This window comes from Ignavigranum ruoffiae (assembly GCF_900110675.1).
In the GTDB taxonomy this organism is placed as follows: domain Bacteria; phylum Bacillota; class Bacilli; order Lactobacillales; family Aerococcaceae; genus Ignavigranum; species Ignavigranum ruoffiae.
Window position 1 is genome coordinate 230,687 of the sequence record NZ_FOEN01000001.1, and the last position, 115,343, is coordinate 346,029.

At 39.6% G+C, this 115,343-nt stretch carries 93 protein-coding genes and 1 riboswitch (1 of these 94 cut by a window edge); of the genes, 16 read left to right on the forward strand and 77 right to left on the reverse strand.

Going from position 1 to position 115,343, the window contains the following annotated elements:
• The 4 genes in view from BMX34_RS01070 to BMX34_RS01085 are tightly spaced (at most 14 nt apart) and all read right to left on the reverse strand, a layout consistent with a single transcriptional unit that may run on beyond the window.
• Window positions 1-1,135, reverse strand: the 5' portion of a protein-coding gene (locus BMX34_RS01070; RefSeq protein WP_092569903.1) for a M20 metallopeptidase family protein. The gene continues 68 nt to the left of window position 1, outside the view; 1,135 of the gene's 1,203 nt are visible here — the first part of the coding sequence; it begins with the start codon at window positions 1,133-1,135; its stop codon lies beyond the left edge, outside the window.
• An 11-nt stretch (window positions 1,136-1,146) separates the two neighbouring features.
• A complete protein-coding gene (locus BMX34_RS01075) occupies window positions 1,147-2,262 on the reverse strand; it encodes a M20/M25/M40 family metallo-hydrolase (protein WP_234971650.1) in 1,116 nt (371 codons plus the stop codon).
• 10 nt (window positions 2,263-2,272) lie between these two features.
• Window positions 2,273-2,935 carry a hypothetical protein gene (locus BMX34_RS01080; RefSeq protein ID WP_092569907.1) on the reverse strand — a complete coding sequence of 221 codons (663 nt, stop codon included), beginning with the start codon at window positions 2,933-2,935 and terminating at the stop codon, window positions 2,273-2,275.
• Between the two features lie 14 nt (window positions 2,936-2,949).
• Window positions 2,950-3,651, reverse strand: a complete 702-nt coding sequence (locus tag BMX34_RS01085; protein WP_092569909.1) for a DUF5058 family protein — start codon at window positions 3,649-3,651, stop codon at window positions 2,950-2,952.
• A gap of 202 nt (window positions 3,652-3,853) precedes the next feature.
• On the opposite strand from BMX34_RS01085, the gene BMX34_RS01090 reads away from it, so the two are divergent.
• Window positions 3,854-4,786 carry a LysR family transcriptional regulator gene (locus BMX34_RS01090; protein WP_092569911.1) on the forward strand — a complete coding sequence of 311 codons (933 nt, stop codon included), beginning with the start codon at window positions 3,854-3,856 and terminating at the stop codon, window positions 4,784-4,786.
• 134 nt (window positions 4,787-4,920) lie between these two features.
• Here the strand turns inward: BMX34_RS01090 and BMX34_RS01095 are convergent, their stop codons facing one another.
• From BMX34_RS01095 to BMX34_RS01120, 6 genes are all read right to left on the reverse strand, one after another.
• Window positions 4,921-6,099, reverse strand: a complete 1,179-nt coding sequence (locus BMX34_RS01095; RefSeq protein WP_092569913.1) for a hypothetical protein — start codon at window positions 6,097-6,099, stop codon at window positions 4,921-4,923.
• Between the two features lie 103 nt (window positions 6,100-6,202).
• The gene (locus BMX34_RS01100; protein WP_092569915.1) at window positions 6,203-6,778 is read right to left on the reverse strand and encodes a xanthine phosphoribosyltransferase; all 576 of its coding nucleotides are present in this window, start codon (window positions 6,776-6,778) and stop codon (window positions 6,203-6,205) included.
• A gap of 4 nt (window positions 6,779-6,782) precedes the next feature.
• Complete coding sequence (locus tag BMX34_RS01105; RefSeq protein ID WP_092569918.1) at window positions 6,783-7,481, reverse strand: YjjG family noncanonical pyrimidine nucleotidase; 699 nt, start codon at window positions 7,479-7,481, stop codon at window positions 6,783-6,785.
• 142 nt (window positions 7,482-7,623) lie between these two features.
• Window positions 7,624-8,166: a GNAT family N-acetyltransferase gene (locus BMX34_RS01110; RefSeq protein ID WP_092569920.1), complete on the reverse strand. Its 543-nt coding sequence runs from the start codon at window positions 8,164-8,166 to the stop codon at window positions 7,624-7,626.
• Window positions 8,167-8,175: 9 nt separating this feature from the next.
• A complete protein-coding gene (locus tag BMX34_RS01115) occupies window positions 8,176-8,850 on the reverse strand; it encodes a TVP38/TMEM64 family protein (protein ID WP_092569922.1) in 675 nt (224 codons plus the stop codon).
• Between the two features lie 193 nt (window positions 8,851-9,043).
• Complete coding sequence (locus BMX34_RS01120; protein ID WP_092569924.1) at window positions 9,044-9,643, reverse strand: ECF transporter S component; 600 nt, start codon at window positions 9,641-9,643, stop codon at window positions 9,044-9,046.
• Window positions 9,644-9,863: 220 nt separating this feature from the next.
• On the opposite strand from BMX34_RS01120, the gene BMX34_RS01125 reads away from it, so the two are divergent.
• The 4 genes from BMX34_RS01125 (at window position 9,864) to BMX34_RS01140 (ending at window position 15,387) form a co-directional block, all read left to right on the forward strand.
• Window positions 9,864-10,649 (forward strand): NRDE family protein, encoded by a 786-nt coding sequence (locus tag BMX34_RS01125; RefSeq protein ID WP_159428810.1) that lies wholly within the window; start codon window positions 9,864-9,866, stop codon window positions 10,647-10,649.
• A gap of 3 nt (window positions 10,650-10,652) precedes the next feature.
• Window positions 10,653-11,993 carry a branched-chain amino acid transport system II carrier protein gene (gene brnQ, locus BMX34_RS01130; RefSeq protein WP_092569928.1) on the forward strand — a complete coding sequence of 447 codons (1,341 nt, stop codon included), beginning with the start codon at window positions 10,653-10,655 and terminating at the stop codon, window positions 11,991-11,993.
• Window positions 11,994-12,065: 72 nt separating this feature from the next.
• On the forward strand, window positions 12,066-13,526 hold the full coding sequence (locus tag BMX34_RS01135; RefSeq protein WP_092569930.1) for an FAD/NAD(P)-binding protein: 1,461 nt from the start codon (window positions 12,066-12,068) through the stop codon (window positions 13,524-13,526).
• Between the two features lie 367 nt (window positions 13,527-13,893).
• On the forward strand, window positions 13,894-15,387 hold the full coding sequence (locus BMX34_RS01140) for an aldehyde dehydrogenase family protein (protein WP_092569933.1): 1,494 nt from the start codon (window positions 13,894-13,896) through the stop codon (window positions 15,385-15,387).
• A 518-nt stretch (window positions 15,388-15,905) separates the two neighbouring features.
• Here BMX34_RS01140 and BMX34_RS01145 read toward each other — a convergent pair.
• The 3 genes from BMX34_RS01145 to BMX34_RS01155 form a co-directional block, all read right to left on the reverse strand.
• Window positions 15,906-16,991, reverse strand: coding sequence for a M42 family metallopeptidase (locus BMX34_RS01145; protein ID WP_092569935.1), 1,086 nt, complete (start codon window positions 16,989-16,991; stop codon window positions 15,906-15,908).
• 34 nt (window positions 16,992-17,025) lie between these two features.
• Window positions 17,026-18,591 carry a glutamate/gamma-aminobutyrate family transporter YjeM gene (gene yjeM / locus BMX34_RS01150; protein WP_092569937.1) on the reverse strand — a complete coding sequence of 522 codons (1,566 nt, stop codon included), beginning with the start codon at window positions 18,589-18,591 and terminating at the stop codon, window positions 17,026-17,028.
• A gap of 372 nt (window positions 18,592-18,963) precedes the next feature.
• On the reverse strand, window positions 18,964-20,511 hold the full coding sequence (locus tag BMX34_RS01155; RefSeq protein ID WP_092569939.1) for a hypothetical protein: 1,548 nt from the start codon (window positions 20,509-20,511) through the stop codon (window positions 18,964-18,966).
• A gap of 136 nt (window positions 20,512-20,647) precedes the next feature.
• Between BMX34_RS01155 and BMX34_RS01160 the strand changes: the two genes are divergently transcribed.
• On the forward strand, window positions 20,648-21,214 hold the full coding sequence (locus BMX34_RS01160) for a GNAT family N-acetyltransferase (protein WP_092569941.1): 567 nt from the start codon (window positions 20,648-20,650) through the stop codon (window positions 21,212-21,214).
• Here the strand turns inward: BMX34_RS01160 and BMX34_RS01165 are convergent.
• Window positions 21,182-21,883, reverse strand: a complete 702-nt coding sequence (locus BMX34_RS01165) for a hypothetical protein (protein WP_092569943.1) — start codon at window positions 21,881-21,883, stop codon at window positions 21,182-21,184. The two genes, BMX34_RS01160 and BMX34_RS01165, sit on opposite strands and share 33 nt — an antisense overlap.
• A gap of 21 nt (window positions 21,884-21,904) precedes the next feature.
• A complete protein-coding gene (locus tag BMX34_RS01170; RefSeq protein WP_092569945.1) occupies window positions 21,905-23,404 on the reverse strand; it encodes a pyruvate kinase in 1,500 nt (499 codons plus the stop codon).
• Window positions 23,405-23,528: 124 nt separating this feature from the next.
• On the opposite strand from BMX34_RS01170, the gene BMX34_RS01175 reads away from it, so the two are divergent.
• Window positions 23,529-24,011: a ComE operon protein 2 gene (locus tag BMX34_RS01175; protein ID WP_200793398.1), complete on the forward strand. Its 483-nt coding sequence runs from the start codon at window positions 23,529-23,531 to the stop codon at window positions 24,009-24,011.
• On the opposite strand, the gene glpK is transcribed toward BMX34_RS01175, so the two are convergent.
• The 4 genes from glpK to lspA form a co-directional block, all read right to left on the reverse strand.
• The gene (gene glpK, locus BMX34_RS01180) at window positions 24,000-25,511 is read right to left on the reverse strand and encodes a glycerol kinase GlpK (protein ID WP_092569947.1); all 1,512 of its coding nucleotides are present in this window, start codon (window positions 25,509-25,511) and stop codon (window positions 24,000-24,002) included. The two genes, BMX34_RS01175 and glpK, sit on opposite strands and share 12 nt — an antisense overlap.
• A gap of 163 nt (window positions 25,512-25,674) precedes the next feature.
• Window positions 25,675-26,367, reverse strand: a complete 693-nt coding sequence (locus BMX34_RS01185) for a DUF2786 domain-containing protein (protein ID WP_092569949.1) — start codon at window positions 26,365-26,367, stop codon at window positions 25,675-25,677.
• 37 nt (window positions 26,368-26,404) lie between these two features.
• Window positions 26,405-27,346 (reverse strand): RluA family pseudouridine synthase, encoded by a 942-nt coding sequence (locus BMX34_RS01190; protein WP_092569951.1) that lies wholly within the window; start codon window positions 27,344-27,346, stop codon window positions 26,405-26,407.
• The gene (gene lspA, locus BMX34_RS01195; protein WP_092569953.1) at window positions 27,346-27,798 is read right to left on the reverse strand and encodes a signal peptidase II; all 453 of its coding nucleotides are present in this window, start codon (window positions 27,796-27,798) and stop codon (window positions 27,346-27,348) included. Before lspA ends, BMX34_RS01190 begins: the two co-directional genes overlap by 1 nt.
• A gap of 117 nt (window positions 27,799-27,915) precedes the next feature.
• Between lspA and BMX34_RS01200 the strand changes: the two genes are divergently transcribed.
• Together BMX34_RS01200 and BMX34_RS01205 are read left to right on the forward strand one after the other, a co-directional pair.
• Window positions 27,916-28,551: a YkyA family protein gene (locus BMX34_RS01200; protein ID WP_092569956.1), complete on the forward strand. Its 636-nt coding sequence runs from the start codon at window positions 27,916-27,918 to the stop codon at window positions 28,549-28,551.
• Between the two features lie 142 nt (window positions 28,552-28,693).
• Window positions 28,694-29,950 carry a putative glycoside hydrolase gene (locus BMX34_RS01205; protein ID WP_234971651.1) on the forward strand — a complete coding sequence of 419 codons (1,257 nt, stop codon included), beginning with the start codon at window positions 28,694-28,696 and terminating at the stop codon, window positions 29,948-29,950.
• Window positions 29,951-30,051: 101 nt separating this feature from the next.
• Here BMX34_RS01205 and addA read toward each other — a convergent pair whose 3' ends face one another.
• The 9 genes from addA to tig form a co-directional block, all read right to left on the reverse strand.
• Window positions 30,052-33,915 carry a helicase-exonuclease AddAB subunit AddA gene (gene addA / locus BMX34_RS01210; RefSeq protein ID WP_092569960.1) on the reverse strand — a complete coding sequence of 1,288 codons (3,864 nt, stop codon included), beginning with the start codon at window positions 33,913-33,915 and terminating at the stop codon, window positions 30,052-30,054.
• Window positions 33,908-37,444: a PD-(D/E)XK nuclease family protein gene (locus BMX34_RS01215; protein WP_159428811.1), complete on the reverse strand. Its 3,537-nt coding sequence runs from the start codon at window positions 37,442-37,444 to the stop codon at window positions 33,908-33,910. The genes addA and BMX34_RS01215 overlap by 8 nt, the downstream gene beginning before the upstream one ends.
• 281 nt (window positions 37,445-37,725) lie before the next feature.
• Window positions 37,726-38,955: a peptidase T gene (pepT, locus tag BMX34_RS01220; protein ID WP_092569962.1), complete on the reverse strand. Its 1,230-nt coding sequence runs from the start codon at window positions 38,953-38,955 to the stop codon at window positions 37,726-37,728.
• 11 nt (window positions 38,956-38,966) lie between these two features.
• On the reverse strand, window positions 38,967-40,496 hold the full coding sequence (locus tag BMX34_RS01225) for a Nif3-like dinuclear metal center hexameric protein (protein WP_092569963.1): 1,530 nt from the start codon (window positions 40,494-40,496) through the stop codon (window positions 38,967-38,969).
• Window positions 40,497-40,547: 51 nt separating this feature from the next.
• Window positions 40,548-41,693, reverse strand: coding sequence for an RNA polymerase sigma factor RpoD (gene rpoD / locus BMX34_RS01230; protein WP_092569965.1), 1,146 nt, complete (start codon window positions 41,691-41,693; stop codon window positions 40,548-40,550).
• Between the two features lie 13 nt (window positions 41,694-41,706).
• Complete coding sequence (gene dnaG / locus BMX34_RS01235) at window positions 41,707-43,521, reverse strand: DNA primase (RefSeq protein WP_092569967.1); 1,815 nt, start codon at window positions 43,519-43,521, stop codon at window positions 41,707-41,709.
• A 49-nt stretch (window positions 43,522-43,570) separates the two neighbouring features.
• A complete protein-coding gene (yihA, locus tag BMX34_RS01240; RefSeq protein ID WP_092569969.1) occupies window positions 43,571-44,161 on the reverse strand; it encodes a ribosome biogenesis GTP-binding protein YihA/YsxC in 591 nt (196 codons plus the stop codon).
• Window positions 44,162-44,173: 12 nt separating this feature from the next.
• Window positions 44,174-45,421: an ATP-dependent Clp protease ATP-binding subunit ClpX gene (clpX, locus tag BMX34_RS01245; protein ID WP_092569971.1), complete on the reverse strand. Its 1,248-nt coding sequence runs from the start codon at window positions 45,419-45,421 to the stop codon at window positions 44,174-44,176.
• A gap of 92 nt (window positions 45,422-45,513) precedes the next feature.
• Entirely contained in the window at window positions 45,514-46,797 is a 1,284-nt protein-coding gene (gene tig, locus BMX34_RS01250) for a trigger factor (protein WP_092569973.1), read from the reverse strand.
• A 262-nt stretch (window positions 46,798-47,059) separates the two neighbouring features.
• Here tig and recU point away from each other — a divergent pair, with 262 nt between their 5' ends.
• Together recU and BMX34_RS01260 are read left to right on the forward strand one after the other, a co-directional pair.
• A complete protein-coding gene (gene recU, locus BMX34_RS01255; protein ID WP_092569975.1) occupies window positions 47,060-47,674 on the forward strand; it encodes a Holliday junction resolvase RecU in 615 nt (204 codons plus the stop codon).
• Window positions 47,674-50,160, forward strand: a complete 2,487-nt coding sequence (locus BMX34_RS01260) for a transglycosylase domain-containing protein (RefSeq protein ID WP_092569977.1) — start codon at window positions 47,674-47,676, stop codon at window positions 50,158-50,160. Before recU ends, BMX34_RS01260 begins: the two co-directional genes overlap by 1 nt.
• Before the next feature lie 162 nt (window positions 50,161-50,322).
• Here BMX34_RS01260 and nth read toward each other — a convergent pair whose 3' ends face one another.
• The 40 genes from nth to BMX34_RS01460 all read right to left on the reverse strand — a co-directional run bounded on the left by nth (window position 50,323) and on the right by BMX34_RS01460 (window position 99,242).
• Window positions 50,323-50,961: an endonuclease III gene (gene nth / locus BMX34_RS01265; protein WP_092569979.1), complete on the reverse strand. Its 639-nt coding sequence runs from the start codon at window positions 50,959-50,961 to the stop codon at window positions 50,323-50,325.
• Between the two features lie 4 nt (window positions 50,962-50,965).
• On the reverse strand, window positions 50,966-51,661 hold the full coding sequence (locus BMX34_RS01270) for a DnaD domain-containing protein (protein ID WP_092569981.1): 696 nt from the start codon (window positions 51,659-51,661) through the stop codon (window positions 50,966-50,968).
• 47 nt (window positions 51,662-51,708) lie between these two features.
• Window positions 51,709-53,007, reverse strand: coding sequence for an asparagine--tRNA ligase (gene asnS / locus BMX34_RS01275; protein ID WP_092569984.1), 1,299 nt, complete (start codon window positions 53,005-53,007; stop codon window positions 51,709-51,711).
• 9 nt (window positions 53,008-53,016) lie between these two features.
• Complete coding sequence (locus tag BMX34_RS01280) at window positions 53,017-53,517, reverse strand: PepSY domain-containing protein (protein WP_092569986.1); 501 nt, start codon at window positions 53,515-53,517, stop codon at window positions 53,017-53,019.
• Between the two features lie 12 nt (window positions 53,518-53,529).
• Window positions 53,530-56,037, reverse strand: a complete 2,508-nt coding sequence (locus tag BMX34_RS01285; protein ID WP_092569988.1) for an exonuclease domain-containing protein — start codon at window positions 56,035-56,037, stop codon at window positions 53,530-53,532.
• Window positions 56,038-56,041: 4 nt separating this feature from the next.
• The gene (locus BMX34_RS01290; RefSeq protein WP_092569990.1) at window positions 56,042-57,274 is read right to left on the reverse strand and encodes a CCA tRNA nucleotidyltransferase; all 1,233 of its coding nucleotides are present in this window, start codon (window positions 57,272-57,274) and stop codon (window positions 56,042-56,044) included.
• 38 nt (window positions 57,275-57,312) lie between these two features.
• Window positions 57,313-58,614, reverse strand: coding sequence for a tetratricopeptide repeat protein (locus BMX34_RS01295; RefSeq protein ID WP_092569992.1), 1,302 nt, complete (start codon window positions 58,612-58,614; stop codon window positions 57,313-57,315).
• A gap of 106 nt (window positions 58,615-58,720) precedes the next feature.
• Complete coding sequence (locus tag BMX34_RS01300; RefSeq protein ID WP_092569994.1) at window positions 58,721-58,996, reverse strand: HU family DNA-binding protein; 276 nt, start codon at window positions 58,994-58,996, stop codon at window positions 58,721-58,723.
• 299 nt (window positions 58,997-59,295) lie between these two features.
• Window positions 59,296-60,237, reverse strand: coding sequence for a DDE-type integrase/transposase/recombinase (locus BMX34_RS01305; RefSeq protein WP_092569996.1), 942 nt, complete (start codon window positions 60,235-60,237; stop codon window positions 59,296-59,298).
• Window positions 60,238-60,349: 112 nt separating this feature from the next.
• Window positions 60,350-61,666 carry a ribosome biogenesis GTPase Der gene (der, locus tag BMX34_RS01310; protein WP_092569998.1) on the reverse strand — a complete coding sequence of 439 codons (1,317 nt, stop codon included), beginning with the start codon at window positions 61,664-61,666 and terminating at the stop codon, window positions 60,350-60,352.
• A 67-nt stretch (window positions 61,667-61,733) separates the two neighbouring features.
• Window positions 61,734-62,993 (reverse strand): 30S ribosomal protein S1, encoded by a 1,260-nt coding sequence (rpsA, locus tag BMX34_RS01315; protein WP_092570289.1) that lies wholly within the window; start codon window positions 62,991-62,993, stop codon window positions 61,734-61,736.
• 280 nt (window positions 62,994-63,273) lie between these two features.
• Complete coding sequence (cmk, locus tag BMX34_RS01320) at window positions 63,274-63,930, reverse strand: (d)CMP kinase (protein WP_092570000.1); 657 nt, start codon at window positions 63,928-63,930, stop codon at window positions 63,274-63,276.
• A gap of 238 nt (window positions 63,931-64,168) precedes the next feature.
• Entirely contained in the window at window positions 64,169-64,804 is a 636-nt protein-coding gene (locus BMX34_RS01325) for a LysM peptidoglycan-binding domain-containing protein (RefSeq protein WP_092570002.1), read from the reverse strand.
• Window positions 64,805-64,942: 138 nt separating this feature from the next.
• Window positions 64,943-65,545, reverse strand: coding sequence for an ECF transporter S component (locus BMX34_RS01330; RefSeq protein WP_092570004.1), 603 nt, complete (start codon window positions 65,543-65,545; stop codon window positions 64,943-64,945).
• 101 nt (window positions 65,546-65,646) lie between these two features.
• Window positions 65,647-65,766, reverse strand: a riboswitch (FMN riboswitch).
• A gap of 43 nt (window positions 65,767-65,809) precedes the next feature.
• Window positions 65,810-66,535 carry a pseudouridine synthase gene (locus BMX34_RS01335; RefSeq protein WP_092570007.1) on the reverse strand — a complete coding sequence of 242 codons (726 nt, stop codon included), beginning with the start codon at window positions 66,533-66,535 and terminating at the stop codon, window positions 65,810-65,812.
• A 1-nt stretch (window position 66,536) separates the two neighbouring features.
• The gene (gene scpB / locus BMX34_RS01340) at window positions 66,537-67,130 is read right to left on the reverse strand and encodes an SMC-Scp complex subunit ScpB (protein WP_092570009.1); all 594 of its coding nucleotides are present in this window, start codon (window positions 67,128-67,130) and stop codon (window positions 66,537-66,539) included.
• Window positions 67,120-67,890 carry a segregation and condensation protein A gene (locus tag BMX34_RS01345; RefSeq protein ID WP_092570011.1) on the reverse strand — a complete coding sequence of 257 codons (771 nt, stop codon included), beginning with the start codon at window positions 67,888-67,890 and terminating at the stop codon, window positions 67,120-67,122. The genes scpB and BMX34_RS01345 overlap by 11 nt, the downstream gene beginning before the upstream one ends.
• A gap of 10 nt (window positions 67,891-67,900) precedes the next feature.
• Window positions 67,901-68,299: a GNAT family N-acetyltransferase gene (locus BMX34_RS01350; RefSeq protein WP_092570012.1), complete on the reverse strand. Its 399-nt coding sequence runs from the start codon at window positions 68,297-68,299 to the stop codon at window positions 67,901-67,903.
• A gap of 78 nt (window positions 68,300-68,377) precedes the next feature.
• Window positions 68,378-69,178, reverse strand: a complete 801-nt coding sequence (locus BMX34_RS01355; protein WP_092570291.1) for a purine-nucleoside phosphorylase — start codon at window positions 69,176-69,178, stop codon at window positions 68,378-68,380.
• 26 nt (window positions 69,179-69,204) lie between these two features.
• Window positions 69,205-70,374: a phosphopentomutase gene (deoB, locus tag BMX34_RS01360; protein WP_092570013.1), complete on the reverse strand. Its 1,170-nt coding sequence runs from the start codon at window positions 70,372-70,374 to the stop codon at window positions 69,205-69,207.
• A 40-nt stretch (window positions 70,375-70,414) separates the two neighbouring features.
• On the reverse strand, window positions 70,415-71,308 hold the full coding sequence (gene xerD / locus BMX34_RS01365; protein WP_092570015.1) for a site-specific tyrosine recombinase XerD: 894 nt from the start codon (window positions 71,306-71,308) through the stop codon (window positions 70,415-70,417).
• A complete protein-coding gene (locus tag BMX34_RS01370) occupies window positions 71,301-72,170 on the reverse strand; it encodes a CvfB family protein (protein ID WP_092570017.1) in 870 nt (289 codons plus the stop codon). Before BMX34_RS01370 ends, xerD begins: the two co-directional genes overlap by 8 nt.
• A gap of 69 nt (window positions 72,171-72,239) precedes the next feature.
• Window positions 72,240-74,003, reverse strand: a complete 1,764-nt coding sequence (gene pyk, locus BMX34_RS01375) for a pyruvate kinase (RefSeq protein ID WP_092570019.1) — start codon at window positions 74,001-74,003, stop codon at window positions 72,240-72,242.
• Between the two features lie 12 nt (window positions 74,004-74,015).
• Window positions 74,016-74,990: a 6-phosphofructokinase gene (pfkA, locus tag BMX34_RS01380; RefSeq protein WP_092570021.1), complete on the reverse strand. Its 975-nt coding sequence runs from the start codon at window positions 74,988-74,990 to the stop codon at window positions 74,016-74,018.
• 119 nt (window positions 74,991-75,109) lie between these two features.
• The gene (locus tag BMX34_RS01385) at window positions 75,110-78,448 is read right to left on the reverse strand and encodes a DNA polymerase III subunit alpha (protein ID WP_092570023.1); all 3,339 of its coding nucleotides are present in this window, start codon (window positions 78,446-78,448) and stop codon (window positions 75,110-75,112) included.
• Between the two features lie 30 nt (window positions 78,449-78,478).
• Window positions 78,479-79,513: a tRNA preQ1(34) S-adenosylmethionine ribosyltransferase-isomerase QueA gene (queA, locus tag BMX34_RS01390; RefSeq protein WP_092570025.1), complete on the reverse strand. Its 1,035-nt coding sequence runs from the start codon at window positions 79,511-79,513 to the stop codon at window positions 78,479-78,481.
• A gap of 1 nt (window position 79,514) precedes the next feature.
• The gene (gene ruvB / locus BMX34_RS01395; protein WP_092570293.1) at window positions 79,515-80,510 is read right to left on the reverse strand and encodes a Holliday junction branch migration DNA helicase RuvB; all 996 of its coding nucleotides are present in this window, start codon (window positions 80,508-80,510) and stop codon (window positions 79,515-79,517) included.
• Between the two features lie 26 nt (window positions 80,511-80,536).
• Window positions 80,537-81,127: a Holliday junction branch migration protein RuvA gene (gene ruvA / locus BMX34_RS01400; RefSeq protein WP_092570027.1), complete on the reverse strand. Its 591-nt coding sequence runs from the start codon at window positions 81,125-81,127 to the stop codon at window positions 80,537-80,539.
• Window positions 81,128-81,131: 4 nt separating this feature from the next.
• Complete coding sequence (gene msrB, locus BMX34_RS01405; protein ID WP_092570029.1) at window positions 81,132-81,569, reverse strand: peptide-methionine (R)-S-oxide reductase MsrB; 438 nt, start codon at window positions 81,567-81,569, stop codon at window positions 81,132-81,134.
• A gap of 17 nt (window positions 81,570-81,586) precedes the next feature.
• Window positions 81,587-83,449, reverse strand: a complete 1,863-nt coding sequence (mutL, locus tag BMX34_RS01410; protein ID WP_092570031.1) for a DNA mismatch repair endonuclease MutL — start codon at window positions 83,447-83,449, stop codon at window positions 81,587-81,589.
• Window positions 83,436-86,027 (reverse strand): DNA mismatch repair protein MutS, encoded by a 2,592-nt coding sequence (mutS, locus tag BMX34_RS01415; protein ID WP_092570033.1) that lies wholly within the window; start codon window positions 86,025-86,027, stop codon window positions 83,436-83,438. Before mutS ends, mutL begins: the two co-directional genes overlap by 14 nt.
• A gap of 205 nt (window positions 86,028-86,232) precedes the next feature.
• Complete coding sequence (gene rny / locus BMX34_RS01420) at window positions 86,233-87,792, reverse strand: ribonuclease Y (RefSeq protein WP_092570035.1); 1,560 nt, start codon at window positions 87,790-87,792, stop codon at window positions 86,233-86,235.
• A 179-nt stretch (window positions 87,793-87,971) separates the two neighbouring features.
• A complete protein-coding gene (gene recA / locus BMX34_RS01425) occupies window positions 87,972-89,009 on the reverse strand; it encodes a recombinase RecA (protein ID WP_092570037.1) in 1,038 nt (345 codons plus the stop codon).
• 70 nt (window positions 89,010-89,079) lie between these two features.
• On the reverse strand, window positions 89,080-90,330 hold the full coding sequence (locus tag BMX34_RS01430; protein ID WP_092570039.1) for a competence/damage-inducible protein A: 1,251 nt from the start codon (window positions 90,328-90,330) through the stop codon (window positions 89,080-89,082).
• A gap of 86 nt (window positions 90,331-90,416) precedes the next feature.
• On the reverse strand, window positions 90,417-90,995 hold the full coding sequence (pgsA, locus tag BMX34_RS01435) for a CDP-diacylglycerol--glycerol-3-phosphate 3-phosphatidyltransferase (protein WP_092570041.1): 579 nt from the start codon (window positions 90,993-90,995) through the stop codon (window positions 90,417-90,419).
• A gap of 2 nt (window positions 90,996-90,997) precedes the next feature.
• On the reverse strand, window positions 90,998-92,029 hold the full coding sequence (locus BMX34_RS01440) for a helix-turn-helix domain-containing protein (protein ID WP_092570043.1): 1,032 nt from the start codon (window positions 92,027-92,029) through the stop codon (window positions 90,998-91,000).
• A gap of 151 nt (window positions 92,030-92,180) precedes the next feature.
• Window positions 92,181-93,137, reverse strand: a complete 957-nt coding sequence (locus BMX34_RS01445; RefSeq protein ID WP_092570045.1) for an ABC transporter permease — start codon at window positions 93,135-93,137, stop codon at window positions 92,181-92,183.
• The gene (locus tag BMX34_RS01450; protein WP_092570047.1) at window positions 93,134-94,207 is read right to left on the reverse strand and encodes an ABC transporter permease; all 1,074 of its coding nucleotides are present in this window, start codon (window positions 94,205-94,207) and stop codon (window positions 93,134-93,136) included. Before BMX34_RS01450 ends, BMX34_RS01445 begins: the two co-directional genes overlap by 4 nt.
• Window positions 94,194-95,792, reverse strand: coding sequence for an ABC transporter ATP-binding protein (locus BMX34_RS01455; protein ID WP_092570049.1), 1,599 nt, complete (start codon window positions 95,790-95,792; stop codon window positions 94,194-94,196). The genes BMX34_RS01450 and BMX34_RS01455 overlap by 14 nt, the downstream gene beginning before the upstream one ends.
• A 741-nt stretch (window positions 95,793-96,533) precedes the next feature.
• Window positions 96,534-99,242, reverse strand: coding sequence for an FtsK/SpoIIIE family DNA translocase (locus tag BMX34_RS01460; protein WP_412457627.1), 2,709 nt, complete (start codon window positions 99,240-99,242; stop codon window positions 96,534-96,536).
• Window positions 99,243-99,500: 258 nt separating this feature from the next.
• On the opposite strand from BMX34_RS01460, the gene yidC reads away from it, so the two are divergent.
• Window positions 99,501-100,454, forward strand: coding sequence for a membrane protein insertase YidC (gene yidC, locus BMX34_RS01465; RefSeq protein WP_092570051.1), 954 nt, complete (start codon window positions 99,501-99,503; stop codon window positions 100,452-100,454).
• 326 nt (window positions 100,455-100,780) lie between these two features.
• On the opposite strand, the gene BMX34_RS01470 is transcribed toward yidC, so the two are convergent.
• The 8 genes from BMX34_RS01470 to rpmG form a co-directional block, all read right to left on the reverse strand.
• A complete protein-coding gene (locus BMX34_RS01470) occupies window positions 100,781-102,235 on the reverse strand; it encodes a sensor histidine kinase (protein WP_092570053.1) in 1,455 nt (484 codons plus the stop codon).
• Window positions 102,232-102,915 carry a response regulator transcription factor gene (locus BMX34_RS01475; protein WP_457019249.1) on the reverse strand — a complete coding sequence of 228 codons (684 nt, stop codon included), beginning with the start codon at window positions 102,913-102,915 and terminating at the stop codon, window positions 102,232-102,234. The genes BMX34_RS01470 and BMX34_RS01475 overlap by 4 nt, the downstream gene beginning before the upstream one ends.
• A gap of 89 nt (window positions 102,916-103,004) precedes the next feature.
• Window positions 103,005-104,447 carry an NADP-dependent phosphogluconate dehydrogenase gene (gene gndA / locus BMX34_RS01480; protein ID WP_092570057.1) on the reverse strand — a complete coding sequence of 481 codons (1,443 nt, stop codon included), beginning with the start codon at window positions 104,445-104,447 and terminating at the stop codon, window positions 103,005-103,007.
• Window positions 104,448-104,940: 493 nt separating this feature from the next.
• Window positions 104,941-105,336 carry a rhodanese-like domain-containing protein gene (locus BMX34_RS01485; RefSeq protein WP_092570059.1) on the reverse strand — a complete coding sequence of 132 codons (396 nt, stop codon included), beginning with the start codon at window positions 105,334-105,336 and terminating at the stop codon, window positions 104,941-104,943.
• The gene (locus BMX34_RS01490) at window positions 105,333-106,313 is read right to left on the reverse strand and encodes an ROK family glucokinase (RefSeq protein ID WP_092570061.1); all 981 of its coding nucleotides are present in this window, start codon (window positions 106,311-106,313) and stop codon (window positions 105,333-105,335) included. The genes BMX34_RS01485 and BMX34_RS01490 overlap by 4 nt, the downstream gene beginning before the upstream one ends.
• Window positions 106,314-106,328: 15 nt before the next feature.
• The gene (locus BMX34_RS01495) at window positions 106,329-106,997 is read right to left on the reverse strand and encodes a rhomboid family intramembrane serine protease (protein ID WP_092570063.1); all 669 of its coding nucleotides are present in this window, start codon (window positions 106,995-106,997) and stop codon (window positions 106,329-106,331) included.
• Window positions 106,981-107,559: a 5-formyltetrahydrofolate cyclo-ligase gene (locus tag BMX34_RS01500; protein WP_092570065.1), complete on the reverse strand. Its 579-nt coding sequence runs from the start codon at window positions 107,557-107,559 to the stop codon at window positions 106,981-106,983. Before BMX34_RS01500 ends, BMX34_RS01495 begins: the two co-directional genes overlap by 17 nt.
• A gap of 115 nt (window positions 107,560-107,674) precedes the next feature.
• A complete protein-coding gene (rpmG, locus tag BMX34_RS01505; RefSeq protein ID WP_092570067.1) occupies window positions 107,675-107,827 on the reverse strand; it encodes a 50S ribosomal protein L33 in 153 nt (50 codons plus the stop codon).
• Window positions 107,828-108,083: 256 nt separating this feature from the next.
• Here rpmG and BMX34_RS01510 point away from each other — a divergent pair, with 256 nt between their 5' ends.
• Window positions 108,084-108,512: a hypothetical protein gene (locus BMX34_RS01510; RefSeq protein WP_092570069.1), complete on the forward strand. Its 429-nt coding sequence runs from the start codon at window positions 108,084-108,086 to the stop codon at window positions 108,510-108,512.
• Between the two features lie 14 nt (window positions 108,513-108,526).
• The gene (locus BMX34_RS01515; protein ID WP_092570071.1) at window positions 108,527-109,129 is read left to right on the forward strand and encodes an endolytic transglycosylase MltG; all 603 of its coding nucleotides are present in this window, start codon (window positions 108,527-108,529) and stop codon (window positions 109,127-109,129) included.
• Window positions 109,130-109,291: 162 nt separating this feature from the next.
• Here BMX34_RS01515 and BMX34_RS01520 read toward each other — a convergent pair whose 3' ends face one another.
• On the reverse strand, window positions 109,292-111,424 hold the full coding sequence (locus BMX34_RS01520) for a peptidoglycan D,D-transpeptidase FtsI family protein (RefSeq protein ID WP_234971653.1): 2,133 nt from the start codon (window positions 111,422-111,424) through the stop codon (window positions 109,292-109,294).
• Window positions 111,425-111,572: 148 nt separating this feature from the next.
• Here BMX34_RS01520 and BMX34_RS01525 point away from each other — a divergent pair, with 148 nt between their 5' ends.
• The gene (locus BMX34_RS01525; protein WP_092570073.1) at window positions 111,573-114,212 is read left to right on the forward strand and encodes a YfhO family protein; all 2,640 of its coding nucleotides are present in this window, start codon (window positions 111,573-111,575) and stop codon (window positions 114,210-114,212) included.
• Window positions 114,212-115,303, forward strand: a complete 1,092-nt coding sequence (locus tag BMX34_RS01530) for a DUF1189 family protein (RefSeq protein WP_092570075.1) — start codon at window positions 114,212-114,214, stop codon at window positions 115,301-115,303. The genes BMX34_RS01525 and BMX34_RS01530 overlap by 1 nt, the downstream gene beginning before the upstream one ends.
• Window positions 115,304-115,343 lie beyond the last annotated feature (40 nt).

The window sequence follows — 115,343 nt, forward strand, 5'->3', positions numbered from 1 at the left end:
GGTCAAATTTAGGATGGTGATGACCGTGAAAGCTCCCTTCAATCAGACCCGGATTAGCCAGAAATAAGAAACAACTTGGGACCACTTGACCATAAAAAGCAAAATCCTCGCCTCCCATTAAAGGCGCTTGGGTTTCAACGATTTGGTCTGAGCCAAGGGTATTGCTTAAGACGGCCACCGTTTCTTCAGTCGCCTCTTGGTCATTTATCAGGACCGGATATTTATAATCATATTGAACTTGACAATCAAGATCGAACATCAGTGCTGTCCCTTGGCCAATTTCTTGTAAACGCTGAGCAATAAATTGTTGCTGTTGGAAATTAATGGTTCGGACAGTCCCTTCCAGAAAGACTGTATCAGGAATAATATTTTGGTTCACGCCACCTTCAATATGGGTGACGGAAATGACCGCGGGTTCAGTCGCTTTCAAATTTCGGCTCTTAATGGTTTGGATGGCAGAAATAATATGATTAGCCGCGATGATGGGGTCATGAGCGTTCTCTGGATAGGCACCATGATAACCACGGCCTCGAATGGTCATACTAAACCGATCCATGGAAGCCATAAAGGGACCGACCTGATAGGATATTTTGCCAGCAGGGATACTCGGATCTAAGTGACCGATATGAAAGCCCAATAGCCGAGTGACTTGAGGAGATTCCAGCACCCCTTGGTCGATCATTGGTTTAGCTCCACCGGGATATTCTTCCCCAGGTTGGAAAATTAACTTAACCTTGCCTGCAAATAAGTGCCGATTTTCTTGGAGAAATTTGGCTACCGTTAATAGAATCGCTGTATGTCCATCGTGGCCACAAGCATGCATACAATGATTGTTGGCAGCAAATGCTAGGCCGGTCGCTTCTTCAATCGGTAGCCCATCCATATCTGCCCGTAACCCCATGACTTTCTGGCTGGCCTCTCCTGCTTTTTGCCCTTCAATTAAGACTGACAAGCCGTTTCCTTGGAGATAATGATCGTCATAAATCAAGCCAAGGTCTGTGAGAACCTGTTTGACGTAAGCACTGGTTTGGGGTAATTCTAAACCCAATTCGGGTATTTGATGTAAATCACGGCGCCAGCGAATCAAGTCTTCTTGATAAGCATCTTTGAGCGCTTGAATATTATGCGGTTCCATTTGTTCACCTTCTATGCGTACGATTGAGTCAATAGTTCGATTAAAGCTGCTGTGGTATGGTGAAGTTCATTAATTTCCAGATATTCTTCGGTGGTATGAACTTGTTGCATACCGACACCAATGATGGCTGCGTTGAAGCCTTGTTCAGCAAAGAAATTCGCATCCGAACCTCCACCAATAATTTGAGCCTCTGCTTGAACACCGACTTTATTATAAGCGTCAATGACTTGATTGACAAAGGTTAGATTATCTTTTGATTGTAAAACTGGATAATCGCACCAATACTCAAAGCTATAATCATTTATAAATTCTTGAATCGTATTTTCGTATTTTTGTAAGATATCTTTTGCTGTTTGATCACTATGCGTCCGAATCTCTCCAGTGAATTGACAACGATCTGGAACAACATTATTCGGGAAATCGGCATCTATTTGTGAGATATTCGCTGTGGTCGTTTGATCAATTCTTAATAAGGGAAGTTTGTTAATAATTTGACTAGCAACCCAAATCGCATTGATTCCCTTCTCTGGCTCGATACCAGCATGGGCTTTCTTACCAATAATCTCAATGGCGAAACGATAACAAGTGGGTGCTTGATAGGCAACTTTATCTGCTTTTCCTGCATTATCCACGACAATAATATTTTTAGCGAGGTCGAAGTGTTGATGGACTTGGTCCCATTGAATATTCTTTGCACCAAGCATTCCCTGTTCCTCACCCGGCGTAAAGATAAAGTATAAATCTCGATGAGGCTGATTATTTTGAACAATATACTCTACTGCTGATAAGATAGCAGCCAGTCCCGCTTTATCATCGCCACCCAAGGTGGTGGTGCCGTTACTGCGCCAAATATCGTCTTCTTTTATTATTTTTAAATTTTGGTTGGGTTGGATAACATCCAAATGTCCGTTGAGGGTAAATCCAGGCCCTTCAAGCTTTCCTGGAATTTTAGCAAATATGACCGGGGTATTCCCGCCATACTTGTCTTCACAATGATCCAAGTAAATCTCGGCCGATAAATTTTCTAAAAATTGAATAATATAATCCGCCATCTTGTTTTCTTGTTTACTTGGTGAATGGATTAGTAACATTTCTTCTAGGATTTCTAAAGTTCTTTCTTTAATCATCATTGACCTCCTATAATTGACCTTTAAGCATTTGTTTACGAGCAAATAATATTGAAGTAAAGACCGATGTCAAAGTAATAATGAATGATGGATTTCCAGGAATGAAAGAAACGATAAATATCATGATTAAGGAAATCGCCAAAGCAAAAATTCCAGTTGCATAAGATTTTACAAGGAATTGTCCGAAAATTCCCCCATAAATACCAGGAATAATTAATTCAAAATATTTTGCGATATTAGCAGGTAAAGTCGTGATGACAGTTTGCCCTAGAATCGTCGCAAAGATTACGAAGAATACTGCCACATAAATTGAAACAGCTAAACCGATCGTTCCCATCAGAGCGCCTTCATCAGTACCCTCTTTGTAACCTGAGGCCTCAGTCGCCACAGCTGCCGCCGGTATCTTCATATTCACACCATTACCGGACAGCATATTCATATATAATCCAGAAGTCCCTACGATTGGAAAATAAGAAATTGGCTCACTAATATAAAAAGCGCCAGAAACAGACATTTGTGAAATAGCTCCAGCGATAATGGCAGAGATCCCCGGATTGTAGCCCCAAACAAAGGTCATTAAGCAAGGGGGTAATAACACTGCAATAATCCCTAGGATCATCGTTAGCCGACCAAAACCAACGATACTTTTTGTGAATTTTTCATAAGCTGACATTGTTCCTTACCTCCTTATACAAATAACATACCGATTAAGGCACCAGTAAACATAGAAATGGTCAATGACCATGATTTGACCCATTCATATTTATTGCCAAGTTTCTGACAGAGTACCATAATAATCAATGCCGAAATACTGGCCACCGCGTGCGAGGGGTTTACTTGAAATTTAACGACATTGTTCATCACAAAATAAGCGAAGGACCCTAACATGGCACCGACACTTACCGCTGGAAGTAAGGCCTTCCGTCCACCGGTCATCAAATCATTAATAACATGCATTCTATGAGCGAATAGAAAAGTTACAATCAGCCAAGGAATCACTCCTAAAGCTGGTGTCCATAAGGCATTCGCATAAACCTCAGGACTCATTACCGGAGCCAGTTCTCCTCCTGCAGCTTGGGCTCCAAAAGTGGCGGCCATTGTTTCATAGTTGGTTCCACCGATAATACTCATCCGTAAAGCAGAGACTGGAGCACCCAACGATACGATTAATGAGAGAATACTCCCCACAATTCCCAGCGCTGGACCGATACTGGCAATCGCGGAAACTTTGATACCTTTATGAACGCGTTCCTGATCCATCGCTAAATCTTTGGTAGCTTTTAGAGCCTTTCGTATAATATAAGTCCCCTGAACAAGTACCAATATAATCCCAAAAGCGCTCACCACATACATCAAGGGGTGATTCGCTAAATGTATATGTCCTTCCATCCCATGACCTCCTTATATTTTAATGCAATTATTATCTTCGCCCAGGTCAGTTATATGATACACTTAAAGAAACCTTAGACTTAAGATAACGCTTACATTTCAACTTAAAGATATCATATTCCCAGATTGAAACCTAATAGTTATTTGTGATAGGGCCTATCATCATTTCTGATTACTGACTTTGTTTGGAGGAGTTTGGCTTATGGATATTCAACAGATTAAATATATTTTGGAAATCGCTCGGACCGGTTCGATTAGTAAGGCTTCCGAGAATCTTTTTGTCTCTCAACCCCATCTCAGTGCCAATCTCAAGAAAATAGAAGATGAATTGGGGATCAATATCTTCGAACGGACCCACCGCGGTGTCTTAGCGACCAAAGAAGGCCAGAATTTCTTGAAAGATGCCCAGTCCTTGGTTAAGAGTTTTAATCATTTGGAAATGAAATATGCTTTCAATAACAAACAAATCCAAAGTTTATCAATTTCTGCTCGCCGTTCTTCCTATTTAACGCTAGCTATTTCAAAGTATATTAATCAAATGCTGCTGGAACAAGAACATCTCCTGGTTAAATATTCAGAATGTACTAATTGCCAAGTGATTGAGAATGTGAATAATGGCAATGCAGATGTAGGTATTATTCGTTTCAGTAGTGAATACCGTGACCATTTCGAACACCAACTTCATTCACGCTATATCCATTGGCGGAAGATCTATCAAACTTCCTATGTGGTCCTGATGGAACAAACCCATCCCCTAGCCCATCATCGAATTTTGAATTATGAAGATCTTATTCAATTTACTGAAGTCGTCCATGGCGATTTTGAAGATAATTTATTCTTAAATGAATTCTCAGAATCTCGCTTAGGTCTAGCCAGTAAGCAAAAAATTTATGTCTATGAACGGTCCTCGCTTTTAGATTTTATTGCCAATGTGCAAGGATCTTATGCCTGGACAACAGCGACCCATCCTCGGACCTTAGACATGTATCATCTGGTCGAACGACCAGTCAACTCAATCCAAAGTGAGTGCCTAGATTACATTATCTACAAGAAAGACCATGTGAGTCCGGAATTATTGGGGCAGTTAGGTCAAGTCATTGATTTAACCATTGAAGACCTTATGTCGCTGCAATAATCAGGTAAAGCACTGTAGACATAAGCTCCCCTAGTCATCCAAAAAAGACCCAAATCCTCCAGCCGTGCTTGACTTTGGCTGAGTGCTAGGATTTGGGTCTTTATCATGTCACTTGATCATTTACTTAATCATCTTTAGTCTTCTTCTATTAAGTCGAAGATTAGCCCTTGATATTCATTAATTGCTGAGAAATTCTTATCCATCACAGTCATATCAAGTTTTACTGATTTTCCTTCGTACATTTCATAGTCATCTTTTGATAAAGCAAAGACGAAGTAACCCGTCGCAGAGTCGCCTTTTTCTAAGACGGTATCATGTGGAACAGTTTCAGGTTGTAACATCCGTTCATTCTTATATTGAACACTTTCATTAAAGATGAGATTAGCATAGCCACTATTGAAAGCTACCGCATTTTCATCTTTGTCACTGTTATTCTCAATAGTATATTTGATCGTGTATAAAATCACGCCATCTTTAAAACCTTCATAACTTGGAGCATTTTCTTCATTTGGTTCAAATTCAGCAATTTGATAACCGTCAATAGTAATATCGATATCTTCCAAAGTTTGAGAATCAATATCTGTTTCTTCTTCAAGCAAGGTCTTGCTACCTAAGTTATCTTCGACAACCTTATCTGGATAAAGGTCACCACTAGCTTCAGCCTTATCTTCACCTTCTTCACTGATCGGTAAGACAACTAAATCCTTCGGATTAATCCGATCACTCGCCGAAGGTTCACCGTCCCCTAAGTTAATAAAGGTAGGTTCATAATTAATTTCTCCATTTTTAAGCGCTTGGTCAAGAGCTTCTTCAGTCAGGGTCACCATCTCATATCCGGTTACTTCTTCGCCAGCCTCGATGACGTTCTTATTCTCTACAATTTGTTTGTTAAATTCATTCTCTTCTGGGATTAATTGACTGGTATGGCCCCAGAAACGGTCAGTGTTAGACACTTCATAATTTTGTGAGAGACCGATGGTAATGGGTTCATCAGTATCATTCTTGATGGTGGTTTGAACAGCGAGCACCCCACCACGTTCACGGTTCTTGTCGAAGACCACGTCCCAATCACGTGAAACTTCTTTTAATTCATATAATTTATAGCCTGTAATTTCATAAGTAATATCTTCTTCATCAAATATAGTAATTGGCTCATCCATTTCATATAATTCTTCAATATCGGCAGCCTGAGTAGACTCTTCTAAGGCATCTTCAACATCATCGAACTTAAAATCTTCGGCAGCAATGACTGGATTGACTAACGAACCTCCTAGGACTATAGTAGCAGCGAGCAAAGTCAGAAATCTTTTCATTATTCATCCTCCTAAATTTGATAGTTTAATAATAGCGGATTCATTTCCTGAATTGCAAGCAATCCACTCAACAAAAAAAGAGCCTGCTTAAGGCTCAGATAAATTAATTTTGGCAGAAGATAATTTCTTCTTCGGTCATTTTCTCAATTCTGGCTTGGCTATATATTTCATAACCACGCTCACGGTAAAGTTGGCCCCCAGGTTGGAAGGCTTTCTCAATGGCAATACCAATCCCGGCCACTTGGGCACCAGCTTGATCACATAGATCGATTAAGCCTCCTAAGGCTTGTCCCATTGCCAGAAAATCATCAATAATTAAGACTCGGTCACTCTGGTTAAGGAAGCTTTTTTGGACCCGAATATCATAGGTCTTTTGTTTGGTATAAGAAGTAATGGTGGATTGATATACATCATCACCCAAGGTTAGCGATTGAGATTTCTTCGCAAAGACTACTGGCACATTGAAATAAGTCGCTGCTGCAAAGGCTAAAGCAATCCCGGACACTTCCAGGGTTAAGATTTTGTTAATCTGCTGGTCTTTGAAATGTTGGTAGAAATCTTCGCCCATTTGCATAAATAATTGCGGGTCAATCTGATGGTTAATGAAATTATCCACTTTTAAGACTTCCCCGGGTAAGAGGGTTCCTTCACGGCGGATACGGTCTTCTAGAATTTTCATTGGCTTACTCCTTTATCTCTAAGATATAGTCAGCAATATCAGCAAGTGAATCTGCCTCATATTGAACAGTAAATTGGTCTGGCTTGGCGAGATGATGTTCATTAAACCAGCAAGCCGCCATCTGAACATTATTGGCGGCCAGAATATCTGAACTTAATTTGTCACCCACCATAATCGCTTGGTCTTTCTGAAAGTCTTTAATTCTGGGGAATATATATTCAAAAAATCTGGAATCTGGCTTATTAAATCCAATCGTCTCCGAAATAAAAACATCTTCAAAGTAAGTTTCAATTCGAGTTTGATTTAAGCGATAGCGTTGGGTATTGCCAATCCCATTACTCGCGGCAAAGAGACGACAACCCGCTCGACTCAACTGATCCAATAATGCTAAGGCCCCATCTTTTAATTGGGTCGATTCGGCTAAATAGTCGCGAAAGCGATCATCCCAAGACGGACCTGGTTCAATTTCCAGCTGATATTGCTTGAAGAAGTTAGGAAAGCGCGTGGCCATGAGTTCATTTTTACTCAATTGACCTAATTCAATCGCCTGCCAGAGCTGAGCATTATAGTCTTCATAATGTTGATAAATAGCCGGCGTCACTTGAAAATTCAAATCACTAGCCAGTTTATGAAAGGCATAATACTCACTCCGTTTAAAGTCAAACAAGGTATCATCGAGATCAAGAAAAACAAATTGGTACATGCTTCACCCACTTCTGTATTACATAATGGATTTATTATAGCAGACAATTGCCATAGGGATAAGGATTTTTCATATTTTATTCATTATAAGGCGCTTTTGCCCCCAAAAAGCGAAATATTTAGATCACAAAAAAACTTGGACCTCAATCCAAGTAATAAATCTTCTGACCAATATCCTGTCCATAGACCGATTGGTAAGGTTGAATATATTGTTGATAATGAATGATGGGTTGATTGGACATTAACTCTAGCCGAGTATCGAAATATTGAATCGTCTGATCACAGAAATAGAATTGGTGGCGTTCATAGAACTCGCGACGACGCTGACGAATCTGCCAATCTGGTGACTGAATTAAAGTTTGTTCAATCTCAAGAACGATTTGATGATTGGGGAAGCTAGCGTGCAACCAAGTGATAGCCCAACCGCCAATATTTTGTCCCCGGTAATTAGGATCAATGGCTAAATATTCCAAAATCAGGGTCTCATGATTAAATAAGGTTACCATTAAACCCATAAAAACATTGTCTTGATTACGAATAATATATATTTCTGAATGTCCTGATGCCTGATGTTGATATAGCATCGGGATGGGTTTCCTTTCTTCTATCGGAAAGGCAGAAAGATATAACGCTTCAAAGGCTGGCGCAAAGACAGATTGAGCACCAGCTAATCGATCAATAAACATAGATGCCTCCTAAGACTGACCCAGTAAATTCGAAAAGATAGAGAATAGATTATTAATTCCAGCCATATATAAAAAAGTGGTTAAAGGTTTGAAAATCAACTGAATTTGGGTAAAGCGAGCCAAAGACATCGGGCTCAGCCCCACTAACATCGAGAACAGATCATCAGGTAAGCCTGGCACAACATAGACAATCGCCAAGAAACAGCCCAAAGATTTCTTCTCTAGATACTCAATATACTTATTAATCGTCTCTTTGTCAAAAAAAGCAAAAAGAATCGGTTTGCCAAATTTACGCGCTAATAAGAAAAGCACCGTAGAACCGAGTAAGTTAGCCCCAAAGGCAATGGTAAACCCCCAAAAGGGGCCGAAAACCGAATAGCCCACCACATTGCCGAGGCCACCTGGAATAATGGGATAGACTGTATTAAAGAATGACAGGAAGAAATAAACCAAGGGTCCCCAGCCTTTATGTTGCCGTAAGAAGCGCTCGAATACTTCGGGGCGATTAAATAAATTATGACGAATAAGATAGGTAAATAGACCTATCGTTAAAATCAGTCCGGCTAAAGCAATCCACTTGACCATGCACTTGTGCCTGAGGAAGAATTTAAGATATTTCTCCTCCTGAGCCTGGCTATTGACTGCGAAACATCTTTGCTTTTGCATGGTGTCTTCTTTCATCATCGTGAGCCCCCTAACATCTTCATATATTCAGTTTATAAGATTATAAATAAATAATCAATCAGACTTAGGACTGAGCTCTAGAATGCCAAAAACTCGTTGGCCCAGCAAGATTCATTGCTGTCAGCCAACGAGTTTAAACTTAATATAGTGGGCATGGCGATTCAAACAAACTTACTTCGATGATTCCCAAGATCTAAAATGCGAAACGACTAGTCACCCGTTGATAAATTGGGCTGACAATCAATGGCGTTAATACCCCACTGACCAAGGCTTCAGGAACCCCATTAGTTCCCACAATCGCCAATAAAGTACTAAATAATACATTGACATCAATGCTTAAGGCAGAGGCATAAGTTTCGGCAGCGAACAGATAGATTGCCCCCAGGAACAAAATAGTATTCAGAATGGACCCTAGGGCACCCGCAACGGCGGCACTTAAGGCCACAGGCATTTTCTTGTTCAATTGGATAAAGACATAGCTCGCAATAAGACCTACCAGAATTCGCGGTAAGACTGAAATTAAGGGGTTCATAATGACAGGAGTTAATATATTTGGCGTCAAGATGGACCGTAATAAACTTAAAATTCCCCAAACAGCTCCCAAGGTTACTCCCATTTTAATGCCAAAAAAGATCCCACCAATAATTACTGTCACCTGGACAATTGTGGCATGAAGCGGACCAATAGGAATATAACCTAGCCCAGGAACGAACGATTGAATAATTAAGATGGCAACGAATAAGGCAAGTATCGTCATCTTTTGTGTTTCTTTATGACCATATTTTGTAGACATGATATCCTCCAAACATTCTAATACTTTGATATTGTTTTCGATTATATACCTAAAGATGGGCTATGTAAAGGCTTTTATCTGAATCCCTTCTTAGAAAAAGTGAATACCTATTAAGCTTATCTAATAAAGTTAAGAATCTGGACAAAGTGGATTAAATTTAACTAAAACTATGATAAAATATCTTCTAATAATGATGCGTAAGCAAGAAAGGATTATTAAGATGTGTGTCGTAAGCTTTAATATCAATCCTCAAGCGGACTACCCTTTCGTCTTTATTGGAAATCGCGATGAATTCTATCAACGAGAGAGTCAACCCATTCACCAATGGCCGGATGTTCCCCATATTTATGCTGGCCGTGATACCGAGCAATGGGGAACATGGTTAGGCGTGACCCCAGGAGGATATTTCGCCACGATTCTCAATGATCCGAATCGACCTCAAGGCATAGTGGATCAACCACAAAGTCGAGGAAACCTGGTGCGAAACTTCCTAGAAAAAGAAGCTGATTTAGATGAATATTTAACCGAATTGCGTCGTCAACGCCATAATTATCAAGGCTTTTTTCTGATTTTTGGCAATTTTGATCGGATGTACTTCTATTCCAACGTTCAGGATCGAGTGGTTGTACTCAGCCAAGGGCTGCATGTCTTCTCTAATACTGAAGATGATATGTCTAATTTCAGAACTTATCAAGCTAAGAGAATTCTATTAGAACATTTAAATTCTGCAGCAAGCACTGGCTTTAATCATGAAACTTGTCTATTGGATTTCCATAATACGGAACGTCATCCTAATTTTAAAACCCATCCGAAACGATTTAGCTATCAACGGGCCTATCAAGCTTCTTCCCTATTTATCGAGGATGATCGCTTTGGAACGGTGGGGACAACGATGATTACTGTCGACCAACACGGACAGGTTCAGATGACTGAACGACGATATACTCCACAAGGGGTTAAAGATCAACATCATTTAAGTTTTCAGACAACAATTAGAAAGGTCTAGTCGATGAAACATAAAACAAACAACACTTATCTCTTAATTGGTTCCTTACTCTTTGGCCTATTTTTTGGGGCAGGCAATTTAATTTTCCCGGTGACTCTAGGTCAGGAAGCTGGAGAAAATGTCTGGCTGACTAATCTAGGCTTTTTGATTACCGGAATTGGTTTGCCGCTTTTGGGGATTATTGCCATGGCAGTGTCCAATGTCGAATCGGTCTTTCAACTCGCCAATCAAGTTAACCGCCGATTCGCCTATGCTTTTACGGTCTTATTATATTTAGTCATCGGTCCTTTCTTTGCGATTCCTCGCTTGGCAACGACCTCTTATGAGATTGCAGTGGCTCCTTTTGTTAGTCCAGCTGCAAATAAAATAGTATTAGCAATATATTCAATTGTATTCTTCCTATTAGCTTGGCTTGCTGCTCGTAAACCAAAAAATCTCTTAACGATTATAGGCAAAGTCCTTACTCCAACCTTGTTAATTTTATTGTGTAGTTTATTTATTTTTAATTTTATCAATCCCTTAGCTGATATTTCTCAAGTAGCGGTCCAAGGACCCTATCAAAGTCAACCAATCACAGTAGGATTTATAGAAGGTTACAATACACTCGATGCTTTGGCTGCCCTGGCCTTCGGAATTATTGTCGTTCATAGTCTACAAGAATTAGGCATCCACGATAAAGTTACCATGACACGCGATATTATTATTTCCGGTTTAATCGGTGTGGGTTTAATGGGGGTTATATATACCTTATTAGCCCGTTTAGGTGCAGAAAGTATGGCTTTGGTCGATCAACCGAGTACCAATGGTGGACAAGCTTTAGCTATGATTGCTCAATACTATTTAGGCGATATCGGCCTTCTCTTACTCGGCTTGACCGTTCTGATTGCTTGTTTTAAAACCAGTATCGGTTTATTAACCGCATTTTCTGAAACCTTTGTCGATATGTTTCCGCGTCTTTCATATGCGTCTTGTCTTTTAATCGCAACGATCCTGCCGACGCTCTTTTCTAATTTTGGTTTGAATATGATTATTTCCCTATCACTGCCGGTATTAATGTTTATCTATCCGCTGGCAATTGTCCTGATTCTGTTAAGTATTATTTCTGCTTTTCTGCCTCTCAATCATTTAGTATTTCAATGGGCCATGGTCTTGACCGGTTTAGCAGCGATCTTCGATAGTTTGAAAGTGATGGAATTTTCTTGGTTACTTGCTAATCCACTTTATCAATCCTTGTTGTCCTTTGCTGAACAATTTCTCCCATTCTATAATCTCGGACTTGGCTGGACTTTACCCGCTCTACTTGGAATCTTATTAGGTCTCATCTTTAGTCGAAAGCATGGTTAAATCCTGAGCCTGGTTTATCTTTGTTCGAAAAAATGGTATAATTTAGAATGATTATATTTAAGGAAGTGACTTATGAAACTGGCAATCGTAGGAATGGGAATTTCCGGTTCTTCGGTTTTGAAGCATTTATATGATTTGAATGCCTTAACCGAAGAAGATCAAGTAGACGTTTATGAACCTAGAGACCAAATTGCTGTTGGTTTTGCTTATCAGTCTGATGATTTGTTGTTATTAATGAATTCATATTCTAGACGCTTGAGTCTTAATGAAGCGAATCCTGATGAGTTTATGGAATGGTTGGCAACTCATCACCCAGAATATGTTAAAGATGATTTCGTCCCCCGTCCAATCTTTGGTCAATATGTCAATGAAAAGTATCGTCCATACTTAGATCAAGAAGCAGTGACCTGGTATCATCAAGAAGTTAAACAGATTAGAATCAATGATGATAACCACTTCATGCTATACACCGATCAACAAGCCCAAGGTCAAGAGTATGACTGGGTCTTCCTGACCATCGGTCATCCACCTTACGCCGACCACTATAACTTATTAGGTCATAAGCATTATATTCATAACCCGTATCCAGTCAGCCAAACGTTGAATCAAATTGATCCGAGTCATAAAGTCGGTATCATTGGCTCTTCACTCACTGGGATTGACATCATGCATTATTTGCAAGAACACTATCATTTCGATCATCCGGTGCGTTTCTTTATTCGTTACTCCCCTTTTACCAATGTGAAGAGTCGGCTGTATCCCGATCCCATTGTCTTGTCGATTGATGAGCAATGGATATCCGAACAAAAGGAACGTCATCAAGGACAAATTCCTTTAAAGGTTATTTTTGACCAAATTCAAGCTGATATGGTTCAGAATCAGGTAGATTTATTGGCTTCTGTCGAGAAGTATCAGAATGGATCGGTTCAAGATGTTCGTTATCAAATTCAACAAAAACCGATTGATTTACAAATTATGCAAAGATATGTGGGCCTACTGACCGCCTACTTACCGGATTTAAACATGGCTTTAAGTCCAGCTGACCGTCAATTATTCCATCAGAAGTACAAACGTCTCTTTGAACATTATCGTACACAATTCCCTGACAGTAAGATGTCCCTAATTTTGAAATGGTTTGATCAAGGTCGACTGCAAATCATTAGTCATATCGATCAAATTCAACCAACGGATACTGGTCAATTTCAAATTACTACTCGAGATGGTTTGCAATACCGTATGGATACGGTCATAAATGCGACTGGCTTTGAACAGAATTTAGTTAAAGCTGGTCAACAAGTCCCTTTAATAAAGGATCTTCTAGAGCAAGAAATTATTATGCAGAATCCCTTAGGCGGCATCCAAATTACTTGGCCAGGTGCTCATCCAATCAGTCCACGTTATGGCGAAATTCGCCAGATGTCCCTTTCTGGTTTGGTAATTCATCAGACCCAATTTGGCAATAATAACGCCCAAATGACTGCCCGTCATGGAAAGAATATGGTCTTGGATTATATTCAAGCCCAAAATAATTAACTTCTATCAATACAAAATTCTGGTTAAATAAAGACTGAGGGTCTCTCATATTCAGTAACAACCTATTATCGCTAACTTTAATCAGGGTTGATAAGCTGAGTGAAAATGTCCCCCTAAAATAGCGCCAAAGATTCAACACTAGGGAGTCATTAGAATAGACCCTTCAGTCTTTTTATCTTCTTTTCTATATATTTCTAAATTGAAGCAACGCCACATGATAACATAAACTTAGGGTTATAATAAGCAAAACTCATCATTTAATGCGACATATTGTAAGCAAAGTGCTTGATTATTTAAAAATATGAGGTATTATTAGTCTAGTTGTTTTTGACCAAGGTATTGGTTTGTGGAAAGGAAGAATAAACAAATGTATCAAAAACCTGAATTAAATTTGTTAGAAGAATATGGTCTATTTATTAATGGGGAGTTTGTACCAGCAGAAGCTGGCAAAACACGTGAATCAACTTCTCCAAGTGATGGATCCGTTCTCGCTCGTTTCGCTGAAGCCAGTGAACAAGACGTTGATAAAGCGGTCAAAGCGGCTCAAGCTGCCTTTGAATCCTACAAGAAATATACTAAACAAGAACGGGCTGACTTATTAAACAAAATTGCTGATGTGATTGATCAAAATGCGGATCACTTAGCCTTGGTTGAAACCATGGATAATGGTAAGCCAATTCGTGAAACTTCAGCCATCGATATTCCTCTAGCAGCAGAACACTTTAGATATTTTGCCGGAGTCATTTTAGCTGAAGAAGGCACTGTCAATCAAATCGGAAATAATATTATTTCCATCGTTCAAAGAGAACCTCTTGGTGTGGTCGGTCAAATTATTCCATGGAACTTCCCATTCTTAATGGCTGCCTGGAAATTGGCCCCTGCCTTGGCTGCTGGTGATACGGTCGTTATTAAGCCATCTAGTTCAACTTCCCTATCTATTCTTGAATTGATGCGCTTAAGTCAAGATATCATTCCTGCTGGTGTGGTCAATGTGGTAACCGGTTCAGGTTCTAAGGCTGGTGAATATGTCTTGGCTCACCCTGACTTTACTAAACTTGCTTTTACTGGATCCACCGAAGTTGGATATCATGTGGCAATAAAAGCGGCTGAGAAATTAATCCCAGCAACCTTAGAACTTGGTGGTAAATCGGCTAATATCTTCTTCGAGGATGTAGATTTTGATAAAGCCATGGATAGCTTATTACTGGGTATCCTCTTCAATCAAGGTCAAGTATGCTGTGCGGGTTCACGTGCTTTCGTACAAGAAAGTATCTATGATAAATTCGTTGAACGGGCTAAAGAAGTCTTTGGTAAAGTCGTGGTAGGTGTGCCATGGGATCCTGCAACTCAACTTGGAGCCCAAATCAATAAGAACCAATGTGAAAAAGTACTTTCATATATTGAAATTGCTAAAGAAGAAGGAGCAACCATCGCTGCGGGTGGCCATCGTCTAACTACTGACGCACTTGAAAATGGAGTCTATACTGAACCAACTCTTATAACTGGAGTAACTAATGATATGCGGGTGGCTCAAGAAGAAATCTTTGGTCCAGTAGTTGTGGTCATTCCATTTAAGGATGAAGAAGAAGTCATTGCTTATGCCAATGATTCTGAGTACGGTCTTGGTGGTGGGGTTCATACCAAGGATATTTCTCGAGCTCTACGAGTGGCTCAAGCTATGGAAACTGGGCGTGTTTGGATTAATACTTATAATAATGTGGCAGAAGGTGCGCCATTTGGTGGCTACAAGAAATCCGGTATCGGCCGTGAAACCCATAAACTTGCCCTAGATGCCTATTCACAAGTTAAAAATATTATGATTGATATTTCTGATCAAACAACTGGTTTGTATAATTTATAAGATCAATAAAACTCAGCAAAAGATCTAAGCAATTATTGCTTAGGTCTTTTTTGCATGGACTTGTACCCCTTGGGCATCGTCTTCCGCTTATTATCATAAGCTCCAGACTTACTTTACGACTCATTCCTTAAAAGCCTAAGGCTTCAAGGGAATGATGTGGGTAAAGTATGCTAGTCCTAGGGGTATTGATCTATGCAGAGACCTATGCTTTTCTCTTTTTTATTACACCGGTCTATATCTAGTCCTATTTATGTTTTTATTAGATGAACGAAATAACTTGAGACCGTCCCTTAAAACACCTGTGTTTTTCCGAACTAGATTCCCTAGACATTGCCTAAGCCATGAATGGTTAAGGCATTGTAAGCTACGTGGATCTTCTTCTTTCTTGCGATAGACACTGATTCGTTTTTTGTTTAAAAACTGTAACTCCTCTGACCGATTAATTAATTATGCGAAACAAAATCCCCATCCACTCGTCATTTGTTGACCAGTAGATGAGGATTTCTAATTAAATACGATTAAGCGTTTTTACGAATTTCTTCGAGAGTGGCAGCGTCTAGTTTTTCAATAATCTTATTCACTAATTGAACGGTGTATTTGTAATCATCTTCGTGAATTACTGTGGTATGGCAATGTAAGTAGCGAACAGGTACGGCAATACAGATTGAAGGAATACCAGTTTGAGCAATATGGAATGAACCAGCATCTGTTCCACCACCAGGCATAAAGGCAAATTGATATGGTATATTAGCTTCGTCGGCAATATCAGTAATAAATTCGCGTAAGCCCTTATGTCCAACCATAGTAGCATCATAAACCATAATTTGAGGACCTTTTCCTAATTTGGAATCAGCTTCTTTGGCGGTCATTCCTGGAGTATCGCCAGCAGCCCCTGTATCTACGGCGATGGCAATATCAGGTTTGATTAAGTTAGGAGCAACTTTAGCCCCACGAAGGCCGATTTCTTCTTGAGCATTCGCTCCAGAGAATAAGACGGATTGATGACCTTGTTCTTTACCGAATTTTAAAGCTTCGATTGCTACCGCCATGCCGATGCGGTTATCCCAAGCCTTAGCTAATAAGAAAGGAGAGTCTTCATTCATTCGACGGGTTTCGATATAAGGTGTGATCATATCGCCTTGACGAATGCCCCATTCAAGAACTTGGTCTTTAGAAGTTGCACCAATATCGATAAAAATGTCGTCCATATCAATTGGTTTTTTACGTGCTTCAGGAGTTAAGACGTGAGGAGGTTTAGATCCAGTTACCCCATGGAAAACTTTGCCCTTGCGAGTAGTGATTTCAACTTGTTGTGCTAGAACAACTTGGCTCCACCAGCCGCCAATCGTTTGGAAAGTTAAGAAACCTTCGTCAGTTATTCGTTTAACCATAAAACCAACTTCATCCAAGTGACCTGCAATTAATAAGCGAGGTCCATCTTCTTTACCAACATGCTTGGCAAAGATTCCACCTAAACCATCTTCAAGAAATTCTTCACTATAATCTTCTGCATATTGTTTGAAGACTTTACGGACTTGCCCTTCATTGCCGGCAATCCCTCTGACTTGAGTTAAATCCTTCAACATATCCATATTCAATTCCATAATATCACCCTTCTATATTCTATATATATTTTCTTTATTTAGGTTCAATATCGTGGGCTAAAGTTTCAATTTCAATTTCTCCTACTTCGCCCTGTCCTGTGGTACGAATGCGTCCTTGAGCTCTAGAATAGAAAATATTACCTAAGACTGCAAAGAATACTGGACCAGCTACACTCATAATAGTAGTCAACCAATCGCCATTGACGATAGCTGGTTTAATAATCGTAAAGACATTTGACAGCCCCACAAGCGCACATACAATATAAACGGCTAGTTTGGCCTGACCATTGCTCTTGAACATTGAGAATGGTTTTGCAATGGCATCATTTTCTTTAAATTTGATAAATGAATAGGCAATAAACATGTTAGGTACGGTCATTGCCACATTACTCATGGCCAACATAATTTCAAAGAATTGTTTAGCATCATCGCCACCAAATGCTACGATGCCGAAGATTACACAAACAATGAATGTTTGCCACTTAACCGCATTGATGTAGATACCATCTTTCTTAACCGTCCATGATTCTGGCCATAATTCTTTCGGAGTTCCACCAATAAGTTGTTTAAGTGGTGAGAACACTAAGGTAAAGAAGGCACCCAGCATACCAAAGAACATACTAATTCCCATAAAACGCGCCACGTTTAATCCAATAGCACGAGAAATTCCTTCAGAAAGGTTCAAAGCTTGTCCGATTTGATATCCTAAATGATTCATAGTTAAGTAAGCATGGTTACCTAAGGTAATTGGCACATCAGAATAACCATTAGCGCCGTAAGCGAAATTCCAGTTAGTAACGGCACCAAAGAGAAGAATTCCGACAGAATACATAATAATAATTACAACGGATGAAAGCATAATTGCTCTCGGGAATGTCTTCTCAGGATTTTCGGTTTCATCGATTACGCCACCGACCACTTCTAGTCCCCCATAAGAGAAGACAGCATTCACGACGAATGAAAGGATAGGAATAATGCCTAGGAAATCAGCGTTAGGAGAAACAAAGAATCCTTCGACTGTAACAGGCTCTAAGAATTGTCCCTTATTTAAGATAAGCACTAATAAAGATCCAATCCATAGGAAGGCATTTAAACCGATGACTGCCGTACCACCGATTGATGCAATTTTCTTAATTCGATCGGTTCCCTTTGTTGAAAGGAAGCTGAGTAGTAGAAGCATTGATAAACCTAAGATACCTAGAGATTTAACTGGACCTAAGCCAAACAGGTTAAGATCTTGTAGCCGGTCAACCCCAAAGACTGCATGCGATAGAATAATCCAGAAACCAGAACCTACCCCAACTAACCAAACGACATAAGCAGCATACCAAAGAAAAGTCCCCATAAAAGCGAATTTTGGCCCAGATGATTTAGCCATCCAGGTATAAATTCCTCCTTCGGAATCTTTGAAAGCGGCTCCAAATTCCGCAACAATAAATGCATAAGGGATAAAGAATAACAAGCCAGCCAATATGAACCAGGGAATCGAAGAATATCCCATCATATAAAATGATCGGGTCATATTGGTAAAGCCATAAACTGATGTGAAGATCATCAGAATTAAGGCCATGACACCCATTTTCTTCTTGCCTTTTTCCATATACACCTCTCCTTTTTCTGTTGTAAGCATAGTATAGCAAACGCTTCCAAAATATTAATTGGAATCTGTTAATAAATTCATGAGCTAAACTGTTATATTCTTTCTTTCTCATCTGTATTATTAGAATGACTTTAGATTTTACAAATAGAATCTTATATCCTTAAGCTTCTTTTAAAATACAATATTATAATCTTCTCATTATATTTGAAATAAATATATTTATTATTTGCTTATAATATTCAAACAGTTGATCATTTTTCAGTCAATCTATGATAATAATACACTTTATAGACTTAAATTCATAAAGAAAGCTGCCCCCGCCTAAGATTTCGCCTAAGCAAGGACAGTTTACTTAAATTATTGTGTGGTATTTTAATCTTTTAACTTAACCGCCTTAAAATTATAGCCTTCTAAAATTTGAAAGACAGAGTCGAGAGTATATGTATTATCATATTTATAAGAATATTCGGTATATTTATCGCTCGTTAATTGATTTTCATCATTCACAAATAAATCGGTAAAACCGAAGACTTCTGTTTCTGTATCACGGACTTGTTTCTTGTCGCGGTCATATGATGTAATTGTATATACGCCGACAATGGTCCCGTCTTGAGTCACATTTTCTAATTCTAGCAGATCGTTGGCTGTATGATAAGGACGGTAATAGTAACGTTCCGCTTTGATTTCATAAGCACCAAATAGGGTATCCGGATATTTTTGTTTAATCTTTTCATCGATTTTCTTAATCAGATTTTGCCAATCTTTGAGGTCTTTAAATTGTTCGGCGACTTGAAGCATGTTCTGAGCTTGACGTTCAATCTGTCCTTGTTCTTCGACCAATAAGCCTGCTTCTTTCATCTTTTCCAGAATTTCTGGTTTAATCTTAATTTTTACCACATCGTTATTACGTATTGCTCCGTTATTCTCGACTTCAAAGGCTTCTTTGTTAAGAAAATTACTATAAGGTGGTTGGAAGGTTGTATCAATTCGAGCTTGTCCAACTCCTGAAGTCCCGACAAAATTGACTACCACATGGCGATTCAATGTTTCCAGGCTTAAGGTTTCTGGTTCTTCTAGACCAGCGACGGTATAACTTATCTTGCCTTCATTTTCTACAAGATAGTCTTGATCTTCAAGTAATTTTAGGGAAGGTTGGGTCAAGGCAATGGTAATTTGATCGCCATTCTTCAGATTCTGACTATCGTCGGTCAGGTAAACTTCTAAATCCTCAAACGGAGCTTGGAAATGACTTTCTAGCACAGCTTTTCCTGTGCCAGAGAAACCTTGATAGCTAATTTCTATCGCTTTTTTCAGATCTTCTTGGCTGAATTTAGGTTGGACTTTAAGGCCCTTGACTGTCGCATAGAAATAATCATTCTTAAAAATATTAGGCAGGTCTTGAGTCAAAGAAACTTTAATACGGTCTTGATTTGCTAAATCTTTATCTGGGTTCACTTGGAAATGAATCTGGTCGCTAATCTCATCAACACTACTTGACCATTCATATTCACTTAAGACACTTTCAAGTTTAGCTTTATCAAAACGAGCAGAGACTTCCCCCATCTGATCGATTCCTTTAAATTCGAGTTCTACATAATCTTGTAAGGCTAGGGAAAGCTTTTGTTCAGTACTGGTCGTCGTTTCTTCGGACGTTTCCTCACTGCTTTGCTGGCTAGTAACCTCCGTTGTTTCACTGTGTTCTGGCGACTCGCTTTGGCTAGTAAGCTCTGGACTGGTTTCTTGACTTTGTTCGCTACTTTCAGGTTGAGGGTTAAAAATACTTTGCATGGCTTGATTGAATTCTTGGTATTTCTTTTCAACCGTTGGCAGATAAGGACGGCTAATTACATAGCCGCCGACCAATAAAATGAGAATAATAATGACGATGTAAATTTTCTTGCGAATGTCTTTTTCAGTCATAGCGCCCTCCTAAAATAATCTAAAAAAGTATCAAAACGATTAAAAATTTCACAGTTATTTTTTATAAGTTTATTATTGTTATCTCTAAGATTGTACGATAAATTTAGCCTATCTGACAATTATAATGAGGTGAATTATGTCTGAACTATTCATTCGAACAGCCCAGAAAAGTGATGCTGCAGCGATTCTTGAAATCTATCAACCTTATGTGAGCCAGAGCACGGTCACATTTGAAACAGTGACCCCCTCTTTAGCTGAAATTGAGCACAGAATTCTGCATACTTTAACTAACTATCCTTACCTCGTCGGTGAAATAGATGGCCAGATTATTGGCTACGCTTATGCAAGACGATTCCGTGAACGCCAGGCCTATGCTTCGACTGCTGAAATGAGTCTGTATCTTGACCGAACCATTCGTGGCAAAGGATATGGCCAGTTACTATTATCAGCATTAGAAAATGCCCTACAAGATCGAGGTATTAGCAACCTGATCTCAATTGTCGAGGCTTCCAATTATGGCAGTCTCAAATTCCATGAGAAAAATGGTTTTATTCGCTCAGGATTCTTGGCACGCGTCGGCTATAAATTTGATCAGTGGTTAGATATTCATATCCTAAGTAAAGCTTTGACCTCAGATCAACCTATTATTTCTTTTCAAGACTTCACACCATCAAAAGATACGATAACCAAAATGACTGATTAACATCCCTAATTCAATATCCCAACGACAGTATTGAATATAAATCATATCTTCTTGATTACCCTGATAAATCAGTTCAGGTATCGAATAACGACCATAAAAATGATGATCTGCTTCTTCTACGTTAATATTTAATATTTGGGTAATTTCATAACCCTTACTGAGTCCTTCGCGATCGGTCAAGATTACCTGACTGCCCTCATGGAGCAAATCTTGAGCGACCAAGGGTTGAAAAGGTCCTGAATTCGAAAGATCATAATAATGACCAAAGAAGCTATTCATTCCATGCTGGCCTACTTTAACTACTTGATTGCTAGCTAGGGCTTGGTTCAAATGATCAAAGTCGGTCCCTTTCCCACTATTACCGGACATATCTTGGAAGGCGAAAGTTACCCCGTTAATATACAGACTATTGGCCGGATAACCTAACGCTTGGCCCTCTGCCTTAAAAACTTGGCGCTTAGGCTGATAATTCAAAGGTAAGCCCTGAAACATTAAATGATCTTGACCATAGGGCTGCGGATAAGAGCTAGGATAGACTGGCTGATGAATGACCACCGGTTCTTGACTCAAGACTGTTGGACCGCCATAATTCTGCGGATGCCAATAGTCAAAATTAAGCGACAACATAAAGGGAAAAGCAATGGTTAGAAAGAAATTCGCTAGCTTCATGGTGTGTTTTCCTTTCCATTATCAATGAGGTAACATCATGCGAGCAACATCCAATTGTCTTAATTTCGGTGTCTTCTTATAAGAATGGTCTTCCATCTTACTTAGAATTTGATCAATCAGAGCGACGGCTTCAACAATATGTTCTCCCTTGTTTAACATAACGACTTCGGCATGAGCGCTTCGAGCCGCATCGGTGATTTCGGATCGAGTTGGAACGCCATTACTAATCAAGGAGCCAAGGACTTCAGTCCCCCAAACAACTGGGATTGAAGCTGCTTCACAAATCCAAAGAATTTCTTCTTGCAGTTCGGCTAAGCGGACATAGCCACTTTCTACCGCTAAATCTCCGCGGGCAATCATGACACTAAATGGATTTTTACTCGCGGCTGTCATGATAATCTCACCTAAATTTTTAAAGGCTTGGACGGTTTCAATTTTGGCCATCAAGTGGACTTGATTTGCGGACGAAGTTCGATTTTCTTCAATAAAGGCTTGCACTTCTTTAATATCTTTTGCCGTTCTAACAAAGGAAATACCGATGATATCAGCATGATCAAGGGCAAAACGCAAATCCTCCCGATCCTTATCATCTAGAATGCCAATTTCGAAATTTGAATTGGGGAAATTTAACCCTTTTTCTGCTTTTAATCGGGTCTTTCCACCTTTGACTTTCTCAACACGGAGGGTAAACGATTGGTCAGTCTGGGCAAGCACTCGCCCTTCAATACTGCCATCATCAATTAAGACGGGATCATTGATCTTTAAAGATTGGTAAATTCCGGGCAATGAACAACCGGCTACCACTTTGACCGCTTCTTCAATATCTAGAGGTAGGTCTTTGAAATTACGGGTGATACAAATTTGGTCGCCACGACTGACTTTGGGATTTTTATAGGGAGTAAATACCCATTCTGTCCTAATTTTAGGACCGGCAATATCCATCAGAATTGGAATTGATAGTTCGTTTGCTCTAGCTACTTGCTGAATATTGTCAATCATTCCTTGCCAGATTTCAGCATTGTCATGAGCACAATTAATGCGAGCTACATTCATCCCTTTATCCACTAGCTTCTGCAATAAATCAGTATCTTCTGCAGCTGCCGCCGGTAAGGTAACCATAATGCGGGTATGATGATGATCTGGTTTGGGTCCATAACAAGCCCGAGTGTTCTTAATTAAGCGATAATATTCATGAAGAAATTCTTGCCGATCTGGATGATGATAGGTTTGGGGAAGCTGATGTATAGCTTCAAAAGAAGCTATCGTTGCTTCCAAGGTCGCTAACGTTTTAGCCTCTAATCGACCTAGACTTGATAGACCATAACTCATTAATTGTTCCTGAATAGAACGAATATCTCGTCGACGTAGAGCTAAGTAAGCCAACAAATTTTGAGCACTCTCTTTAAATTCTGGCCGTTCAATCTTAGCTTCCCATTCGTCATAGGCCGATTGACTTTCTTCTAAGACATCGTGATAAAGTTTTTTTAATTGTCGATATTCTTGTTGGATATCCTTCATCATGATCACCCTCTACCCTTTATTATGAGTCTATCATATCAGAAAAAGCTTGGACGTGCTCCTAAATATTCTTCAGGATCGCCAAAAACTAAGTTATAATGGTAAAGAAGAAAGTGAGGTTATCAATATGTTGCAACGTATCCCCTGGGATCAGTACTTTATGTCTCAATCTTTAATTCTATCTAGTCGGTCAACCTGTGAACGTTTGCGTGTGGGAGCAACCATTGTACGCGATAAGCGGATTATTGCTGGCGGATACAATGGCTCAGTCCATGGTGAAACGCACTGTATTGATCAGGGATGTCTATTAGAAGATGGCCATTGTATCCGAACCATTCATGCTGAGATGAATGCAATTCTTCAATGTGCCCGTTTCGGTGCTCAGACCGAGGGTGCCAGTATCTATGTCACTCATTTCCCCTGCTTAAATTGTAGTAAAGCCATTATTCAGGCCGGTTTGAAACAGGTCTATTATCTGCATGATTATGCCAATCATCCATATGCCCTTCATTTATTCAAACAGGCTGGCGTTGAGATTAACCAAATTGATTTCCCCGCTAACTTTTTTACCGATTTAGAGGAAAGTCTACCCTTAGCCTCAAGAAAGTGAGTCTGATAAGTTAGCGAATAATTGGGCTGCCCTGACTGCTTTCTGCCACCCTTGATATAATTGCTGGGCTTTCGCTCTAGGCATTTGACTTTGAAAAGTTTTTCCTGGATCGATCAGGTCTTTTAATTGGTCAAGATTTTGCCAGAAACCAACCGCTAGTCCCGCCAAATACGCTGCCCCTAGGGCTGTGGTTTCCAGATGATGGACCCGTTGAATTTCTATATCTAATAAATCGGCTTGGAATTGCATCAGATAATCATTCAAACAAGCCCCGCCATCGACTTTTAATACAGGAATAACAAGCTGACTCTCTTCTTGCATCAAATCGACAATATCTTTGACTTGGTAAGCAATTGACTGCAAAGTTGCTTTGACCAAGTCATTTTTGTTACTGGCTCGGTTTAAGCCAAAGATTGCTCCGCGCACCTGGGAATCCCAATATGGAGCCGCCAATCCGGTAAAGGCTGGAACTAGATAGATTGCTTCTTCTTTTTGGGCGGCTTCGGCCATGGCTTGACTTTCTTTAGCCTGATCGAACAAATTCAGCTGATCTCTTAACCATTGAATAGCTGATCCAGCCGTAAATATTGACCCTTCCATGGCATAAAATATTTGATCATCGAGCACATAAGCGATGGTTGTCAACAATTGATTCTGGGAGATTTTCGCTTTCTGTCCCATATTCATCATTATGAAAGCTCCCGTACCATAAGTCGCTTTAATCATTCCAGCTTCGAAAGCCAATTGTCCAAACAAAGCAGCTTGTTGATCACCAATCATGGCGGTGATGGGCACCGGTTGGCCGAAAAATTGGAAAGAATCAGTATAACCATAAATCTCAGAATTTGACCGGACTTCAGGTAACATGGCGGCAGGAATGCCAAAAAGGTCGAGTAATTCTGGATCCCATTGGCCTGTTTCAATATTAAATAATAAAGTGCGGCTCGCATTGGTATAATCCGTGGCGTGAACTTGGCCAGCAGTCAATTTCCACAATAACCAACTATCAATCGTTCCAAAGCATAATTCGCCAGCTTCAGCCCGCTGCTGTCCATCTTGAATATGGTCTAGAATCCAGCGTATTTTGGTGGCTGAGAAGTAGGCATCAATAATTAATCCGGTCTTAGCCTGAATCATCGGTTGGTATCCTTGATCAATATAATGCTGGCAGAGCTCGGCTGTCTGGCGTGATTGCCAAACAATTGCAGGATAGACGGGCTTGCCGGTTTGCCGATCCCATACAACCGTCGTTTCACGCTGATTGGTTATGCCAATGGCTGCGATTTGTTGGGGAAGAATCGAAGAATGGATGAAAGCTTCCGCAATCACTGCTTGGATAGATTGCCAGATTTCTTCAGCATCATGTTCTACCCAGCCTTCTTGAGGGAAATATTGAGTAAATTCAACCTGTCCCATTCCCATAACTTGTCCTTGATGGTTGATAATTAAGGCTCGGCTACTGGTGGTCCCCTGATCCAAAGTTAGAATATATTGCTCCATAATGGCCTCCTATTCAATAGCTAATATTTATGAAAACGTTTAAATTTTTTGAAAAAATAAAGTTTATATCTTTCTCAATTGATTCTTGCTTAGCAAACATTCGAAAGATATAAACTTCAACATAGATATTAATTAAATAAACCTGCGAAACCAGTTTCTAAGGTTACTCTAAATAACCTTTATGAATCTCTAACTTGGTCCCCCGGCTATATCCATCTTGATAAGCCTGATTGTTCTTAGAGAAACGAGGATGACGGAAAGAAAGTGACCCATTAATTTCCTGATTAAATTTCTCCACCACTTCATTCGGTGTCTTGATTATCAGGACATATTTTTGATTTTCTTGTATCATTTCATCTTTTTGTTGGTTAAATTTATTCTCCAGTCCATCCATAAAGCCTTGATAGTATGATTTTCGGATGGCGGAAGCCGAAGCATCGTCTTCATTCCCCTTTAAATGTTGGCTGGCATAATGCTTCATTGTATCCGCAGCAAGATGAAACACTTCATAGGCTAATTCTACATCTTCCGGATAACCCATAAAGACCAATTTTCTTTGAACCGATTTTTGATGAGGCAGTCGAGAAGACTGAATATAGAACATCACTCGAAAATTATCGGCAATAATCCGCACTAAGACTTTCTCCCACCAATAGATGCGTTTATATACGGAAAGAGATTTAATAATAATCTTATCTTGACCTTGACCTTTGAGTTCATTTTTTGAAATTTTATATTTCAACATTAATTTTTGGGCCATGGTTAAAGCCGTTTGACTTTCCTCATCATCGCCACCATCTTGAGCCAGGGTCAGTAGATTTTGAATTTTGGCTAAGATTTTATCATTCTCTGACACACTATAACCTCATTTCTTAACATTAAACTTTATTCTATCATAATTCACGGTTGATTTCAGTAATTTGATCCAGCATCGTTTGGAAATATTCTGGATATTCTGTATCAATCTCAATGACTTTGTCGGTCAGGGGATGAAGGAAACGAAGTGATTTAGCATGTAAGTATTGACCGTCTTGGGGATCCCTGATGGGAAAGTGTTGCGGATTTAAATCACGCTGATAAATAGGGTCCCCCAGCAAAGGGTGGTGTATATATTCCATATGAACCCGGATTTGATGAGTCCGTCCTGTTTCTAATTGGCATTGGACTAGACTATATTCTGAGAAAGTCTTTAAGACTTGGTAATGAGTAATGGCTCGCTTCCCAGTCTTGTCTGCGGTATAACGTAAACGCTGGACTTTATCGCGTTTGAGCGGAATATCGATGGTCGCTTGTAGCGGCTGAACTTGACCATAGACAATGGCATGATACGTCCGTTGAATCTGGTGGGCTTGTATTTGATCAGCCAGTAGTCGGTGAACCTGATTATTTTTAGCAATAATCAATAACCCTGAAGTATCCTTATCAATTCGGTGAACGATGCCGGGACGAATACTTGACCCTTGCTTTAAGGAAATATTTCCTTGTAAATAATAGAGTAAGCCATTGACCAGAGTCCCTTGGTCATGCCCTTTTGCAGGATGAACGACCATCCCTCGAGTCTTATTTACCACCAATAAATCTTGATCTTCATAACGAATGTCTAAAGGAAGATCTTCGGCCACTAATTCTAAGGCTTCTTCCTCTGGAATTGAATACCGAATATGTTCATTACCGGCCAATAAATATTTATTAGGGACAACTTGACCATTAACTTGTATATATTCTTGTTGAATTAATTTTTGGATACTTGAGCGACTTTGGCCCGGAATCAGCTCGGCTAAAACTTTATCCAAGCGCCCTTTTTGCCCTTTTAAATAAATATCTTGACAATCCATTATTGACCCCCCTCTTCATATAAGTATAAATGTCCAAATAAGAGAACCATGCCGATACAGATAGCGATATCAGCTAGATTAAAGATTGGGAACTGGATAAACATTAGATCGAACATATCGATGACATAACCATAGACGAACCGATCGATTAAATTGCCAAGTGCTCCGGCAATAATTAAAGCATAAATCAAGCGCAGGCCTTTCGAAGCTTGGCGCGCTTGGTACAATTGCCAACTGAAATAAGCTATCGCTAAGACCGCAATAATCATCAAAAAGTTTACTTTACCGGTCAATAAACTCCAAGCCGCCCCTTTATTCTGGACATAGGTTAATTGGATCAAGCCCGGAATCAAAGGAGCACTCTGATAAAGGTCTAGCGTCGAAATAAGCCAAAATTTGAAGATTTGGTCACAAAAAACGATAAAAACAATCCAAAACAGCGAAAAAATCATCGAAAATCCCCTTTATTCACCCATTTTTTGATTAAAATTTGAACTCATAATGTTATTATTATATACTAATTGCAACAAAATAAAAATCTTTGTAGACAAGATTACAAAGGAGATCCCATGAAGAAATATATTCAGCTTTTGTTAATTCCTTGTTTAATCCTGGCGTTAACAGCTTGCGATAGTTCAATCAATCGAATTGATCGAACTTTTACACTCGTTCAAGAGAACATTACCAAAATTGTCAATGAATTAACTGAAATTCAGTTATTAGAAAGCCATGTCCAAGATGACTTCGAAACAACGCTAAAGGCTTCTGAAGATTTATCGGCTTTCCGCGCTGAGGACTCAGTCATTCTCCAGAATGTTAATCAGCGATCAGAACATCTTAACAATTTGGCTGACCTCATTAATGAATTGGATAAGCTCATTGAAGAAATTAATAACCAAGAACCCAACAAGGATGAACAAATCAAAGCTCAGGTCGATGCCATTGTGGCTGAACTTGAACCACTCACTGCCAACTTAAAAGTCTATCTCAAAGATTATCAGGATAGTCTCCAACCTGAGAAACAGACCTACCAAGCGGTGGCTAATCCTAATAATGATTACACTACTTTCTTTAAAGTTTTTGATAATGTTAATATTCTGAATAAAACCAATCAAATCAACTTAGAAAAAGTCTTGGGTTATTTCGAACCCATTAATGCTAAATTAATTGACTTTAAAGTGTATCTAACCAATTTGAAGAAGTAAGGATTTAGCCATACTAATAAAGGAGTCTATGATGAATATTAAATTTCTAAAAATTTGGGCAAAGTTACTTTGCCTAATGTTTTTTTTCTTGTTTTTAACTGCTTGTCAAAATAAAACAAGCACTTTGGAGAAAAACATACCCATGCCCGAAGTTAAAGCCAAATATGATGAAGCAACCTTGGTTGAGTTTAATAATAAAATTACCCAAGGCGACACCAACCGCTATGAGGGGTTAACCATTTCCAAAGAAGCCATGTTATCTCAACCCGATAAATTACCCCAAGTTTTATTCTATGATTCAGACATTAATATTCCCTATCCTGAAGATGGAGTGAAGGGGCTCTATGTGACCGCTGATAATCTGTCTAATCCCGAATATTTAGATTATTTGATTAATTATTTAGATCAAACAGAATTAAATTCCTTGGTCATTGATTTCAAAGATGACTATGGAAATATCGTTCCCGTCCTTGAATCTGATAATCCAATGATTCAAGAAAACGTCATGGGCTTCGTAGATATGAAACCAATCATGAAGCGTCTAGAAGAACATAAGATTTATCCGATAGCTCGGATTGTTACCTTTAAAGACTATTTGCTTTCTGATGCCCATCCAGAATATTCTTTCCATGATCCAAGTACCGGAGGCATCTGGCAGGATGGTAATGGGGCTCAATTTACCAACCCCTTTCTCCCTGATGTTTGGAATTACAATATTGGGATCGCCATTGAAGCGGCCAAATTAGGCTTTAAGGATATTCAGTTTGACTATGTTCGTTTTCCGGAAGGCTTTGATGTCTTTGGCTCTAGCTTAGATTACGATATTGGTGGATATTCTTATTTCATATCAGATGACCCTGAGAAAGAAGGAACGGAACGGGTTGCGGCGATTAACGACTTCCTCGCTCAAGCCAGTGAACAACTCATGCCCTACGGCGTAGATGTTTCAGCGGACGTCTTTGGTTATACTGCGATTGCCGGAGATGCAGCCGATGTGCGCGGGATTGGTCAAAGTTTCGCCCAAATGGCGGAACGGGTTGATGTGATGAGTTCGATGATCTACCCTTCTCACTGGGGCGAAGCTTTCTTCGGCTATACTTACCCCGATCTCTACCCTTATGAAATTGTCTCTGCCTATATGGATCATGAAACACAATTATTAGCCAATGTCGAGAACAAGGTACGGACACGGCCTTGGTTGCAAGACTTTACCCTACCTGGACCGCCAGGAACCTACTTAGAATATGGGGCCAATGAAGTTCAGGTTCAGATTAATGCTCTCTATGAGCATGGTATTCACGAATATCTCTTATGGAATGCTTTGGGAGAATATACTGAAGGCGTCGACTATTCTCCAGATATCCAACCGGTTGAGGATAGCAACTCACAAGTCCAATAAATATATAGAATAGTTTACACAACAAAACATCCCTCTATTCACAATGAATTTGGGGGATGTTTATTTCTTGTTTCGCTTTAACCAGCAAAGAATCCTTAGAATTAAAATAAAATCGTAACGATTTCTTTAAAATCTAAGAGGATTAAATTCGCTTTGACTTCTTTATGACCATAGATTTCTTTGAGTGCTTGACTATAAATTTGCATCTGAAATTTATATCTCTGATAAATCTGTTCTAATTGCTCATGTTTTGTTCGAGAACTTTGTGGGTGATAGCGATCTGTTTTGTAGTCTATTAATATAAGTGAATGATCTTGAGGGTAGTATGCATCGATTACCCCATGAATCAATAGGTCGTCTTCTTGCAACTGGCTTAAGTCGAATTCATGTTCCTGAGAAGCAAAGACTTGCTTTGCTGGTATGAGATACGAGAAGGCCTGCTCACGACGAACAAGATCTGCCATAGCAATAAACTCTTGACCTAATTCAGTTTGCAAGAACCATAGGATTGCATCGATATTGATCTGTTTCAGGTGTTGCTTACTCAATAAGCCTTGATGAACTAAAGACTGACTACAAGTTGATAAGATGCTGGCATAATTCTCTCTGTCCTGATTGGCAAAAGCAGATAAAGATAAATGTTGCAAGAATAAATGAGTAAGGCTGCCGACTTCCGTGGCTGCCAATTCTTCAGCTTGGCCCATAAACTGAGGTTGAGCGAAACTATCCTCAGTGTAACGAATCCCTTGAATCCCCTTGTCTTCAGCGGGTGCTTGTTTCAGCTGTTGAATCGAGAAAGGTCGGCGATCAGAATATGTATCCAATTTATCATTACTAGGTTCTTCAAAGAATCGTTTCAGTTCAGATACCGATTGATAACTTGAAGTTCGTGAGGCCAACGGATAAGGATAGTCAATCTGCCAGAGGGTCTCCCAAGAATTCGATTCCACCTGAGGCGGTAAATCTTGTCTTAAAAAGTCAATAATCCTTTCTTGGCGCTGTCTTTGTTGATGATTGACCGATTCCTGCTCGACTGCGCTAGTAATCGTTCCATCTTGATAGAAATGAACTTCAATTTGACTTTGTTGAAAGTCAGCCGTCGATGAATCTTGCCTTGGAATTGCAATGGCATAATTTAACCATTCTAGCCAAGAGCGACTAGTCTGACGCAAGAACTGATTAACTAACAAGCCTCCACTATGAAGTTGCTGACTCTTTTGATAATTTGCTTGCCATTGTTCTTGATTTTTAACACTCCCAATAATATAGAGTTTCTGTTCACAACGGGTCAAGGCAACATATAATTTACGCATTTCTTCAGCTTTGAGATCGCCTTCAGCGAGGATGGCCAGCGCTTTACGAGTTAAACTATCGAATTTCAGTAGCTGTTGATCATCGAAATAATAGGACGACACCCCATACTCTTTAGAGCTAATATATTTACCTCTTAAATCCTGTAGATTAAAACCTTTGCCGGTATTTAAGAGGAATAACACCGGAAATTCAAGTCCTTTGGAAGCATGAACCGTCATTATGCGTACGAAATTCTGATCAGCTTCCAAGATTAGTGGTTCGGCGATATCATGGTCACTTTCAATCATCTGGTTAATATAATTGATAAATCCTTTCAGTCCTAAATATGACCGTTGTTCAAATTCTTTAGCATGTTGATAAAATCCGTGGAGATTCGCCAAACGTTGTTCAGAATGGTCTAAAGCAGCCACATAATTCAGAAAATTACTATCTAAATAGATTTGCCAAATGAGCTCAACTAAGGAAACATTTTGAGCGAGGTCCTGCCAGGTATGTAATTGTTTTAAGAAACGTTGAATTTTCAGCTGAAGTTGGCTGACCTTTTCTGGATCCCACTGACTTTGGGAAGTCTGAAACTGAATCAATGCTTGATAGTAGTCTCCTTCTTTATGCGGAATCCGAATCTGGGCCAATTCTTCATCGCTAAAGCCAGCAAAAAATGATCGAAGCACGGCGACCAAGGGAATGTCTTGACGCGGGTTATCGATAATCTTTAATAAGGCTAAGACAATTTGAATTTCATGTCGTTGGAAATAAGATTCAATTTTCTGACTATAGAGTGGGATTTGATACTGTTTGAAGACTTCTTGAACCTTAAGAAAAGGTGAACGCGTAGCTGATAGAATGACAATATCCCGATATTCAATCGGTCTTAGAGTTTCTATATCTTTATCGTATATTTGAAATGACGAATCGACTAAATCTTTAATCTTCTGGGCCAAGATATGACACTCGGCTTCAATAGATTGATCGAAGCCCTCTTCATCATCTTCCCTTTCTTCTGCCTGACTTTCATATAATAAGAATTCAACGTTAAATTTTGCGTCGGGGGCCTGAGGGACGAAACTGTGGTTGCCAGTCTTGAGAGACTCTTGTTGGCCATAATTCATTTGGCCAAATTCTTGATCCATCAACCGTTCAAAGATAAAGTTGATAAATTGAAGGACCTCGTGGCGTGAACGATAGTTACGATCTAAATGGATTAATTGGTTGTCAGGATCTTGAGCAAATTGCTGATATTTATTTAAGAATAAGGTTGGTTCAGCCATCCGGAAACCATAAATCGATTGTTTAACATCGCCGACCAGGAATTGATTCCCTGGTGAAGCGGCTTGATCGGCTTGTGATAAGAAAGATAATATGGTCGCTTGCGTCTCATTGATATCTTGATATTCATCGACCAAGACTTCCTTAAATTTCTGCCGGTAATATTGGCAAGCCACGCTCTCCACTCGTCGACCCTTATCTTCTTGATAAGGAGCGAGGATATCCAGGCTATAATGTTCGAGATCGTTATAGTCCATCAGTTGATGGTCTTGCTTATAGCTTTGCAACAAGCGGTAGAAGTCTTGAATGAGTTGACTTAACTGAGTCAAATCATAAGCTAATCGTTGCTCGACTTCCGCATAGGTCTCATAGCTTAAATCAAATAGGGATTGAACATTTCGCTCTAGTATTTTTTTATATTGGTCGCGTTGAGCTTTTAAGGCTTCAATGTGTTCATAATCTTCATATTTCTTCGAATTTCTAGGCCAATTGCTGCAGGAGAAACTATCCAGCAAGGTCATGAAGTCGCTTAAAGGTTGTTCTTGAAATACATCTTTTAATTCAATGATGTGGGCTTGATCCTCAGTTAAAGCAGCCAGATATTTGGGCGCATGTTCCTGACTTAATCGCTGACTCGCATCGATTGCCTCTTGATTGAGTTTTAGAACTGTAATTAAGCTTCCAGTGATCCGTCGCGACAAACTATTTTGGAAAAGATCAGACTCTTCGAAATGAGCAAAATCTCGGTGAATCCAGGGCAATTGACGGAGCCAGACCTGGGGTTCAGGGTGGGCCATGGCGAACTGATAAATTTCAATTACTAAGTCAAATAAGCCTTGATCAGATTTCGCAGAAGAATAGCGATATAGTAAATTCTCAAAATTTGTCGAATCAATGCCTGCCTTTCCCTCTTCAATTTCTTGACAGAGCTGTTGCCAAACTTGCTGATAGATTAGGGCTTTTTGACTTTCATCAGTTAACAAATCAAACCCAGGATCCAAGTCATTCAAATAGAAATACTGGCTGATAACCTCTAAACAGAAACTGTGAAGGGTTTGAATATTGGCATCGGCCAATTTATTTATTTCTTGAATAAAACGTTGTTGTAATTCAGGATTGCTTTGTTGATTAACCTGATTTTTGAGTTGAGACTCGATACGCTCTTTCATCTCTCGAGCTGCCATCTCGGTAAAAGTTACCACTAATAACTCATCGACCCAGGCCCGTTGATTAAGAATATGCTGCATAATCCGTTCAACGAGAACGGTTGTCTTTCCGGATCCGGCAGAAGCCGAAACTAAGATATTTCCCTCTTGTTGATGAATGGCTTGCCATTGTTCAGGATTATATTTTGAGTTAGCGGGTTGGATTGGAATTTCAGTCATAACGTTCCTCACTTTCTTGGCTGTCCAAGATAATTTGCTGGATAACCTGCTCTTTACTTATGGTTTGATGACGGTAGGCTGAGAAATGAATCGTCGGATCAAACCCCGTTAAAACGCGGTAACCTTTCTGTAAAGATAAACTATAGGGATCTTCATAGAAAGGACGCAAAGCAATATTGCCCGATTGGATTTGCTGACCAGCTTGGACAAATAACTTCTCCAGATGTTGATAGATGAGCTTCAAGTCTTGAGCTTCGATATATTGTGAAGCTTTCTTGTGATAGGTTCCGCTTTTTGTAATTTTTGCTGGGTAATATTGGCTCTGTCCTTGTTCCATGAGTCCTTGATCAATCTTTTGAAGTTGGTCTGGCCCAATCGTTACGAGTCCTGCTAAACGATTTATTTGGAAATTAGTTTGTTGAGCACTTAACAGATCCGCTGAATCAGCTTTAAGGTATTTCTGCATCAAAGGCTGATAGAAAGCGCCAATTGGTTGTAAATCAGGAAATGTTTGTTGGGCAACATACAGATAGGTCATAATTTGTAAATCTAAACCGTAATAGAAATCCGCTAAATTAAAGGATTTATTCCCTGTCTTATAATCAATAATCTGCAGTAATTTATCTTCTGCTTGCCAATCAATTCGATCTATTTTACCGGTTAGTCTTAACCGACCGCCTGAAGGCAACTGAAATTCAACCGGCTTTAGATTATGATCCGGTCCCAAACCAAAGACAGCCTCTGATAGCATGGGTTGTAAGTGAATCTGGCTAAATTGATCGGTAAAAGACTGCAAACTCTTCTCAATTTGACGTTGAATCATACGCTGGATAAACCGATGACGGGCTTGACTCGCAAAAATATTAAAGCGAACATCTTCATCCAAGACTTGACTTATGTGTTGGAAGATATTTCTAAGCTGATCTGGACTTAATTTGCCCAATTCTAAGCCTAACGTCTGGATAGCTTTGACAAAACGATCTAAGAATTCATGGAAGTAATCCCCTGCTTGGATCGGCGTAATTTGATACTCTGCTCGTTCCTGCAAACGTAAACCATACACAATAAAATGGGCAAAAGGATCCTGAAAAAATGTTTCAATTTTCGAAACTGAACTGATTAAATTCTGACCATATAGAGCCAGGGCCGTCTTGGCTTCAATGGCTTGAGGCAAGTTGGAGAAACTGAGCAATTGACTAATCGCATCGATGAAACTCGCCTGCTGGCTTGGATTTAAATGCCGATAAAGCGTCAGTAAATTTTGATTGAGTACCTGGCCGGCATCAAGCCGAGCTTGAATAAATTGACCCAGATCAAAAAGCATAGAACCAATCATGATATTGGCTTGGCCGAGCAAAGAAGGATGTTCTCCTGTTTGAGACAGAGGTTGAAAAGCATTAAAACTAAATAGCTTCATCCGTTGGCTTAAGACCAATGGCCGATAATAAGGACTTAATTGCAAGTCTTGTTTACTTTCCCCTTGATGATAAGAAATATAGAGATAGTCTTGCCCACTCAGAAGATTCTGATAAGCTAGCCATAAGTCTTGCCGATAATTTAAGCGCGCAGGATCTCTTAGAAATTGATGATGGAGCGTCAAACCATTAATTTGTTCACGTTGGTCCGCATTAATCAGCGAATCTGTCTTAGGATGACTCGGGAGCGCTAATTCGTCCATCCCAACTATAAAGGCGATTTTGAAATCTTTAGCTTGAGGACTCTCAATACTGGTAAAGACCACTTGATCGATGGTCGGCGGAATAATATGAAAACTTGCTTGTTTAAAGCCTGATAATAGAAGGTTTTTTAAACTAGCAAAGTCAACGGCTTGGTCCTTAAATATCAGGTGGAATTCATCTAACATAGTGATTAAAACCTGCCAGACCTGTTCATCATGACGCGAATCTTCAATATTTCCCGCTTCGATTGCTTGGTCTCTTTTTAAGATTAAACGTTCTCTCACGCCTAATTTAATCAGTAATTGGTATAACCACTGACTCGCCTCTTGACCTGTCATCGAATCTTGCCAAGCTAAATACCGATTAGTGAAAATTTGAATCATTCTTTGACGAATAGGTAATACAATCTCTTTGAGCTGTCGTGGCTCTTCTTGGCCTTGTTGATTGACATAGACTTGGTCTTCCTGACTAAAATGCCAGTTAAAATTAGGATCAAAAAAACGATAACCTTGAAAGCCATTGGCTAACAAAATATTCTCAAAAAGATTTACTTGATGGAAAAATTCTTGTCGGTCAAGGCCACCTTCTAGCTGCACCAAATCCGATTTTAATATATTAATAATATCATCAATTTGCCAATAGCCTAACACCAATTGAAAAATGGATTCGATTAAGGAAACCAGACTGTGCCCTTGCATGGTTTGTTGATGGTCAAAGAAGATTGGAATCTGATTCTCATTAAAATAAGGCTCGATGATATGTTGATAATCATCTAAGTGACGCGTTTTGATAATAATATCTTGGTAGCGATACTTTTTTACCTTAACCAGGTAATTGATCTGGTTGGCTAAATGGCGTAATTCAGTTTGAATCGAATCGCACGACCAAATTTCTTGATAGTTTGCGGTATCTTGGCGACTTAATGATTGATTTTGATTCAGCACATTTAAAGTCTTTTGACTGGTTTGAATAATTTCTGGCCGATAAGCTTTGATTGGCTGTGAAATCTCCCAATCGGCTTTGATTTCTATATCTTCTTGAAGGAGAATGCGTTTGATTTGCTGATAAGTCTCTCGAGTGAGTTGATACACCGGTTGGTAAGATGCCTGGTTTGCCTGATGATGGCTAAGGGGTAGACTCAAATAAACATGATTAAAATTCCGCGCTAAAGCACGAATTAAGGCGATTTCTTGGGCATTAAAAGCTTGAAAATGATCGATAATCGCATAATAATTTCTACTGAAATCTTCTTGATCAAGATAAACTTGCAACCTTTCAAAATCCTGATAATTATCTAAAGATTGATCGTTAATTTTTTGGCGATAAATTGCATAAAGGTAAGCCAGTTCTACTAAGCGTTGATTCTCATTTGGGTTTTGCTGCCAGCTAGGATCTGCCATCTGCTCTACGATTCTTTGTAAATCATCAGGTTGGATATTCGCTTCATACAATTCTTCAAAGAGTTTCAGCAGTTTATCAATAAATCCTTGATGGTATATTTGACCGCGATATACTCTGAGATGATCTTTCTCTTGAAGGAGTATTGCTTGAATCAGCATGGCGTTGCCGATTTGAGAAAGTTGGGGTTTCTGATTGAAACTCTTGGGCAAGAGAAACCAAGCCAAACGTTTGAAACTAGCCACTTGGATATCCGTCATCGCCGCACTTGATCGTCCTTGAAGCTGTCGCAGTTCTTTCAACATGCGCTCTTCCATATCAAACTTAATATGGTCCGGCACCAGATAATAAATCTTGGCCTCTGGTTGTTGCTTCTTCAGTTCAACAAATTTATGTATGATTGTAACTGGTTTATCTACCAAAAAACTTCCAGTAATAAATTGAAATGCCATAAGCAGTCTCCTTATCATAGTCTTATGTGCTAATTATAGCAAATTTATTAATCAGATTCAGAGTCAATCACGATAACGACTTGAATTCATATCCACAATCTTGAACATACTGTGTCCCAACCCGTTTGACCCAAATTTGAAAATCATCTGAATCTTTCATAAAATTTTAAACAAAAAAGACCGAATGAAGATCGGTCGACCAACCATAAAATCGGCAACCGTCTTTTTCAGTCTTTAACATTGTTGTTCTAGATGAAATTACTCTCTGTTAAAACCAGGCGTTATTTATTTAAGCTTACGATTTTAATAATCACTTCAGTTGCTTTAACCATGGATTCAACGGCGACAAATTCATAGCGACCATGCATATTCTCGCCGCCGGCAAAGATATTCGGGGTTGGAATTCCCATGAAGGAAATGACAGAACCATCAGTTCCTCCTCGAATTGGCTTGATTAAAGGCTCAATCTCAAGTTCTTTCATCGCTTGTTCGGCTAAATTAACTGGGCGCATATCTTTCTTAATTACTTCAGCCATGTTATAGTATTGATCTTTTAATTCTAAGGCAATCGGTGCTTTGTCATATGCTTGATTAATCCCTTCAACGATTTCTTGCACCATAGTCTTCCGTTGTTCGAAAATTTCACGATCATGGTCACGAATAATCATGGATAATTGAGCTTCATCAACGGTTCCACTCATCTCAGTCACATGGTAGAAACCTTGGCGTCCTTCAGTTTTTTCTGGTACTTCATCTTCAGGAAGTTGGCTGATAAATTGATTTAACAGGGTAATCGCATTTATCATCTTGTCTTTTGCTGTCCCTGGGTGAATATTCTTACCTGTTACTTGTAACTTGGCAGCAGCCGCGTTGAATGATTCATATTCTAGTTCACCAACAGGCCCTCCGTCCATCGTATACGCAAAGTCAACCGCAAAACCTTCTGCATCAAAGTGTTCTGCTCCGCGGCCAATTTCTTCATCAGGACCAAAGGCTACTCTTACTTTGCCATGTTTGATTTCTGGATGCTTAATGAAATATTCCATCGCTGTCATAATTTCAGCAATCCCGGCTTTATCATCAGCCCCTAGTAGGGTCGTGCCGTCAGTAGTAATCAATGTTTGACTATGATAGTTTTTTAAATTAGGAAATTCACTCTCAGCCATCACAATGCCTTGTTCTTGATTTAAGACAATTTCAGGGCCTTGATAATTTTCAACGATTTGAGGATTGACTTTTTCTGAATTGAAATCAGCTGTATCCACGTGGGCAATAAAACCAATTGTTGGTAGCTCTTCCTCAGTATTGGCTGGCAAAGTAGCCGTTACAAAAGCATTCTCAGAACTTAAACTAACCTCTGACATCCCGATTTGCTTTAATTCATCGACGAGTAAATGAAGTAAATCAAATTGGATCGAGGTTGAAGGAATGGTCTCTGATGCTTCATCGGAGCGCGTATTAATTTTGGCATATCTGATAAGACGTTCTTGAGTGAGTTGACTGAGATTCATAAACTTCCTCCTTAATAATATTCAAAGGGACTGGTAGACACAGAACTTTCCAACACTTCAATCGACCAAGCAAAGTGCTGAGAAGCTTCTCTTAATATTTCAGCCATCTTGTGATTAAAGATTGATTCGATATAATGACCACAATCAAGGGTCATAAAGTCAAAATCTTGGGCTTGGTGCCCCTTGTGATAGGTAATGTCACCCGTAATAAAGACATCCGCCTGGGTCGCGGCAACTTGTTCGAGCAATGAGCTGCCTGAACCGCCGATAATCACTATCTTTTGATAGGATGATTTTGGTTCGGCCTCAATGACCGTCAACTGGTTTAAAGCAAATCTCTCTTTAACTAAGTTGAGTAAGTCAATGCGACTCAAAGGCTGGTCGAGTGTACCTACTCGACCTAATCCAGGTTGATCCGTATCACTGGTTGAAGCGAGCGACTGAATATCGCTTAAAGATAATGCTTCTGCCAGCCAATCATTCATCCCATCCCAAGCAATATCAAGATTCGTATGAAGCGCATACACTGAAATATTATGTTTGATAATTTGACTATACATTTCTATGTTAGGAAAATCAAGATTAAATCGTTGAATCGATTGGAAGATAGGTGGATGATGGACAATCAAGGTATCAACTTTACGTTCAATCGCTTCTTGAACGATTTGTGGACGCAAATCTAAGGCCGTCATTAAGCGTTGGACAGGTTGGCTAGAACGACCAAAATGTAAGCCAACTTGGTCCCAGGATTCCGCGAGCGATTGGGGATATTTATAATCTAGAAAATCAGTAATATCTTTAAGTTGTGGGGTATGTTGGGCTTCAGTCATCGATAATTCCTCCTGAATCATTTGAATCGATTGGCGTAAGGGTTCAATCAGCTGAGGTTGAGCTTGTTTTGCTTGCAAGATTTGTTTGAGGATCCGTCGTCGTTGTTCTAGTTCTTTGGTCCACTTGGCTATAAATTGTGGATGTTTCTTTTGGCGATTGATCGGTCCCATCAGCAGATCCGCTGCTGATAATTCTTCTTTTCTATCTTTATCTTTTTTTTGAGCTACGATAATTTGATAGTCGTGCTTGTGTTCATTAATAATCTCTTCATCCACAATTTGATAGTTATGTTGACTTAACCATGATCTAATCCATTGGCTTCCATTATTGGATTGCAGGACTAGCGTATGTTGGTCCGTCAATACTTGAGGGGCTTGATCTAGGATCTGACTGATCAGTTTGCCACCCATACCACAAATCGAAACGACATTCACCAGGTCTTCCGGATCTAAGACCGACAAACCATCGCCTAAGCGTACTTGAATCCGGTCTGCTAAATGCTGACGACGGACTTCAGCTTGGGCAGACTCAAAAGGCCCTCGGACGACCTCGCCGGCAATGGCTGATTCAATGATTGATTGTTTTATCAGATAGACAGGCAGGTAGGCATGGTCAGTACCAATATCAGCCAATCGAATAGGATTTTGGCCATATTTCTCAATATATTCAGCGACTTTTAACAGTCGCAAGGATAGGTTGTCAGAATTCATAAATCCTCCAAAAAAATTCACCTTATGACCGGCATAAGATGAATAGTAATGTTATTCTAAGAAATCTTTTAATTGTTTTGATCGGCTAGGATGGCGTAATTTCCGTAAAGCTTTGGCTTCGATTTGACGAATCCGTTCCCGGGTTACTCCGAATACCTTACCGACTTGCTCTAAGGTACGAATATTACCATCATCCAGACCGAAACGCAGACGTAATACATTCTCCTCACGGTCAGTTAAGGTATCCAATACATCTTCCAGTTGTTCTCTTAATAAAGAAGAGGCAGTGAAAGCTTCCGGACTCATTGCCCCTTCGTCTTCAATAAAATCGCCTAAATGGGAGTCATCTTCTTCACCGATTGGTGTTTCTAAAGAGACGGGTTCTTGAGCGATCTTCAGAATTTCACGGACTTTCTCAGTCGGCAGATCCATTTCCGCCCCAATCTCTTCAGGTGTCGGTTCTCGACCCAAGTCTTGCAGTAGGTTACGTTGGATCCGGACTAATTTATTAATTGTTTCGACCATATGAACTGGAATCCGAATGGTTCTAGCTTGGTCAGCTATCGCCCGCGTAATCGCCTGACGAATCCACCAGGTTGCATAGGTTGAAAATTTAAAACCTTTGGTATAGTCGAATTTCTCAACGGCTTTCATTAAGCCCATGTTCCCCTCTTGAATCAAATCTAGGAAAGACATGCCCCGACCGACATAGCGTTTAGCGATCGATACGACCAATCGTAAGTTAGCCTCAGCCAATTCTTGTTTGGCTAATTCATCGCCGTTCTCAATCCGAATCGCTAATTCCACTTCTTCATCGGCATTCAGTAATTCAACGCGTCCAATTTCCTTCAGATACATTCTAACCGGATCTGATACTTTTATCTTCGATTGAGTCGCTTTCGATGCCGTGGTATCCACATCAACTTGTTCTGCACGAACCATTTGTTGTTTGGTAGGACCACCATCATCGCCGACAACAGCAATACCACTGTCTTCAACTTCCTGAATTAATTTATCCATTTGATCGGCATCGAGACGATATGGGCTAGCAATGGTTTCTGTCAACTCATCATAATGAATTTGTCCGATGAGTTTCTTTTCTTTGATCAGTTGTTTCTTTGCTTCAGAATAAGTCAGTTTAAGTTCTTGCTTATTTTTGTCTGTCTCATTTTGTGAAGATGCTTTGTTTTCTGCCATGGCAACTGCCTCCTTATTTAATTTTCCTTAATAGAGTCATAATGCGAAGCATTGTTTGATTTTCTTTGTTTTTCTGATTGGTTAATCTTAGTTGGTTTAACTCTTCACTGAGTTCCTTCACTTCTTGCTTGATAAAAGCCCGCTCGATAGTAGCTAAGCAATCTTCCATCACTTTGCGGTTAAAGTCTAACTTTTCACTTTCCCAGAGAATGGAAGTTAATAAATCATTCATCCGCACATCGGTCACCCGATCTGTCACTTGAGTCAAAGGTAAGGGATTTCCTTCTTCATAATAATATTCTTGAACAATTAGGAAGAGTTCTTGCGCTAGCGGATGGAATAAGACGATCGGCTGGTCTAGTTCCTCTATGAACTGCCACGCTCGAGGGTAAAATATCAAATTAAATAGAATCGTCTTTTCACTTTGTAAAGCTTCTTTTGAATAGAATTCTTCCATTCTTGGGCTCAAATCGACTGTCGTAGCTGAACCAACCACTTGGGACTGTTCCTGTGTTTGATCGACTTGGTGCAAAATCTGACGGTTGACTTGTTCTTGAATCATCGCTTCTTCTAATTGATAGGTTCGACTTAAATCGGTAATTCTTAGCGAGCGCTCAACCGGTGACTTAATTTGGCTGATCAATTGGATCAAATGCTCAATATACTGAGCCAAGCCTTGGTCATCATTCAACTGATACTGAGGCTTGATATATTCGCGCTGGAATTCATAGAAAGACTCGGCTTGATCAATCAATTTTTGGAAACTTTCCCGACCATATTTCTTAATCCATTCGTCAGGGTCTAATTGATTGGGAATTTTAATGGTCTTGGCTTGGATCTGATCTAATTTTTGAACTAAATCAAAGGCTCTGGCGGTCGCCTTCTGTCCAGCTTGATCACCATCAAAGACAAAAATAATTTCTGAGGCAATCTTTCTCAAGCTTTCAAGGTGATTAACAGTTAAGCTGGTCCCCATCGTAGCTACCACGTTCTCAAAGCCTGCTTGATATAGACTGATAACATCCATATACCCTTCACAGACGATATGATAACCCAGTTTGCGACTAGCTGGTCGGGCTAAATCTAAATTGTAAATTAAGCGCGACTTATTGAAGATTTCAGTTTCGGGTGAATTAATATATTTGGCCTGGTCAGCTTGTGAATCCAAGAAAGCCCGACCACTAAATGCAATCACCCGTCCCTGTTGATTTCTCAAGGGAAAGATTAGCCGGCCCCGGAATCGATCAACTAATTGGCCTTGCTGGTCCAAATAGAAGATGCCTGATTGGAGAGCTTGTTCTTGACTGAAGCCCTTCTCTTGAATTAAATTGATGAGCAAGTCAGAATTCTGGGGAGCCATCCCTAGTTGAAATGTTTCAATGGTTTCGGTCGCTAATTGCCTATCTTGCAAATAGGCTAAGCCAGGCTGAGCTTTCTTGGTATTGACCAAGTAATAATGATAGAACTCAGCCACCCATTGATGAATTTGATATAGATGGCTGTGGGCTTGAGTAGGTTTATCTTGGCTTAAATCCAAGTTTAACGGAACATGGGCAAACTCAGCCACCTTTTGGACCGCTTCTGGGAAGGAGACCCCTTCCATTTCTTGAATAAATGAGAAGACATTGCCCCCTCTACCACAAGAGAAACACTTGAATATCTGTTTATCCTGCGATACTGAGAAGGAAGGATTACGATCTTCATGGAAAGGACAAGAAGCGATATAATTGTTACCGCGTTTATTCAAGTCAACGTACTGACCGATTAAATCAACAATATTCGTCTGAGAGCGAATCTTTTCAATCATTTCTTGTGGGATATGTACCATCTTATCCCTCTTTCTATTAAACAGCTCATGGTAAAAGAAATGATACCTTTTAATCTAGAGCTAGATAATCTTCGATAATTTGCCAAATATCTTCCTTACCTGAACCCGTCTGACTAGAGAATGGGAATAAGGCGTCGGTACTGGGTAAATCGAGATCTTTCTTAAACATGGCCAAATGTTTGTTCCATTGATTCTTCTGCACCTTATCAGCCTTGGTTAAGATTAAGGCAAAAGGAATATCTAATTGATCAATCCAGTCGTACATTTGTTGGTCAAGTTGACTAGGATGATGACGAAAATCCATTAAAAGAAAAATCAGGGCTAAATTTGACCGAGTTTGTAAGTATTGACTAATCATGGCTTGCCATTGTTGTCGTTCTTTTTTTGAAACACGTGCGTAACCATAGCCCGGCACATCGACGAGTCTGAAGCGTTGATCAATCTGATAGAAATTAAGGGTTTGAGTCTTCCCCGGTTGGCTCGAAGTGCGTGCTAAATGACGACGACCAATTAATTTATTAATAAAAGATGACTTTCCAACATTGGACCGGCCTAAAAGAGCAATTTCATTTAAATTACTCGTCGGATATTGCTTGGGACTGACTGCGCTAATTTCTAATTCTGCTGCTTGAACTTGCATAGAAATTCCTTTCTAGGAAGCTAATTTCTTACCATGGGCCCCGTAGTATTGAACCGGTGTCTTATCCATAACATTATCCTTATTAATGACCACCTTTTTGATTTCTTCTCGGCTAGGCACTTCATACATAATATCTAACATGACATCTTCAATAATCGAGCGTAACCCCCGGGCTCCTGTATTTCGTTCAAGAGCTAGATCGGCAATAGCTTCCAATGCTTCTTCTTTCATTTCCAATTTCACCCCATCCAGGGCCAAAATCGTCTCATATTGTTTAACTAAAGCATTCTTCGGTTCGGTCAGAATTCTTACTAAATCTTGACGATTCAACTTATCCAAGGCGGCTGTAATTGGAATCCGGCCAATAAATTCTGGAATTAAACCAAACTTTAATAAGTCCTCAGAACTTAAATGTTGCATGACCGATTGATCGTTATCGAATTGTACATTGGATGAACCAAAACCAATCACTTTACTTCCGAGTCTTTCTTTGACAATCGTTTCAATGCCATCAAAGGCTCCACCAACAATAAAGAGGATTTGACTGGTATCCATTTGGATAAAATCTTGACCAGGATGCTTCCGACCCCCTTTAGGCGGGATGTTAGCAACGGTTCCTTCAAGAATCTTGAGTAAGGCTTGTTGAACACCTTCCCCACTGACATCACGAGTAATCGATACATTCTCGCTCTTACGTGAAATTTTATCAATTTCATCGATATAGATAATGCCCTTGGAGGCTCGTTCAATATCATAATCGGCAGCTTGGACTAATTTAAGCAGCACATTCTCAACATCTTCACCCACATAGCCTGCTTCAGTTAAAGTCGTCGCATCGGCAATAGCAAAAGGCACATTGAGAATGCGAGCTAAAGATTGAGCTAGGAAAGTCTTCCCTGATCCAGTCGGGCCAATTAAAGCAATATTACTTTTCTGTAATTCAATGTCATCGCTATGATTCAAGTTATGATTAATCCGCTTATAGTGATTATATACCGCAACGGCTAAGGTCTTCTTGGCACGATCTTGACCAATCACATAGTCATTCAAAATAGCTACAATTTCATCCGGTCTTAAGACATTTATAATTTCATCATGATGGTCAATTTTAAGTTCTTCATCCATAATCGATTTGCATAAATCGACACATTCATTGCAAATATAGACATCGGGACCGGCAATAATTTTGTCGACTTCATCTTGACTTTTACCACAGAAAGAACAGAAAAATCGTTTCTTCTCATTCATATTTGTGTTCATAGTTCCTCCTTGATAATAAGAAAGAGGTATGCGAATGACCACTAAAGAATTCACGTGACTCATGCATACCTACATAAATTATTATTAAAGCATTATTCTTCTTCTGCTGATTCTAAGACTAAATTCATCGCTTTCTTTAGCTTGATATCTGATGTTAACATATCATTGCTTACATAGCCACGAACTTGATCTTCATTCATATTATATTGCTTCGCAAGATTAGCAATTTCTTCATTAATTTCTTCTTCAGATACTTGAAGGTCTTCAGCCTTAACAATGGCTTCAAGCACTAAGTTGGTTTTGGTTCTTAATTCTGCTTCACCTTCAAATTGTTTGTGTAAATCTTCTTCGGTGGTTCCAGTAATTTGATAATAAAGTTCAGGTTGGATACCTTGGCGAGAAAGATTATTTAAGAAGAAGTCCATTTGACGGTGAATTTCTTCATGAACCATTTCGCTTGGAATGCCGCCTTCGATTTCTGCATTATCAACCGCTTGGCGCAATACCTTGTCTTCAAAGGCGTCTTGGCTGGCTTTTTCAGCTTGACTGGTCAAATCAACTTTAATCTTATTCTTTAATTCTTCCAGTGTTTCGACTGCATCATCCAAGTCCTTAGCTAACTCATCATCTAAGTCAGGTAGACTTTCGGATTTAACTTCGTGAACTTTTACTTTGAAAGTGGCTTCTTTACACGCTAATTCTTTCGCTTGGTAATCTTCAGGGAAAGTCACATTCACATCTTTTTCTTCTTCGGCTTTAACCCCGACTAATTGATCTTCAAAGCCTGGAATAAATGAACCAGAACCTAATTTCAAGGAATGATTGCTTCCTTGTCCACCCTCAAAGGCTTCTCCATCGATAAATCCTTCAAAGTCAATAACCACCGTATCGCCTTCTTCAGCGGCATCTTCTTTTAAGACAAGTTCAGCTAAGCTGGCCCGTTTTTCTTCTAGAGATTTCTCTACATCTTCGTCGCTGATTTCAACAGCGTCTTTCTCAACTTTAAGCCCTTTATAATCCCCTAATTTAACTTCAGGTTTTAAACTTACCTTAGCCGTTAATTTCCAAGGTTGGCCTTTCTCAATGCTTTCAACATCAAATTCAGGTTGACCTACCACTTCTAAGTCCGCTTCTTTCACAGCTGCTTCATAAGCTTCTGGTAATAAGAATTTCAAAGCTTCATCATAAAGTGCTCCTTCGCCATAGACATTATTGAAAATTTGGCGAGGCACCTTTCCTTTTCTAAATCCTGGTACAGATATTTGTTTTTGTATTCTCTTGAAAGCAACGTCTAAGCCTTTTTTAACTTTATCTTGAGCAATCTCGAAGCTAAGCGTTCCTTCATTTTTATTGGTTTCTTCAAATTTTACTGTCATGTCTTTACCCTCCAACGATATCTGTATTTATTACATACCTTGATATTTTAACGTATTATTCCTGATTTGTAAATACATTTAACCGAATACAGCTGATAGAGTCAATGTTTATTTACTTATTGTTCAAAATATGTCTCAGAGTATTGTTCTTCCTAATCCATAGTCAACAATAATATGCTAAAATATAATTAATTCACACTTTTACAATAAATTATTCAACTATAGTCCTAACGGATAGGCTATAATAAGATAGGTGATTCAGATGATAAATTATCCACTAGGCCACCGTCCTCGCTCAAATTCTCATCCGCAGTCTCAACAACAGACGACGTATTATGGGAGCCGAGGCATGTCCTTGGAAGAAATGATTAATGCATCCAATCAGTATTATCTACAACATCAAATAGCGGTCATCCATAAGAAACCGACACCCATTCAAATTGTCAACGTGTCCTATCCCCGTCGGTCGGCCGCTAAGATTACGGAAGCTTATTTCCGCCAAGCTTCAACCACAGATTATAATGGCATCTATCAAGGCTATTATATTGATTTTGAAGCCAAAGAAACCAAGAATAAGACTCGCTTTCCCTTAGACAACTTAAAAGCCCATCAATTAGAACACATGGCTCAGTGTTATCAGCAAGGGGGAATCGTCTTCTTGCTGATTTCCTTTGTCAGCTACGGGGAAGTCTATCTATTGCCCTACCCCACTTTAAAGACACTGATTCAAGATTCCAAAAGAAAGAGTCTTTCATACAAAATCATCCAAGAAAAGGCCTATTTATGCCCAGTTGGGGTGTTTCCATTAATAGATTATTTAAAAACGGTAGATTCTTATATTCAGTCAGAATCTAAGAATAGGAAAGGAAGTTACTAATGGTCACAGGTAGTCGAGTAGAAAGAAAAAAATATGAAAAGAACCACCGCCGTCCTGGTAAACAGCGCGGACATCGAATTCTTAAAAAAATCCTGATTGTATTAATCTCTCTTGCCTTTATCGTGATATTAGCGGGAGCAGGATTATTTGGTTATTATGCGATGAATGCCCCCGAGATCAGCAAAGAAGAATTAAGAGGCCAGGTCGCCAGTAAAATATTTGACCGCCAAGGTCAATTAATTAAGGAACTCGGTTCGCAAAAAAGAGACCTCTTAGAGAGTTCAGAAATTCCCCAAGTTCTTAAAGATTCGGTCTTAGCTATTGAGGATGCCCGTTTCTATAGTCACAAAGGGGTCGATCCAATTCGAATCATTGGGGCACTTTTGGCTAATATTCGCCAAGGAGACATTGTCCAAGGTGGCTCTACGATTACCCAACAATTAGTCAAACTTTCGGTCTTCTCTACCGACTTCCAAGACCAAACCTTAGAACGGAAGGCACAGGAAGCCTGGTTATCTCTGCAAATTGAGCAGGATTATAGTAAAGATGAAATCTTAACCCTTTACTTAAATAAATTATTCTATTCTAATAACACCTATGGAGCCAAGACAGCAGCTAAATTGTTCTTTGGTAAAGACATTCAGGACATTAACTTAGCGGAAGCGGCCTTACTCGCCGGCATCCCTCAGGCACCTAGTGATTATGATCCTTATAGTCATCCTCAGGTTGCCCAAGAGCGACGTGATACCGTCCTCGCTGTTATGCTAGATCGCGACTTTATTTCCCAGGCCGAGTACGATCAAGCCGTCGCCACTGATGTTTCAGCTATGTTGGTTCCTCTCGCCGAACAGAATCGCGATAAAGTCGACTACGTGATTGATGCCTATTTAGATGTGGTCGCCAAAGAAGTTCAAGATAAGATGAATATTAATATTTATACCGACGGTGTTGAAGTTTATACCAATATGAACTATCAGGCTCAAGAACACTTGTATGATTATGTCAATCAAGAGAATGGTGTTTTTCCAGATGACAAATTACAAACAGCAGTTTCTATTATTGATGTGGATACCGGTGAGTTACAGGCAGTGATTGGCGGGCGTAAGCAAGATGTTACCATGGGCTTGAACCGTGCCAATACTCTTAGTCGAAGCATCGGTTCGACCATGAAACCTTTAGCGGATTATGGCCCAGCTTTTGAATATTTAGGTTTTTCTACTGGTACTCTAGTTGTGGATGAACCTTATACTTATACAAGTGGGGACGCCCTTTATAATTACGACTTTGAATACAAAGGGAATATGACCTTGCGGGAAGCACTCGCTAGCTCACGGAATATTCCAGCTTTGAAGACGTTGCAAGCCGTCGGTCTAGATAATTCTTATGCTTTCTTACAGAAACTCGATATCAATCTGTTGAATAATAATCGCAAAGAATTAGTAGAAGCCAATGCGATTGGAGGCGAAGTCAATCCGATTCAACTCTCAGCGGCTTATGCGGCGATTGCCGATTATGGTCAATATCATCAACCTTTCACTGTTAAGAAAGTTGTTACAGGAGCAGGAACCGTGGAAGAATTCGAGTCTAAAGCACGCCAAGCCATGAAAGATTCGACAGCGTATATGTTAATTGATATTCTAAAAGGGGTTCCCGGTAACTTTGCTTCAAGATCTGGTATTGATAACTTCTATCACGCAGGTAAGACTGGAACGACGAACTATACTGACCAACAGCTGAAAGAACTTGGCGTTGAACCTGGAACGTATGCCGCCCCTGACGGTTGGTATGTTGGCTTCAGTCCTCAGTATGCCATTGCCAGCTGGGTAGGCTATGATAATCCCTTAGAAGCCGGGAATTATCTAAACTTAAATGAAACAGCGATTCCTCAAGATATTTATAAAGAAATGATGACCTTCCTAAGTAAAGATGTGACCAATGTGGATTGGCAGAAACCAGACAGTGTCGTCGAAGTTGAAATTGAGAAGTACACGGATCCAATTATGCTACCTGGCCCTTATACACCAGCCCAAGCCCGGTCTAAGGAACTCTTCCTTAAAGGGAAAGAACCTAAAGAACAATCCCTAGCTTATGGTAAATTCGTCAATCCACCGACTGGCTTTGATGCTAATTATGATCAAGAGAAGAAGACAATTCAAGCCGTATGGGATCCATTAACCGGCCCAGGACAATTTGAACTATCCATTAATGGTGTCGTGGTCTACACGGGTACCGATACCAGCTTCACTTTCCCAGTTGAAGAACTCGGAACTTATGTCCTAAGATTAAAAATCATTGACGGAAATTCTTCTTCCGATACCTTGGTTATCACCCTTACCCTAAAAGATAATCAGTCTGAAGAATCGAGTGATGAATCAGAAGATGAAACCAGTACCGCTGACGAAACTGATAGCTCTTCCCAATCAGAAACGACCAACTCAATCGAACCCAATGCTGATATTTTAAATAACTTTTCAGATCCTCAATAATTTTTCAGTCTGATTCAAGGTTGATATCTACACAAAAATCCACCCTAGTCATTTGCAGCCATTATTAAAGTGGAGCGCTCAGTGACTGGGGTGGATTATTTTATCTTCATTAAAATCACAAAAAACCTCCTAAATCGGAGGTTTTGTTTTGCTGTTATCTTCTTAATCAAGAGAAGTCCGTTCGACCATATCTTCAATTCCTAGCAACTCAGCACATTGGCTAGAATTTGCTTTGGAATAATAGCGACCGAATAAGACCATTAAGAGGTGGGCTTTAGACCACCACGCTTCCGGCAACTTCTCAGTCATGATGCGTTCAATTTGACGGGGTGTCGCATCCTGAGGAACCATTCTTAACCGCTTGCTAATTCGTTCAACATGAGTATCGACAGCAAAGGCTGGTTGATTAAAGGCTAAACTGAGGACCACGTTGGCAGTTTTCCGGCCTACACCGGCTAAAGATTCCAAGTCTTGACGATTATCCGGTACCTGACCTGAGAATTTCTCTACTAGATCAGTTGCCATGGCTTTTAAATATTTGGCTTTATTTCGGTAAAGGCCAATGGTTCTTATAAGTGCTTCGATATCTTTGGTTTGAGCCTGACTCAGCGCCTCAGCTGTCGGATATTTAGCCATCAGTGCAGGCATAATTTGATTAACAGCTTTATCGGTTGTCTGGGCGCTGAGAATCACTGCGACTAATAATTGAAAAGGATCTTCAAAAGCCAGATCTGATTTAGGATCAGGAATAAGCTTCTCCATTGCTTGAATTGCTTTTAGCGTTTCGTTGGCATTTAACATCGAATCACCCGCGATTCCAATCAATTTTCGGGATATTTATCTCAGGGAATTCATGGTTGGGTTGTTGTTTCTGTTGCATCTTCTCTTGAAATTGATAAATTTCTTTCTCAGCTTGCATGACAGTCTGAATATTCTTCTTACGCCAATTCAGTAAGATCCGATCAATATAATTAAAAGATAAAGCTTGATGAATCACTGCTTCACGTAAGGCAATCTTAATTAAGTCGGCCTTGAATTGATCCTTATTGATCCAATTCGATAGTTTCTCTAGTTCAATCGGCGATAAGGGACGGCCAAATTCCGTTTCAAAGCTGGCTACCAAGTTCTGACTTTCATGATACCTGGCATCTTCTTTCATCGAATTCGTCGATTCGAAGAAACGATCATTGATGGTCTCAAATAAGGGACGCAAGCTGAAATGGTCTGTCTGTTTACCATCGGGATTTGGTTTCAACTCTAGAGAAAGATACTTCTTAGTCATCAGTGAGTTGACCACGTCCATTAATTTAGGCCGAGGCCAGCCTAATTGACTGCTAGCAAATTCAAGTTCATCGACGCTCTCCCCTTGGGTCAACCGGGACAGTAAATAAGTAATTAGAACAAATTCATCACTATTTAAATTCAAGTCGGCATAGTGGTTAAATAATTGATTGGGAATCATGGTATTACCTTGCTTTAACCAATCATAAAAAGTAGTCATCTATAACCTCCTAGCATCGGGAGTCATTGACGAATGAGACTCCCTCATTATGGATATAATCGGTTTAATAATCTTGGGAATGGTGAGGTCTCCCGAATATGTTCAATACCTGATAACCAGGCCACACAACGTTCTAATCCCATACCAAAGCCACTGTGAGGAACTGATCCATATTTAGTCGTGTCCAGATACCATTGATAAGCCGCTAAATCGAGACCAAATTTCTCAATATTAGCTTTCATAGTCTCATAATCATTCTCCCGCTCTGAACCGCCAATAATCTCGCCATAGCCTTCAGGGGCAATCATATCCGCACAAAGGACGGTACGAGGATCTTCTGGATTAATCTTCATGTAGAAAGGCTTGATGGTCTTGGGATAATTCAAGATAAAGACTGGTTGGTCGAAGTGATTTGCAATATAAGTTTCATGAGGAGAACCAAAATCATCGCCCCATTCAATATCATCAAAGCCATTATCTTGCAGCAATTGAATGGCATCGGTATATTCAATCCGTGGGGAAGGTGTCTTGGTATAATTCTCAAGCGTGGCAATATCACGGTCCAAACGCTTCAAAGCCAATTGGCAATGATCAATCACATTCCGAACCAAAAAAGCCACATATTCTTCTTGTAAAGCCAGACTAGCTTGATGATCATAATTTGCCATCTCAGGTTCCATCATCCAGAACTCGATCAAATGACGACGGGTCTTAGATTTCTCAGCACGGAAGGTTGGTCCGAATGAAAAGACTTTACCAAAAGCCAAGGCTGCTGCTTCCATATATAATTGACCACTTTGAGAAAGATAAGCCTCTTCATCAAAGTATTCTGTCTTGAATAGTTCTGTCGTTCCCTCAGGCGCTGATCCGGTTAGAATCGGTGGGTCAATTTTAATAAAATCACGGTCATTAAAGAATTGATAGGTCGCGCGAATGATTTCATTACGAATTTGCATGATCGCATGTTGACGAGAAGAACGCAACCATAAGTGACGGTGATCCATCAAGAAGTCTGTACCATGTTCTTTAGGAGTGATTGGGTAATCTTGACTGTCGCCAATCACTTCAAAGTCTTTAATCAAGACTTCATAACCCAGTTCAGAACGAGAATCTTCTTGAATAATCCCTCTGACTTTTAAAGAACATTCTTGGTTCAAATGTTTGGCTTGGTCGAATAATTCATCGCCCACTTCAGCTTTCAAGACAATTCCTTGGAAGAAGGCTGTCCCGTCACGAAGTTGTAAGAAGGCAATCTTCCCACTGGAGCGTTTATTCGTCAACCAAGCATCAATCATCACTTCTTGCCCGACAAAATCAGGCGCTTGCTTCATAGTAATAGTTTCCATACTTTCCTCCTAAATATTTCCAATCGTCTGCATCCATTTACCATCTTTGGCGTTAATATAATAATATTGCATATTGTCTTTGTCGTCTTTAAAGACCACTTCCCACATTACCGTATCTTTCAACTTACCCAGTCTGACATTTAGTAATTTAGCAATTTTATACTCCGAAGCCGCAATCGAAACAGCGTCTTCACTGGAGATTATATCTCTCGGCGTATAAAAGGCCACATCGCCATCTTCCTGATCAACAATCGCGTAACGTTGCTGCCCTTCTTTATCGACAAAATCTAAGGCGAATTGGGTCCTCGCATTCGAAGTCCAATAAAAATTATTAATCGTTTTGACTGGATAATCCAGTTCAACCAGAGCCACGGTTTCCGCTTCTGCTTGGGATATTTTTTGTTGGCTTTGCATAAATACCCATAATAATGACCCAGAGATTAACAATAATAGGATGGTTAAGGTCGATACGGTGCGTCGACTCAATCTAAATTTTCTTTTTGCTGTCATGAGTCCTCCTTTTTATAGCAGCTCGAAATGAATTAAAGCGTTGAGATCTTGTCGCAATCGGTTAGCGTAACCCTTGGTAAAAATACGCTGATCGAATATCGTAACTTTATTAAATATATAAAACTCCTCCATATAAGTCAACATCTCTTTGAAGTCTTGAACCATCTGTGGATAGACGATTTGTTCAAATAAATGTTGGTCCGCCTCTGCCATTAAATAATCCATTGCTAGAATGTAGGTGTGTTTAGGAGATAGAAAAGGTAAGCGAAGGACAAACAAATCGATCTCTGCTGGTTGATATTCATTATGGAGCATCTGTAATTGATCAAAACTCAAAACCAAAATCCCTTGAGTAGATTCTAAGAATCTACGATATATTTTATGGATTGATCCGGATAAAGATTCACTAAACAAACGGTAAGCCTGATAAACGGCCTGATTTTTAAGCAAATAATTGAGAATGCTGGCCGAAGCTTCTTTATTTTCCGCTAAAATAATTAATTTAGCTTTCAACTGATCGAGATGGTCTTCTAGATAGTCAACCAGAAGGTGATATTGGTCAGCTGAATTTGCTTTGGCCGAGCAATAATCCAAAGGCACTTGACCAATGAATTTTTGCTTGCGTCCGGGTCCATGTATGTTAAGCATATAATGTTGCTCCAGTGGAATCACTTTCTTTAACAAAGGTACTCGTTGATTTAAATAGCCCCCCATACTGATGAGAATGGAGTGACCGAAGCAATAAGGTTCGATCATACCACTATTAGAGAATACTAAGGGAAACTGATTCATTTCAAAATGAAAATAATACGAATGAAATTGGTGTGCTCTTAATTCAATATAGGTCAGTGGCCGAAGGAGATTGAACCGCTTAATCTGTTGAAAAAGTGTCGATATGGCTTTATCAGCCGGACTCTTACCGAGATAATCTTCGATGAAATGACTGCAAGTCTTGGCCTGATCCAACCAGTTTTGAATGAAGTTCACAAATTCTGGCCAAATCGCTTGTCGCGGATCTAGATAAAGCGATAAATTTATTTGCTTGGGACTTGGTTCAGGCTGATGATCCTTAAATTGCAGATCTAACCAATCCATTAATTGGTTACTGGTCCTAAGAAATTCTTGCAGACGCTTGGTTTGTTCAAATTCTGCTCCCCTTAATCGACCTTGATCTATAAACCGATTAACGACGTCAAAGATCCGACTGATGTCCAAGCTTACTCGCTCTTGCCAGCGTTTGGTTTGAATATAATGACCTAAATTGTCTAATAGTAGATGCCATTGAGGATCAATCAGATGGGATAGGAATGACTGAGGTTGCTGAAGTAATTGAATCAAATAAGCGTGATCAATTAACAAGACTTGGGCTTGTTGAGCCTGAGACTTCATCCGTTCATAAAAAAGATGAGCCGCTCCTGACCCAAAATCTGAACGATATTTATCAATTAATTGATCAGCTTGTAATTCTTGATTAATTTCTCGGTAATGTCCCTCTGTACTATGGGAAAGCCAATGGATACTAGCTGCTAAGACGGTCAACTCATGCTGATTCAAGGCGAGTTGACTTTTGCGTGCTAAAAGCGTTTCAATCATATTTCGATCAATAAATTGAGTTTGCGGACTTAACTGCTGATAAACTAGTTGTGGATTGGTTTGGTCTAACCATTCTCTCAAATAATCGATCTGGCCTGAATGGCTCAGAGCGATCAGGACTTTATTTCCTTGGCGGATCAAATAATCAGCCAAATGAAATACCGTCGAAGGAAACATTGGCATCTGGTCATCTTCAACGAGAAGATGGGGGTGGTCCTGATAGGCTTCCAGAATGGGCAATAGATAATCCGTTGCTGAGTTTAAGTTACTTGGCTTTGAATTTTTCTGAACCGAAATTTCTGTCTTCTCTATTGGCATATCAAAGAGTTCCGGTTCTTGGAAGAATATTTGGGTCTGATAAGGTAGTTCGGCGACCAAATCAGCAATTTTGGGGATTAATTCAGTATCGATCGTTGTGACAATCTGTGCCATTCGCGCGAGAATTTGACAGGTAATTCGTGCATCTGCCAAGGCGTCGTGCGCCCCTTGAAAAGGTAAAGCGAAATAATGACTCAGATCGGTTAGATTAAAGCCAACCGCATCATAACATAGGATTTTAGCTAAGATGACTGAATCAATGGCTATTGGCTTGAAGTCAAAGCCAGATTGTTTAAAATTATGCTCCAAAAATTTATAATCAAAATTCAAATTATGGGCAACAAAAATACAATCCTGTAAACGATGAAACCACAAATTTGCCACTTGTTCAAAGCTTGGTGCTTTATCAGTCTCCCCTTGTTGAATACCCGTCAAACGCTGGATATGCTCGGGAATATCACGTTCAGGGTTAATCAACATATTATATTCATTGATAATTTGACCCTCAGAATAAATAATGGCAGCGATTTGAATGATTTTGTCGTCTTTTTGATAATTGGGTCCAGTCGTCTCGATATCAATGACCGCAATTTTGGCTTTATTTTGCAAACTATCACCTCATTGGTCCCTTGGTTCGAATATAAGCTTCGAGTGCTGGATAAGTATTCTCTAATTCATGGTGCAATATCTTACGTTCAATCTCGGCCATCAGCTGACCAATCATTGGTCCCCCTTTGGTCAACTGCAGAATAGTCATAATATCATGACCATTTATGGCCATCTCTTGGCGATTTTGAATGGCAAGTTGTTTAATCCGCTCAGCAATATGATAGTTTTGTTTAGGATAATGATAGGTTAAATAGGCTTCAATCTCTAATAGCAAATCATGATTTGCCAAGTACAGATCCATGGTTCCAAGTTCATGCTCGATCATTTTAGGTAAGAGCTGACGAATCTCAATCACATCATAAATCAATTGTTTACTATGGGTCCAGGCTTTAAGATAAGTAGCAAGGTGCTGAGTCTCAATACCCACTGCTTTAGTATACAAGGCCCAAATTAAGGATTCCGAGACTTGGTCTCCTTGTTGGTTGACCGGTTTGAGCCATTTCTGTAAGCGGTCCATACCCTTTGGCTGAGTCACGTATTTAATTTCAGGCAAATAATCCCATAGACCCGACTCAACGATGGTTTGAGCCCGCTGATAGAAATAAGCTCCCCGAAGAAATTTAGTAAATTCTACCCGGATCCGTTCACGCGAAAGATAGGCTAATTTTTCCTTTTGTTGGCTTATAGCTTCAAAGGTCAAGGGGTCAATATCGAAACCTAATTCACTTGAGAAACGAATAGCCCGTAGCATTCTCAGGGCATCCTCATTGAAGCGTTCACTGGCTAAACCAACGGCGCTAATTTTATGATTCTTCAAATCTTGCAAACCTTGGTGGTAGTCAAACAGCTCTCCATGTCGATTAAACGCTAGGGCATTAATGGTAAAATCTCGTCGCAAAGTATCTTCTGCTAAGTTACGGACAAAAGCTACCGAATCAGGACGACGAAAATCAGAATAGTTGCCCTCAGTTCTAAAGGTCGTAATCTCAAAATTCTGACCTTGGTAAATGACAATGATGGTTCCATGTTCTTTCCCTAAATCAATGGTATGGTGGAATAAGCCTTCAATTTCTTCCGGTCTAGCCGAAGAAGCCAAATCGATATCATGGATGGGCCGGCCCAAAATTGTGTCGCGGACACAACCGCCGACAAAATACACCTCGTATCCGGCCTGTTCAATCAAATCCATTACCGGAAACGCTCGGGTAAATAAAGGATGATTTAAGTCAAATTGCAAGCTAAACCCACCATTCTATTTCTATATAACAATGACTATTATTCCTCCGCTTGCTCATGTTGGCGCCGGAGTTCCTCTCTTAAACGTCGTAAAGCTTTATTATCATAATATGTACGTTCATAACGTTCAGATACCGTCAATGCTTCTTCGAGTTTGTTTTGATCTTTTAAAAATCGAGCATAGTCCAAGGCTAAATTTGGTTTAGATAACAAATTATTTAAAGCTGTCTCATATTGAGCGGCGACCTGACTCTCAATTCCCAATGCTTGATAAATGCGCGCATAATGATAACTCAAATATACCGGATGCATATAAGGATCTTCTATATTCTTTAAGAAGTCTAGCGCTTTTTGAGCTTGCCCTGCCTGTAAGCAATAGTTCACATAATAATCAATTAAAGCTTCTCTTTGGTCAAATTCTTCACTCAGTTCATAATACTCTAAGACCTGATCAGCCAGCTGAGAGTCATAATAGGTGAAGCGACCTGCCAATTCAATCAAGTGTAAATATAGATCACTATATGCAGGCAGATTATGCTTTAACCAGTCCATACTTTGTTCAAATTCCAAATCTTGGCGTAAGAAATGATAATCTTCCAACAGAATAAAATGGGCCGAGAAATCATCAGGATTTAAGTCAATCGCTCTTTTGGCATATTGGGCAGATTGTTCATAGACATAAATATTCAAGTAAATTTGAGCTAACAAACTATAATCTTGACTGGTTAACTCAGGCGCGTCCGTATCTTCAACCAGTTCTTTGATTTTCGCTAGATCCAACATTTCCTGTTGACTATAAGCGCCTAATAAGTCTGTTCTTAATTGTTGAAAATCAATATATTTACTGAAATATTGATCGAGTATTTCCAGAAAATAGATTTGTCGATCAATATCATTCTGTAAATAAGCTAATTCGGCCAAACTTTGATAAGCTTCTGCTCGATCGGGGAAGGACTTTATTAATTTGTTCAAGATTTTCTTACTGAGGCTATAATCACCCAGGTTCATTAATATATTGGCATGCAATAAATTTTTTTGGTAAGAAAACTTGGACGATTTGGCGAGATTGATCCATTTTAAAGCCAACTCAGCCTGATTAAATTCATCATAAAGTTTGGCTAGTTGATAGGCAATTTTATGATGCTGACTGTGATCATACATCTTATGCAGAATTTGTAATTGTAAATCGACATAGCCTAAATCATGCAGATACTTAGTAAATTTCAAATAATCTGTTAAATAATCATCCAAAGGATATTGCCAATAATATTCCGTCAATTCTTGATAAAAATTATTTAAATCTAAAGTCTGATTAAAAGCTTCTACTAATCGATCAAACATAACATCAAGCCCTCCAATAGAAATCCTATTCATTATACCATTGGACAAAGATTATTAAAAATAAAAATAAAAAAACTACCCCGAAAGGTAGTTTGAAAATCAATTATTATTTAACAGCGTCTTTTAAAGCTTTCCCTGCTTTGAATCCAGGAACACGGGTTGCTTTGATCTTAATTTCTTCCCCAGTTTGTGGGTTACGTCCTTTACGCGCTGCTCTTTCACGTACTTCGAAAGTACCGAAGCCAATAATTTGAACTTTATCCCCATCAGCTAGAATTTCTTCAATAGATTGGAATAAGGCCTCAACAGTTGCAGTCACATCTTTCTTAGTTAAATTGGTTTTGCTTGCAACTTTTTCTACTAATTCTGCTTTATTTGCCATAAAGTAAAATCCTCCTTTAGTAATCTTATCTACTAGAGATACGACTTATCTACTAGAGATACGAAATGAACCATATGGGTTATTTCAAGTAATAGAATATCATATAAAAGGCTTAATGACAATGTTTATTGCTTTAACCGCGAAATTATTCTCTAGAGTTGTCAAACATATGTTACAAATATAGAAAACTTCTGATGCTGGCCGAGCCTATCATTCAATCATCTTTTTCCTGGGGACGGTCAAGGAGGAAAGCACCGCGATCCTTGATTGTCCCCAGGAAAAAGATAAACTAGTTAAGGCTAGGACATTGACGTCTCAAAATATTCTTTAACCACTTCATTCGGGCTTTTAAAGTTTAATTGTTTGCGATGAACGTTATTCCCGCGGTTTGTGTAACGTTGATGGGCCGCGATCAACTGGGCTTCTGAATCAAATACACGACCATAGATGCGTTCACTATCTTCTCGATGACTCCGTTCTACAATGCCATTTTGCCACGGAGAGTAAGGTCGGGTGCGTTGATAACGAATCCCTTTCAAGGCTAGCACTTCTTCAAATACACTGAGCGGTTGGGTATCATGCATTGAGTTTGTAAATTCTGACCCATTATCCGTTTGAATGGTGTCGATCTTAAAACCAAATTTGTCTTCTAAATCAATGAGAAAGGTCGCCGTATGCGTCACACTTTTCTCGTCAACAATTTTACAGACTCGTTTTCGACTGTATTCGTCGATGGCTGTGATTTGATAATAACGTTTCCCATGGCTATCCCACCGAATACACTGTTGAGGGACATATTTGATGTCAATTTGAACCTTTTCACCCGGATAGGTGACGGGATGAGGATGCCAGTTTGTTTTCGGATAGGTCTTTTTGACCGGTTTCTCGTTCCGATTCCAACCTCTTAGGCGCACTTGCTTACACATCGAGTCATAACTTCGGGTGTATCCTTGACGACGACACTGAACGTATACCTCAGCAAGTCCTTCATGACCATACCGTTGATATTTTTGTTGAATGATCTCAAGTTCTTTAGGACGATGTTGATTCGGATGGGAATGGGGTCGGCGACTCTTTAATCGTAAACTATCCCAACTGCCATCGTAGCGATCCCGCCAGCGTTTCACATTCTGGCGGCTCGTATGATATCGCCTAGTGGCCGCCGCATTGTTATTATATTTTATCGCATATTCGACAACTTTTTTCCGATAGCGCATTTCTTCTGTTATAATGAGTTTCATAGGAAGCTCCTTTCACTTGTTCTGCTCAAACATAGTGTATCAGAAGCTTCCTATTTTTTTATTTTTTTGTCACATATGTATTATCGTCTAACATATTGCTTTAACCGCGAAATTATTCCCGCTCTCTGGCGATTAATTTAATCGGGGTTCCTTCAAAATAAAATGTCTCTCTAAGTTGGTTTTCTAAATATCTTTCATAGGAGAAATGCATTAACTCTAAATCATTAATAAAGACTACAAAAGTAGGCGGTTCGACGGCAACTTGAGTCATATAATACAATTTCAAGCGTCGACCCTTATCCGTTGGAGCTGGGTTCATCGCAACTGCATCGATCAGCAGATTATTTAACAGCGAGGATTGTATCCGTCGCCGTTGATTTTGATAGATTTCTTTCAACATTGTTGGTAACTTCTTTAAGCGTTGATGAGATAAGGCAGAGACAAATAATATCGGCGCGAAATCTAAATATTTGAATTCTCGACGGATATCTTCGGTGAAGGTTTTGAAGACCTTATCTTTTTCTTCAATTAAATCCCATTTGTTGACTATTATAATGATTCCCTTGCCAGCCTCATAAGCATAACCGGCAACATGCTTGTCCTGCTCCTGAATCCCGGTTTCAGCATCGATGACTAGACAGACAATATTTGATCGATCAATCGCCGATAGGGAGCGCATGACGCTATATTTCTCGGTACTTTCAGCAATCTTACCCTTACGGCGAATCCCTGCAGTATCAATCATGGTAAATTTCTGCCCGCTCTCATCAACAAAATAAGTATCAACAGCTTCGCGCGTGGTCCCTTCAATATCGGACACAATGACCCGTTCTTCTTGCAAGATTGCATTAACAAGCGAGGATTTGCCCACATTGGGCCGACCAATAAAGCAAAAATGAATTCCCTCATCTTCTTCGCGTTGAGCCATATTATCCGGCATGTTGGCAAAAATTTGATCTAATAAATCACCCAAACCGGTCCCATGAGCACCAGAAATAGGTAAAGGATTTCCAAACCCTAAAGCATAGAAATCATAAATATCTTGTCTTTGTTCGGGATTATCTGCCTTGTTTACAGCCAAAACGACCGGATGTTTACTTTGGTAAAGACGCTGTGCAATTTCCTCATCTTCTAAGGTCAACCCCTCTTGTCCATTGACAATAAAGACAATAACGTCCGCTTCTTCGATGGCAATATCAGCCTGAAAACGGATTTGATTCATGATTGGTTCGTCAACCATTTCAATACCACCGGTATCAATTAAACGATATTCACGGTCTAACCAGGAAGCCTTCGCATAGATTCGATCACGCGTAACTCCTGGATAGTCTTCCACAATCGAGATTCGGTCTCCTACGAGTCGGTTGAAGATGGTGGATTTGCCGACATTAGGTCGTCCCACAAGTGCAACAGTTGGTAAGATATTCATGGCTATCCTCCTTTACAAATAAAAATAGAGACTGACTTACAAGAGTCAGCCTCTTAGAAAAACTTACTTAGTCTTGGTCATCAAAATTTAATTTACTAAAGGCGTCGCCTAATAAATCTCCCATCGTAAATGAAGAGTCTGGAGTATCTTCAACTTGATTTTGTGGAGCTTGACGTTTTGTGTTGCGACGAGCTTTATTTTGGGCTGGAGCTTTATTGGCTTCCTTTTCAGGACGGAAAGTTTGTTCGCTTTCTTGACGTTCTGGTGCTTCTTCTAAAGCTTTAATTGATAATGATAATCGTTGTTCTTCAGGGTTCACAGAAAGAACTTTAACCTTAATTTCTTGACCTTCAGTCAATTTATCATTTGGTGTCGCAATGTGTTCGTGGGCAATTTGAGAGATATGAACTAATCCTTCAACGCCAGGGAATACTTCAACGAAAGCACCAAAAGTAGTTAGACGTTTAACAGTTCCATCAAGTACAGATCCTGCTGGAGCTTTCTCTTCAATATCATCCCAAGGTCCAGGTAAAGTATCTTTAATAGATAGAGAAATACGTCCTTCTTCTTCATCCACAGAAAGGATCTTCACGTCAACTTCTTGGCCAGGTGTTAAGTAATCACTTGGTTTATTTACATGTTCGTGGGCAATGCGACTGATATGAACAAGTCCATCAACCCCACCTAAATCGATAAAGGCACCAAAGTTTACTAAACGAGCCACTGTACCTTGAACTGTTTCGCCTTCTTTTAGTTCAGCTAAACGTTCTTGACGTTTCTTTTCACGTTCTTGGCGAGCGATTTCTTTATGAGAAAGAATCAAACGATTTTCGCTTGGTTCAATTTCAATGATCTTGAATTCTAAGGTCTTATCAACATATTGTGAGAAGTCTTCAACAAAATGATCTTCAACCATTGAAGCTGGAACGAAACCACGTACGCCAGCATCTACAACTAAGCCACCTTTAACCACATTTTTAACAGGGGCTTCGATGGTTTCATTGTTTTCAAATTTCTCTTGAAGTTCTTCCCAAACTTTCTTAGCATCTACACGTTTCTTAGATAATAAGAAATTACCATTTTCTTTATCTTTAATTGGTTTTAATACAACTAATTCAATTTCATCACCAATGTTAACAACTTCAGAAGCTTCTTCAATCCGTGTGTTAGAAAGTTCGTTCTTAGGAACAACCCCTTCTAATCCGCCACTTTCTTTAATGGCTACTCGGACTTGGTCGCTATCATCAAAGGCTAATACATCAGCCATCACAGTATCGCCAACTTTGATTTCACGAACGCTATCTAAAGCATCTTCCATCGTCGTCATCGGGCTAGATTCTTGTTTAACTTCTTCTTGGCTATCTGTAGATTCAGCAACTTCTTCAGTGGCTGTCTCTTCAGTTTCCTTCACTTCTTCTTGCTCAGTAACTTCTTCTAAATTCTTGTCTTCTACAAAATCTGACATCTACCGGTTCCTCCTAGTGTTCCCTAAATACATGATCCATTATCATAGCATAATAATAATAAATCAGATAGATTTATTTTAACAAACAATAATATATTAGTCTAGTATTATCCGCGATTTAATAGGTATTAATCTTATTAATTTACCTTTTAACTTGATTTAAAATAATTTCGAGGACTTCTTCGATGCTATACTGACTTGTGTCGATTTCAATCGCATCTTCGGCTTTCTTCAATGGCGACATCGTTCGGTGACTATCATAATAATCGCGATCAATAATGGTTTGCTCTATTTCAGCGAGACTTTGATTCGATAAGCCTTTTTCCTGATTTTCTTGATAGCGTCTTAGTGCCCGAACATGGGCATTGGCCGTAAGATAGAATTTGTAATCAGCATCTTTTAAAACGACTGTGCCAATATCTCGTCCATCCATAATAACTGACATTTCTTGGCCAATCTTCTGTTGCATGGCAACCAAATAATGACGTACCTCTGGAATTGCTGAAACAGCCGATACCTGAGCATTGACTTCGGCTGACCGAATTTTCTTTTCAATTTCTTTGCCATTTAGCAAGAGGGTTCTTTCAAGCCCTTGTCCACGGTATGAGAGTTGACATTCCTCTAGAGCTTGTTTGACCTGATCGGGTTGTTCTAGGTCTACTTTATGTTCGATAAAGAACAACGTAATTGCACGATACATGGCCCCTGTATCCAAATATAGTAAGTTTAATTTTTGGGCTAATAATTTAGCAATCGTGCTTTTGCCTGAAGAAGCGGGTCCATCAATCGCAATCTGCATAAGTTCCTCCTGATTTTGATTCATATTTTTTAATATTTACAGTAAAATGCCCGAATATCTGAAATACTCAATCCATTCCATCGCAACCAACGATAGTATATCTAGGCTTCAACCAAGTTACTATCTAATGGTCAGGAATGATGCTTGATACTTCAAATACTCGGACAGAAAAATCTCTATAATTATCTTATACAACTTGGCTAAGCAGACTTACTAATCTGTGCTCCACCAAAGTCAATTAAGGAATTTGGACAGTTAAGCCTGGATAAAGTGCTGAATCAATGGTTGATCCATTATAAGCTGCTAATTCATAAGGATCGACGCCGTAAATTCGAGCAATGGCCCACCATGATTCACCCGCTGAAACAGTATGAACGGTTCCACCTTGTTGAGGTTCTGGGGTTGGCTCTGGTGTAGGTTGTGGTTCTGGAGCAGGTGCTGCCGTTGTTTCTTGAATCTCTTCCGATGAGACATTGGCCTCAGTGGTCTGTTCAGTAGACTCTTTCTTACTTTCTTGAGTCGTTTCAGAACTCTTACTCTCTTCAGACATGCTTTCATTTCGGGAAATCATAATCTCATTGGTTGTTCTAGAAGTAATTTCTTTGTTATTTCTTTGCATTTGAATAATACCAAAGAGAATAAACGGGATGAGTACCAATAACGTAATCATCAATAACAAAATTTGTGATAATTTTGACGCTTCTTTCACCGGCTGATTGCGTGCTGCTCTTGAGTATTGCCGATTTTTTAGATTTTCATTCTCGCTAAATCTACTATTCCAAGGTTTAGCTGTTTTCTTTGAATGGGGAATGTTACGTTCCTCACCCATCTCCGATGACGAATTATTCATTTCGTGATCATGCTCTCTCGACATAAGAAATCCTCCTAAATACGCAAACAACGTATATTTCTACTCTATCATAATACCATAATCATTTTTACTTTGCTTGAATTTCAAATTAATGTGGAGGATATTTTAACTAAAATTAACTTGTCTGTAACCTAACTGTAATCATTTTGAGGGGTGAACCCATTTAGTTAGAAAATATACCTGCTTTTTCTCTAAGATTGGCTTCATAATACGAATCACCAAGACTTGACCAAGAGCATAAATGACCCCTTTAATCAAATTGAAAGGAATAATAATGGCCCAAATATATTCGCCAAAATTCTCAATCGGCAAGCCCATAATCTTAGTATAGAACGGTAAGGCGACATAGTAATTGATGACTGACATCACACTGACCAGAGCGATAATTAACGTGGCAGACATATACACTCGGCTTAAATTCTCTGAACGGCGGTCATAGCCTTTAAGAATAAAATAAGTCGGTAAGAACATGGCAAGCGAGGCGGTGATACTCATAAATTCACCAATCGGCAAGCCGAGGTCCCCTCCGGTAACCATATACCACACTAAATCACGAAGACAAGCAACCACAAATAAACCTAAGGGCCCATGAACCAAAGTAGCGATTAATACCGCAAAATCAGAAAAATCCATCTTAAGGAACGTGGCTGAAGGCAATAAGGGAATCTCAATCATCCTTAATACAATTGCCCAAGCGGCTAAAATTGCTAATAAAACCATATTGCGAACCGTCAATTTCTTCATTTTTCTAACTCCTTTTTCGTCTTAGGCATAGAAAAACAAAAAGGCACTATTTCGCCCCAGGGTAAAATAGTGCTTCACAAATAAATTGATGTGAAATGTCATTCTATCTTCTTTATCCAGACTGTACTGTCGGTCTTGGAATTTCACCAAATCAGCTCTTAAGAAAGAGTTCGTGGACTGTCACCACCGGTCGGGAATTTCACCCTGCCCTGAAGACTATATTTTATTTACTTTAATTATAACTTATCATTGTTCTTTAATCAATTATTTAGCTTCATTAGCCATTTTCCGTAATTTGTCCACTTCAAATGCAGTCAATTCTCGCCATTCACCCGGTTGTAACTTACCTAAATCAAGAAAGGCAAAGAGTTCCCGCTTTAATTTAATTACCGGGTAGCCTACCGCCTCAAACATCAATTTGACTTGATGATTCCAACCTTCAGCAATGGTCAATTGCACGATAGAGGTCGACTGATCTTGATTTTGCGAAATGAGCTTGGCTTTTGCCGGAGAAGTTCGATTGCCTTCAATACTTACCCCTCTTCTTAATTTATTCAAAGCGGTGGGTTCGATAAGTCCCTCCACTTTAGCAATATATGTTTTGGGGATTTCATAACGAGGGTGCATCATGAGCTGAGCAAAATCGCCATCATTGGTTAACAATAATAGGCCTGTCGTATCAAAGTCCAGCCGGCCAATTGGATAAATTCGTTCTTCAATACCGTGAATGAAATCGGTCACCACCGGTCGCCCCTTATCATCGGCTACCGCGGAAATAGAATTCTTAGGTTTATAAAGTAAAATATAGCGTGGTTCCTCTCGATAGATCGGTACGCCATCGACTTCGATTTTATCATGGGTGAGCACTTTAAAACCTAATTCAGTAATGGTTTCACCATTCACTTTGACTCTTCCATCGACAATCAGTTGTTCTGCTTTGCGGCGACTAGTAATGCCGGCATGGGCAATAACTTTCTGTAATCGTTCCATCCTATTCCTCCTCAAATAAGGATTGCTCTTGTTCTGGCGTCCAATGTTTTAATGAGAATAAATTACTTTCTGCAAGTTCAGCGTTCAAGGCTAAGTCTCGTAAAGGGGGCAGGTCGTCTAAAGATTTCAAACCGAAATAATCCATGAAATAATCACTGACCCCATAAAGATGGGGCCGACCCGGGCTTTCAACTTCACCAACAATCTCGACCAAATTTCTTTGGATTAATCGTTGAATCATATTTTGCGAAGATACGCCCCTAATCTGATCAATACTCATCCGGGTAATTGGTTGTCGATACGCAATAATTGCCAAGGTTTCAACTTGGGCACGAGAGAGTTTCTGATTGATCGGGTTTCTGGCCCATTTGACGATATCTTCTGCGTATGCCTCTTGGGTAACCCAACGATAGAGCTGATTATATTCTTTTAACTCGACGGGAATCCAGTCTGATTGGCTTACCTTTTCTTGTAAAAACTCAATTTGTTGGCGAATGACGGTGGGCGATTTGTCCAAAATGTTGGCAATTTCATTAAGGGAGATGCCTTGGTCGCCAGCTACAAAAATTAAAGCCGCTATCCGTTTAATGAGCATGCTGATCTCCCTTCTTCTCTGTGTTGATTTTTAGATAAATGGGTTGATATAGATCTTCTTGAACGAATGAAATCGACTGCTTACGCACTAATTCGAGCATGGCAATAAAGCTCGTAATAATCACCGATCGACTTTGTTGATAGATCACTTGATTGAATGACAGGAACTCGTCCTTAGGGGTTTGTTTAATCTTTTGCAAGATATAGGCCATCATTTCATCGACACTCACATGATCTTGTTGGACTTCTTTGGGACTCGGTTGGCGTTGAATTTGTTCTAACAAAAGCTGTTCCATCATCCCTTGTAAATCAGTTAAAGAAAGCTGACCCTCAATTAAAGGGAGATTCTCTTGATAAGGAGCTATGTTAAGCATGGGTCGAGTATACAATTGGCCACGTTCTTCTTCTTTCAATTGCAATTCTTCAGTAATTTCTTGAAATTGCTGATAGATTAGAAGCTGTTCGACCAAGCCCTCGCGCGGATCTACGTTTGAATATTCGCTTTCTTCATCCACGAATGTTTCAGTGGGTAAAAGCATGCGACTCTTAATTTCAATTAAGGTTGCTGCCATTATCAGATAATCGCCGACTTGGTCCAGCTGCAATTCTTGCATCTCATGTAAGTAGACCATATACTGCTCAGTAATACTTGCAATGGGAATGTCATAAATATCAATTTCCATTGTCTTAATCAGATGGAGCAATAAATCAAAAGGACCTTGAAAAGCTTCAAGGTCAATTTGTAAATGTGTTGAATTCATAATAGGCACCCTAGTGTTTTTGATTGTATTGATTGGTCCATTTTAGGACGAGATCAACATTATCCATCGTTCCAATAATCGGCGAATTTGGATAGCGATCCTTTAAGCTTTCAAACATTCGATAGCCGACTCCTTCATTCCTGAATGAAGGGACCACCGCGACCCGTTGAACGTTGATGGTTAAGTTAGAATCTGCCTGATCTTCTGACCGACTCATACCGACCGCAATTAAGCCAATATAATTATCTCCATCATCTTCTTTGTAAAGGAAGATATGTTGGTCAGGATTAGCTCGATATTCCTCAATTAATTTTTTTATTTGATCGATACTGGGAACATCTTCAGAATAAGTATAAGAAAGCAAACCAATAACAATCTTATCATTTTTATCGGTTGAATTAATAAGCATACTTATTCTCCTTTCTGATAAAATAGCTATCCACACGGAGCCGATAATACCATTATCTTCAAGAAATAGCAATTTATTTTATAACTGGGATATGAGTTGGCGTAATAAATGTTTGAATTTTGGTTTGACTTGTTGGGAGATTTCAATCACTTCTTCATGATTTAAAGCTGATTGCAAACCGGCTGCTAAATTGGTGATACATGAAATCCCAATGACTTCCATCCCAGCATGTTTAGCCACAATTGCTTCGGGAACGGTAGACATCCCCACGGCATCGCCACCGATGCGTTGAATCATCCGGATCTCTGCTGGCGTTTCATAACTAGGCCCGGTCATCCATGTATAGACACCTTCTTTAAGATCAATGTCTTCAGCCTGAGCAATCTGTTTCAGTAAATCAATCCCCCGTTTAGAATAGGTCTCGGTCAAATCAACGAAACGAGGTCCCTGCTGATGAACATTTGGGCCGATTAAAGGATTATTGCCGGTCAAATTTATGTGATCAGTAATGACCATTATATCTCCCGGTTGAAAATCTTGACTGACGCCGCCAGCCGCATTGGTCAAAATAATACTGCTCACGCCTAATTCCTTAAATAAGCGAATGGGATAAGTCACATCCGCTAATTCATAACCTTCGTAATAATGGAAGCGTCCTTTAAGAGCAATGACCCGTTTGCCTGACAGATTACCATAGACTAACTTGCCTTCATGACCTTCTACCGTCGATACGGGAAAATTAGGAATCGCTTCATAGGGAATAATCACTGCATCTTCAATCTCATCAGCCAAATCGCCCAATCCTGACCCTAAAACTAAACCTAATTCAGGTTGACGAATACCTTTGTTGGACAAATATGTTAATAATTCTGAATACATCATAGTATGCCTCCGTCTTTCATATCTTAGTTCAATTGGTCAAGGAAAGATTGACCGTGAATCTCTGCTGATACATTGAAATTATCAAGAATGGTCGCCGCAATATCAGAGAAGTAATTAGCGTGTAATGCTTGGGGTTGTTTAAAGGCAGGACTATAAACTAGAAGTGGAACGAATTCCCGGGTATGGTCTGTTCCCTTATAGGAAGGGTCATTGCCATGGTCAGCGGTAATCATCAATAGATCATCTTCCCCCAGTTGTTCCATCAGTTCAGGAATCCGTTGATCAAAGGCTTCCAAAGCTTCAGCATAACCTTGAATATTGCGTCGATGTCCATAGACCGCATCAAAATCAACCAAATTGGTGAAAGATAAACCGGTGAATGGGGTTTTCATCACTTCAAGTAATTGGTCCACCCCATCCATATTATTTTTTGTACGAATTGCCTTAGTGATTCCTTGATGATTAAAGATATCAGAGATCTTGCCGACCGCAATAACTGCGTAATCATTCTCTTTGAGATAATCTAAAGCTGTCTTACCAAATGGATTTAGGGCATAGTCATGACGATTACTAGTTCGAACAAATTGACCGGGTTGACCGATATAAGGGCGAGCGATAATTCGGCCAATCATATAAGGATCTTCGAGCGTTATCTTTCGCGCAGATTCACAAATAGAATACAACTCATCAAGCGGAATTACTTCTTCATGGGCAGCGATCTGTAAAACTGAATCGGCTGAAGTATAGACAATTAAGGCGCCGGTCTTTAATTGCTCAGCTCCATATTCGTCAATGATTTCGGTCCCTGATGCAACTTTATTACCTAAAATCTCCCTTCCAGAGAATTCACGTAGTTGATTCATTAATTCTTCAGGAAAACCATTGGGAAACACTCTAAAAGGAGTGTCAATTTGCAAACCCATGATTTCCCAGTGGCCGGTCATCGTATCTTTGCCCCGAGACCGTTCTTGTAACTTGGTCCAGTAAGCCTGGCTATGTTCCTGGGCCGTCATGCCTGACAGGTTTTCGATATTAGTTAGTCCCATGGCCGAAAGATTCGGTAAATCTAAGCCGGCAATTTCGGCAATATGCCCTAGGGTATTTGATCCAACATCGTCAAACTGATCGGCATCAGGGGCTTGGCCAATACCGACTGAATCCATAACGATGAGATGAATCCGATTAAATTTCATCTTTCTTCCTCCCTTTATTCTTTCTTAATCTAATAATCATTTACGCTCGTGGAAAAGAGCGCCGATATACTTCTTGTAAGCGATGTTTAGAAATATGCGTATAAATCTGTGTGGTTGAGATGTCTGCATGACCCAGTAATTCTTGAACTAAGCGTAAATCTGCCCCATTTTCTAATAAGTGGGTGGCGAAGGAATGCCTTAACATATGGGGAGAAATATCCTTCCCCATCCCAACGCTTTGAGTATATTTTTTAATTTTCTTCCAGATACCTTGACGGGTAAAGGGTTTACCCCGTTGGGTTAAAAAAATATAGGCCGAAGCACTCTCTGTGCCCTTGCTGAGGAAAATATGACGAACTTCCGTCAAATATTGCTCAAGCCAGAAAATTGCCTCATCTCCCAAAGGAATGATCCGTTCCTTATTTCCTTTACCTAGGGTTTGGATAAAACCTAAGTCCAAATGAAGATCAATTAATTTTAAGCTAATCAATTCACTGACCCGTAAACCGGTAGCATACATGGTTTCAAGAATCGCTCGGTCGCGAATCCCCCAATGTGTCTGGATATCTGGGGCATTTAATAATAAATTTATTTGATCCATTTGAATGGCCTTAGGTAGGCGCTTAGCTTGTTTGGGTAATTCGATTAAAGCCATAGGATTATCCTGACGAAGGCCTTCACGCAGCAAGAAAAGAAAAAATTGGCGCAAACTTGAAATCATCCGAGCTGTACTGCTTGCAGCATAGCCAGCCTGATGAAGCTGATAGAGATAAGCTTGGATCGTTGCTCGCTCAACCTGATCAAGTTCCAGCTGTTCTTGAGCGATATAGGTTTTAAATTTGTTTAAATCTCGCTGGTAATTCACCACAGTGTTCTGAGCCCGACCTAAATCGATGATTAAATAGCGATAGAATGCTTCGAACTGGTCATCCATCGTGTTCGCCACGCTGATTATTCAAGTAAATCCCTTCTCCTTTTACTTGATTAACCTGACCAGCTTTCAAGAGAGCACCCAAAGCTCGCTTAAATTGCCCTTTGCTGATACCTAAATAATCATGGATCACTTGGGGATCAGTTTTATCATGGAGGGGTAGGAAATGATCTGGACGTTTCTTTAACAAAGTAAGTAACATCATCGCATCCTCATCAATGGCCTGATAGGATCGGGGACGGGTTGAAATATTAACCTTTCCATCAAGATGAACATCAATAATTCGACCTTTAATTTTTTGACCTAAGCGAAGCGGTTCGATCATTTCACTTTCATGGATAAAACCTAACATATTTTGTGTAGTATAGACTTGAGCACCCACAGTTAATAAGCGATAAACATAGGCTTCGACATTATGGTTCATCATATGTTGCTGGGCCTTCAGACCAATTCTTTGTAAATCTTCTTCAAGTCCCAAATGGCCCCAAAGACGTTCTTTGTTATCTTTCTTTAATTTAAGATAGAGGTGGTCACCTTTTTGCGGCCAATCTTTATAGTCATCTGGCAAATCATCTAATGACACGACAATGTCTTTATTCTTAAGGCCAATATCGACGAATACCCCTAAGTCTCGTCGACTTTCTACGACCTCTCCCCAGTCAAAGTCGTTAAAATTCACCCGCGGTAGTTTGGTCGTCATTCTAGGTTTTTGATCCTTATCTTGATAGGCAAATCCATCAACAAGTTGACCGAGATTCAAATCCATCTCCTGACGATCTAAGGCATATGTTATTCCTTCTGCCTGCAGAAAATATTCTTGATCATTTTGATCAATCACTTTTGCCTGTATAATTTCGTTATTCATCGTAACCTCCCTTTGTCTAATTATAAAAAATGTTTCCCCTTGCTACTAACAAAAGGAAACAAAACCCGGTTAAATTACGGCAGTTGATCCACGATATACTCGACCTCGGCGACCATCTACAGTAATAATTTCGTTCTCTTTGATTGAGGCCAGAACCCCTTTTGCATTTACTACTACTGGAATACCTAATTCTAAGCCCAGAATGGCCGCATGAGATGTCATGCCCCCTTCCTCTGTTACAATGGCTGAAGCAAGTTTAATGGCTGGCATATAATCCATATTTGTTTGTCGGGTCACTAGTATATTGCCTTCTTGCATCTTCTCATTGGCTTCTTCACTGGTATAGGCTACGGTAGCCTTAGCAATGGCATTCTCACGGCCGACACCCTCACCTTGACCTAACAAGACCCCAATCTGCTGAATCTTCATTAAGTTCGTCGTACCGCTCTCACCAATCGGAACTCCGGCTGTAATCATAATTAAATCTCCTTCTTCAGCGAACCCTTGGTCTAAGGCCAAATTGGTCGCAACATTAAAGAGGTCATCGGTAGAGTGAACTTTCTCAACTTTGAAAGCATGAACCCCCCAGCTTAAGGTTAACTGGCGGCAGGTTGAAAGATCAAAGGTTGCTGCTAGAATATGGGATTTTGGTCTAAATTTAGATATCATCTGTGCCGTATGACCTGAGCTAGTGGCTGCCACAATGGTTTGAATATCTAAGTTTTTAACCGTATGGCCAACCGATTGGCCAATCGCTTCGGTCATATCACGTTTGTCATAAGTCTTAAGGACAAGGGCATCTTGACCAATTAAGGCTTCTTCCGTCCGTAAGCAGATACTAGCCATTGTTTTTACAGCTTCAATTGGATAAGCCCCAGATGCCGTTTCACCAGAAAGCATAACCGCATCAGTTCCATCATAAATCGCATTGGCCACATCTCCCGCTTCTGCTCGAGTTGGACGAGGATTGACTTGCATAGAATCAAGCATTTGGGTGGCCGTAATCACCGGTTTCCCCATTAAATTACATTGGTGGATAATTTGTTTTTGAAGGACAGGCACGTCTTCGGTAGGAATTTCTACCCCTAAATCACCACGAGCCACCATAATCCCATCAGAAACTAACAAAATTTCTTCGAGATTATCGACACCCTCTTGGTTTTCAATTTTGGAAATGATTTTAATGCCAGGTTTGCCTTCTTGTTCAAGAAGTTCGCGAATCTCAAGGACATCTTTAGCACTGCGGACAAAACTGGCCGCAATAAAGTCAATGCCTTCACCCAAACCGAAACGAATATCATCAGCATCTTTCTCGGTAATCCCCGGTAAATTTAATGAAACGTTGGGAACGTTGACCCCTTTTCTTGATTTAAGGGTGCCTGTATTCAGAATTTCGCAGGTAATCATCCCTGTTGCGTGATCAATATCGGTAATTAAGAGGTCAATCAGACCGTCATCTAAAAGAATATGGCCGCCAACTTTGACATCATTGATTAATTGACTATAAGTTACCGAGAAGATATCTGCGGTACCTGCTACTTCGGTCATCGAAATCTTGACGGTTTTACCCTTGATTAATTCAACTTTATCGGTAGCCATTAGATGCGTTCTAATTTCGGGCCCTTTAGTATCCAATAGAATCCCAATATTTTTGCCGGTATTCTCGCGGGCTTGTTTTAATTTGTCAAAGCGCGCTTTTTGTTCTTCATGGCTTCCATGAGAGAAGTTGAAACGAGCAACATTCATTCCATTTTGAATCAACGCTTCAATAATTTCAACAGAATCCGTTGCCGGACCTAGGGTACAGACGATTTTGGTTTTCTTTGTTTTCATGGCACGCTCCTTTTATAAATCACGATCGGTCAATTCATAGTTCAGTTGGTATAAGTCCTCACGAATTGATTTGTCTTTCTTCTTCAAAGTCTCGACAATATCGAAGGTCGCTAAGCGTTCTTGAATAATTCCCATATAAATTCCAGAAAGGCCATTGATTAAATTATCCACCGCTTTGGCTCCCATTAGTTGCGCAAAAACACGGTCACGAGCGGTTGGGGCCCCACCCCGTTGAATATGGGATAAGGCGATGCCACGAACATCTTGTTCTTGAGCAATTGTCGTATAGCGAGTGACGAATTCGTCTACCTTCATCACACCTTCAGCGAGAATAATTAAGGAATGATCGCGACCACTGCGGCGACCACTACGAACCCGTTCTACAATCTCGGTCATTTCGAAACCTTCTTCCGGAATTATAATCGCATCAGCTCCTGCGGCAACACCCGCCCAAATTGCAATATCACCAGCTGACCGTCCCATAACTTCAACCACGAAAGTCCGTTCATGGGAAGCGGCCGTATCAGAAATCTTGTCGATGGCATCGAGAGCCACCGTCACTGCCGAGTCGAAACCAATCGTATATTCGGTACCAGGAATGTCATTATCAATCGTTCCAGGTATTCCAATGGCTGGAAAGCCTAACTTGTTTAAAGCGAGCGCGCCTTGGAAAGACCCGTCACCGCCAATTACAATCAGACCTTCAATCTGGTGTTTCTTGAGTTGTTGTAAAGCTAACTGTTGAATTTCCGCTTGAGCAAATTCTGGATAACGCGCTGAATAAAGGAGTGTCCCCCCTGTTTTTAGTCGGTGGTGAACTTCTTTCACCGTTAATAATCTAAAATCACCTTCGACCAAGCCTTTATAACCATGAAAGATACCATAAACTTCTAAACCATGATGCATTCCTTGGTCTAGAATCGCCCGAATGGCTGCATTCATTCCGGGTGCATCGCCACCACTTGTCAAAACTGCTATACGTTTCATAATCTTACCACCTTATATCTAAAGTACTTTTCATGTGATTAATTTAATTTTAACATTCATAAAAATAAATGTCATTTAATTTCATGAAAACTTGACATGTAAACGTTTTTGTGCTTTTTTTATAAGCTTTTGCTCGCAATCTCTAACTGAGGAAATTGGTGTTTAAAGGCATCTATGACCTGCGTGTTGATATCAATTTGGAATTTGTCAGTTAATTGATAAGTTCGACGTTTTTGATCGACCAAAATAACTGGATGGGGTCCTTTATGAGCTTGAATAAAGCTTTTGATTTCATCCATTAATACTTGATCTTGATTGACATCATTGATCTTAATAAAGCAAAAAACTTGTTGATCTTGTGTTTGTTTGAGATTTGGTAAAGGGACGACTTGGTCTAAGACTAATTGTCTCTCCTGACGTCGATCTAATTCAAGACGGGCTCTAAAATGAATTAACTGCCCCTCTTTCAGTTCATCACCATATTGCTTGTACTTATCAGGAAAGATCACCATGGCATAACTTTGGATGTCATTGCCGACTTGGGCAAAAGCCATTAATTCATTACGTTTGGTACGAATCACTTTCATTTCTTGAATGACCACAATACTTTCAATCAGTTGACCCAAGTCTTTTTGACCGATTTCTGCTACTGAAGTATATTGTGAGTTCGCCCGCATCCACTGCTCATATTGGGACAGCGGATGGGGATCCAATGTAAATCCTAAGTAAGTCCGTTCATACTCTTGTCGTTCTTGTTTAGAGAACTCCGGATAAGGATCAATCGTGGGTTCCATTTCCTTGAATAAACTTAGATTATTACCGGTAAACTCAATCACCTGAATAAATTTGCTCAAGTTATTATATAGAGTTGCTCGATTATAACCCAACTGATCAAAAGCTCCGGTCAGAATTAAAGGTTCTAGATAATCTACTTTCAAATATTTACTTGAAAGACGACGTAAAAAATCTTCAAAAGACCGATAAGGTCCCAAGCTCGAACGATCGGACAAAATATCAGCGATGAAATCCTGGCGTAAGCCTTTAATATTGTTCAAACCAAGTAAAAGTTGCTTCTGGCCAGCGACCGTATCCGTCAAACTTTGATTAATATCGGGCGCTTGGATCCGCCCTAGTCTTAACTTAGCTTCCTGAATATAGGATAAATAATTTGTATCATTGCCTGAACGGAGCAGACACGCATAAAATTCAATCGGATAATGACATTTTAAATAAGCTAACTGATAGGCCAAGAGCGAATAGACGACGGCATGGGATCGGTTAAACCCATAATTAGCAAACGCTAAAATATAAGAGAATACTTCTTGAGCTTCTTTTTCAGTAAAGCCTTGGGCTTTAGCCCCTTTTATAAAGTGATTTTCTTCAAGATCCATCAAGTTTTTATCTTTTTTACTCATCGCTCGTCGAAGAATATCGGCTTCGCCCAGACTATACCCAGCCATGACCCGAACCATCTGCATCACCTGTTCTTGATAAACAATAATGCCATAGGTCTTGCTTAGGATGGGTTCAAGTTTAGGATGGAGATAAGTTATCGGCGCTTTGCCTTGCTTGCGCGCCACGAAGTGATCAATTTGTTTCATCGGACCAGGACGGTATAAGGCGATCACCGCTACAATATCTTCAAAACTTTCGGGATGAACTTTCTGTAAAACTCTTCGAATACCGCTAGATTCGAATTGAAACACTCCACTGGTATCTGCATTCTGAAAAATCTTTAAAGTAGCGGGATCCGATAATGGAATCTGATTAATATCTAAATTATTGTGATAATTGACTTGTACCGTATTAAGGATATCGTCTAATAAGGTCAGGTTTCTCAAACCTAAAAAGTCCATCTTTAATAGGCCAATGGCTTCCACATCGTACATGGTATATTGAGTTTGTAGAATTTGATGCGACTTGGCAAACACAGGCAGAATCGTTTCCAAAGCTTGATCATGAATCACAATGGCTGCAGCATGTGTCGAAGTATTGCGTGGCAAACCTTCTATCGTTTGAGCAATCTTGAAAATTTGTTGATGATGAGTGGATTCTTCGACAAAATTGCGGAAACGATGTGATTCTTGATAGGCCCGTGTTAACGTCATTGGCTGATTTTGATCAGAAGGAATTAATTTCGACCAAGTTCTCAAAGTATCTTGATCGTAGTTCAAGACCCGTAAGGTATCACGAATAGATAGCTTAGCGCCAAAAGTTCCGAAGGTAATGACTTGAGCCACACAATCTGCACCATATTTATCTTGAACATAGTGAATGACCCTTTGTCGTTGAATATCAGGAATATCAATATCAATGTCGGGCATCGAATGGCGTTCAGGATTTAAAAAACGCTCAAATAACAAATCATATTCAATCGGATCAACTAAAGTGATTTGTAATAAATAAGCCACTAAAGACCCAGCCGAAGATCCCCGACCAGGACCCACGCGTATCTTGACTCGACGACAATATTCGATAAAGTCTCCCACAATTAAAAAATAATCTGAAAAACCCATACGATCAATCACTTGGAGTTCATATTCCAAACGTTCAACATAATCTTCTTTTTGATCTAGTCCCTTTTCTTTCAAAGCATGAAAAGTAAGTTCAGTGAGCAATTCAGCAGCCGACTCATGCTGCGGATGGGGAAATTTCGGTAAATAATTCTGTTTATCCGGAAGTTGAACGTTAAGTTGATTGATTAATGTTTGAGTATTTTGGAGAATCGCTGAATAACCCATCTGTTGATATAATTGTTCAAGTTCCTCGGCTGGATAGAGATAATGAGGTCCTTCATAAGGTAAATCGGCAGAATTTAAGCTAGTGCCCTGATCAATAGCTTGGAGAATCGTCAAACTACTGGCATCCTCAGCTTTTAGACTATGAACCTTTTGACCTATCACAATCTTGAGTCCCGTTGTTTGGGCAAAATCAATTATGTGTTGTGCCTCAATATTATTATAAGGACGGACACTCAAGCTAAGGTACATATTCTGCCCCATAATCTGCTGCCAAGCATTGAATATCTTTTGACAATAATTTTGGTCTGTTTGAATCAGCGCTTGAATTAATTCACTCTCCTTGCCCAAGTGAATCATGACCAGATCGGCGGAGAATTGTTCAAGCAACTGATAAATAGAGTTTGAATCAATCGGTTCTTGATTTAGGTGTTTGGATAAAATAATCAAGTCTAAATATCCTTGATAGTTTTTAGCATAAAGTAAAAATGAATATGTGTGCATGGTATCTATCAAACCAGCAAGTGTCAGTTTCATACCGATTAAGGGCTTTAAAGAATGGGCTTGAGCTAATTGATAAAATTGATAACAGCCGTGCAACACGTTCTCATCAGCAATACCGATGGCTTGGTAGTTTAACTGCTGGGCTTGGTCGACATAATCTTCAATGGTTAAGGTAGATTGTAACAATGAATATACCGTTTGAACATTTAATAACATGGCCAAGCCCCCTTGCTCTTTAATAAATTCCTAATAAATTAACATAGCATCGCCAAAACTAAAGAAACGATACTCTTCGGCCACAGCGTGTTGGTAAGCAGATAATATATGTTCACGATCATAAAAAGCAGACACTAACATCATTAACGTCGACTGTGGCAGATGAAAATTAGTGATGAGATGATCGACGGCCTTGAATTCATAACCAGGTGTGATAAATATATCGGTCCAGCCTGATGAAGGAACAATCTCCCCTTGATGGTCGCTAGCGATAGTTTCTAAAGTGCGCACTGTGGTGGTACCTACCGCATAAATATCTCCACCCGCTTGCCGAACTTGATTTATCCGTTCCGCTGATTCATGAGAAAGTTGATAGAATTCTGAATGCATCTTATGGTCGGCGATGTTATCGACCGATACCGGTCTAAAAGTCCCCAATCCGACATGAAGGACTAAGGGAATAATCTCTACTCCCATGGCTTTTATCTCAGCTAACAATTGGTCAGTAAAATGTAGCCCGGCCGTTGGCGCAGCTGCCGACCCATTTTCCTTAGCATAGACCGTCTGGTAACGTTCAGGATCGTTCAACTTCTCTTTAATATACGGCGGTAAAGGCATCTGACCCAGTTCTTCTAGAATTTCCAAAAAGACGCCTTGATAATCAAATTCAATAATCCGACCACCGTGGTCGAGTTCTTCAACAATTTCAGCTCGTAAAGTCTCTTGATATCCGAAAACAATTTCGGTACCGACTTTGGCCCGACGCGCTGGTTTAACTAAGGTTTCCCAGCGATTGCCTTCAATATTATGAAGTAACAACACTTCTAAATGTCCGCCGGTATCGGGTTTCGTTCCGAAAATCCGGGCAGGGATCACTCGCGTTTGATTCACCACCAGGGCATCCCCAGCTTTTAAATAGTTTTTAATATCAGGGAAATGACCATCGGTCAGTTGATGGTTCTTCCGGTTCAAGACTAGGAGTCGAGATGCTGCGCGATTCTTTAAGGGGGTCTGAGCAATCAGACTTTCAGGTAAATCATAATCAAAATCTTTGGTTGTATACATTTTATCCTTCTTTCATCGGCGGAATAATCCCCAGGTGTTGATAGGCTTTATCGGTGACCATTCGCCCTCTTTGTGTTCGTTTAATCAAGCCTTGTTGAATTAAATAAGGTTCATACATATCTTCAACGGTTTCAATATCTTCACTAATATTTACCGCAATAGTCGCAATACCTACAGGTCCGCCTTGGTACAAGTCGATCATTGACTTCAAAATTCGGCGGTCTAAGGCATCAAGCCCAGCTCGGTCAATTTCTAAGACTTCTAAAGCTGCTTGGGCAATATTAAGATTAATCTGCCCCTGATTCTTGACCAAAGCAAAATCTCGGACTCGGCGCAGGATACGATTGGCAATTCGCGGAGTTCCCCGACTTCTTAAGGCAATTTCATGCGCTGCTTCTTGATCAATCTCAATTTGGAATATACGGGCACTTCTGCCAACAATTTCTTGTAAATCAAGCAATTGATAATATTCCATATGGAGCATAATCCCAAAACGGTCACGTAAAGGATGACTTAATAGACCCGCTCGAGTCGTTGCACCAATTAAAGTAAAAGGAGGCAATTCGAAATGAATAGGTTGACTGGTCGGCCCTTGACCGACCACTATATCCACATAATAATCTTCCATGGCTGAATAAAGAACTTCTTCAACAATTTTGGGTAGGCGATGAATTTCATCGATAAATAAAATATCGCCAGCATTTAATTCATTCAAGATGGCAATCAAGTCCCCAGGTCTTTCGATAGCCGGTCCACTGGTCGTTTTGATTTGAACCTCTAATTCGTTGGCAATCACCATGGCCAGAGTCGTCTTACCTAATCCTGGCGGTCCATAAATCAGACAATGGTCTAAAGCTTCTTGACGCATTCGCGCGGCTTGAATATAAACCTGAAGTTCATCTTTAATCTTATCTTGGCCAATATATTCCTTAAGCCGATGAGGACGAATGGATAGAAGTTCAGGTAGATTCTCTTCTTCGAAGGCTTCATTAGACATTAACCGATCCACTGCACTCTCCCCTCCTATCCATGAACTAATTGACTAAAAGCATAGCTTAAAGCAGCTTGCGTTGTCGCAAAATGTTGTTGATTTAAATCCTTCTCAATCCGTTTAATTTCCCTTTGCGAATAGCCTAGACCAACTAGGGCTTGAATGGCTTCATCGACGACTGCCGTGCTAGTCGATGGTGCTGGTTTAACTGAATTAACTTTGAAATCGCTTAGCTTGCCGCTTAAATCTAAAATCATTTGCTGGGCCGTCTTTTTACCGACTCCAGGAAACTTGGTTAAATATGTCGAATCTCCTTGGTCAATCGCTTGCATTAGACCTTCATGATCGCCAACCGCTAAGATGGATAGAGCGCTTTTAGGACCGATGCCGGAAACCCGATTCAATGTATTAAATAAATCTCTTTCTTCCTGACTATAGAATCCATAGAGCAACTGGGCATCTTCACGAACAATCAATTCAGTATAACAACGGACTTGCTGGTTTAAATCGTCTTGCCAGACAAAAGGATTCGGACAATAAATCCGATAAGCTAGATTCGTTGTAAGGATGACAATATAGGTCGGTTGAATCTGAATTAATTGTCCTTGAATAAATTCGTACATGTTCTCACTCCACATATTTTATGTAATCTTGATAACCCGCATCCGCCATCTCTGCCAAGGGAATAAATTTTAGGGCGGCGGAATTGATACAATAACGTAGTCCACCACGATCTTGTGGTCCATCCGTGAAGACGTGTCCTAGATGAGAGCCCGATTCTTTGCTTCTTACTTCGGTTCGATGCATACCGAAACTGTCATCGCGGTGTTGGCTAATTTCTCTTTGAATGATAGGTTGACTAAAGGAAGGCCAGCCACAGCCCGCATTGTATTTATCCCGACTAGAAAATAGCGGAGTCCCGGAAACAATATCGACATAAATCCCTTTCTGATAGAAATCATTATATTTGCCTGAGAATGCCGGCTCAGTTCCGGCTTCTTGAGTGACATGATAAGCTTGGGGGGATAGATTTTTAATCTGTTCTTGATATTTATCTGCTTTCATTTATGATTACACTCCTTCTAAAATTGAGCATCGAGTCGACTCGTGTGACTATCTTGGATTCGTTTGAACCATTTTTCTAGTTGTTGTAATGAAATGTAAATCAGTACCGGCCGGCCGTGTGGACAATGATAAGGGTCATCTAATTCCGATAAGTCTTGTATTAATTGTACAGCTTCTTGATCCGATAAGTAGTGATTCGCCTTAATTGCTCCTCGACAAGATTTCATAATCAAGGCTGACTCAATCACATCTTTGATGCCTGCTTGCGGATGTTTCTCAATAAATTCGCATAAATCTAAGACCTGAGTAGTTAAATCTTCAGCATCAAGCCACAAAGGATAAGATTCTAATTGAAAACTTTGAGGGCCAAAAGCCTGTAGATTTATTCCTAAACTTTCTAATTTTGCTAAAGACTCTAAGATAAATTCTTCTTGAGCCAAACTTACCTGCAGATGAATCGGCATTAAGAGATACTGTTGTTCTATCGGATAATCTGCTTTCATAAATTGTTCATAACGAATCTTTTCTTGCGCCGCATGTTGATCAATTAAATAGAAACCGCCAGCCGATGTGGCTAAGAGATATGTTCCATGAATTTGGCCGACATAATGCAAATCATAGAAATTGACAGTCTCTGCTTGAGGTTGCTCTGATATAGTGGCGGTTGTATCGTCGCTGACAGGTCTTTCTATCGGTCGATGATCATGGGCACTTAATTCAGGGGGATTGATGCGATCATGATTCCTTGATACTTTTGATACTATTGACTTTTCTGCATTATTTCGAGCTTGATAGTTAAAATCTAAGGCTTCTTGGATTAAAGGGTTGTCTTGATAGGTCATCGTCGCTGATTGAGCTGGCAAATCCTGCTGATTAATTTCGGGAACTGGATTTTGAGCTTGGATCGCTCTTTGAACCTCTTGGGTTAATAGACTCGCCAGTTCATCTTCTAAACTTAGGCGAATCGTTTGCTTGGTGGGATGAACATTCACGTCAACTAAGCGTGGATCAAGTTGGATATGAATGACGGCAATCGGATAGCGACCAATCATTAATTGTCGACCATAAGCGCGAACTAGAACTTCTGACAACATACGCGAACGAACCGGCCGTCCATTGACAATCCAATGTATGTAAGACATGTTGGTCCGCGTTAATTTGGGCGATGACAGATAGCCATGGATGGTAAAATCCTTATCCTTGGCATGGATTTTAATTAAATCGCGAGCAATTGCTGGCTTATAGACTGAAGCAATTGCCTGTTGTAGGTCTCCATTACCAATCGATTGAAATATTTGATGCTGATCACTAATTAGCGTGAATTTTATCTCTGGATAGGCTAAAGCAATCTCCTGAATGAAATTCAAAATATGACGTAATTCTGTATTTAAACTTTTTAAGTGTTTTAAGCGAGCTGGAGTATTGTAAAACAATGAACGAACCGTCATTGAAGTTCCTTGCCGTGATTTAGCCTGACCTTGGTCCAAAATTTTTGATCCTTCGATTTGAATAAAGGATCCGGTCAACTGATCACTGGCTTTGCTTTCCAGATAGACCTTGGCAACTGAGCCGATACTCGCTAAAGCTTCACCACGGAAACCTAAAGAATGAATGGCAAACAAATCATGGGGATTAAATATCTTACTGGTCGCATGAGGTACAAAGGCGAGTTCCAAATCACTAGCGTCCATCCCCTGGCCATCATCACTCACTTTAATCAAGCTAATTCCAACTTCTTCAATTTCAATAATGATATGACTAGCCCCGGCATCAATCGAATTCTCAACTAATTCTTTGACAACTGAGGCCGGTCTTTCGACTACTTCACCCGCAGCAATTTGATTGGCCAGACTTTCTGGCATGATTCTAATCTTGGTCAAGCAAGCCCTCCTCTCTGAGTTCATCTTTAATTTTAACCAAAGTATTTAAGGCTTCGATCGGCGTCATTTCATTGATATTTAAAGTCTTAATCGATTCTTGAATCTGTTTCATACTTTCTCGTTCTGCTTGATAAGGTGCTGAATCGAAGAGATGGGTTTGTTCAACCTGCTCACCCAGGAAGATACTACGAGAGTTGGCTTCCAAGTCGGCTAATTTTGCTTGTGAATAATCAATCAGATCATCTGGCAGCCCAGCTAATTTGGCCACATGAATCCCATAAGATCGATCTGCTGGCCCAGGTAGAATCTTGTGCAAGAAAGTGACCTGACCATTGACCTCACTGGCACCTACATGAATATTTTTAAGGTAAGGAATTTCTTGATTTAAGTCGGTGAGTTCATGATAATGCGTAGAGAAGATGGTCACCGCTTTAACCTTTCGTGCAATATACGCCAGAATCCCTTGAGCCAGGGCCATTCCATCATATGTTGCCGTACCGCGACCTAATTCATCAAACAATAATAGGCTGTGCTGGGTAGCCTGCTTGAGGGCAATATTTGTTTCTAACATTTCAACCATAAAAGTACTTTGTCCTTGAGAAATATCGTCAGCTGAGCCAATCCGAGTGAATATGCGGTCGACAAGCGGTAATTTAGCCACTTTGGCTGGAACAAAGGAACCAATCTGATTCATAATGACAGCATAAGCAACTTGGCGCATGTAAGTGGATTTACCAGACATATTGGGTCCTGTTAGTAAGAGCATCGGTTTTTGTTCATCCACCCATAAATCATTGGCAACAAATTCTGCCTGCCCCACTAAACGTTCGACCACTGGATGGCGAGAATCAATTAGCTCATACTGATAAGGATGGTCGCTTATTTCAGCACGGACATAATTTTCTTGTTCAGCTAAACTGGCAAAATTACAGTAAACATCTAATTCAGCGATTTGTCGAGCTAGAATCTGCAACTGAGGCACATATTGATTAATTTGAGCTCTTAATTGAGCAAAGAGTTCATATTCCAATTGTTTAGATTTTTCTTGAGCATCTAATATTTTGCTTTCCATTGCCTTAAGTTCATCGGTGATAAAGCGTTCTGAATTTGCTAGCGTTTGTTTGCGTTGATAACGTTCGTCCTTTAAGGATTGGGCTTGTAAACGAGAAAGCTCCAAGTAGTATCCAAAAACTTTATTATAGCCAACTTTTAAATTCTTAATGCCCGTAATTTCACGTTCGCGCAGTTGCAAGTCAATTAACCAATCTTGTCCATGGTTAAGGGCCTGACGATATTCATCTAATAACTCATGGTAGCCATCTTTAATAATATTTCCTTCCGTAATGGATATTGGTGGATCATCTACTAAGGCTTGGTCTAGTTCAGCTAACAGCTCTTCAAATTCTGCCAAAGGTGCAAATGCAGATGGATTATCAGCAACATTCGCATTGACTTGAGCTAGCAATTGATTAATGGCAGGGATTCTTCTCAAAGAAAATCTTAATTGATCTAAATCGCGAGCATTCGCCGAAGCCAGAGATATTTTTGAAATTAATCGTTCTAGATCATAGATATCTCTCAATTTTGGAATTAATTCCATCCGTTCAAAGAAAGCTTGCAGAAGATAGGACACTTTTTGATGACGGTCAATTAAAGCGGCCTTATCATAGAGAGGCTTATCAATCCAAGAATGTAACAAGCGTCCCCCCATAGCGGTCTTAGTTTGATCAAGGAACCATAATAAAGACCCCTTCTTCCGTTGAGTCCGTAATGATTGAGTCAGTTCCAATTGTTTCTTTGCAAAATAATTCATTAATAAAAATTGATTTAAACGATAGCGTTCTACTGCTTTAAGGTATTTCAAACTTTGTTTTTGGGTATAGTTTAAATAAGAGAATAATAAAGATAATACCTTGACTTCCCCATCGCTCGGCTGATCTAGTTGCCAAAGTGGTTCTAAGGTTGAATTAATCGGGTATGGTGAGATCGTTTGCTGATAAATCGACTGCAATGGGGTCAAAAGGCTTTCCTTCTGCCTGATATCAATAATCAACTCTGCCGGCCCAATTGATTGAATTTCGCTACTTATTTGTTCCCAACTTTGGGTATGTGTCAGAAAGATATCCCCGATAGTGACATCACTGTAGACGAAATAAAATATGGTTTCATATTCAATCAAGGCAGCTAAGAAATTATGTTCTTTCTGCTTTAGAGAATCGGGTTCCATAATCGTTCCCGGTGTAATGACTTTAACTACATCTCGCTTGACCATACCTTTAGTTAACTTAGGATCTTCAAGTTGTTCACAAATGGCGACTTTATATCCGGCTTCAATCAAGCGTCGAATGTATTGGTCGGCCGAATGGTGTGGTACACCACACATAGGAATTGGCTGGTCGGCTTGCTTATTTCGCGAAGTTAAAGTAATTTCTAAAACTTTAGCCGCTTCTAGGGCATCCTCATTGAACATTTCATAAAAATCACCCAATCTAAAAAATAATATGGCATCAGCATATTCTTCTTTTAAACGATTATACTGTTCCATCATTGGAGTGGTTTTCTTTGCTTTATCTGTCATCTTATCACCCTATCATAGATATGTTTCGTCAAATGTTATAAGTAAATCTGTCGCATCTTATTATAACACAGGTTATTCACTTAGACTTAACTCAGTGCCATGAAAGGCAGTGATTAAGTGTTATCATAAAAAAGCCAAATCGAATTCTATTTTCTTTAGATTCATAGAAAACAAAAAAACCAACCGAAGTTGGTTTTTTATAAAATTATTTTGCGACTTCAACGGCTCTCGTTTCGCGAATAACCGTTACTTTAATATTTCCAGGATATGTCATTTCGGTCTCGATACGTTTTCGAACATTGCGGGCCAATTTAGAAGCCTGGGCATCGTTAATTTGATCAGGTTGAACAATCACTCTCACTTCGCGCCCAGCTTGGATCGCATAAGAGTGCGATACCCCATCAAAACTATTAGAAATTTCTTCGAGTTGTTCTAGACGACGAATATAATTTTCTAATGATTCGCTACGTGCTCCAGGGCGAGCAGCTGATAAAGCATCAGCAGTTGCTACAATGACAGCAATGGTCGAGCTAGGTTGTACGTCACCATGGTGAGAAGCAATCGAATTAATTACAATCTCTGGTTCATGATAGCGTTTGGCAATCTCTGCCCCAATTTCAACGTGAGTCCCTTCAATCTCATGATCTAAGGCTTTACCTAAGTCATGTAGTAAGCCGGCACGTTTAGCTAATTGAACATCTTCACCAAATTCCCCTGCAATAAAGCCGGATAATTTAGCAACTTCAATACTGTGTTTTAAGACATTTTGACCATAACTTGTTCGATAAGCTAAGCGACCAATGACTTTAATCAAATCAGGATGGAGTGAGTGAATACCCAGTTCAAAGGTAGCTTCTTCCCCATACTCCCGAATGCGTTCATCAAGTTCTTTGCGAGAACGTTCGACCATTTCTTCAATTCTAGCCGGATGAATCCTGCCATCTTGAATTAATTTCTCCAAGGCCGTCTTGGCAATTTGACGACGTATTGGATCAAATCCACTTAAAACGACGGTCTCAGGAGTATCATCGATAATTAAGTCAATCCCGGTCATTGATTCAAAGGTACGAATATTGCGTCCTTCCCGACCAATAATTCTACCTTTCATATCATCATTCGGTAATGACACGACACTAACTGAATTATCCGTGACCACATCCGTCGATGTACGTTGCATCGCTTGGAGTAATAATTGTTTAGCTTTTCGGTTAGACTCGTCTCTGGCTTGATCTTCAGCTTGGCGAACCATGATAGCAATCTCTTGAGATAATTCTTGCTCGGTCTCAGCTAAAATTTGAGATTTAGCTTGATCGCGAGACATGGCTGCAACACGTTCTAATTCCGTTTTTTGCTCTTCAAGCAATTTTTCTATCTCAGATTCATGTTCTACCATTTGTTCTTGACGTTGACGATAATCTTGTTCTTTATTCTCGAGATTTAATTCTCTTTGATCGAGCAAGTTACTGCGTTGATCTAGATTATCTTCTTTTTGATTTAACCGACTTTCATTTTTTACTACTTCATTGCGTCGATCTTTTAACTCATTCTCTACTTCATTACGGTACTTTAAGTTTTCTTCCTTCGCTTCAAACAATGCTTCCCTTTTTAAAATCTGGGCCTGTTTAATCGCATCAGATACGATTGCTTCAGCGTTGGCTTTAGCACCATTGACTTGTTTCTCATCTGAAATTTTACGAATGAAATATCCAACAACACATCCGATTATTAAAGCAACGATTACGAAGGCGATTGACTGTAAGTCCATAAGAGTCACCTCCGAATCTATTATGATTTCTATTCATTTTAGTTAATTAAAATAAATAATGTATTGCTACATAATTTTATCATACGTTTTTATCGAGAATTAGTCAATGAAAGAAAATAATATTTGCTCAATTGTTGAATTAAGCACAGATAAATCGATTTCATCAAGCGTTCAAATCTTTAATCAAGGACCAATTCAGTGGATTCTTCTTCTTTCACTGTTTCATCAGCCATATTAAAATGTTGGCGAACCTTGTGCTCTATTTCGCGATAAATCTCTGGATTGTTGAGTAAGAAAGCTTTAGCATTCTCACGTCCCTGACCAATCCGTTCTTCACCATATGAATACCAAGAGCCTGCCTTATTAATCACATCAATTTCAGCTGCCATATCGACGAGTTCGCCTACTTGAGAAATTCCTTCACCATAAATCAGGTCAACCATGGCTTCTTTAAAAGGTGGGGCGACTTTATTTTTGACAATTTTAATCCGCACACGGTTACCATAGGAATTGCCACCTTCTTTTAAGGTTTCTGCTCGTCGAACTTCTAATCGGACTGAAGCATAAAACTTAAGGGCTCTTCCTCCAGGAGTCGTTTCCGGATTACCGAACATGACTCCAATTTTCTCCCGAACCTGATTAATAAAGAAACAAATGGTCTTAGTTTTATTAATCGAACCAGATAATTTACGCAGGGCTTGTGACATTAGACGCGCTTGTAAGCCCATATGAGAGTCGCCCATCTCGCCATCAATTTCAGCACGTGGAACTAAAGCTGCCACGGAGTCAATGACCACAATATCAATCGCTCCCGAAGAAACTAAGGCATCCGCTATTTCCAATCCTTGTTCCCCCGTATCAGGTTGAGATAAAAGCAATTCATCGATGTTCACACCTAATCGCTTAGCATATTCAGGATCAAGTGCGTGCTCAGCATCAATAAAAGCTGCTGTGCCTCCCTGTTTTTGGACTTCAGCAATCGCGTGAAGCGCCACGGTGGTCTTCCCTGAAGATTCTGGACCATAACATTCAATGATTCTTCCTCGAGGATATCCACCCACACCCAAAGCAACATCAAGAGCTAAGGAACCCGATGAAACGGTTGAAATCTTAGTATCTGTCTTATCCCCTAACTTCATAATGGCACCTTTACCAAAATTCTTTTCAATATTTTTTAAAGCCATGTCTAAAGCTTTTTTACGATCTTTATCTACCATCAGTGTACCTCCCACTTTCATTTCTATCATATTATAACAAAACATCGACAAAATACAAGAACATTTGTTCTTATTTAAGCACACTGGCCAACAACTTTAAGGCTTCTTCTTTAGCAAGTAGTCTTATTTTATCACGACTTTGGCTCCCTAGGTTCAATTCCTTAATCAAGACTTGCTGATCAGGTTGAGCTAAACCAATAAATACTTGACCTACAGGGTGACCATCGAGTGAATCAGGACCTGCCACACCGGTTAAACTCAAGCCGTAGTCAGACTGGGACTTTTTTTGACAATTTACAGCCATGGCTTGCGCCACTTCAGCCGAAACCACTGAATAGCGGTTAATAAAATCTAAATCAATCCCTAAATATTTGTATTTACTTGAAGTTTGATAAGTTACAAAACCACCGACCAGCACTTCTCCAGCACCAGGAACAGTAGTTAATGAGCTACTGACCAAACCACCCGTTAAACTTTCTGCTAAGCCTAGAGTGATCCCTTCTTGGGTCATTTTATGAATAATCATTTCTTCTAGAGTTTCATCTTCTTTTAAGAGTTGATCCACCCCTAAGCAATTTTCAATTTGATCGGATAAATCAGCTAATAATTTCTCAGCAGTCTGCTGAGAATCTGCTGTTGCAGTTAAGCGAAGTTGAAGCTTGTTTGGCTTGGCATAGATTGCGATGGTAGGATTCGTTTGATTTTGAATCAGTTCATCTAGTTTATCTGCAAGATAAGCTTCACCCATCGGTTTAATTTCAATATATTTTGATTGAATGACTGGCTGCTGATTAAATTCGTCTTTTAAATACGTCAACAGGTAGCGATCAACCATTAACTCAAGCTCACGCGGTGGACCGGGTAGAATAATAATATAGCTGTATCGGTCCAAATAAGGAAACTTATAGGCACAGCCCAAAGCCAATCCATTATCATTATTAAATGTTTTCGAATTAGCTAAGATATGTGCTTGCTTTTGATCCAAGGCAGTCATCGAACGACTCCGCTCTTGAAAGTAGGTCTCAATTTCCTTTAAGTGAGCTCGATCAATCATTAAATCAATCCCCAGCGCCGCAGCCACCGCCTCTTTGGTGATGTCATCTCGGGTTGGACCGAGTCCACCCGCAATAATAATCAATTGCGAACGATCTAAAGCTGTCTTCAGACTGGCTTGAATCCGCTGCGGATTATCTCCGACAGTTTGTTTAAAATAAGTTCCGATGCCCAATGATTCCAACTTCCGGGCAATATAACTCGAATTAGAATCCAGAACAGTGCCCATTAATAATTCTGTCCCCACCGTAATTATTTCAGCTTTCATAACAACCTCCAAATATAGATACAATAAAAATAAAGAAAATCCGATAAAAAAAGCATTTCAAAAAGACACCTTGAAATGCTTGATGATTATTTATTATAAAATACAAAACGTCCCTGGTAAAAATATTCGATTCCCGAATAAATAGTAAAAAACAGGCAAACATATAATAATAGCTTGGCAATTGAGAAAGGTAACTGATTTAAACCAAAATCATCCATTAAGAAAAATATAATAGCAAACATTTGGGTAAAGGTTTTAATTTTTCCGGGCATCGCCGCAGCCATGACTTTACCATCATGTTGGGCTAACAAGACTCGAAGTCCTGTCACTAAAAGTTCACGACCTAGAATAATAATACAAATCCAGGCTGGAACTTTCTGCATAGAAACCAAAGCGACAAAGGCGGCCATTACCAACAGCTTATCGGCCATCGGATCGAAAAAAGCCCCAAATGAAGTTACCAAATGATATTTACGTGCCAAATAGCCGTCCAAATAATCCGTTACCGAAGCTAAGGCAAAAATAATCGCCGCTAAGAAATGAGCTAAAGGAATCTGCTGTGCCATAAAACTTATTGAAACCGCTGGATCAATCAGATAAAGCACGCCGACAAAAACTGGTATCAGAAACAGCCGCAGTAAGGTTAATTGATTCGCAATATTCATCATTACTCACCGCTATAGTTAGGATCATATACCGCAGGGCCTTGATATCCTGTATTTTCAGCCGCAGAACTTTCGGATGCCTCAGCCTCAGTCGCTTGACTGCTCTCATCACCTGGAAGATCGAGCGGAATAGATTCAGCTGGCGTTTCTTTCACATCATCTGCCAACTGGAAGACGATGGTCTCTTTGATATAATCACTTTTTGCTTCAATTTCCTTACCATTAACATAGAATTTACCACCTTCAGGATAACCTAAACGCAATCGAATAGTTTTGGCACCTGGTTGTGGCTTGAAGGTCACTGATTCTCCTTCAGCTACTGGCGTATCCACTTGGATCACATCATCTTGATAAATACCGACCCAGACAAAGGCATCAGCCTTCACTTCGAATTCATATTCTTCAATTGGATTTTCTAATTGATACAAGGTTTCCTCGGTCGGTTCAGACAGAAGAGTAATCACTTGTTTTCCAACTTTAATTTGGTTTTCAGCCAAACTTTCTTGGGTAGACTCGGTATTTGTTTCATTAGTTTCTTCAACTTCGACGGTATCAGGTTCAACGACGGATACGATCGCAGACTCTTGTTCTTTTTGACCAGTCTCTACTTTATCTTTTTGACTAATACTTTGAATGGCAAAAATTAATGTAGCGATAATTAACAAAATAATTGTAATTAACAAAATCATCGGTAAATAAGATAAAACATGTTCCCATTGGCTTTTCTCACCTTGTTGATGACGCTCCAAACGAGACGGGATCGAACTTTCTTCAACGAAGTCCTCCTCTTCTTCTACCGGATTAATAATCTCTGCTTCATGATCCTCTAGAAGTTGGTTGCCGTTTAGGCCAACAATATCCGCATATTGTTTCACAAAAGCTCGGACGTAATATTGACCCGGTAAAATATCAAACTGTCCATCCTCGATCGCCTGTAAATATTTTTTTTGAATTTTTGTTTTTTGTTGTAAAGTATTTAAAGTATAGCCTCGTTCGATGCGGGCATCACGTAGTTTGCTTCCTAACTCGCTCATTTATTTACTCCCTTTTACAAATGTATTTATTTTATTATAGCATAAATTAAGCAGTCTGCGAGTATGTCCCGAAACTCTTATCCATAAAAAAACGACTTTGCTAACCCCTTAAATTCATAAGAAGTCACAAAGTCAGCTTTATATATATGATTTATTTTGATTTGACATAAGTTCGTCCACCGGCAGCTGGTCCACGTGATTGACCCACAAAACCAACTAGGACAAAAATAGTAATGATATATGGAGCAATTTGCAGTAATACAGATGGAATCTTGGCGATGAATGGAATTTGCGAACCGATGACTGATAAACTTTGGGCAAAGCCGAAGAATATAGCAGCTAACATCGCTCCAATAGGATTCCATTGGCCAAATATCATCGCTGCCATGGCAATAAATCCTTGACCGGCTACAGTCACATGTGAGAAGTTCATCGAAATCGATTGGGCTAAGACGGCTCCTCCTATTCCACCCAGGAAGCCTGATATCATGACCCCATAATACTTCATGCGATAAACATTAATTCCTAAAGTATCGGCAGCTTGCGGATGTTCCCCTACAGATCTTAAACGCAATCCAAAACGGGTTTTATAAATAATAAACCAAGAAATCACTGCGAACAGAATCCCAACATAAGCGGGTAAAGAGGTCTTGGTAAAGAAGATTGGCCCAAGGATAGGGATTTTAGCTAAGACAGGAAAGTTGAAATAACCAAATGACTTACTAATAATTTCGGTCTGACCTTTGCCGGAAAAGAACACACGGGTCAAGAAAATACCCAAGGCAGGTGCCACGAGGTTCAAGACGGTCCCAGAAATAATATGGTCTGCTCTTAAATTAACCGTGGCCAAGGCATGAATTAATGAGAAAGCGACCCCCACCAGCCCGGCAGCCAGTAAAGCAAACCATGGAGTCCAAGCACCTAAAGAATCAGCAAAATGCAAATTAAACATAACCGCTGAGAAGGCCCCTATTACCATAATTCCTTCCAAACCTACGTTGACAATCCCACCCCGTTCAGAAAAGACGCCACCCAATGAGGTAAAAATTAAAGGGGCTGAATAAATTAAGGTTGAAGAAACAAGTAAGGCTAATATTTCTAAATTCATTCTGTCTTACCTCCTTGTTTAGCTTTCTTAGACTGATGACGTTCTACAAAATAGCGGATCACATAATTGGCACCGACGAAGAAAATAATAGAAGCGGTCACAATCCCTACAATTTCTTGGGGAACCTTGGCTGAGAAAGACATAAAGGTGGCTCCGGTCTGTAAACCACCAAATAATAGACTCGCTAATATAATACCAAATGGATTCAAGGCACCGAGCAAGGCAACTGCCATGCCGTCAAAACCGATCGCTGGGGCAACCCCGTTGGTTAAGAAGATATTGCGAAATTCGCCTAGGCCGTTCATCACCCCACCCAAACCAGCAAGCGCTCCTGAAAGAACCATCGCTAAAATAATATTCTTTTTCGCATTCATCCCCGCATAATTGGCTCCATGTTTGTTGAGCCCGACTGCTTTTAATTCAAAACCAAGGCTTGTGCGTTGAATAAAGACGTAGACAATCACTACCATTATCAATGCTATAAAAATACCACCATGTATTTTTGAGAAATTAGTCAACTCCGAGAGTTTCGGAATCACTAAGGAAGCATTGTCACCAATCATCGGGGTAGCATCTGCTTGATCGGTAATCACATTACGAATGATAAAATCAGTGACATAAACCGACACATAGTTCAACATAATCGTCACAATAACTTCACTGGTATTAAAGAAAGCTTTCAAAATTCCCGGAATTGCCGCAAAAAGGGCTCCGGCTAACATACCAGCAATAATCGCCATAGGCAAAACTAGCCATTTGCTCTGCTCGGGCATCAATAAAGCCACCCAAACAGAGACCAACCAGCCAAATAAAGCTTGCCCAGACAAACCAATATTAAAGAAGCCAGCGGTATAAGCAATAGAAAAACCCAAACCAGTCAGAATTAAAGGCGTCGCTGCCCGAATCGTTTGACCAATATTAAATGGATTCCCTACCGCACCTTCCCAAAGGGCTTTATAACCAACAATGGGATCATAATTAAAGCAAATCATCACAATGGCTCCAAAAATTAAGCCAATGACGACTGATAAAATTGAAACCAGCATACCTGACCATTTATTTTGATACATTCTGGACACCTTCCTTTTCTGGATGACTTTGAAACTGGTCTGTTTGTCGCATTTCTTTGACTTCTTCGTATGAGGTTCCTGACATCATTAGACCAATTTCTTGTTCATTCGTCTCAGAGGCTGGAATATCGGCAACAATTTGTCCTTCATACATTACCAGAATTCGATCAGAAACATTTAGAATTTCATCCAACTCAAAACTCATTAAGAGGACGGCTTTGTCCTGATTCCGTTGGTCAATCAGTCTCTTGTGAATAAATTCAATCGCCCCCACGTCTAATCCCCGAGTTGGATTAGCCGCAATCAGCAAATTCGGATTACTATCTAATTCACGAGCAATAATCGCCTTTTGTTGGTTACCACCCGACAAAGACCGAATCGGGCTCTTTTGTGAGCTGGTGCGAACATCAAAATGTTCGATTAATTTTTGCGCATGTTTTTCAATGGCTGAAAATTTAAGGAAACCAGATTGAGAATAATCTTCTTTGAAATAATCTTTAATAATGAAGTTTTCTTCCACACTCATATCTAGAATCAAACCATACCGATGACGGTCTTCTGGAATATGGCCGACACCCATTTCATTAATAGCACGAGGTGATGCATGAGTAATGTCTACATGTCCTAAATTAATTTGACCTGACTTGACCGGCATTAAGCCATTAAGCGCTAGAATCAATTCAGTCTGTCCGTTGCCGTCAATTCCGGCAATCCCAACGACTTCACCACGACGGACTTGGAAGGACAGATGATTTACTCGCGGTATCCCCTTTTGATCCTCAACGACCAAATCCTTAACCGCGAGTGCAACTTCTTTAGGCTCAGAGGCTTTTTTCTCTGTTTTAAAGGAAACGACCCGGCCGACCATCATGTTGGCTAAGGTATTGGCATCAGTATCTGCGACCTTTACCGTATCAATTGATTGACCTCGGCGGATGACCGTACAGTAATCAGCTACCTTCTTAATTTCATCTAACTTATGAGTAATAATGATAATAGACTTTCCTTCACGGGCTAATGCCTTTAAAGTTACCATTAAATCATCAATTTCTTGAGGAGTCAGCGAGGCAGTCGGTTCATCAAAAATCAGCATATCAGCTCCCCGATATAAGACTTTCAGAATCTCAACCCGCTGCTGCATACCTACTGATATATTCTCCACCAGCGCATCTAAGTCAACATTCAATCCATATTGCTTTGATAATTCTTCGACTTTCTTGCGTGCTACTGCTTTATCTAAAAAAATCCCCTGCTGAGGTTCTTGACCAAGAATAATATTTTCTAAAACAGTGAAAGCATCAATTAACATAAAATGTTGATGAACCATCCCAATACCTAACTGGTAAGCTTTGGTGGGTGAATCAATCACTTCAGCTTGGCCATTCATATAAATTTCCCCACTTGTGGGTTCTAATAATCCTGACAAAATATTCATCAAGGTAGATTTACCTGCACCATTTTCTCCAAGTAATGCATGTATTTCGCCACGATACAACTTTAAATTGATATCTTTATTGGCATAGAAATTTCCAAACTTCTTACTAATTTGGCGCATTTCAATCACAGGGACTGCTTGAGTTTCCATAGCCGCCTCTCCTTCTAAATGAGATAATAATGAAATTAGTACACTTAAAATAATATCATAAAAGCTGAAAGCAAGCACTAGCAATTTCCATCATTAAGCAAAGTTAGGCCAAATACATTGCATTAAAATAATATTAATAATTTTTACGAAATTAATTTTAGATCAATCAAGTTAGAGGAATAATTGCAAATCTCCCCCTAAGATGAATGGCTTGATAATGCATATAGAATTATCAAAATAAAATATGCTTGCCTAGGACAACCCTGAAAAAGAAAACCATCGGATCAGCATACTTTACTCATATCAGTCCCTTGAAGCCTCTGGCTTTTAGAAACGTATCCTGTAAAAACTATATACTTTGAGAAAATATAATCTTACTACTACTCAAGGATTGACATTTAAGACGAATCCTTTATGATCAAGATTTTGTAAGCGTAATTTAAAAATTGCTTGAAAAATAAAAGATAAATCTGGGTGAATCGCAAGAATAAAGAAAATCCACGCAGCTTACAAGCACTTAGCGACTTGTCGCGTAGTGCTTGTCTAGTGGATCTAGTCCGAAAAAGTTTTACTTTGAAGGACGTTCACTTGCAAATCACCCAGATTTATTTATCTTTTATTTTTTAAAGAATCAGAATTAGCATTTAATAACTTTGAACTAGACAAGCAGTTATTATCAATCAAGATTATTTTTTGAAACAGCCAAATTCAGAATTGAATGCAATCATAGTGATGTTTCTACTAGGAAGAGAAATCATTTAGATAAACCTGGCGGGGTTTTGATCCATCTGCGGGACCAATATACCCCAGAGCTTCTAGATCATCAATCAGTCTAGCAGCCCGATTATAGCCAATCCGGAACTTCCGTTGAAGTTGAGAGATAGAAACAGTTTCTTGATCTTTAATCAACTCAACAGCGTCCTCAAAGTACTCGTCTTCACTAGCTTCAATCGCATCCATCTTTTCATCAGAAATAATCATTTCTTCATCATATTCTGCTTCACGCTGATCTTTGATAAAGTTGGTTATGCGCTCGACTTCTGCGTCTGAGATATAGGCCCCTTGAACCCGAATAGGTTTGTTTAAGGACATAGGTTGGAAGAGCATATCCCCTTTACCAAGTAGCTTTTCAGCTCCATTCGCATCCAAAATCGTTCGCGAATCGGTACCTGAAGTTACAGCGAAAGCCAAACGTGAAGGAATATTGGCTTTGATAATTCCAGTAATGACATCGACCGAAGGTCTTTGCGTGGCTATAATCATATGGATCCCCGCTGCTCGTGCCATCTGAGCCAAGCGAATAATCGCATTCTCAACTTCATTTCCAGCCACTAGCATCAAATCAGCTAACTCGTCAATGAAGACGACAATTTTAGGCATCTTGGCATAGCCGGTTCCCTCGGTTTGGTTTAATTTTTCAATATATTCATTATAAGATTCTTGATTACGAACATTGGTTTCGGCAAAACGTTCATATCTGCGTTCCATTTCTTCGACCACCTGATTAAGTGCCTTGGCCGCTTTTCGTGGATTTGTCACCACAGGTGCCAACAAATGCGGAATTTCGTTGTACATGGTTAATTCGACTTTCTTCGGATCCACCATCAGAAATTTAACTTCTTCAGGATAAGCTTTCATTAATAAGGAACAAATAATCACATTCATACCCACTGATTTACCTGAACCTGTCGAACCGGCAATCAATAAGTGAGGCATCTTACTTAAATCAGCCGTAGAAATCGCCCCTGCTACATCACGACCTAAAGGTACTTCCAATAAATTATCGCTAGATAAAGCAGCGTCCACGATCTCGTTGAAAGAAACTGGACTGATTTGGCTATTTGGCACTTCAATCCCAATTAAGGATTTACCAGGAATTGGAGCCTCCATCCGGATATCGCGAGCTGCCAGGGCCAACGCAATATCATCGGTTAAGGAAACAATCTTAGAAACTTTGACGCCAATGGCGGGCTCGATTTCATATTTTGTTACCGCCGGCCCCAAATTAGCTTTAACGACTCGAGCATCTACCCCAAAACTTTGGAAAGTTTGCTCTAATTTTTTAATATTTTGATTAATTTTTTGATATTCTTCAGATTGATCGACTGGCGGACGTTGGGTCAAGAGATCCTTGCCCGGAAGCTGATAAGCTTGATCTTTGGTCTTAGCTTTTTTTAGTCCTTTTGTTGTTGTTGGTTGATCCTCAGCTGCTAATTCGTTTTCTAATTGGTCATCGGTTAGATTCTGCCGTTGATGAGCCTGATCTTGCCAATGACCAGCCTGTTGGAGCAAGCTTTCGTCTGATGGTTCTGGCTTAACATCCATCGTATCTGCTTCGCTCTTATTTATAATGTCTTTTTTTTCAGAGACAAAGACTGATTGTTCATCCGCTTGAGATTGTGTTGAAGATTCAGCAATAGGACTGTCTGATACATTGGCATCTGTATTTGTTGTCGTGTTTTGGCTCACTGACTGTTCAGCCGATAGTTGGTCAAAATAATCTAGATCAAGCACCACATCACTCATCTGATCAGCATGCCGTTGACGAGCCCAAGGACTCATCTGATCACTAGCCTGGAAGGTTTCAGTCGGATAGGGCTGAGTCTCCTCAAAAGCCGGCTGGTAGGTCTGATCATCATCTTCCTGATCTGTCTCCGCCGGTGAATGATCCATTGACAAGTTGAATTCGCGGTCGATAAAAGATCGCCAACGGTCAAGCAGACTTGAATTTTGTTTAGCTGGCCTTGGCGCTTGTTTTAGTTCAGTTGTCTCCGCATCAATCACCTGTCGTTCCATCTTTTCCTGGTAAGCTTGTTTATTTTTAACAGAAATCTCACTTACCTTACTTGAGACCTGTTGGAGATTTCCACCAATCTGGCTAAAGAGAATCCGACAAGCTTGATAGACCTCGGTAATCTTAATCCGAGTTAGAATAAATAAACCTAGAAAAAAGACGACAGCAGAAAAAAGATAGGTCCCCCATTGACCAAAAAGGTAGCCAAACGTCTTATAAAATAGTGCTCCAAGCATCCCACCACCTAACGAAATCCGTTGCTGACCCGTTAGAAATTCATTCTTAAAAATATCGAAGGTGAGACTGAGGATATCTTCGGTTAAAGGTTCTTGCTTGGCAAATTCATTGAAATGACTGAGCGTAGATAAAGCAATAAATACTAAGCCGCCTCCTAGCAAGTGGCGCCAGGAAATAATCGGTAATTGCCCTCTTAACACCATCCAGATGCCAGCGAATAATAATACCAATAACAACAAGGGATAATTCTCACCGACAAATAGACGGAAAAAGTTACAATAGATGGTTCCCAAGAAGCCCCATTGGAAGAAAGCAATAAAGGTCATAAAACATAAAATCAGACCGATCAAAAAATATTGGATATTGAAATTTTTATAAATATTTTTATTTTGTTTGTTGTTTGAATGAGTTTTCGCCAAAACGCTCTCGCTCCTTACATAAAATCAGTGTTTTAAGCGTACATCCTATTATATCATTAAACTTTTACCATAGCGATAGCTAGACACCAGCTAAAGAGACTCTAAATATTCCTTAATCGCGAAAGACCCTATTCTAGAAAATTTCGGCAATGATCGGTTGACTTCGGCACAAATCTGAAACAGTTTTCTCTGAAACAATTGCAATCAGACCATTTCTTTTATATAGTAGTAAAGATGAAAAATAATGGAGTGAAGTGAATGAAATTTAATCAAAAGAAGTTACAACTTTTTTTCTTATTGTCTTTTCTGGTATTAACATTATCAGGTTGCGTTTCTTATGATGCTGCTGGTAATCCTAGTGGCTGGGTCTATGAATACCTGGGCCATCCAGCGGCCCTCTTCTTAAACTGGTTAGCTAGTATGTTCGGCAATAATTATGGAATTGCCATTATTATTGTAACGATCTTAACCCGGATTCTGATGTTACCGTCGTCGATGAAGATGACCCGATCAACTATCGAATCCAGTGCACGGATGAAAGTGGCCCAACCTGAACTTGATGAAATTCGTGCTGAACTAGAACTCACTGAAGATCCGAAAGAAAAGCTAGCCCTTAACAGTGAATTAATGGCTGTACAGAAGAAATATGGTATCAATATGTTAGGTGGCTTAAGTGGTTGCTTACCGCTACTCTTACAAATGCCTTTTATCTCTGCTATTTATGCTGCGATTAGAACGTCGCCAGAAATTAAGAACTCTGTCTTCTTAGGCTTGAACCTAGGCGAACGATCCTTGTTATTAACGGTCATTGTGGCCTTGATTTATGGTTTACAAGGTTGGTTGGCTTCCAAGACCATGCCACAATCAGCCAATCCTCAAGCGGCTTCTACGTCTAAATCAATGATGCTCGTTAACCCTATTATGTTAGGATGGATCACCTATGCGTCTGCGGCAGGATTGGGAATTTATTTCTTAACCGGTGGACTCTTCGCGATTGTGCAACAGTTATATATGAATCAAGTAGCTCGACCAAAAATTACTGAACAAGTTGAGAAAGAACTTGAGAAATTTAAGAATATGCCGCGTAAGCCTCGTAAAAAAGTGGTAAAAACAGTGAATCCAGAAGATAGCGATCGCCTCGTCCCGACCAAAAATCAAGTCCGTAATCAAAGCAAACGCCGCCGAAATGAAGGTAAACAACGGCGTAAATAAGTTAGCTCGTAAGCTTTAATTTGAATAATTTTTTCAAGACCTAAGTACCGCTGGTGCTTAGGTCTTTTTTAGAACTTTTATTAATAAGCACTAAAATAACCCCTCAATCCGAAGATATTATTCAGTAGATTGCTAGCTATTGGTTGATTTAGCCTGATTCATGGATTTTTTACTGACCTCCTAATCCTTAAATCTATTTAGTATACTATGATTTTTAAGCAATCTTTAGGTCCTTTTATAGAGGGTCATCGTAATTAAAATTTATGATCGATGAAAGTAACCATAATAAAAAAGCTTGCCTAGAAAACTCCTAGGTAAGCTCTGAATTAGATGGCCTTTCGTTCGGCCATTTGTTTGCTCTTATAAATCTGCCGGGTATCGGTCAGAATCGGTAGTTCAATGTAAAAAATCGAGCCATAGTTTAGCGAAGAATCAACTCGAATTTCGCCACGGTATCCTTCGATTAATTGCTTAGCAATACTTAAACCAAGACCATTGCCACCCTTCTCTCGAGATCGTGCCTTATCAACTCGGTAGAAACGACTAAACACTTGCTCTTTGTCCTCTTCAGACATTCCTTCACCGAAATCTTGGACGGCAATTTCAATTTTATTTAAGCTCTGCGAAATAGAAACGTGAATTTCTTTTCGGTTTTGTGAATATTTGACCGCATTATCTAAGAGGATAATCAGTACTTGCTCGAAATGATTTCGGTACATTTGAACATACACTTCTTCTTCACTTTCATCACTATCTAAGAAAAAGTTAAAATCAGGATGCAACATGACAAAATTATTAAAGGTCTGACGGGTTGATCCATAAATATCAGTAATTTCATATTTATAATCGATATTGACATGATCAGCTCGAGACAGATCAAGCATCTCTTGAACCAACTCTTTCATCCGTGTTATTTCTTGCAAGGAAGCTTTAATCGATTCATCGAGAACTTCAGGATCGTCTTTACCCCAACGACTTAATAGCTTAAGGTGGCCTTCAACGATAGCCACAGGGGTTCTTAATTCATGAGAAACATCTTCGACGAATTGTTTTTGATTGGAAACATACTTATCAATTCGGTCAAGTAACTTATTAATATGGATAATTAAATCGGACCACTCATCATTTGACCGCGGTTGCTTCACACGCATATAAGACAAACTTTCTTCTTCCACCAAGTCTAAAGAATTATTTAAGTAATGCAAAGGTTTCAAGAATAAATGACTTAGCAAGAATGACAGCAGTAAGGTGAAAATCATCATGATCCCCATCGATAAAATTAAGAAATTATCGAGTTTCACTTTCAATTTGTCATAAGAGGAGATGTTGACAATATATTGAATGATGCCCATAGCCTGATTGTTAGTTCCCACACCAACTTTATTTGAAGTAATCAGCAGTGAACCATTGGGGGAATCCACGAGCTTGATTTTATTATCAAAATCTCCCGTCGAAATTCCTAAGGTATCCGTTTCATAGACTAATCGATTCCGTTGATTAAAGAGGCGGATCATCGTCCCGTCCCGTTCAATGACATCAATCGTCCGCATCAATTCACTTTGATTGTAATCATTCATCTTTTCTTCGAGTAAGCGAACTGTGGCATCACTTTTTGCCTGATAGGTCTCCATATAAATGTTTTTTTGATAGTCTAAGGTTAAATTGCGATAGGCTCCTAAGATGATGCACCCAAAAATTGAGAAGACAATAAAGAGAATAATCCCCCATTTCCAACGAAGAGATAGGGGATGCTTCAAATGATTTTTGACAAATTCTTTCATGTGCGCATAACGTAGCCCGTTCCACGGACTGTTTGAATATAAGATTCTTTACCAGGCACATCAATCTTATTTCGGATATATCGAATGTAGACATCGACCACGTTGGTTTCTACATCCGATTTATAACCCCAAACTTGATCTAAGAGAATGTCGCGGGATAGTACCATGTTTACATTCTCCATTAAATATAACAAGAGTTCAAATTCACGCTTGGTTAAGTTAATTATCTCATCACCACGTTTAACAATACGGCTGGCTTTTTCAACCACTAGGTCACGATATTTAACCGTTGGTTGATGGCTAGCTTTTTGATCATCTTCATGGTTAATTCGCCGGAATAGCGCTCTTAAGCGAGCCAGCAATTCTTCAATCGCGAATGGTTTAACAATATAATCATCAGCCCCTTGATCCAAGCCAGACACCCGATCAATGACTGAATCACGCGCGGTCATAATAATAATCGGAGTATCTTTAATCGGCCGAATCCGACGGGTAACTTCAAGACCATTTAATTCAGGCAACATTAAATCAAGCAGAATAACGTCCCAATCTTCATTCAAGGCTGTCTCCAACCCAGTACGGCCATCATAGCAAATTGCTGTTTGATAACCTTCGTGTTTCAATTCTAATTCTACAAAGCGGGCTAGATTTTTTTCGTCCTCAATAATAAGGACTTTAATATTATTTTCCTCAGTCACCGCTATCCTCCTCATCTAATTCTAATATACTTATGAGTATTTTATCGCATTTTTATCAATCAAACCACTAATTAATCTTCTAGTTTCTCCTCTTTACCTTCTTTCCAAAGGAAATGATAGGTTCCTTCCAGATCATTGCGTTGGTAAGTATGAGCACCAAAATAATCCCGTTGGGCTTGAATCAAATTAGCCGGCAAAACAGGGGTACGATAAGAATCATAATAAGCAATAGCCGCAGATAATGTAGGTACAGGGATACCCAATTGAACAGCCTTACTTACCACACGTCTCACTGCTTGATGATGTGTGTTCACAATCTTTAAGAAGTATGGATCTAGCATTAAATTCTGTAAATCAGGCTGAGTTTGGAAAGCATCAGTGATATTTTGTAAGAAACCAGCGCGAATAATACAACCAGCTCGCCAGATAGAAGCAATCTCAGCAAATGGTAAGTCCCATTGATAAGTTTCACTCGCTGTCTTAAGTTGAGCAAAGCCTTGAGCATAAGACATTATCTTGGCAAAATATAAAGCATGGCGCAAATCTTCAATAAATGCTGTTCTGTCTTCCTTGGCAATACTTTCTGTCGGCTGGAAAGCTGGAATAAGTTGACTAGCCTGAATTCGCTCTTCTTTTAAAGCTGAGATGAATCGAGCGAAGACAGATTCAGTAATCAACGACAAAGGTTCACCTAAATCCAAGGCACTCTGAGAAGTCCACTTCCCAGTTCCTTTGTTGCCCGCTTGGTCTTTAATCATATCAACCATGGGTTCTTGACTACGAGGGTCCACTGTCTGCAAGATTTCAGCAGAAATCTCCATCAAAAAGCTATCTAATTCTGCTTGATTCCATTCAGCGAACAAGGTCCCAATTTCTTGAGCAGATAGGTCTAAACCGCGTCGAAGTAAATCGTAAATTTCAGCAATGAGTTGCATATCACCGTATTCAATTCCATTATGGACCATCTTGACATAGTGACCCGCCCCATTTGGGCCAATGTAAGTCACACAAGGACTACCATCTTCAGCTTTGGCAGCAATATCTTTAAGGATGGGGGCTACTAGCTCATAAGCCGCTTTCTGACCGCCTGGCATCATTGAAGGACCTAAGCGCGCTCCATCTTCACCCCCAGAAATCCCAGTCCCGATAAAATTAACGCCAGTACTTGCTAACTCTTCACTTCGGCGCATGGTATCTTTAAAGAAGGTATTTCCGCCATCAATAAGAATATCCCCTTTTTCTAAGTAAGGTAAAAGGCTTTCAATCGTAGCATCCGTCGGCGCACCAGCTTTTACCATTAAGATAATCTTTCTTGGTTTTGCTAAACTTTGGGTAAACTCTTCTAATGAATAAGTGGCCAAAAGTTGCTTATCTGGATAAGATGCCACCACATCGTCAGTCTTTGCCCGACTCCGATTAAAAATCGATACAGAATATCCTTTACTTTCAATATTTAAAGCCAAGTTACGACCCATTACGGCCATTCCAATGACACCAATTTCTTGTTTTGCCAAATCATACTCCCCCTTCTCAATGTTACTAGTTTATCAAATTCTTAGCGAAGAATAAAGATAATATCCTGATAAAAGCTTATTTGCTAATTCAAAATGATTTCGTTAAAATATAAGAAATCAAAAAATTTAAGGAGTTATATTTAATGAAGAAAAAATCTAAAATGGACCGAATGACCAAAGCATTTGCCATCATTATAATAGTGGTCATCCTAGCTTCAATTGTTGGAAATCTAATCCTCTCTATGACCTACTAATCTATCATAACAGATTTATACCTAGAATGCTGGATTCTTTGACAGAATCATTCTATAATCCCGCGGGACACACTTTACTCCAAGGATAAATTCGCATTCTGAACGAGTGTACCGATAAAAAGCCCCAACCATTTTACTTTATACCTGGTAAAGATGGTTTGGGGCTTCTTCCGTCTTGAATGACTTAATTTTTATGACCAATGGGAGGTCGCCAATTTCTATTTAATTAGATGGACTAATTATAGCAAACTCTTGGTTTTACCGAACCATTGACTAAACCCACCTTTAAGAATGTAGATTGATGAATAACCATTCTTCTTCAAAATGTGGGCTGCTCTAGAAGCGTAATTCATATGGTCATCATACAAATAAACTGCTTGGTCTTTACGAATTTCACTAAAGCGCATCTTAAATTGAGAAAAAGGAATATTTCTAGCACCCAAGATATGATTGGCATCAAACTCCGGTGTTTCACGAACGTCGACAACTTGATTCTTACGCATGTTTTCTTGAATCTCGGGCGTATCCACTAACTCAGCTGAATTTCGACGAATAATCCAAAGGTACAACTGATATAAACCATAAGCCAAGACAATTAAGGCTAATAAAACAACTAAGGCATATAATAAATTCATTCTCTAACTCCATTCTGAATTAAATTAACAAGTTGAGCCGCACCCAGCAATCCTGCATCATTTCCTAAACGTGCCAGGACCAGGTCTGTGCTTTCTCTAACTTGAGTAAAACAATACTGATTCATATACTGGTGAGTTCGCTCCAATAAATAAACTCCGGCGTGTGAAACCCCACCGCCCAAGACAATTTTTTGAGGATTTAGCATATTAGCGATATGGGAACAAGCCAAGCCTAAGTATTGGCAGAATTGTTCAACCACCGACTGGGCAAAATGATCGCCCAATTGAGCTTGATCAAAAATATCCTTAGCCGAAACTAGCTGGCCATCATCAATCATCTGTTTAATCTCAGAATCTCCGGCATAAGATTCAGCGAAATGGCGAGCCAAATTGACAATGCCGGTAGCTGAAGCGACTGTTTCTAGACACCCTTTTTTGCCACACGTACATTCAAAGTCCAATTCAGGATCAATGGTAATATGGCCAATCTCCCCGGCTGCACCGACCGCGCCATGGACTAATTGGTGGTTAACCACAATACCCCCACCAACTCCTGTGCCCAGGGTCACCATGACCACATCGCTTAAACCGTCACCAGCACCTTGCCACTGCTCACCCAGAGCGGCCACGTTCGCATCATTATCCATATAGAAAGGCAGGTCAAAAGCTTGGCTAAAGAGTTCTCTGACTGGCTGAGCCTGAGCCCAGTTAAGATTATAGGCTCCTTCTATCGTACCAGCTGCTTGATCAATCGTGCCTGGCGATCCTAGACCAATGCCTAAGAAATCAGCTTCAGTCATTTTATAGAGAGCTAGCCGATCTTGCAGGCTTTTAATCATATCAGGAACAATGTGTTGTCCCTGATCGAGAATATTGGTGGCGATACTCCATTTTTGTAGGATTTCTCCTTGGCCAGATACAATAGCCATCTTGGTAGAAGTTCCCCCTAAATCGATTGCGATAATTTTTTTGGACATCTGATCCCTCCTAAATTATATACTCTGATAACCAAGATATAAAAATAGCATACTGAGTCCAACAAGGAGCAAAAAGGCCAGACTTTTATGAGTCTTGCGGGTTGCTTGTTGAGGCCTTAAGAGAACCACCGTTACCAAAAAGCCGAAGATAGCTCCACCAATATGCCCCCAATTATCAATATCTGGGATTAATAAACCATTGATAATATTTAAAGCGATTAACATAATAAAGTTTCGGGCTCGTTGACGGATCCACGTCGATTGAGGATAAATATAGGCTAAGGCTACGAAACTCGCAAATAAACCAAAAATACTGGTTGAAGCCCCTGCTGAAATATTAGCTGGATTAAAAGCGAAAGAAGCGAGATTTCCGCCTAACCCAGCTAACAAATAAACCAGGCTAAATTTGAAACTTCCTAAGAGTGGCTCGAGCTCTAAGCCCATAAAATATAGAGAAATCCCATTAAATAGAATATGACTCAGGCCAATATGGATAAAGGCTGCCGTGATTAAACGCCACCATTCCCCTTGAACCAAGATGAGATAATTGAATTTGGCTCCCATTAAGAGCAAGACTCTGGCATCGGTCGTCGTTCCATAAACCACTAGCATATAGAGAAATACTAGAATATTAAGCGCCAAAAAAAGATAAGTCATGATTGGCTTTTTATTTGTGGTTTTCATGAAGACCTTCTCCCTTTCTGGCGACGATTAGCTGATCCACTGCCTGATCATGGTCTTCTACCGGCCAAGCTTCTTGCTGACAAAGTTGAAAATCAAAAGCCAAAGAAAGCGTAGCTAGCTTGGGATGGGCCAACAAGACTCGATCATAATAGCCGCCGCCATATCCTAAACGGAAGCCGGATGCTTGATAAGCTAATCCAGGCACAATCAAAAGATCTAGGTCTGCCACTGAACCTTCTGCAATCTCCTTAGCTGGCTCCATGATCCCCATCTTCGAACTGACTAATTGATCCTCACCCATAAACTTGCGAAAACTTAATTGTCTTTGCTTCTCAACCCGCGGCAAATAGATTTCAATCGCTAGATGATTGAGTTCTTTGATCATCCAGGCCGTATCAATTTCAGGGGCCCGTCCCCAATAGAAACCTAATTTCTTAACTTGCTGTTGAGTAAGTTGGTCTTTTAGTTTTTGATAAAGAATTTCTTCTTGAGCTTGTCTTTCCGCTAAAGGCATTTCCGCTAGCTGATTCAGCATCTTCTTTCTCAAGTCATTTTTATCCATGGACGATCCCTCCCGTCAGAATACCACTATTCTAGCATATAAATCGTTATAAATATATAAATAGCAAAAAACCAGCTAAAATCCGAAGATTTTGCTGGTGAACGATAATCATTAACTATTTCTTAACTTCGCGGTGTAAAGTTACTTTACGTAAACGTGGACAATATTTCTTCATTTCAATCCGATCTGGATTATTACGTTTGTTCTTAGTGGTTAAGTAGTTACGATCGCCACATTCAGTACATTCTAAGTTGATATTAACGCGCATGTCTTTCCCTCCAAACTGAAAAATTTTGTTCACAAAAACAATACTAAAGTAGTATAGCATTTTGACAAGCGTTTGGCTAGCAAAATTTTTAGCTTCTTATAAACATTCGACCGATAAAGTTTTTTCTATTAAGAAGACGCTTTAGTTAGCAAAATTACTCATTACCAGGCAAGTTTTGAATAGTGGTTGTTTTATATTGGCACATCTGAATTAGTTTGATAAAATATAGATTAGCAGATTAGAAAGAGGTGTAATAATGGAAATTTGGTTATTAGTAATCATACTATTAATTATTGCTATTATTTGCTTAGTAGCATCCTTATTTACAAAAAATGATAATGACATGGAAGATTTAGTCAACGAAAACATGATTCAAGTATCGCAAGAACTTAATTCAATTAAGACCCGCCTATCTGAATTAGAAGCCGTTGTCTATCAACCATCTTCACATTCAAGTGCGACAACTTTCCCAGAAGCGAAGGCCAATGATCTTGAAAAAACATTAGTCTTAGATCGAGAAGCCTTGGCTGACCAAGATGAAGTGGTGAATATTAGCGAAGAAAGTCGTCAGACAGTTATTGAAATGTACACTAAAGGATATACTCTGCAAGAAATTCAACAAGAAGTAGGTCTAGATACTTTCACGATCCAATCCTTAGTTGATGACTATATCGAAAATCGTTAGAAAGGAGATTCCCTATGAAAAAGAACACCTATCGCTATCTTGGGATTGGTTTCTTGCTTTCTGCCCTATTAACGGCCGGATTTGAAACCTTAGTCCGGGGTAATCCACCCCTTGAGGGAATGTCTGTTCAAGCAATTTTCAATAATAATGAAACTGCCTTGAAAGAAAAAGAAAGCGAAATTAGTCAATTAAATGAAGAACAAGCTTCTTTAAACCAAGAAATTAAGTCGCTTCAACAAGACAAAGACAAGCTAGAGAAAAGCAACAAAGAAAATCAAGATGAAATCGAATCCCTACAAAAAGCCAATGCCTCATTAGTTAAAGAATATGGCGGAGATACCGATGAATCCACTGATGAAACTACCGATGAAAACAATAGCCAAGAAAATCAAAACAACGGTGAACAAACAGTGACTATCCCTGAAGGTCTAAGTTCGGCTGAAATTGGTCAACTCTTGCTAGATCAAGGAATCATCACGGATGCTCAAGCCTTGCAAGATTTGATTGATACTTGGGAATTGAATGAATATATCCAGGCCAATGACTATCAACTTTCTGCCGATATGTCCCTGGATGAAATCCTCTCAATTATTACCAATGGAGCTTACTATTATTAAGAATATCGTAGTCCTTCATAAGGCGAGGCTAAAGAAATAGAATCAGTTTGATCAGCTCAATAATTAAACCGATAATGCTCGAAGTCATGATGACTTTTCAAGCACTATCGGTTTTTTTATTTGATGCTTTTTTCACTATACAACCTATCGCCTTAGGACAAATTATTGTACCCAGGCATCCGCATCTGGATTGGCTTTAATGTATTCTTGAATTTTCTTACTAGTAGCATCCTGCATCTCAAAGTAAGCATTCATCACTTCATAAGCAATCCGCGTACTTTCACGGCCCCAAGAAGCTTCCTCTAAGTATGGCACAACCACACTAATCGCTATCTCAGGATCATCAAAAGGCGCATAACCTACGTAAGTGGCATTGGTTACTGGTTTATTTGCTTGATATTTAATCGGACCCGCATAGAATGCTTCCGTGGTTCCAGTCTTAGATCCAATCGTAATCGGATAATTTAAGAAGAAATAACGGGCGGTCCCGGTATCCGTATGCGACACTTGACGCATCCCCTCTTGGATTCGACCAATGACTTGTGGATCCAGATTAATCACGTTCAGAATTTTTGGTGGAATGGAAGTTTTCACTTCACCGAGTTCGCCATTAGCATCAGTTCCCCGGATTTCTTTGACCAAACGTGGGGAATAGCGAATACCCCCATTAGCAATGGTGGAAACATATTGGGCCATTTGTAAAGGCGTATATAGGTCAAACTGTCCGTAGGATAAATCGAGGGCCGATACTAATTGATCACTCTCAGGACTAAAGCCTTGTGATTCAATCGGTAAGTCAATGCCAGTAGCAGTTCCTAACCCAAATTCAGCTAAGTCATTACGTATAATTTGAATCGTATTTGGTTTAATTAAGAGTGGGCCATTCTCTTCATGAGAGTTTTGTCCCCCAATCCGCATGGCTAACTTAATCATATAAATGTTGGAAGATTCTTGTAAGGCACGAATATCGTCGATTGGAATCTTACCCGTTCGATTAAATACAGAGGATTTCTCTTGGGAAGCCTGGAATTTCAACGGCTCGTCTATAATGACATTATTATCAAGTGAAATGACCCCTTCTTTATAACCGGTAGCTACCATAGCGGGTTTGATACTTGATCCCATCCCATAAGAGGAACTCATCACTCCTAAAGTATCATCGACAATCTTATCATAGTTATAAGCATCGGTCGCTTCATCATAGGCAAAGCGCTTGCCACTCATGCCTAGAATGTCACCATTTTTAGGGTTAATGGCGACAATATACACTCGGTCATTTAGGCCACGATTAGTCATTTGTTTTAAGGCGTTCTCGGCGATATCATCCAATTTCTTCTGGAAATTGATGTTGGTGGTAAGTACAAGATTATCCCCCTTCTTACCTTCATAAATCATTTGGTTAGAAAGAATGTCATCGGCCGAATTTGTAACAATATTATAAAGTGATTTGGTACCACGCAAGACATCTTCGTATTGTTGCTCGAGATATGAAATCCCTACGCGGTCGTTCATCGCATAACCTTTAGCAATTAAGTTCTTGGCTAATTCACTCGGCAGCCCCCGTTGTTCGCTTGACACTTGGCCAAAGATAGACTTCATCATCTCGCCATTCGGATAGACCCGTTGCCAATCGGTCCCAATACTTACCCCGTGAAGGTTAGCTAATTGTTCAGAGACCCGAGCGACTTCTTCTTGGGTCACATTTTGATTCTTGACGGTGACTGTTGATAAGGCGAAGGCTGAATTCATTTTGGTGAAGAGAGCGACAATCTTTTTCTCAGCATCGGAGAACTGGATATCTTCAGCCGTCACTTTACTTAATTGAGCCTTATAGGCTTCAGAGCCATTTAATAATTTCTCTTCTTTGGAGAGCCGGCCATTAATAACCTTAGGATTCTTGACTAAGAAGTAGTCCTTCATATCGCGTTCAGTAATAGTATTGGTCGGAATATCGATTAATGAAGCCAATTCAGTGGCGGTCTTAATGATATCTTGGGCAGATATTTTAGAATCACGGTCGCGTGTATATAAAATAGCTAATTCAGGTTTATTACCCACCAAGACCTGGCCTCGACTGTCATAAATCATGCCCCGCGGGACCGATCCCGTAGATTGGGTAGATTGGGTGCGCTGTACCATGTTTTTGAACATTTCTCCATTATATAATTGTAAATAGCCTAAACGAATAAACAAGGCTGCAAATACCACAAAAGCAATTAAAAATAGTAAATTTAATCGGCGTGGAATATGAGATTGATATTTATTCTTTTTTGTTTGAAATTGAGCCAAAGTCAATCACTATTCCTTTCTTCTTTTAATCATGAATCATAGTATATCAAATTGCAGGCTATTAGGGTAGCAGACATCTTTGATTTTACCAAATTTTATATTATTATAGACCTTAGTTTGAATCTTAAAAAATGATTTACTTTCTGGAGGCATTATGAAGAAATATTATCCTTATCTGATTGACATTGTCTTGTTTACCTTTATATTTCTCCTCATTTGCCTAAGCTTATCAGTCGCCCCCTTTGGTCCCAAAACTTTATTAACCATTGATTTGGGTCAACAATATATTGATTTCTTTGCATTATTTAAAGAAGCTTTCCTCCATGATCATAGTCAATTTATCTATTCTTTCCAAAAAGGAATTGCTGGCGAAACCATTGGGCTATGGACCTATTATTTATTAAGCCCCTTTAATCTATTATTCTTAGGCTTTAAGGAGACGGACTTCCCGATTGCGGTCACTTTGATTACTTACCTAAAATTACTCGCTTGTAGTATTAGCTTTTTGTATTTTACTCGGCAGAAATTCAATCTTAGTCTCGCTTATCAACTGAGCTTCGCCCTATTCTATGCCTATAGCTCCTACAATATCGTCTACCTGCTTAATATCATGTGGTTGGACGGGATGATTCTCTTACCCCTCATTGCTTGGGGCTTAGAGCGTTTGGTGCTTAATCATGACGGCAAACTGTATTATCTTTCTTTAGGCCTAATGCTGATGATCAATTATTATATCGCTTATATGATCTGTCTCTTTCTAATTGGCTATGCTTTATATATCATTTTTGGCCGAACAGGCAAGCTGTCCCTGAAGGATTGCGGGCAGCGATTTATTCATTTTGTAGGTAGCTCAATCTTAGCTGCTGGAACGGCCGCCATTATTTTGATCCCAACTGTAAATTCGATTCTGCAGAGTAAGGGACAACATTTCCAAGCTCAATTTGATTGGCAAACGCAGATGAGCCTGGCTGATAGTGTGGCCAAACTGTTTATCGGCGCATTTAACTTCGAAGAGATTAAGACAGGGGCCCCTAATTTATATATAGGTAGCCTACCCCTATTGGCTTTGTTATTATTCTTTAGTCAAAGAACCATCCATTGGCGTAAGAAAGTCAGTGCGTCTTTGTTTATCGGCTTTTATCTGCTCTCTTTTATTTATAATCCCTTAGATTTAATGTGGCACGGCGGTCAATTCCCAATCTGGTATACTTATCGTTTCGCCTTTACCTTAACTTTCTTTGGCTTAGTGTTAGCTCTTACTAGCTTAGAGCAGATTCATCATCAGCAAACATTCAGCCCATTGGTCTTAAATCTTCTATTTTATAGCTTGTATTCAATGTATTACTATTTCAATTTAAGCCATTATAGCTATTTATCTAGTGCGAAGATCTTAACTACGTTGATTATATTTAGCAGTTTTACCCTCTTAGTCTACCTAAATCCTAGCAAAAAAACAGCGATTATCTATCCTTTAATCTTATTAACCTGTCTGGATATTTACGGCAATGCAAGCTTAATCCTATCTGAATTCTCTCATCTTGATCAGGCCAAATTTCAGGATTATGTTCAGGTTCTAGACCGATCAGTTCGGGGTTTAAGAAGTGGTACCCATGATTTCTACCGCATTGACAAAGATTTCATGCGGACCAAGAATGAAGCGTTCTTTGGTCAATACAATGGGCTAGACCATTTCAGCTCTACATTAGAAGCAAAAACTTCCAAACTTTACGGTTATTTAGGTTTAGCTGATGGCTCAGGCTTTGCGACTTATACCAATCCAAATTTATTTCTCGATGACTTCTTTAATATTCGCTATCATATTTTAACCCGTCCTGATTATTTAAAAACAGACCACCCCGGCCAATATGTTATCCACCAAGAAGCCAGTAACTTTGACAAAGAAGCTTATCCAGTTATTGATCAACAAGATCGTTATCTGATACGTGAGAATACAAGTCGCTTAGGCTTAGCGATGGAAGTGTCTGCTCGGATCGTCGAAGACTTGACACCTTTCAAAGACCATCAACCGGTAGAGAATCAAGAATATCTCTTACAATTATTAAATTTCGATCAGCTAGCGCCCCACTTCTTTGAACAAGTGCCTTTAGCTGAGCCAAGCTATGATAATCTGGTCGTCGTCAGTAAAGGCGACGGCGATTATTATACCTATCATAAAAATCGAGCCGATCAAGTGGGAACGATTAATTATCAAATTTCATTGCCTACAACCGATCCCTATTATTTAAGTCTACCAAGTCAATATGATAATGATGCCGTAAGTCTAAATATTGCTGGCCAAGGCCTTAAGTATTATCGACCTTATAAGACACGACAATTGCTTAATATTGCCTATCAAAATAAGCATCCCAATATTGAACTTGCCATCAAATTACATAAAATACCTTTCAAGGCTAATTTGCCTCGGCTTTATCGCCTCAATCTTGAACAATATCAACGGCTAATTAAGCAACGGCAAGCCAATATTTTGCAGATTGATCAGTTTAAACATGATCAGATTCAGGGACATGTGCATATCCAACAAGACCAAGCCTACCTCTTGTTCACGATTCCCTATGACCCAGCTTGGAAAATCTCGGTCGACGGCCAAGAAGTAAAGAGCCAGGCGGTCCTGAATCACACTTTATTAGCTATCCCGATTGAACAAGGGGACCATCAAATATCGATGATTTACCGGCCAAAAGCTCTTTTCTTTGGTATAATGATTTCAATTGCAAGCCTTCTAATAAGCGTTATCTATTTATATATGACAAGAACTAAAAAAGGATGTAAATAATGACAGATTTATTTCGAATAATTGCCAATAGTCTTAAAGAACCTCGTTTTTATATTGAGGTTCGCCAATTTAAGTTGAGGAAACTTTTTGTGCTCAGTTTAATACCGATTTTGTTGATGACTTTGAATAGTTATCTTAATTTGCAGCCTATGGTCGCCAATATTCAAAATCAAATCTACCAAGTGGGCCAATATGTGCCAGACTTCAACTTTGAACAAGGTTATTTAGCCATCAGTGAGTCCGATAAACCGCTCTATTATCAATCAGATGATGTTCAAATTGTAATCGATCCAAGTCTCAAGTCTAATCCACTCTTCCATAATATTCCTATGTCCCAAGAAAAGTTCCAACGGATTGATGCGACCAAACGCTTTCAACTGTATTTACTTTACGACCAAGCCTACCTAAGTCTCGACCAGTCAGCTTATGATCTGACCGATCCAGCGAAGACTTTCGTCAATCGTGCTCATTTTCTGAAACTTCTAGAGAATTTTAAAGCAAGTTCTTTGATTTTCAAAACCGTGGTCGGTGTGACTAGTTTCTTATATGCGGTCTTAGCCTATGCGATTATGTTGACCCTACTGACCTTGATGGCTAAAATCTTTAATCGCTTCCTCAACCATCCATTAGGTTTTAGACCTCGCTTAAAGATTATGATTGCCATTACCCTTGTGCCCCTCATCCTCTTTGAACTCTTAAAGATGATTTGGCCAGCACTGAATTTACCTTTATTCATCTTTGTACCTTTCATCCTATTCATTTACTTCCAATCCTTTAAGGATTACACCGAATTAGTTCAAGGCTTTATCAAAGTCAGTCAGAAAATTCAGGCCGAACAAGAAAAGTTGGAAACCGACCTGCGCAAGGAAGATGATGACTTCAATCAACTCAAACTTAAACAAGAACAGGTTCAGCAAGAATATCGGACGATTTATCAAAAACATAAACGTAGCCAATCACAACAAGAAAAAAACACCCTTAAAACTCAAATGCAACAACTAGAAATTGAACTCATTCAACTGGAAATTCAAATTCAGGAGTATGTAAACCAATACAAAAAAGACCACCCTGATCAGCAGGATGATCAATAAAATGAATAGTCTACAAAATAAAAACCAAGTGTTGACTTTA

Bases quoted from the DNA above. Each gene is read 5' to 3' on its own strand.
- BMX34_RS01175 (WP_200793398.1), top strand. From the start codon at position 23,529: ATGTTGCAACGTATCCCCTGGGATCAGTACTTTATGTCTCAATCTTTA.
- msrB (WP_092570029.1), bottom strand. From the start codon at position 81,569: ATGAAAGCAGATAAATATCAAGAACAGATTAAAAATCTATCCCCCCAA.
- BMX34_RS01355 (WP_092570291.1), bottom strand. From the start codon at position 69,178: ATGTATTCAGAATTATTAACATATTTGTCCAACAAAGGTATTCGTCAA.
- BMX34_RS01120 (WP_092569924.1), bottom strand. From the start codon at position 9,643: ATGTCTACAAAATATGGTCATAAAGAAACACAAAAGATGACGATACTT.
- pgsA (WP_092570041.1), bottom strand. From the start codon at position 90,995: ATGAATATTGCGAATCAATTAACCTTACTGCGGCTGTTTCTGATACCA.
- BMX34_RS01470 (WP_092570053.1), bottom strand. From the start codon at position 102,235: ATGAAAGAATTTGTCAAAAATCATTTGAAGCATCCCCTATCTCTTCGT.
- BMX34_RS01305 (WP_092569996.1), bottom strand. From the start codon at position 60,237: ATGAAACTCATTATAACAGAAGAAATGCGCTATCGGAAAAAAGTTGTC.
- BMX34_RS01430 (WP_092570039.1), bottom strand. From the start codon at position 90,330: ATGAAAGCTGAAATAATTACGGTGGGGACAGAATTATTAATGGGCACT.
- BMX34_RS01530 (WP_092570075.1), top strand. From the start codon at position 114,212: ATGACAGATTTATTTCGAATAATTGCCAATAGTCTTAAAGAACCTCGT.
- BMX34_RS01485 (WP_092570059.1), bottom strand. From the start codon at position 105,336: ATGAATTTATTATATGCCTTAGTTGTTTTATTAGCCTTAATTGTCTTG.
- scpB (WP_092570009.1), bottom strand. From the start codon at position 67,130: ATGCTCATTAAACGGATAGCGGCTTTAATTTTTGTAGCTGGCGACCAA.
- xerD (WP_092570015.1), bottom strand. From the start codon at position 71,308: ATGGATGACCAGTTCGAAGCATTCTATCGCTATTTAATCATCGATTTA.
- BMX34_RS01295 (WP_092569992.1), bottom strand. From the start codon at position 58,614: ATGTTTGATCGATTAGTAGAAGCTTTTAATCAGACTTTAGATTTAAAT.
- BMX34_RS01165 (WP_092569943.1), bottom strand. From the start codon at position 21,883: ATGAAGCTAGCGAATTTCTTTCTAACCATTGCTTTTCCCTTTATGTTG.
- BMX34_RS01115 (WP_092569922.1), bottom strand. From the start codon at position 8,850: ATGATGAAAGAAGACACCATGCAAAAGCAAAGATGTTTCGCAGTCAAT.
- ruvA (WP_092570027.1), bottom strand. From the start codon at position 81,127: ATGTACGAATTTATTCAAGGACAATTAATTCAGATTCAACCGACCTAT.
- brnQ (WP_092569928.1), top strand. From the start codon at position 10,653: ATGAAACATAAAACAAACAACACTTATCTCTTAATTGGTTCCTTACTC.
- BMX34_RS01300 (WP_092569994.1), bottom strand. From the start codon at position 58,996: ATGGCAAATAAAGCAGAATTAGTAGAAAAAGTTGCAAGCAAAACCAAT.
- BMX34_RS01325 (WP_092570002.1), bottom strand. From the start codon at position 64,804: ATGTCGAGAGAGCATGATCACGAAATGAATAATTCGTCATCGGAGATG.
- cmk (WP_092570000.1), bottom strand. From the start codon at position 63,930: ATGCAGATTGCGATTGATGGACCCGCTTCTTCAGGCAAAAGCACGATT.
- der (WP_092569998.1), bottom strand. From the start codon at position 61,666: ATGAATATCTTACCAACTGTTGCACTTGTGGGACGACCTAATGTCGGC.
- deoB (WP_092570013.1), bottom strand. From the start codon at position 70,374: ATGAAATTTAATCGGATTCATCTCATCGTTATGGATTCAGTCGGTATT.
- tig (WP_092569973.1), bottom strand. From the start codon at position 46,797: ATGACAGTAAAATTTGAAGAAACCAATAAAAATGAAGGAACGCTTAGC.
- BMX34_RS01215 (WP_159428811.1), bottom strand. From the start codon at position 37,444: ATGGCATTTCAATTTATTACTGGAAGTTTTTTGGTAGATAAACCAGTT.
- rny (WP_092570035.1), bottom strand. From the start codon at position 87,792: ATGGACTTACAGTCAATCGCCTTCGTAATCGTTGCTTTAATAATCGGA.
- BMX34_RS01330 (WP_092570004.1), bottom strand. From the start codon at position 65,545: ATGAAGAAATTGACGGTTCGCAATATGGTTTTATTAGCAATTTTAGCC.
- pfkA (WP_092570021.1), bottom strand. From the start codon at position 74,990: ATGAAACGTATAGCAGTTTTGACAAGTGGTGGCGATGCACCCGGAATG.
- BMX34_RS01225 (WP_092569963.1), bottom strand. From the start codon at position 40,496: ATGAATTCTGACAACCTATCCTTGCGACTGTTAAAAGTCGCTGAATAT.
- BMX34_RS01105 (WP_092569918.1), bottom strand. From the start codon at position 7,481: ATGTACCAATTTGTTTTTCTTGATCTCGATGATACCTTGTTTGACTTT.
- BMX34_RS01140 (WP_092569933.1), top strand. From the start codon at position 13,894: ATGTATCAAAAACCTGAATTAAATTTGTTAGAAGAATATGGTCTATTT.
- BMX34_RS01440 (WP_092570043.1), bottom strand. From the start codon at position 92,029: ATGAGCGAGTTAGGAAGCAAACTACGTGATGCCCGCATCGAACGAGGC.
- BMX34_RS01490 (WP_092570061.1), bottom strand. From the start codon at position 106,313: ATGTCCAAAAAAATTATCGCAATCGATTTAGGGGGAACTTCTACCAAG.
- BMX34_RS01260 (WP_092569977.1), top strand. From the start codon at position 47,674: ATGGTCACAGGTAGTCGAGTAGAAAGAAAAAAATATGAAAAGAACCAC.
- recA (WP_092570037.1), bottom strand. From the start codon at position 89,009: ATGGTAGATAAAGATCGTAAAAAAGCTTTAGACATGGCTTTAAAAAAT.
- BMX34_RS01080 (WP_092569907.1), bottom strand. From the start codon at position 2,935: ATGTCAGCTTATGAAAAATTCACAAAAAGTATCGTTGGTTTTGGTCGG.
- BMX34_RS01095 (WP_092569913.1), bottom strand. From the start codon at position 6,099: ATGAAAAGATTTCTGACTTTGCTCGCTGCTACTATAGTCCTAGGAGGT.
- rpoD (WP_092569965.1), bottom strand. From the start codon at position 41,693: ATGGCAGAAAACAAAGCATCTTCACAAAATGAGACAGACAAAAATAAG.
- recU (WP_092569975.1), top strand. From the start codon at position 47,060: ATGATAAATTATCCACTAGGCCACCGTCCTCGCTCAAATTCTCATCCG.
- BMX34_RS01170 (WP_092569945.1), bottom strand. From the start codon at position 23,404: ATGATGAAGGATATCCAACAAGAATATCGACAATTAAAAAAACTTTAT.
- BMX34_RS01350 (WP_092570012.1), bottom strand. From the start codon at position 68,299: ATGCTTATTAATTCAACCGATAAAAATGATAAGATTGTTATTGGTTTG.
- BMX34_RS01075 (WP_234971650.1), bottom strand. From the start codon at position 2,262: ATGATTAAAGAAAGAACTTTAGAAATCCTAGAAGAAATGTTACTAATC.
- lspA (WP_092569953.1), bottom strand. From the start codon at position 27,798: ATGATTTTTTCGCTGTTTTGGATTGTTTTTATCGTTTTTTGTGACCAA.
- BMX34_RS01085 (WP_092569909.1), bottom strand. From the start codon at position 3,651: ATGGAAGGACATATACATTTAGCGAATCACCCCTTGATGTATGTGGTG.
- BMX34_RS01200 (WP_092569956.1), top strand. From the start codon at position 27,916: ATGAAGAAATATATTCAGCTTTTGTTAATTCCTTGTTTAATCCTGGCG.
- rpsA (WP_092570289.1), bottom strand. From the start codon at position 62,993: ATGACGACGATGGAAGATGCTTTAGATAGCGTTCGTGAAATCAAAGTT.
- BMX34_RS01160 (WP_092569941.1), top strand. From the start codon at position 20,648: ATGTCTGAACTATTCATTCGAACAGCCCAGAAAAGTGATGCTGCAGCG.
- BMX34_RS01100 (WP_092569915.1), bottom strand. From the start codon at position 6,778: ATGAAAATTCTAGAAGACCGTATCCGCCGTGAAGGAACCCTCTTACCC.
- ruvB (WP_092570293.1), bottom strand. From the start codon at position 80,510: ATGTCTAATGAAGCCTTCGAAGAAGAGAATCTACCTGAACTTCTATCC.
- yihA (WP_092569969.1), bottom strand. From the start codon at position 44,161: ATGCAAGTTCAAGCAGCAGAATTAGAAATTAGCGCAGTCAGTCCCAAG.
- asnS (WP_092569984.1), bottom strand. From the start codon at position 53,007: ATGGAAACTATTACTATGAAGCAAGCGCCTGATTTTGTCGGGCAAGAA.
- BMX34_RS01495 (WP_092570063.1), bottom strand. From the start codon at position 106,997: ATGAAAACCACAAATAAAAAGCCAATCATGACTTATCTTTTTTTGGCG.
- BMX34_RS01525 (WP_092570073.1), top strand. From the start codon at position 111,573: ATGAAGAAATATTATCCTTATCTGATTGACATTGTCTTGTTTACCTTT.
- BMX34_RS01515 (WP_092570071.1), top strand. From the start codon at position 108,527: ATGAAAAAGAACACCTATCGCTATCTTGGGATTGGTTTCTTGCTTTCT.
- addA (WP_092569960.1), bottom strand. From the start codon at position 33,915: ATGACTGAAATTCCAATCCAACCCGCTAACTCAAAATATAATCCTGAA.
- BMX34_RS01110 (WP_092569920.1), bottom strand. From the start codon at position 8,166: ATGTTTATTGATCGATTAGCTGGTGCTCAATCTGTCTTTGCGCCAGCC.
- BMX34_RS01205 (WP_234971651.1), top strand. From the start codon at position 28,694: ATGCCCGAAGTTAAAGCCAAATATGATGAAGCAACCTTGGTTGAGTTT.
- BMX34_RS01370 (WP_092570017.1), bottom strand. From the start codon at position 72,170: ATGAATAACGAAATTATACAGGCAAAAGTGATTGATCAAAATGATCAA.
- BMX34_RS01190 (WP_092569951.1), bottom strand. From the start codon at position 27,346: ATGGATTGTCAAGATATTTATTTAAAAGGGCAAAAAGGGCGCTTGGAT.
- nth (WP_092569979.1), bottom strand. From the start codon at position 50,961: ATGTTAAATGCCAACGAAACGCTAAAAGCAATTCAAGCAATGGAGAAG.
- pepT (WP_092569962.1), bottom strand. From the start codon at position 38,955: ATGAATCTCAGTCAACTCACTCAAGAACGTCTTATCAGATATGCCAAA.
- BMX34_RS01270 (WP_092569981.1), bottom strand. From the start codon at position 51,661: ATGACTACTTTTTATGATTGGTTAAAGCAAGGTAATACCATGATTCCC.
- mutS (WP_092570033.1), bottom strand. From the start codon at position 86,027: ATGACAGATAAAGCAAAGAAAACCACTCCAATGATGGAACAGTATAAT.
- BMX34_RS01455 (WP_092570049.1), bottom strand. From the start codon at position 95,792: ATGGAAACTCAAGCAGTCCCTGTGATTGAAATGCGCCAAATTAGTAAG.
- BMX34_RS01135 (WP_092569930.1), top strand. From the start codon at position 12,066: ATGAAACTGGCAATCGTAGGAATGGGAATTTCCGGTTCTTCGGTTTTG.
- BMX34_RS01280 (WP_092569986.1), bottom strand. From the start codon at position 53,517: ATGACAGCAAAAAGAAAATTTAGATTGAGTCGACGCACCGTATCGACC.
- yidC (WP_092570051.1), top strand. From the start codon at position 99,501: ATGAAATTTAATCAAAAGAAGTTACAACTTTTTTTCTTATTGTCTTTT.
- dnaG (WP_092569967.1), bottom strand. From the start codon at position 43,521: ATGGTACATATCCCACAAGAAATGATTGAAAAGATTCGCTCTCAGACG.
- BMX34_RS01445 (WP_092570045.1), bottom strand. From the start codon at position 93,137: ATGAATTTAGAAATATTAGCCTTACTTGTTTCTTCAACCTTAATTTAT.
- BMX34_RS01155 (WP_092569939.1), bottom strand. From the start codon at position 20,511: ATGACTGAAAAAGACATTCGCAAGAAAATTTACATCGTCATTATTATT.
- queA (WP_092570025.1), bottom strand. From the start codon at position 79,513: ATGTATACAACCAAAGATTTTGATTATGATTTACCTGAAAGTCTGATT.
- glpK (WP_092569947.1), bottom strand. From the start codon at position 25,511: ATGGAGCAATATATTCTAACTTTGGATCAGGGGACCACCAGTAGCCGA.
- rpmG (WP_092570067.1), bottom strand. From the start codon at position 107,827: ATGCGCGTTAATATCAACTTAGAATGTACTGAATGTGGCGATCGTAAC.
- clpX (WP_092569971.1), bottom strand. From the start codon at position 45,421: ATGAACACAAATATGAATGAGAAGAAACGATTTTTCTGTTCTTTCTGT.
- BMX34_RS01385 (WP_092570023.1), bottom strand. From the start codon at position 78,448: ATGTTATTAAATGTTCAAACGGTATATTCATTGTTACAATCTACCTTA.
- BMX34_RS01145 (WP_092569935.1), bottom strand. From the start codon at position 16,991: ATGGAATTGAATATGGATATGTTGAAGGATTTAACTCAAGTCAGAGGG.
- BMX34_RS01450 (WP_092570047.1), bottom strand. From the start codon at position 94,207: ATGTATCAAAATAAATGGTCAGGTATGCTGGTTTCAATTTTATCAGTC.
- yjeM (WP_092569937.1), bottom strand. From the start codon at position 18,591: ATGGAAAAAGGCAAGAAGAAAATGGGTGTCATGGCCTTAATTCTGATG.
- BMX34_RS01510 (WP_092570069.1), top strand. From the start codon at position 108,084: ATGGAAATTTGGTTATTAGTAATCATACTATTAATTATTGCTATTATT.
- BMX34_RS01345 (WP_092570011.1), bottom strand. From the start codon at position 67,890: ATGAATTCAACACATTTACAAATTGACCTTGAAGCTTTTCAAGGTCCT.
- BMX34_RS01090 (WP_092569911.1), top strand. From the start codon at position 3,854: ATGGATATTCAACAGATTAAATATATTTTGGAAATCGCTCGGACCGGT.
- BMX34_RS01500 (WP_092570065.1), bottom strand. From the start codon at position 107,559: ATGGATAAAAATGACTTGAGAAAGAAGATGCTGAATCAGCTAGCGGAA.
- BMX34_RS01335 (WP_092570007.1), bottom strand. From the start codon at position 66,535: ATGGAACGATTACAGAAAGTTATTGCCCATGCCGGCATTACTAGTCGC.
- pyk (WP_092570019.1), bottom strand. From the start codon at position 74,003: ATGAAAACAAAGAAAACCAAAATCGTCTGTACCCTAGGTCCGGCAACG.
- BMX34_RS01125 (WP_159428810.1), top strand. From the start codon at position 9,864: ATGTGTGTCGTAAGCTTTAATATCAATCCTCAAGCGGACTACCCTTTC.